Raw genomic sequence first — 115,343 nt, 5'->3', positions numbered from 1 at the left:
GGTGGCCATTGCGAACGAGCTGAAGAAAAGATATCCTGATGCAGAATTTTTGTTCGTTGGAGCCAAGGATAAAATGGAAATGGAAAAAGTGCCGCAAGCTGGTTACGAGATAAAGGGCTTGTGGATAAGTGGAATACAACGGAAGCTGACATTGAAAAATCTCATGTTTCCATTTAAACTGATAAGTAGTTTGTTAGAAGCGCGCAAAATAGTGAAACAATTTAAGCCTCACGTAGCAATTGGCACTGGAGGTTTTGCAAGCGGACCATTGTTGCGAATGGCCGAAAGCTTGGGAGTTCCCTGTGTGCTGCAAGAACAGAATTCCTTTGCTGGAATCACGAACAAGCTATTGGCAGGAAAAGCGAAGAAAATTTGTGTTGCCTACGATGGCATGGAGCGCTTTTTTCCGAAGGAGAAAATTGTAAAAACAGGAAACCCCATCCGAACCGATTTGGTGGACGTAAAAGAAAACAAGCAAGAAGCGAGCAACTTTTTTGGACTAGATGGGAACAAAAAAACAGTTCTTGTTTTGGGGGGGAGCCTTGGGGCAAGAAGAATCAATCAGTTGATTGAAAAAGAGCTCGATTTTTTTGCAAAACAAGAATTGCAAGTCCTTTGGCAATGTGGTAAGCTCTATCATAAAGAGTATAAGAAATACGAATCGGGGTCCGTCAAGGTATTGGCTTTTGTCAATCGGATGGACCTAGCCTATGCAGCAGCAGATGTTATCATCTCAAGGGCGGGTGCCGGCTCGGTCTCCGAGCTTTGTTTGGTGGGCAAACCTGTGATTTTTATCCCGTCGCCCAATGTGGCGGAGGACCATCAAACCCAAAATGCCAAAGCCTTGGTGGCCAAAGATGCGGCCATTATGCTGAGGGAAGTTGAGTTGGATGCCGAATTTGAAAAAAGGTTTCTGGGTTTAATGGATTCGAAAGAGACTCAGGACAAACTGGGAGAAAATATTAAAAAAATGGCCATGCCCAAGGCAACGGAGCATATTGTGGACGAAATAGTAAAGTTGTTGAAGTGAATTTGAAAGATATACATAGCGTTTATTTTATTGGCATCGGAGGCATAGGTATGTCCGCCTTGGCGCGCTATTTCAAATTTGTGGGCAAGGAGGTTGCTGGATACGACCGAACCCCGACACCCATTACCGATGGCTTGGTGGAAAAAGGCATTTTGGTCCATTTTGAGGATAATGTCGATTTGATTTCGGACACTTTCAAACATCCGAATACTTTGGTGGTGTACACGCCAGCCGTACCATCTTCACATTCAGAATTTAAATTTTACAAGAACCAAGGATTCAATCTAAAAAAACGTTCCGAGGTATTGGGGATGATTACCAAGGATTCTTTTTGCTTGGCCGTTGCGGGTACGCATGGCAAAACGACCACTACCTGCATTTTAGCACATTTGCTCAAAGAATGTGGATTGCCGTTGACTGCTTTCCTAGGTGGAATCTCGGAGGACTTCAATAGCAATTTTGTATTGGATGGTACCGAATATTCGGTGGTGGAGGCAGATGAGTTCGATCGCTCTTTCCTTCGTTTGACGCCAACCGTTGCTTGTGTGACATCGATGGATGCCGACCACTTGGATATTTACGGAACCAAAGAGGAATTGGAACGTTCATTCCATGAGTTTATTGAAAGGATCAAGCCTGAAGGGAAATTGTTCGTGCGCAAAGGTCTTCCTTTGGAAGGCACCACCTTCGGCATTGAAGATGGTGCCGATTACTGCATAGAAAATATTAAAATTGAACATGGAGCCTACATGTTCGATCTCGTAACACCTTCTGAGGTTATCAAGAACGTGAAGTTCAACAAGCCTGGAAGGCATAATTTACTCAATGGATTGGCTGCCTTTGCAATGGCGGAGCAAACTGGCTGCCCACCACACCGCCTTGCCAAAGCTTTGGCAACTTTTAAAGGCGTGCAGCGTAGGTTTTCTTATCAGATCAAGGAAAAAGACTTTGTGTTTATAGATGATTACGCCCACCATCCAACAGAGATCAGTGCGGTGCATCAAGCCATTCGGGAAATGCATGCAGGGGAGAAGGTGACCGTTATCTTTCAACCGCATCTTTTTTCAAGAACACAAGACTTTGCAGATGATTTTGCGGCAAGTCTTTCGGATTTTGATGAAATCATCCTGCTGGATATTTATCCGGCAAGGGAAGAACCGATTGAGGGAGTCACTTCTCAATGGTTATTGGAAAAAATAGAGAACCCCAATAAAAAGTTGATTTCAAAATCAGCACTGTTGGAAGAGGTGAGAAACTGCAAATCAGGGGTTTTGGTTGCTCTTGGTGCAGGGGATATTGGACTGGAAGTGCCAAAAATCAAAAAAGAATTGAGTTATGCGCATTAATTGGGATTACATAAAACTGGCATTTTTGTCCGTGGCCGTAATTGCGCTTTACGGTTTTGCCGAACAAAGAAATCAACAGAGAACAATCCAGAATGTGACGGTAAAATTTGTTGGCGAAAACAATTTGTATTTAACTGAAGATGCGGTTAATAAATTGTTAATACAAAATTACGGAGCCCTAGAGAATACGCCCAAAGAACAGTTAGTTTTGAATACTATAGAGGAGATTGTGCTATCCAATGATATGGTCAAAAATGCCCAGGTGTATCTTACTGTAAACGGGGAACTTGTGTCCAAGATTGTTCAGCGAAAGCCAATAGGAAGAGTGGAAAGTGTCTCCAAATTTTATTTGGATGATCAAGGCGAACGCATGCCGTTGTCAAGGCATCATTCGGCAAGGGTCCCCATAATCACTGGAAAGATTACAGGGAAAACCTTAGAGGATGCTTATGTGATTTTGAACTATATCAACAATGATGATTTTTTGAGAAAAAATGTGATTGGGATACATATCGAAGATGAAAACAAGTATCAGCTCAAATTACGCATGGAAAATTTTGTGGTGAATTTGGGCGGAGTGGACAATTTGAACAAAAAGTTCAAAAATTTTATGGCCTTTTATGCAAAGGCGGCCAAGGACAATTCCTTGGAAGATTATGCAACAGTGAGTTTGGAATTCAACAATCAAGTGGTTTGCACCAAAATTTAAAGTATGGAACAAGGTAATTATTCAGTTGGGTTGGATATTGGAACTACCAAGATCGTAGCGATTATCGGTAGGGAAAATGAGTATGGAAAAATAGAGATTTTGGGCACTGGACGATCTAAGAGTTTGGGTGTTCACCGTGGAGTAGTCAACAATATTACACAGACCATTTCATCTATTCAGCAAGCGGTGGAACAGGCCGAATTGAACTCGGGGCTTAAAATAGGTTCCGTGGTCGTAGGTATTGCGGGTCAGCATATTCGAAGCCTGCACCACAGCGACTACATAACCCGACCCAATTCCGAAGAGGTAATTGATAATGAAGATTTGGATAAACTGTGCAACCAAGTGTACAAATTGGTGATGCTACCCGGTGAGGAAATTATCCATGTGTTGCCGCAAGAGTACAAAGTGGACGGTCAATCGGAAATCAAAGAACCCGTGGGTATGTACGGTGGTCGATTGGAAGCCAACTTTCATGTGGTGGTGGGGCAAGTGTCATCCATAAAAAATATTGGAAGATGCATCAAAAGTGCCGGATTGGATTTAGGGAACATTACCCTAGAGCCTCTGGCGTCAGCTGATGCTGTTTTGAGTCAGGAAGAGAAGGAAGCAGGTGTTGCTTTGATCGATATAGGTGGCGGTACCACGGATTTGGCCATTTTCAAGGATGGTATTATCCGTCATACCTCCGTTATTCCTTTTGGAGGCAATGTGATTACCGAAGATATCAAAGAAGGCTGCTCCATTATCGAGAAACAGGCCGAACTATTGAAAATAAAATTTGGTTCCGCTTGGCCGGGAGAGAACAAGGACAACGAAATCGTGTCCATTCCTGGGTTAAGGGGACGTGAGCCCAAAGAAATCACCTTAAAAAACCTTTCCAAGATCATTCACGCCCGTGTAGTAGAGATTGTGGAGCAGGTGTATGTGGAGATAAAGAACTATGGGCACGAGGAACAAAAGAAAAAATTGATCGCAGGAATTGTCCTTACCGGAGGGGGAAGCCAACTGAAGCATTTAAAGCAATTGGTGGAATACATTACTGGTATGGATACAAGAATCGGTTATCCAAACGAGCACTTGGCCGGAGATTCGGACGAGGAGGTAGCAAGCCCATTATACGCAACGGCTGTTGGATTGCTAATGAATTCCTTGGAGGCCAAAAAGAAAAACCGCATTGTGGATCAAGAAGAGATGCACGAAGAAGAGGTTTTAGTAGGCCAAGAACACGATATGGAAGCCAAGACTAATGTGGCTTCGCATACGGAGAGAAAATCCATTTTTGACAAATGGTCAGAAAAGTTGAAGGACTTTTTGGACAATGCAGAATAATAACCTCACAAGAGAAACACAACTGTCATGAGTAAGAACACTGAATTTGACAACATAGCTTTTGATTTGCCCAAGAACAAAAGCAACGTAATTAAAGTAATCGGCGTAGGCGGTGGAGGAAGCAACGCCATCAACCACATGTTTCAGGCCGGTATCAATGGAGTGGATTTTGTAATCTGCAACACCGATGCGCAGGCTTTACAGAACAGTCCGGTATCCAACAAAATTCAATTGGGAGTAACCCTTACCGAAGGATTGGGTGCAGGAGCCAACCCCGAGGTTGGAGAACAAGCAGCCTTGGAAAGCATGGAAGATTTAAAGGCTATGCTGGACAACAATACCAAAATGGCATTTATTACCGCAGGAATGGGTGGCGGAACCGGTACTGGAGCAGCCCCTGTTATTGCCAAGATAGCCAAAGAAATGGATGTTCTAACGGTTGGTATCGTTACCATGCCGTTCCAGTTTGAAGGTGCCATGCGTAACAAACAAGCCCAAATCGGGATTGAGAAACTGCGTGCCAACGTAGATTCATTAATTGTCATCAACAACAACAAGCTTAGGGAAGTATACGGTAATCTTGGGTTTAAGGCCGGTTTCTCCAAGGCGGATGAGGTATTGGCCACTGCGGCAAGAGGTATCGCAGAGGTAATTACCCATCACTACACACAAAACATTGACCTTAGGGATGCCAAGACCGTACTTTCCAATAGCGGAACGGCTATTATGGGGTCGGCGGCAGCTTCAGGCTCGACAAGGGCTACCGAAGCCATTATGAAAGCTTTGGATTCTCCATTGTTGAACGATAACAAAATCAATGGGGCCAAAAACGTATTGTTGCTCATTGTTTCCGGTTCTCAAGAGATTACCATTGATGAAATCGGAGAGATCAACGATCATATCCAGATTGAGGCCGGCCACGGAGCCAATATCATTATGGGTGTAGGCGAAGATGAAAGCCTAGGTGAAGCCATTGCTGTAACGGTGATTGCCACAGGTTTTAATGTGGATCAGCAGGATAACATTGTAAATACGGAGTCCAAAAAGGTATTTTACACCTTGGAAGATGAGCAGACGGCAGAACAAGATTTAACTCCCGAAGCTACATCTGTACAGGAAGTTAAAGTTGAAAAAGCACCGGTTTCTGAACCAGAACCAACACCTGAGCCAGAACCAACAGTAGTGAAGCATACATTGGAGATGGAGGATGAAAAAGAAGACGCCTCCCAAAAAATGGAGAGCAAGAATCCAGAATTGATTCCAACGACCAACTATATCCGAAATTTCAATGTGTTTTACGAGGAAGTGGTTGCCGAACCGGTAGAGGATGATTTTGTAATCATCGAAGCAAAAAATGTAATCAATAATATTGATGTTGTAGATGCTGAAGAGGTATCTCCAAAGAGTAATGAGGACCAGTTCACCTTAAGCTTTGACATGCCATTGAACACTCAGCCTGAAGAGGAAGAGGATGACAAAGAACACACGGTAACCTTTAACTTGGATGACGGTATAGGGGATGTGGAAGTGAACGATTATGTAGAGGTAAAGCCTGTTTTGGAATATAAAAAAGAAGGTGAGACCCGATACGATTTGCAAGAGTACATGGAGTTGGAAAACAAGTTGACAGGGGCAAAATCCAAAGCGGAAACCCATGAACCAAAACTGGTGGAGAACGAACTTGTTTTTGAAAAGAAAACCGTAAAGAAGGCCGAAGGAAAAATTGAAGGTTCTGGACAAAGCGAAGAAACCATCGGTAATCTAGACCCAATGAACAGCTCCATCAGCGATATTTTAAAAGATCGTGCCGATGAACGTAGAAGAAAGTTGAAAAACTTCAACTATAAGTTCCAAAACAATAGGAGCAGTATAGACGATATAGAAAAGGAGCCGGCATACAAACGCCAAGGAGTGGATCTAAACGATGTTCCAAAGGAGCAAAAGGTGTCAAGAACCTCATTGGGCGAGGACAGCAATGATGATTTGCAATTGCGTTCCAACAACTCCTTTTTGCACGATAATGTTGATTAGTAGTGTTTAAATTAATGTCCATTTTAATGGAAAGCATAAACCCGGAAGTAGCGAAACTTACGGGTTTATTTTTTATATTCGCGAACTAAATCAGAACACATGGGTTTGCAAGAAAAGGTGATGACAGAAATGAAGGCCGCGATGAAGGCAAAAGATACTGTTGCCTTGGAATCATTGCGAGCAGTTAAGTCAGCTATCTTATTGGCAAAGACCGATAAGGGTGGTGGCGTAGAATTGTCTGAAGAAGACGAAATTAAACTGGTTCAAAAATTGGTGAAACAACGCAAGGACAGTGCGACGATTTACCAAGAACAAGGTCGTGAGGACTTGGCGGAACCCGAATTGGCACAGGTGGCCGTTATCGAAAAGTTTTTGCCCGAGCAACTTACCGAAGAGGAAATTGAAAAAGTAGTTGTAATGACCATTGACTCTGTTGGTGCTTCGGGAATGCAAGACATGGGCAAGGTGATGGGAATTGTTTCCAAAGAATTGGCCGGACAGGCCGACGGGAAAACCATTTCTGCCATAGTCAAGGCAAAATTGAGTTCATAAACAATAAATGGCCCAGTAGTTCAACTGGATACCCGCCGGCCGGCCGGCAGGGAATATCAGATTTTGGCTCTGAAAGTAATAGTAAAATAATGTTTCTCCTGTGTAATCAGGAATATAAAATGGCCCAGTAGTTCAACTGGATAGAATATCAGATTTCGGCTCTGAGGGTTGGGGGTTCGAATCCTCCCTGGGTCACATAATATTGGATTGAGTGTATTACGCTTATGTTTTGCAAAGTATGGTGGATGGCCGTCTTTACAAGGGCCATTGCGAAAACATCGAAAGCCGCTTGAGGGATCATAATACTGGTAAAACAAGATCTACAAAAGGATATGTTCCTTGGAAATTAGTTTATTTCGAAACTTTTGAAAGTAGGGAAGAAGCAATTGAAAGGGAAAGATATCTTAAATCTGGAGTAGGAAGGGAATTTCTGAAAACACAAATATTGTCCCAGTAGTTCAACTGGATAACCGCCTGCCGGTAGGCAGGGAATATCAGATTTTGGCTCTGAGGGTTGTGGGTTCGAATTCCTGTCTGCCGACAGGCAGACTCCCTGGGTCACAAAGAAGAAAAAGCAGGCTGGCCAGCCTGCTTTTTCTATGGGTCAACCTTCTTACTTTACTCATTGTTTGTTGTAGGTAAGAATTTGCAAACCATCGTGAAACACTTCGCTTTTGATCAAATTCCAGCGGGTGGCCGTGTTGGAATTTCCGAACAATCTGGTGCCTTCAGCCAAAATAATTGGGTTTAGCTTCAATTTTAGTTGGTCGATCAGATCATGGTCCAATAGCCAACCGGCAAATTCGCCGCCACCGCACAGGTAAATGTCCGTTTTAGCGGCTTCTTTTATTTTTTTCACCCGATCAATGGACATTTTTTCAATATGTACATTATCGGCCAGATTTTCCAATTGCATGGATTCAGAGAAAATATGGTGCTCCATGTTGGGATATGCAGGTTGCCCAGGTTCTAGACCAAATTTATAACCAAACTCATACGTTTTTCTTCCCATAATAACGGTTTCAAACTTGGAAAGATCGGATTGGTATTTTTCAACTCCTTCACCTTGAAGGATAAATTGGCTGATATCGTCATTCTTTCCGGCAATAAAACCATCCAAGGAACTTGCTACATAATAAATAATCTGTTTCATCATCTTTGTTTTATTCGAATGGTTCAAAACAGTCGTAGTTTCTCTGACTGATGATTTTGCCATCCACAAATTCATAAAATTGAGCAAAGTAGGCTTTCATTTCTGAGCCGGGTTCCAGCTTTCCAATAGGAATGGCAAGTATTCCTGTCCAAACAGCTTCTATTATAATCGTGGAGCCAACAGAATGGGTTTTTACAATATCATACTTTTCGCTCCTCAATACATTTTTACCGGCTTTACCAGCTTCTTTTAAGGCATCAAGGTTTCTTACGGCCTTGTGTTTGGTCAATGTGTTGGGGAATTCAATCTGTTCCACGTCAGGATGATAAAATGGAATCAACTCTTCAAAGCTTTCTCGGTTTTCCAGCGTGTGGAGAAATTTTTTTACAGTTTCTTCTAAATTCATTTCTGTAGGCATTTAATGTTACTTATTTATTATAATATGAGGTTCTATATGACTCGTTTGGCTTGCTCAATATGTCGTTGGTTGTGGAATATCACAAATCGCAATGTATCACCAAGCCTTAAATTGATCCATTTAGATAAGGAGGTCGGGGTTTTTAATTTGGTTAGGTCCTTGTCGCCTGCATCGTTCAAATAATCCAATAATTGTTCTTGTTGATAAATAAATTTATCCAAAACGGATTTGTCCAATGAACTATTGATAGGGTTCATTGATTTGGGCGTTTTCATCTTATTCAATTTTTCTTTCGGTTTTATGGTGTTGGCAAAGTAATTCCCCAAAAAGCCGCTTTTAAATGTTGCTGATTTGGGGTGTTTGGAATTTTGCATGCTCTTTTTGATTTCTGGAATGTAGAAATCGCCGTACCTGTTCAAATGCTCAATGCACTCCAAAATGCTCCAGCTATCACTGGTTTTTCTGTGGTTGAGCTCTTGTTCCGAGAGTGTTTTAAAAGTTTGTACTTCGTTCATGTTGACCTTGGTGATTTTAATCAGATCATCAATCAGTTTGTTTGATTCCATGGTGTTTAATTTTTGTGCAAACTACGTCTGGTAGTACTGTTTTTTATTGATTGAGATCAAGATTTTTTTAATCTAGATAGGGTTTCCGGGGTCATTCTCAAATAAGAGGCAATGTGCTTGTTAGGTATTTCCTGAAACAACTGTGGACTTCTCTTCAAGACCCTTTGGTAACGTTTTGCAGGTGAAACCGTTAAAATATCCTTTTCCCTTTCCAATAGTTGTAATATAAGTTGTTCCATAAAGGTGTCCCAGATTTGTTTGTTGCGCTCATTACTGTTGATCAAACTGAAAAAGTTGACTTTTGAAATTACTTTTAGCTCTGATTTTCTAATGGCCTGAATGTATACATCGGACGGTTGTTCAGATAAAAAGCTGTCCAAGGTAGCAACAAAGTCCTTTTCATAGCCAAATCTGATGATATGCTCTTCATAATCGTCCAGAATAAAGATTTTTATGGCCCCTGCAATAATGTAATAGAGGTTGGTGTCCGTACTTCCACTTACCTTTAGGTATTCGTTTCTTTTTAGGGAAACTTCTTTTTTCCATAGGTTTTCTTTATCTATTTGATGGTACAGTTCTTGGATGATATCCATTTTGATGGATTTATGAGGCTTTATTGCAAAAGTTGGTTTACCTACTCTTTTTCTTGGTCATGATTGATTCGTACTCCATTTTAGTTAGTTTCCATTGGTTCACCATTTGTTCAAAATTTGATGCGCCGGGAACGGTTAGGTATTGCTTTATAAATGTAAAACCGATTTTTCCCATCGCCTTATTTGGTGCTGGGTTAAGGGCGTATGGTTCACAGTACAGTTCTTGTAGTTTCAGGTTTTTGAAGTAGAAAGGAAGTGATTTTTTAATGAGTCTTGTTCCAATTCCCCTTTGTCTGTTAGAGTGCCTCCAAATGTGCAAATGCATAAAGGCTTTTTTGCCGTATTCAATTTGGTTTACGTTGGAGCAGCCAATGGGTTCATCATCGTAAAGCCAGGTTAAAAAGTAGGCTTTTCGTTTTTCCATAGGCACGCCAATTTGATCGTTTACCAGTTTTTCTATCTGTTCTTTGGTAGGCCTTTTCTTTGTGTCTACTCCCATATCAAGCAAATATTGGTCGGTGGCATTTAACCAGTATTGGGCAAAATGCTCAATATCGCTTTGTTTCATTTCCCGAACGGATAGTTTCATTTGTTTAGTTTCTAGTTTAAGCACAAATTTCCATCTTCTTTCTTCCAGCTTTGACACGAATTTCACTAATTGCTCGAATCAAGTATCAAACATCGGACTTCAAACTTCTGACATCGGACTTCCGACTTCCGACATCAAACATCCTACTTCCAGCTTTGACACGAATTTCACTAATTGCTCGAATCAAGTATCAAACTTCGGACATCGTGCTTCTGACTCCTGATTCAAATTCCAATAACAAAATAACCAGTAACCGAATAACCCAGTAACTGAGTAACTCCTGTGGCAGAACTTAATCCAACCCAAGCAGGGAGACGGTTTCCTCGTAGGTTTTTGGTATTTTACTGGCCATACCGTTGGCCTGGGCCATGTTAGCGGGTACCAAGACATAACGAACTGCATAGTCCAAGCTTTGTGCCACATTTATGGCAGTACCATGGCCTTGCATGTTGAACCGGAATCCTTCCCATATAACATCATCAGTAGAAAATTTGCCATACCTGAAATAATAGGAACTACCACCTTCAAAAGAACTGGTAAATGGTAGTCCAAGTATTATAGTGTCAGCCGTCTTTAAATACATCATGGCAATGCCGCCATTTTCCACATATTCCATAATACCATCCACCGGAATATCCATGTAGGCCCATTCTGCGGTTACCTTTTCAGTCCATTCTATATCAATCCAATCGGAGGCAATCACGTTTGCATTTCCGTCTTGTCCGTCCACACCATCTTTTCCTGCAGGCCCTGTTTCTCCATCCTCGCCAGAGCAGCCCAATGCCAATGATAGGCAAACTCCGATTGAGAAGAGTAAGATGTTTTTTAGCAAAGTCTTTTTGGCTTTCATGATATGTATGGATTTGTGTTGTGTTATAAAAATAACCCGACAGGTTAAAAAATATGGTATGAGAAAAATACCTGCTGGGTATCTGGTTTAAAAAGTTCAAGTTCAAGAGTCAAGTTCAAGTTTCAAGACCCATGCCTACGGCGGGCAGGTAAACTTCTACTTTCTGTCTTACGGCTTTGACACGAATTTCACTAATTGCTCGAATCAAACATCCAACTTCCAGATTTAGGCTCCCAAGTTTGACACGAATTGCACGAATTGGATCAAACATCGAGCATCAAACTTCTGACATCCGACATCGGACATCAAACATCCAACAACTTAATCCAATCCTAGCAAAGCGGCAGCCTCACCAAAGTTTTCGGGCATTTTATCTGCTATTCCCGTTTCTTCGGCCACGTTGGCGGGTATCAAGACATATCTTAACATATAAGTGTCTGTGTTCTCCATGGTGGTTACATCGTTGGCATATGCTCGTACAATGAATCCATTTACAGCATCTGGATCTGTAGAGGTTTCCATCCAGGTTTCCCATGTAAGGGATCCCAGTTGATATGGTAATTGTCCCGTTTGAGTGGAGGAAACGTAACTAATTCTTACATAGAATAGAGTTACTCCACCGTTCTCCAAAAAGGCATTGATGTCCACCTCGGGAATGTCTTCGTCTTCAAAGTGCATATCGCCATAAGTCGGAGGGTCGGCGTCTTGTGTATTGTCAAAAGCAAACTGCATCCAATCCGAGACCACCACATTAGCGTTGCCATCCTGTCCATCTGCACCATCCTGTCCTGGAGGGCCTTGTTCACCATCAATGCCGTCGATGCCATCCGTCCCATCTTCTCCAGAGCAGGAAACCAATGTAATGCTAAGCCCCATAAAAAGGAAAAGGGCCAATTTTGCTAGATTTAGATTCTTAGTTTTCATAAAAAAAGTATTTAAAAGATTAATAATTGGGTTATGTGTTTTATGAAAAGGATGGTCTTGGATTTGAAAAGGTATTTCTCTACCAACTGATCTTTTAGTGGAGATTTACAGTTTAGAAAAAAAATTATAGCAACAGCCATCTTTTTGTGGTTCTACGTATGGGTTTTATGCTTTTATGGCATTAAAATTAGGATGGAACATTGAGTTATTTTGGGTCCAATTGACGAATGCCCCATATGAATTGACGAATCCGCTATTTGACAAAGCGACAATATTTTAAAGAGAGAAAAATCCTACACAATTATAAAGAGAGTCACTTTGTTATGCTGATTTCATCACTTAACATTGAAAGGAATGATACTTGGCCAAGACTAATTCTATATGTCAATAGGAATTTTTAGCTGAAAGATTTAGACTTAATGGATATGAATAAAATTGTTTTCACTCTTTTTTTGATGGTTTACACTTTGAATTTTGCGCAAACCATGGATTACAATACCAAGAAAGGGTATGCAGTAGATGGCTACGATGTGGTGTCGTATTTTAATGGTACTCCATTAGAAGGAAAGAAAGGGTTTACTACAACCTATGATGGAACCAAGTTCAAGTTTTACAACCAAGAAAATTTAGAAAAGTTCAAGGAAAGCCCATCCAGTTATATTCCAAAGTATGGCGGGTATTGCGCTTATGCTGTGGCTGTCAATGGAAAAAAAGTAAAAGTTGATCCGCAGACCTACGAAATCAGGGACGGCAAACTTTATCTATTTTACAACAAGGGAAAAAACAATACCCTGCAGTTTTGGCTCAATTCCTCTCCAAATGATATGGTTTCCCAAGCGGATAAAAACTGGGAAAAAATCAAAAATTGAATATTCTTTCTATCTTAATACTCAAAATCATCAAAAAACGAATAAAAATAACCAATAAGTAAACCATTATGTTCAAATCATCCCTGGACACTTTAGAGCAGTTTAAACAGGTTTTATCCGAACTGCCCAAAGGTTGTTACTCCCAGTCATGTAGTATTCTTTCAAACGCCAGTATTGGCCAGCACACACGACATATTATAGAGTTATACCTTTGCTTGATCAAGGGGTATGAACCTGCCGATGTCTCGTATGATCGCAGGGAACGGGATATTAAAATTGAAGAAAACGTATCATTTGCCCTTGAAAAGTTAGCCTACATCCAAGAGCATTTGGAAAAACCCAACAAGTTTATCAAAATAAGCTATGAGCTCGATGGGGAAGAGAATTGTATGGATTCCAATTATTTTAGGGAAGTGATGTACAATTTGGAACATACCATCCACCATCAGGCATTGATCAAGGTTGGGATTAAACATTTTTCAGGTCAAGAGGTTCCGGAATCCTTTGGAGTGGCACCTTCTACCATACAATACAGAAAGGCATGTGCACAGTAAGTTATATATCTTCGGGTGGTATGCGGCTTATCACCTCCAACCGAGATGAACATATTTCAAGGCCATTGGCCTTGCAACCGCAAGAGGAAACCATCGGTTCGGTAAAAGTGCTTTTTCCAAAGGACCCCAAAGCGGGCGGTACTTGGTTTGCCCTTAACGAAAACGGTTCGGTGGCGGTGCTTCTCAATGGTGGTTTTGTAGCTCATAATCCAAGGGGGAATTATGCTCGGAGTCGGGGGCTGGTACTGCTGGATGTGATTGCATCCAGGCGGCCTTATGATTTGCTTCAGGGGATGAAACTGATTGACATTGAGCCCTTTACTTTGGTTTTGTTCAATGGTGCGTTGTTGGAGTTTAGATGGGATGGTCATCAAAAGTATTTTAGGCCATTGGACAAGTCAAAAAACCACATTTGGTCCTCGGCCACACTTTATAGAGATGAAGTAATCGAACATAGACAAAACTTGTTTCAACAGTTTATGGATGAAAATTCACGGATTACCCCTTCCGAAGTGGTGGATTTTCATTCCAACAACCATGATGATTTTGAGAATGGATTTATCATTGATCGGGATTCGGGCTTAAAAACCTTTAGTGTAACCCAAGCCGTTTTGGATGAAGAGGAAATTGTGATGCGACATTTGGATTTGATGAACGATAAATTTTTTGAAGTCCCTTTTTCGCCCACCCAACTCACTTTCTAACGGCTATGGATGCACTAAAATTGATATGGCATCGAATTACCCATTGGGAATATTGGCCGTTTTGGCTGATTTATTATCCCATGTTTCCTGTTTGGTTGTACTATTCCATCAAGGCGCGTTCCTTTTTCTTTTTTAACGCTGCCAATCCTGGAATGAAAAACGGGGGAATGGCCATGATATCCAAAATGGATATTTATAATATGATTCCTGGGCAATTTATTCCCCAAACGCTTTTTATTAATAAGGAAGATGCGCTGGAACCAGCTTTAGAGCAAGTGCTGGAGAAAGGCATCAGGTTTCCTTTTATTGCCAAACCGGATATAGGAATGAAGGCCTTTGGGGTGCAGAAAATCCATGACAAGGACGAGTTTCGAAAGTACATGAATTGGACGCCTTCACATTTTTTGGTACAGGAACTTATTCCCTATCAAAAGGAAGTGGGCATCTTTTATGTCCGTAAGCCCAATGAAGCTCAAGGTAAAATCACAGGAATTGTATCCAAAGAATTTTTGTCGATAACAGGGAATGGCCAAAGTACCATGTTGGAACTTATCAAAAATAATCCCCGAAGCCATTTACAGCTAAAGGTACTGGAGCAAAAGTTTGGCGACCAGCTTCAAAATGTGTTGGATAGGGAAGAAGAATTTATTCTTGTGCCCTACGGAAGTCATACCCGAGGGGCCAAGTTCGTGGATATCAGCCATAAAATCAATAAAGATTTAGTGAAGACCATAGATGGAGTATGTTCTCAAATAAACGGCTTTCATTATGGTAGATTGGATGTGCTTTACAACTCTTTTGAGGAGCTTTCACAAGGAAAGAATTTTAGCATTATTGAAGTGAATGGGGCAGGTGGGGAGGCCACTCATATTTATGACCCCAAACATTCCATCTTCTGGGCATGGCGAGAAGTGGCCCGACATTGGGGTATGCTTTGCGACATTAGTATAGCCAATAAAAGAGCAGGTTGTGCCTATTTAAGCTTTAAGGATGGTAGAGCCATGTTGAAGCAGACAGGTGACTTGCAAGCACAATTGAAGTTTTAGGGGAAAATCAAAGGATACTTTGAATATAATCTTCCATAGTTTCCGGTTGCTTGGTAGGTCCAAACCGTTTTACAGGTTTTCCTGTTTTGTCAATTACGAACTTGGTAAAGTTCCATTTGATTTTTCCACCCAGTAGGCCACTCAATTCCGACTTGAGGTATTTGAAGACGGGATGGGCATCACTTCCGTTGACATCTATTTTGGCAAACATGGGAAAGGAGACACCATAATTCACTTGGCAAAATTCTTGGATATCATCGGCGCTACCAGGTTCTTGGTTACCAAATTGATTGCACGGAAACCCTAAAACGACCAATCCTTGCTCTTTGTATGCTTTATAAAGTGTTTCCAGACCTTCGTATTGTGGTGTTAACCCGCATTTGCTGGCTGTATTGACCACAACAATGGTTTTGCCATTGTACTTTTCCATGGACTCCAAGGTGCCGTCCAATCGTTCTGCTTCAAAGGTGTAAAAGCTCATGGTAATGATTTTTGGATTAAGACTTCTTTTCCGCCAACTCCATTTTATGCTTGATGGCCTTCATGATAATAGGAGCATGGATGCGTGAGTTTTCGATAAACCATTTATGGGTTTCCATTCCCCCGCAGATCACACCGGCCAAGAATAGACTGTTCACATTGGTTTCCATTGTTTCAGGGTCGTAGGTGGGCAATTTTTTTGGGTCGTTGGAAAGTTGTATGCCGAGTTTTTCCAAAAAGGCAAAGTTGGGCATGTATCCTGTTAAGGCCAATACAAAATCATTTTCCAAAGTAACTTCGCCTTCTGGCACGTTGATGATGATTTCATGGGGTTTTATTTCCTTTACGGTGGAATTATAATATGCTTTAATGCTGCCTTCCTCGATACGGTTGATGATATCCGGGCGTACCCAATATTTTACCCGTGGGCCCACTTCTGGACCACGAATCACTAGGGTTACCTCGGCTCCCTTTCGCCAACATTCCAAGGCGGCATCTATGGCCGAATTACTCGCGCCGACCACGACCAATTTTTGACTGGCGTAAAAGTGCGGGTCCTTGTAGTAATGTGATACCTTGGAAAGGTCTTCACCGGGAACATCCATGTAGTTGGGAAGGTCGTAAAAGCCTGTGGCCACAACTACGTTTTTTGCCTGGTACTCATCTTTATCAGTCTTGACCAGGAAGGTTTCGCCTTGTTTTTCTGTATCCAAAACCTTTTCAAAAAGATGGATATTGAGTTGGTTCGAGGTCACGATTCTACGGTAATATTCCAAGGCTTCGTTACGTTTGGGCTTAGCCTCTTTGCTGATGAAAGGTATCTCGTCTATCTCCAATTTCTCCGAAGAGGAGAAAAACTGCATGTTCATTGGGTAGTTGAACAAAGAATTTACGATGGGTCCCTTTTCTATGATAATATAGGAAATCCCTTGTTTTTTCGCCTCCAATCCACAGGCAATCCCAATAGGGCCGCCCCCAATGATAACAACGTCAAATTCCTGCATTATGCTATTTCTTCTTTTAATTTTTTAATGGTCTCGGTCGGGTTGGCACTTTTAAAAACAAAACTGCCAGCGACCAGAACGTCCGCACCATGATCGACCAGTTTTTTGGCATTGTCCGCATTTACGCCCCCATCAATTTCAATCAAGGTGTTTGTGTTTTTACGGTCGATGAGTTGCTTTAAATCCGCCACTTTTTGATAGGTGTTCTCAATAAAAGATTGACCTCCAAAGCCTGGATTCACACTCATCACAATCACAATGTCTATATCTTGGATAGTATCTTCCAATAACCGCACAGATGTGTGGGGGGTGATGGCCACGCCAGCTTTCATGCCTTCTGCTTTAATGGCCTGAAGGGTTCTGTGCAAATGTGGGCATGCCTCATAGTGAACGGTTAAATGATGTACCCCCAAATCGGCAAATGTTTTAATATATCTGTCCGGGTCAACAATCATAAGATGGGTGTCCAACGGTTTTTTGGCATGCTTGGCAATAGCTTGTATTACGGGCATCCCAAAGGAAATATTGGGTACAAAAACACCATCCATAACGTCCAAATGGAACCAATCGGCATCACTTTGGTTCACCATTTCTATTTCTTGTTGAAGATTGGCAAAGTCGGATGCCAAGAGCGAAGGGGCGATCATTGATTTGTTCATGTTACAAAGTTAGCCAATTACGGTCATCCATAAACGAAAAAAACTCCGGTAATCAGCCGGAGTTTATTCATCAATCAAAAAACGAACAGTCATGATAAACTGTTATATCTTACTAAATTACAACTTTCCTGCCAAAAATCAAATTTAAGGATAGTTTAACTGTAATTTATGGGGTGTTTTTTACACTTTATCCCAAATATGTCTTTAAAATCTTACTTCTAGAGGTGTGTTTTAACCTGCGGATAGCTTTTTCCTTAATTTGACGAACCCTTTCTCGTGTAAGGTCAAAAGTCTCGCCAATTTCTTCCAAGGTCATGGAATGTTGACCAGCTAAACCAAAGTAAAGCCTGATTACATCAGCTTCACGAGGGGTAAGAGTTTCCAATGCACGCTCGATTTCAGTACGAAGGGAATCGTGCAAAAGTTCCTTATCCGGATTTGGCGATTCACCACTGCGCAATACATCGTACAGGTTGGAATCTTCACCATCGATCAATGGAGCATCCATGGATACGTGGCGACCAGAGTTTTTCAAGGATTGCTTTACATCTTCCACGGTCATGTCCAATTCTTTGGCAATTTCTTCTGCAGAGGGTGGACGCTCGTGCGCTTGCTCCAAAAAAGCAAATGTTTTGTTGATCTTGTTGATGGAACCAATCTTGTTCAATGGCAAACGTACAATACGGGATTGCTCCGCCAAAGCTTGAAGAATGGACTGACGAATCCACCAAACAGCGTATGAAATAAATTTAAATCCACGGGTTTCGTCAAAACGTTGTGCAGCTTTGATAAGTCCCAAGTTTCCTTCATTGATCAAATCAGGAAGTGTCAACCCTTGGTTCTGGTACTGTTTTGCAACAGATACAACGAACCTAAGGTTGGCTTTAGTTAATTTTTCCAAGGCTACTTGGTCTCCCGCTTTGATTCGCTGTGCCAACTCTACCTCTTCATCGGCGGTAATCAAATCCACCTTTCCAATCTCTTGCAAATACTTGTCCAACGACGCGGTTTCCCTATTGGTAACCTGTTTTGTAATCTTTAACTGTCTCATCTAAAAAATCCCTTCAAATTAAATTTGTGAACCGGAGCTCATTAGGTTATACGTTCAAAAAACCAAAAAGTTACATTTTGGTTACATTTTTTTTCTTTTTTCATTCTGTTTTATCAAAGAATTGGGTCATTGGTTTTCAATTCACACCTTTTTTAATCATAAAGTGTTAAAAAATGAGTTAACCTAAATGTGATTTATAAATCAATGATGAATTTGTTTTCTCGTTTAAGCCTAATTGCTTGTGGATTGTTGTCAATTTCGACATTTGCACAACGAGAGTCTGCCAAGGGGTATGGGTATTTAGGTTTTGATGTTTCCGTTGGGATGTTGGGCGATTCGAACAGTAATTTTCCGGACCATGAATTGCATAAAAGTATGTTTTTTAATCTTGGGATTTCTGATTCCAAGGATGAAAAATATTGGAGGTATTACCTCAATAAACCTAAAACTGGGTTATCCTTTGGATTTTCTGATTTGGGAAACAAGGACGCACTGGGTTATGTTTTTAGTGTGATGCCTTATGCCGACTTTTCTTTACTTCCTAAAAACATAGATGGTTTTAGTTTATTGGTTTCCCTTGGAGGGTCTTATATGACTAAGAGATTTGATGAAGAATCAAATCCTTATAATAAAGCTGTGTCTACCCGGTTTAATTGGTCATACAAATCCTTTCTTTATTATAATCTCTTAAAGACCAATGCCCATGTTTGGCGCTTGGGGCTTGGGTATTTTCATCATTCCAATGGGCATACACGTAAGCCCAATAGGGGATATAATGCTTTTCTTTTAGGAACTTCCATTGATTTTTTAAGTGATGGTCTCCCATACCAACAAGATGCGATTGTTGAAGGGTTGCCAAAAGAGTTGCAATGGTTTTACACGGGAAGGTTTGGTATAGGTCAAAACTCTTTTTCAGATGTGTTTAATTCAAAGGATGAGGTGTTTGCTGCAGCGTTTTCAGTTGGAAAAATCATTAATCGGACTTTTAAATTTGGTGTTGGACTGTATTATAACTTCTATGGCCACTACTACAACTATATTGTTAATGATGAAACCTTGGTAAGAACCCAAGCGCCACACTTTAAAGAGCATCCTATCCGATATGCCTCGGCCATGGGAGTAGCTGGTAGCGCAGAATTGCTAATGAGCCATATTGGTATGGAACTCAATATAGGAGTCAACTACTTTAAGCCCTTTTATAAAATTGACTGGCAATTGAACGAGGGGTATACGACTTTCCCCAAGGGTCAGGAAAATATTGTTTTGGGGGAGCTCGGTGGATATTATAATGTGAAACATTACGTATCTAGTAGAATGGGTTTAAAATACTACCTGTTTGATACCGACAATGCACCAAAACATAATTTTTTTATTGGGGCTTTTATAAATGCAAATCTAGGGCAAGCTGATTTTAGTGAGTTTACTTTCGGATATGTGCACCGTTTTCAATTGTAAAAACAAAGCCCCGAGCAATTGCTCGGGGCTTCTGTATTTTGAAAAAGAGTTATTAATCTCTATCCCTTCTTGGCTTTCTGTCGCGGTTGCCACCTCTACGGTCGCCGCCGCCACCTCTGCGGTCACCACCTCTATCGTTGCGGGGAGGACGTTCTTGATATCCTTCAGGTTTTGGCAACAAGGCTTTTCTTGATACCTTTTCCTTTTTGGTCCTTGGGTCGATACCAAAGTACTTCACATCAAAAACATCGCCCATGTTCACTACATCGGATACATTTTCGGTGCGTTCCCATGCCAATTCGGATACGTGAAGCAATACTTCATTTCCTGGTGCTTCGGTGTATTCCACTACAGCTCCAAAGTCAAGCATTTTAATCACTTTCACTTCGTAAACACTTCCAACCTCAGGTTTGAACATCAAAGCATCGATTTTGGCCAATACGGCATCGATACCATTCTGATCTGTACCAAGAATTTCCACAATACCTTCTTCGGTTTCAGGATCCTCATTGATAACAATCGTTGTGTTGGTTGTTTTCTGAAGCTCTTGGATTACTTCACCACCTTTTCCGATAAGTGCACCAATGTATTCGCCAGGAATAATTCTGGTCACAATTTTTGGAGCATAAGATTTAACCTCTGGCCTTGGCTCGGCAATCGTATCGGTAAGTTTGCCCAAAATGTGCATTCTACCGTCTTTGGCTTGCATCAAAGCTTTTACCAATATCTCATATGAAAGTCCTTTTACTTTAATATCCATTTGGCAAGCTGTGATACCGTCCTCGGTACCTGTTACCTTAAAGTCCATGTCACCCAAGTGATCTTCATCACCCAAGATATCGGATAGTACGGCGTATTTGCCAGTTTCCGTATCGGTAATCAATCCCATGGCAATACCCGAAACAGGTTTTTTCAACTGAACACCGGCATCCATCAAGGCCATGGTTCCGGAACATACGGTAGCCATGGAAGAAGATCCATTGGATTCCAATACTTCGGATACTACACGAACCGTGTAAGGGCAATCCTCAGGAATCATACCTTTTAGCGCACGTTGTGCCAAGTTACCATGTCCTACCTCTCTACGGGATGTACCACGAATGGGTCGGGCTTCACCAGTTGAGAAAGGAGGGAAGTTGTAGTGTAAATAGAATGTTTCTTCACCTTCGTACGATGGCATATCAATTTGGTTGGCCTCTCTTGAGGTACCCAAAGTAACGGTTGCCAAAGCCTGTGTTTCACCACGGGTAAAGATGGCTGAACCGTGCACGGATGGCAAATAATCAACTTCGCACCAAATTGGGCGAACATCCGTTGTTTTACGACCGTCCAAGCGAAGCCCTTCTTCTAAAGTAAGGTTTCTAACAGCTTCTTTTTCGGCCTTGTGGTAATATTTGGAAACCAAGTCACCGATTTCTTCCAATTCTTCTTCGGAGAAAGATTCTTTGATTTCTTCTTTGATAGCGGCAAATGCCTCGCTACGTTCTTTTTTGGAAGAACCTGCTTTAGCCACTTCATACACCTTATCGTAGGCCATGTCATGGATTTTCTTCTGAAGTTCCTCGTCTTCAGCTTCAGGTTCGTACTCACGAACTTCTTTTTTACCGAAAGCTTCTGCCAATTTTTCCTGCGCAGCACATTGTACTTTAATGGCTTCGTGGGCAAATTTGATGGCTTCCACCATTTCTTCTTCGGAAATTTCGTCCATTTCACCCTCTACCATCATCACAGAATCCGCAGAGGCACCAATCATCATGTCGATGTCGGACTCTTTTAATTGTGCTCTGGTCGGGTTGATGATGAACTCACCGTTTACCCTACCCACACGAACTTCAGAAATGGCACATTCGAATGGGAAATCCGAAAGTTGGATGGCAGCAGAGGCTGCCAATCCGGCCATTGCATCTGGCATAACGTCTTCGTCGTGCGACATTAGCTGAATCATTACCTGCGTTTCAGAATGGTAATCTTTAGGGAACAATGGTCTCAAGACCCTGTCTACCAAACGCATGGTCAAAACTTCACCATCACTAGGTCTAGCTTCCCTTTTAAAGAAACCACCTGGATAACGTCCTGCAGCAGCAAATTTTTCACGATAATCTACGGTAAGTGGCAAAAAGTCCACATCCGCAGCTTTGTAATTGGAGACAACCGTACACAATAGCATACACTTGCCAGATTGGACAACAACAGAGCCGTGGGCCTGCTTTGCCAGTTTTCCGGTTTCGATAGAAATCTCTCTACCGTCACCGAGGTCTATGACCTCTTTGAATGTCTTTGGAATCATAAAAATAATCTTACCTAACCAACATGGTCAGGTCGTTAAACATTTGGTCTACCGCCATCCGGGCGGTCGGGTTGTGTTGTTGTTGTGTGTGCCTGGGGCACTTGACCAATGAAAAACTATTTTGCAGCTTTTTGTGTTTGCCCGGTTTTCCGGGGGCTTTTTGTTGAAACATGTTCAACCAAAACAAAGGGGAAGCCTAAGCCTCCCCTTGTGTTTTTATTTTCTAATACCTAGTTCTTTAATCAAAGTACGGTATTTGGCAATATCTTTTTTCTTTAGATAATCCAAAAGACTACGTCTTTTACCTACCAACGCTACCAAGGAGCGCTCAGTGTTGTAATCTTTGTGGTTTCTCTTAAGGTGTTCTGTCAAATGGTTGATACGGTGCGTGAACAAGGCAATTTGTCCTTCCGTAGACCCAGTGTTGCTCTCAGAGCCGCCGTGTTTTTTAAAAATCTCGGCCTTTACTTCTTTTGTTAAATACATTCCAATATTATTTAAATGATTTTTATGTATTGATTGACCTTCAATCAGCGTGCAAAGATAGGCTTTTATTTGAAATCAAAAGACTTATTGAAAATAAACTTTGGATGCGGTTATCCTGATTAATTTTTTACGGTAAAGCAAAAAAGCCCCGAATCTGGGGCTTTTTTTAATTTCTTACAGGTTGATTGGTAATCAAATCTATATACAGATTGATTTTCTTTTTCAAATCCCTTCGGTGGGTAATGAAATCCAAAAACCCATGTTCTTTCAAGAACTCGGAAGTTTGGAACCCCTCCGGAAGATCCTTGCCCGTAGTGTCCTTTACAACTCTTGGTCCGGCAAATCCTATCAACGCACCGGGTTCCGCAATGTTAATGTCGCCCAACATGGCATATGAAGCCGTTGTTCCTCCTGTGGTCGGGTCCGTACATAATGAAATGTATGGAATTTTGGCATCAGCCAATTGGGCCAACTTTGCCGATGTTTTGGCCAGCTGCATCAAGGATAGGGCGGCTTCCATCATACGGGCCCCGCCTGATTTGGAAATCATCACAAATGGCACTTTTTTCCTTTTGGCCACATCAATGGCGCGGGATATTTTTTCGCCAACCACACTTCCCATGGAACCACCGATAAAGGCAAAGTCCATACAGGCTACAACAATATCCTTTCCTTGGGATTTGCCAACTGCGGTTCTAACGGCATCTTTTAAACCTGTTTTTTTCTGAGCAGCTTTTAAACGATCGGAATATTTTTTGGTATCCACAAACTTTAATGGGTCTTTGGACGTCATTTTAGTGTCAAGTTCACGGAACTTGTTGTCATCAAAAAGAATTTCAAAATATTCTTTACTGCCAATTCGAACGTGATAATCATCTTCTGGACTTACATAGAAGTTTTTGGCCAAATCCTCGGCCTCGACAATCTTGCCAGTGGGGGATTTGTACCACAACCCCTTTGGGGTGTCTTTTTTCTCCTCGGTAGCTGTTTGTATTCCTTTTTCCTTTCTTTTAAACCAAGACGACATGCAATCAATATTTAGTTAGACAAAGGCTTACAAGGTGTTTACGTTGTTCAAATCCTCGAAGGCTTTTTTCAAGCGAGCGATAAAAGTTTTTTCTCCTTCTCGTAGCCAAACTCGTGGATCGTAGTATTTTTTGTTGGGTTGGTCATCACCATCAGGGTTACCGATTTGGGTTTGTAGGTAATCCTTTTTTCCTTGGATGTAATCACGAACACCTTCCAAAAATGCGTATTGTAAATCGGTATCAATGTTCATTTTGATGACCCCGTAACCGATGGCTTCTCTAATTTCTTCCAAAGTGGAACCTGAACCTCCGTGGAATACAAAGTCGATATGGTTGTGCTCTACACCGTATTTCTCGGTGATAAACTCTTGGGAGTTTTTAAGGATTTTTGGGGTCAGTTTTACGTTCCCCGGCTTGTATACCCCGTGTACGTTACCAAATGCAGCGGCGATTGTAAACCTTGGACTTACTTTTGAAAGCTCTTCGTAAGCAAAGGCCACTTCTTCGGGCTGGGTGTACAATTTGGAGTCGTCCACATCGGTGTTGTCCACACCATCTTCCTCGCCTCCGGTGATTCCCAACTCAATCTCCAAAGTCATTTCCATTTTGCTCATGCGCTCCAGGTATTCCTTGCAGATTTCAATGTTTTCCTCAAGTGGTTCTTCGGAAAGGTCGATCATGTGTGAACTGAACAATGATTTACCGGTTTCTTTGTAATGTTTTTCACTCGCGTCCAAAAGCCCGTCGATCCAAGGCAACAATTTTTTGGCGCAGTGGTCTGTATGTAGAATTACGGTTGCTCCGTAGGCCTCGGCCAATTGGTGTACGTGTTTTGCACCTGCAACGGCTCCTAAAATCGCAGCTTTTTGGTTTTCGTTGGAAAGTCCTTTACCTGCGTTAAACTGGGCACCTCCGTTAGAGAATTGGATAATTACGGGGGAATTCAATGTAGCAGCGGTTTCCATTACGGCATTGATACTGTCAGAGCCGATTACGTTTACGGCCGGAAGCGCATATCCGTTCTCTTTTGCATGGTTGAAAATCGCCTGTACTTCATCACCGGTTGCAACACCGGGCTTGATATTGTGGGACATAGTTATATTGGTTTCGAATTAAATAGGGAACAAAAGTAATAAAATATTTGCTCTAGAAAGGATAATTGATCCCTATGTTGAAGACTGCCTGTTTAAAGCTGTAGCCATCGAACCAACGATCGGACCCGATTTTGGCGGGATTGTATGTTTTGAACCCTACATCCAACCTAAAAACAAAATAGGTAAAATCGTACCGTAGCCCAAGTCCTGTTCCCAATGCAATATCGCCCAGTGACGAAATCCCGTTAAATACGGCATCGGGATTGGTCTCGCTATCGAAGACGTTCCAAATGTTGCCAGCATCGGCAAAAAGAGCACCCTTTACATCACCGGCAATGGGGAACCTATATTCAAGGTTTAGGGCAAGTTTTAGGTTGGCCTCGTTAAAATCGTTAATGTTGTCCGTGCTGCCAGGTCCGAGCTCGTAAGCGTTCCAGGCGCGGTTGTCGTTAGATCCACCTGCAAAGTAGCTACGAACAAAGGGCACGTTGTCGGAATTTCCGTAGGGAATCGCCAAGCCGGAGAAACTCCTAAAAGCGATTACTTGTCCTCCTCCGATACTCCAATGGCGTATATAATCGAATTCTGTTTTTACGTATTGGGAGTAGGGAACCCCAAAAACAAGGTTTTGGTCATTGGGATTTTTGTTGAAAGGTATTACGTTGGTGAGCAATGAAAGCATGGCACCAGCGCTTTCAAGTTTTATGCGGTATTGGTAAAAATCGAGGTCGTTTATTCCCGACTTACTGTTTTTGGTATGGGTGAAATTACTGGCAAAAATAAGGTTGTTTTCCGTTAACCTTCTGCGTCTTTCATCAATGCTATTTACCAATTCTTTTTCCTCTGGACTCACAGGGATCGAATCATTCAAAACGTAACGTGCGAATTCATTTGCACCTGTGGGGATGTCCAGTCTAGGCTCTTCGTCCTCTTCTTGGTTTGGGTCAAAATAAGAAGTGTATCGTGGGTCATCTTGGAATTGGTCGGCAATGTTATCCAAATTGGAGAAGGTATTTCGGTAAACGTTGTAGAAATTATCTGGATTTACATTTCGGACAAATTCAACATTGAGTAGCTCTATGTTGTTTTTTAACCGTTCCGAAGGCGACCAATTGTAGGACAAAATGGAGTTCAGTGACTGTTTGTCCAAACCAATGTTCCGCTGAAAGTTGGTACCTACGGACAGTCGGCTTTGTGGAAGCATATAATAAGGTATGATGCGTTCCGTGCTGAACGGCAACCAAATCCGCGGAAAGGTGATGTTGATGTCCCCGCCGAGCTCCGAGGTGAATGTTTCATCCGATAGGGAGGCATCGCTTAACAAACCAATGGATCCCCTGGCCGAAATATTCAAAGTTTCTGCACCTCCAAAAACATTTCGTGTAATCACCGAAGCACTAAAGGCGGTGCCCACTTGTTGAATGTTGGAGTGGGTGACATCAAAATTTAGGTTTAAGGAGTATTTGGGCTTGGCGGCCAAGTATATGTTGGTTTCCAGTTCCGTTTGTGTGGAATCCGGTATAAACTCAATGTTGGGATACTTAAAAGTGTTCAGGTTGGTGATTTGCCTGTAGGTTCTTATCCTGTCCAAATCTCGGTAAACACTATCTTTTTCAAAGAAAATGGCATCGGCCAGTGCTTTGGGACGGTAGCGGAGCTTGTCTCTATAATAGATGTTGTAATTATCGTGTTGGATATGCTGTAAAGTATCCATGTCCCCGTTTACATCGTAATCTGCGTAAATGTTGATTTGTTTGTGGCGAGCCACCTTGTACGGCATGTTGGTATCGCTACTATCGTTTGAGCTCCTAAATTTTTTAATGTTCAATTGTACATCCATGAGCTGGTCGTCCGCAGCAAGGGTAGTATCCCTCAGAATACTGTAGTTGATGGAGCTTTCCTGAAAATTATATACCCCCGAATTTCTGAACAAGCTTGTTAACCGCTCTCGTTCCTTGGTAAATTTGTCCAAATCAAATTGTTCACCTTGCCTTACAAAACTTTGCCTAATTGCATTCTGGTATATGGAATCCAATTCTGGTGAGGTAATGTTTTTTTGTATGGTGTCCACAATGTAGGGCTTATTCAGGGTGATGTTATACTCAATACTTGCCTTTCTCTTTTTTTTGCTATCCACTATTTGATATTCCCCCGTATTGTTAAAATACCCTTTGCTATTGTAATAGGATTCCAGTTTTTTGAGGGATTTATTGGTCTCCGATGTATCTATAATAACAGGAGGTTCGCCAATTCTTTTCAAGAATTCACTATATCCTTTTACCAGAAATGATTCACTTAATCTGTTTACCTGTTTCCCAGAAAGCAAATTATTCAAGCGTTTTTCCCTTTTTTCTTTTCGGTGCAGCCAATCCTGGAATGATGAATCGGGGTTTTCCTTGGCAAGATTATAAAGGTTGAGTTTTAGCGGATAACCCAAAACACTACTGTTGGGTTTCTGTGAGATAAGTCCTTTTATTTCGCTGTTGCTTATTTTTTCGTCATCGACCAAAATGGTGTTTTTGGTGAGCAATAATTCATCCTCCCCGACCTTTTTTAAGGTATTGCAACCCAAAATGCTAAGCAAAAGCAACAATAACCCTATTTTTGCCCAGTTGCACGTTACACCAAAAGAACCATTCATAGAAGCCAAAAATACACGATTTAGATGGTTACAAAAAACCAAATTAAACTAGTTGTTAGCCTAAAGCAAAAAAAGTACCGATCTCAACATCGACTCTTTGTGGTCGAGGGGGAAAAGGTGGTGAATGAATTATTGCAGGCGGGAGCAAAACCATTTAAAGTTTTTGTTGATGATGCTGTATTGATGGGGAAATTTAAAGATGCCGATGTGGTCCCCTCCAAAATTTTGAAGCAAATGAGCAGTCTGACCCGCCCAAATGGCGTGTTGGGAGTTTTTTATATGACCGAATCCCAAAAGGATATTGTTGATGATTGGGTCGTGGTGCTGGATGCTGTTAGGGATCCCGGTAATTTAGGAACCATTATCCGGCTTTGTGATTGGTTTGGTGTAACACAGCTCGTCTGTTCGCCGGACACGGTAGATTGTTATAATCCTAAAGTATTACAGGCCACCATGGGTTCCATTGCTCGGGTGAACATTGTTTATGTTGATTTGGAAGATTATTTACAAAAAACAAATCTTCCTATTTATGGTGCTTACATGGAAGGCAAACCGGTTTATGAAGCTGATTTGGCGAAAAAGGGAGTTTTGGTAATGGGCAACGAAGCCAAAGGCATTTCTGACGAAGTGGGTCAATTCGTCACCAAAAGAATTTCCATTCCCCAATTTGGTGCTGCTACTGCCGAAAGCTTGAACGTAGCCACGGCAACTGCCATTCTGTTGAACGATATACGAAGGTAGTTTTTGGAACTTGAACTTGATGCCAGAAGTCAGGAGTCGGGAGTCCGATGCTCGATGTTGGGAGTTTGATGCTTGAACTTGACTTGAACTTATTGCATACTGCCACTCCGTTACTGGTTATTTAGTTGTTCCGTTATTGAATTTTGGATCAGGAGTTGGAAGTCAGAAGTCCGAAGTCGAATGCTGTCTTTTGGAATTTTATTCTTACTATTCAAACGTAAAATTGATGAAGATGCCCCGGGTGCGCATTGCGTTGATGTTCCCGGTCCAAGGACTGTTGGGATCCTCATCCGGGACCAATTCGTCCGTAAGGGCAAAAACACCTCGGATAGATGGTGTAAACTTAAAGTACTCGGTGTAAAAATCAATTCCAAAACCTAATTCGTACCCATACACATTTTGTTTCATCCGGAATTGTCCACTACTGTTATCATCTAGGCTATCCTCATTGCTCCCTAAATTGATGGAAGTGTACACTCCTCCAATAATAAAGGGTTTCCAGTTTCCAATTCTTCGGGTACTGGCCTTGATCAATAAAGGGAATCTTATGTAGGTTGAACGCACTTCGCGTAGCGCATCAACCTGGGAGGTAAAGCCTGGAAAACCAAGGGTTCTGGAAGTATAGAGCAGGCCAGGTTCAAAACGGGCATCCAAAAACTCATTGATTCTAAGTTCTCCGATCAATCCCACATTAAAACCAAAACTTTTGTCCACCAATATATCTTGGCCAATATTATCCTTGTATTCAAATTGAAAGTCGTATTGGTTAAACCCCAGATAATACCCCCAGTTCAAAAATTTCTTGTCCTCGTTCTGAAGGTTTAAAATGGGATCGCCGCCAAATTGGGCAATGGCAGGGGTGTTTGTTACTGCTAGAAGTCCAAAAAGGATAAGGAGATTTTTCATTAATCTATTTTGAAGCGACATAAATGGATGCTACACCCATGGTCTGTGGTTTGTTCTCTACTCCTATAAACCCAATTTTCTTCAAAATATTGTTGAAAGCCTCACCATGAGGGAAAACAGATGCCGATTCACTCAAATATTTGTAGGCCGACCTGTCCTTGGAAAAAAGTTTGCCTATAGTGGGCAAAACATACTTTGTATATATTTTATATCCTTGTTTAAAAGGGGTTTTGGTGGGGACGGAAGTTTCGAGAACTACAAAATGTCCCTTTGGTTTTAGTACCCGATAAATTTCTTCCAATCCTTTTTCCAGATTTTCAAAATTTCTTACCCCAAAGGCAACGGTGATCGCATCAAAGGAATTGTCATCAAATGGGAGGTTTTCGCTGTCTCCCACCACCATTTCAATGGTATCCTGCAATTTTTTGTTGGATACTTTGGTTTTGCCCACTTCCAACATGCCGGGAGATAGGTCCAGACCAACAATTTTTTTGGCCCCGGTATTAGCCATGGCAATGGCAAGATCGCCTGTGCCGGTGGCAATGTCCAAAATGGAATTTGGCGATTTGTCCTTTAAAAAAGCTACGATGCGCTTACGCCACTTAACATCGGTTCCAAAGGAAATAACGCGGTTAAGACCGTCGTAATTTCCAGATATATTATCGAACATTTGCCTAACCTGATCTTTTTTGCCAAGCTCGGATTCTTTATAGGGCGTCACCTTTTTCGACATCGCTTAAATTTGGTGGCAAATATACAACTTAGCTTAAGGGATGAAGACAAAATTATTTATGTAATTTTGCCCTCCAAAGGGATTTATTTCCCGTATTTGGTTAAAAGTATGGAGTTTACGTATTGCATACCGTTACCAGTATTGTTTGCAGCGTGCAAACTGAGGTTATTTAAGAACACATCCTATTCTAATCAATGAGAATCATTATTGCAGGTGCTGGTGAAGTTGGATTTCATTTGGCTAAATTATTGTCCTACGAAGCACAGGAAATTACTTTGATCGATACCGATAAGGAAAGATTATCGTATGCGGACAATCATTTGGATATTCGGGTGCTTCGGGGCGATGCTACATCTATCCAAGTATTGCAAGATGCGCAAGTCGATGGCTCTGATCTTGTAATCGCGGTAACAGCATCGGAAACTACCAACTTGACCCTTTGTGTACTTGCAAAACAATTGGGCTGCAAACGAACCATGGCCAGGATTTCCAATACGGAATTCATGGACAATCGAGATATTATCAAGTTTGAACAATTGGGAATTGATGAATTGATTTCCCCAGAGCGTTTGGCGGCTATGGAAATCCAGTTAATGCTCAATCAATCCGCCTTTAACGATACCTACCAGTTTGAAGAAGGATTGTTGACCATGTTCGGGGTAATACTGCCCAAAACCGCACCTTTTGTGGGTAAAATGGTGAAAGAAGCTGCCCGAATTTTTCCAGAACTCAATTTTATGCCCATTGCACTGCAGCGAAAAGGAACCCAATTTACTTTGATTCCAAGGGGTGATACCGTTTTTAAAGAAGGCGATCAGGTGTATTTCATCACTTCGGATAAGGGAGTGGAAGAGTTGTACAAGCTTTCGGGAATGCAGAAACAGGACATTAAAAATGTGATGATTCTTGGGGGCAGTAAAGTGGGTTACAAAACGGCAAGGGACCTCTGCAATAAAAAATTCAATGTAAAACTGATTGAAAAGAACAAGGAGAAAGCATTTGATATTGCGGATGAACTGCCCCATGCCCTTGTAATAAACGGGGATGGGCGTAATGTTGAACTTTTGGAAGAAGAAAACCTTGAGTCCATGGACGCCTTTATTGCCGTTACCGGGAACTCTGAAACCAATATCATGTCCTGTTTGGTAGCCAAGAGCAAAAAAATCAAAAAAACCATTGCATTGGTAGAGAATATGGACTATTTTCAATTGTCCCACTCCATCGGTGTGGATACCCTCATCAATAAAAAACTCCTTGCCGCCAACAGCATTTTTAGGTATATCCGAAAAGGGGAGGTGCTCGCCTTGACCCGTCTCAACAATTTAAATGCAGAAATTTTAGAGTTTGAAGTAAAGGCTACATCCTTGGTAAATGGTGAGTTGATCAGGGAGCTTAATTTCCCTAGAGAGGCAAGTATCGGTGGTGTTATACGGAACGGAGAGGGAATTATTGCGTTGGGTGATTTTAGGATTGCCAAAGGTGACAAGGTAGTGGTTTGCTGCTTGCCCAAAGCCATACCAAGGATAGAAAAGCTGTTCCTATAATGAAGCTCAATACACGAATCATTATCCATATCTTGGGGCTGTTGTTGCTTTGCAATGGTTCTTTTATGCTTTTAGCGGCAATTGCCAGTGGCATATATAAAGATGGTGCCACCATGGAAATTATGTTGGCTGCCATTGTGACCATGCTTTTTGGAATGATGGCCATGTTCTACACACGGGGCCATAAAAAGGAGGTCCAAAAGAAAGAAGGATATATCGTGGTGACATTCGGATGGATCGTAATGTCTATTTCTGGGATGTTGCCCTATCTTTTTTCCGGAGCAATACCCTCCATTACCGATGCTTTTTTTGAAACCATGTCGGGTTACACCACTACGGGAGCTTCAATATTAGATGATATAGAAGCCTTGCCCGAAGGAATTTTGCTCTGGCGGAGCCTTACCCATTGGATTGGGGGTATGGGAATTATTGTACTTGCCATTGCCATTTTACCGCTTTTGGGTATAGGTGGCATGCAATTGTTCGCCGCAGAAGCGCCTGGGCCTGGCGGGGATAAACTTCACCCAAGAATTACCGATACGGCTAAGAGACTTTGGTTGATTTATTTTGGATATACAGTGCTGGAAGCCCTGTTGCTAAAATTGGCTGGGATGACTTTTTTTGATGCCATTAACCACGCATTGGCCACTATGTCAACAGGAGGGTTTTCCACCAAAAATGCGAGTTTGGCCTTTTGGAACGATCAACCTTTGATTCAATACATTGTTATTCTTTTTATGTTTTTGGCGGGGAGTAATTTTGTGCTCAGCTATTTTGCGTTGACAGGAAAGGTACAACGCATCCTAAAGGATGAAGAGTTCAAGTACTATCTTGGTTTTGTGGTTGTTTTTACCATTGTTGTTGCCTTGGGTATTTATTTTAGGGCAGATGTGCCTATATCTGATTTTCATCCAATGGTACTGGGAGAAGTGGAAAGTACCATTAGGCACGGTTTGTTTCAGGTGGTTGCAGTGATTACCACAACGGGTTTTGTTTCTGCGGATTTTACCTCTTGGACCCCATTTTTGACCGTTTTCTTTTTTGGTTTAATGTTCCTCGGAGGCTCGGCGGGTTCAACAGCAGGAGGGATCAAGGTTATGCGACACCTATTGATTATCAAAAATGGTATTTTGGAATTTAAGAGGACCTTGCACCCAAATGCCATCATACCTGTTCGGTACAATCAAAAAACAGTTACAGAGCATATTGTTTACAATGTGATAGCTTTTTTTGTACTGTATATGCTGCTCTTTATTATAGGTTCGTTGGTGCTGGGTCTCTTGGGCTTGGATTTTGTATCGGCCGTTGGGGGTTCTGCTTCTTCGCTGGGCAATGTAGGTCCCGCTTTGGGCAGTTTAAACCCGGTCAGTAATTATAACAGTCTCCCTGCGGCTGGTAAATGGTGGTGTAGTTTTTTAATGCTTTTGGGGCGTTTGGAGCTGTTCACTGTTCTGATTTTGCTTACCCCATATTTCTGGAAAAAGACCTAATAAAAAAACCTCTTGAAGTAAACAAGAGGTTTCTAATTGATTAATTGTTAGATGCTGAAACAGGTTCAGTATGACATCTTAATATATTTAAAGCACGGCCTTAATTCGGGCAATGGCTTCTTTCAATTCTTTTTCTGATGCTGCATAGGATATACGAATGCAATTGGGGTTTCCGAAAGCTTCACCGGTAACTGTGGCCACATTGGCGTGCTCCAACAAATACAGTGAAAAATCTGAAGCATTGTTAATAGTGACACCGTTCAAGGTTTTTCCAAAGAAATCAGAAATATCGGGGAAAACATAAAATGCACCCTCGGGCACGTTGAGGTTAAATCCTTCTATTTCTCCCAAAAGCCCAAGTACAAGGTCTCTTCTTTCATGGAACTTGTCGATCATAAACTGGATCTTACTCACTGGGGCCTCCAATGCGGTGATTACGGCGCGCTGAGCAATGGCATTGGCACCACTGGTCACTTGTCCTTGTAATTTGGTGCAACCTTTGGCAATCCATTCCGGTGCGCCTATATACCCAATACGCCATCCCGTCATGGCAAAAGCTTTGGATACGCCGTTTACGGTAATGGTTCTGTCGTACATGCCATCAATACCGGCAATGCTAACGTGACCGCCTGCAAAGTTGATATGCTCGTAGATTTCATCTGAAACCACATAAATATTGGGGTGTTTTTTCAATACCTCGGCCAAACCTTCCAACTCTTCCTTGCTGTACACCGAACCACTGGGATTGCATGGTGAACTGAACCAAAGCATTTTGGTTTTTGGTGTAATGGCCGCTTCCAATTGCTCGGGTGTCATTTTAAAATCGGTGTCGATTTGTGTAAGAACCTCTACGGGAACTCCTTCGGCCAATTTTACGATGTCGCTGTAGCTTACCCAATATGGAGCGGGCAGAATTACTTCATCACCAGGATTAAGAACCACCATGGCCACATTAAACAGCGATTGCTTCGCTCCCGTGGATACCACAATTTGGTTTAAACCATAATCAAGATTGTTATCTCTTTTGAATTTATTCGAAATTGCGGTTTTTAGCTCTGCATACCCATCAACAGGGGTGTAGCTGCTATAATTCTCGTCGATGGCCTGCTTTGCGGCATCTTTGATAAAATCAGGAATGTTGAAGTCGGGTTCCCCCAAGCTCAAACCTATAATATCCTTTCCTTCATTTCGTAATTCCCGTGCTTTGGCAGCCATGGCCAAAGTTGCTGACGTGGACATGTTCTTGATCCTGTCAGATAAGTGGTTGCTCATTGGTACTTCGTTTTTTACTGATATTGAAGCGCAGGTTTTTTACCTAGCTCTTTTAAGTGTTTGAAGTGCGAAATTATAGCTTTTCTGGTAGTTTTATATTCGTGATATGGCAAATTGAACTCCTGAGCAGTCTGTTTCACAATTTTGGAAATATTTGTGTAATGTATGTGGCTGATGTTCGGGAAGATATGATGTTCCACCTGATGGTTCAATCCTCCGGTAAACCAGTTTACAATTCTGTTTTTAGTACCAAAATTCACCGTGGTGAACAATTGGTGAATGGCCCAAGTGTTCTTCATGTTTCCTTCTTTATCAGGCAGTGGGGTTTCTGCATGGTCCACAATGTGAGCCAATTGGAAAACCACACTCAGAATCACTCCTGCAACGTAGTGCATAATAAAGAACCCAAGCAATACTTGCCACCAGGCAATGTCAACAAAAACCAACGGGAGAACAATCCAAATGGTTATATAGATTACTTTTGTTATAACCAATGTGCTCCAGTTAATTACTGGATTGGGTAGTTTTCCGTAGCTTAATTTCCGCTTCATATAACGGTACATTTGTTGGAAATCCGTGGTTATTGCCCAATTAAAGGTCAATAGGCCATAAAGCAAAATGGAATAGTAATGTTGAAATTTATGATGCTTTCTCCACTCGGCATGTTTGGAGAATCTTAAGATTCTTCCAGCTTCCATGTCCTCGTCGTGTTCGTGTATGTTTGTGTACGTATGGTGCAGTACATTGTGCTGAACTTGCCAGTTGTAAACATTACCGGCCAAAATGTAGATGCTGCTTCCCATGAGTTTGTTTACCCATTTTTTGTTGGAGTAAGCACCATGGTTTCCATCGTGCATTACGTTCATTCCAACACCGGCCATTCCAACGCCCATGGTAATGGAAAGTAGTAAATAGCCCCAGAAAGGGAGGTTTAAGGTTAACATCAAAAAGTAGGGGGTCAAAAAAATGGCAAACATCACAATGGTTTTCAAGTGAAGTTTCCAGTTACCGGTTTTCTTGAGGTTGTTTTCTTTGAAGTATTCGTTTACTCTCTTGTTAAGTGTCCTAAAAAATTGTGCGGAATCTCTTCTTGAAAACCGGATGGTATTTTTATCCATAAAAAATATTTTTTACAAAGGTAACTAAAATGCTTTTTTAGAGTCACAACGTTTTGTTAGAACGGTGTTAAGGTCTATAAAAGTATTAATTTTGACAAAAATAACGTTTGGAACATGAAAGCGGAACTCATCTTTAAATATTTTACGACACTCAACGACGAGCAAAAGCAACAGTTCATAAAGTTGGAGGCGTTGTACCAAGACTGGAACCAGAAGATCAATGTGGTTTCCAGAAAGGATATAGATGAGCTCTATTTGCGCCATGTTCTTCATTCTGTAGGTATAGCAAAGGTTCAAGTGTTTAACGAAGGTGCCCATATCTTGGATGTGGGAACGGGCGGAGGCTTTCCGGGCATTCCCTTGGCCATCTTATTTCCAAACGTAAAATTTACCCTTGTTGATGCAATCGGTAAAAAAATAAAAGTTGTTAATGAGGTGGTGGAAGGACTCGGATTGAAGAATGTTGAAGCCCATCACTCCCGTGTGGAGGAAATTCCCGGACAATATGATTTTATTGTAAGCAGGGCAGTGGCTGCGATGCCAACATTTGTGCACTGGACCAAGGGAAAAATTAAGAAGGATTCAGCACACCAGCGAAAAAATGGCATACTTTATCTAAAAGGTGGAGACCTTACGGAAGAGTTAAAGGGTTATGAAACTGTTCAAATCTTTGACTTAAACGAGTATTTTGAAGAGGATTTTTTCGAGACCAAAAAAGTAGTGTACTTGCCCCAGAAGTTTAAGGGGTAATCAAATACTGTACATTCTTTTATATACCAATCTACACTTTCTGGCATAGTCCTTGGCATATTGCCATAATTGCTCGTACTTTTTAATCGCCGATTTCACCCACGTATTGAATCTAACTGCCATAACTAACTGATTTAGTAATATAAAATTAAATAGATTACGTTTAATTTACAATTAGTTAACGTTAATTTTACATTTAAATTGTGGGTTGACCTCCTTTGAGGCTTTCTATTGAGATAACTTTCTTGTTCGTGTGTTGATATATAAGTGTTTACTTATACAGGTCGTTTGTGTCGGCTTCGGCAATATCAACAAAAAGTTGTCCCATTTTGGCACAGATTAGGTTAAAGAACACCTCGCCTTTCTCCTTGCTGGCCTTGCTGGGGTCACCTACACCGGTATCCTCGCTTATTTTGGACCAAGGACGTTCTGTCCAAGCCCATCCTTCGGAAAAGGCCTTTATTTTGTTCTTGAATTCCTTGCCTTCTCCCCAATCTTCTTTGGGCAATACCAATTCAGGGGTTAAATGCAGAATAAGGCTGGTCTCCATCTCATCGGCATGGTCGCCCGGATTCTCAAACATTCCAGATTCACTACCAAGTTTGAACCAATTCGTAACGCAAAGGAACATATCTGGAAAAAGTAGCCCTAACTCTCTGATAATGGCCTTCCAATTGTTGCCGCCATGACTATTTAGGATCATGAATTTTTTTATACCCTGACGATTCAAAACTGTGAGAATATCTTTTAAAATCGCAAATTGTGTACTGGGGTTTAAGTTCATGTCCAGGTAAATGTCGGATTGCCCGGTGTTCACCCCAAAGGGAATGGTAGGCAATACAATTATCTTGCTCCCTTGTTCCCAAGCAATCTTGGCCGATTCTTCGGCAATGCACGAGCCTTCGATCACATCGGTTGCATAGGGGAGGTGGTAGTTGTGCGCTTCGGTGGCGCCCCAAGGTAATATGGCAAGGTCAATAGATTCGTCTTTTAGATGTTTCCAGTTGGTTTCAGCCAAAATATAAGGTCTGGGCATGAGTGTTTTAAGTTAGGTTAAACAAAAAAGCCGTCATTTTGTAACGACGGCCTTTAAAATAGGTGTTTTTTGTTTTATCCCAAAAATGGATATCTATAATCCTCTGGGGTCACAAAAGTTTCCTTGATCAATCTAGGGGAAACCCATCTCAGAAGGTTTTGCATAGATCCCGCCTTGTCGTTGGTCCCCGATGCCCTTGCACCGCCAAAAGGTTGTTGCCCTACAACGGCCCCGGTGGGCTTGTCGTTGATGTAAAAATTCCCAGCGGCATTCTGCAAAGCTTTCGTAGCCTCGTCAATAGAGTATCGGTCTCCGGACAGTACAGCTCCAGTTAAGCCATACTCCGATGTTCCATCCACTAACTTTAAAGTCTCGCTCCAATCCTTGTCCTCATAAACGTAAACGGTGACCACGGGGCCAAAGAGTTCGGTGTACATAGTCTCATACTTTGGATTAGTGGTCAAAATCACGGTGGGTTCAATAAAGTATCCTTTGGATTTATCGTAATTGCCCCCGGCGATTACTTCAGCGTCGTCATCTGACTTTGCTTTATCAATATATTTAGCCAATTTATCAAAAGAACCTTCGTGGATCACAGCAGTAATAAAATTACTCATGTCCTCTGGAGAACCTGGTTTATTAAAGGAAGCAATGTCCTTCTTTACCAACTCCAAAATTTCATCGGCAGTGGATTTGGGCAGATATACTCTGGAGGCCGCACTGCATTTTTGCCCTTGGAACTCAAAAGCGCCCCTGCTGATGGCTGTGGCCACCTGTTGGGGTTTTGCTGTTGGGTGGGCAATTATGAAATCCTTTCCGCCCGTTTCGCCAACAATCCTGGGGTATGTTTTGTACTTGTGGATATTGTTTCCGATCTGTTTCCAAAGATTTTTAAAAACATCGGTAGAACCGGTAAAATGTATTCCAGTAAAGTCCGGGCTGTCCAACACCGTGTCCGAAATCATGACCGGGTCTCCGTAAACTACGTTGATCACCCCATCGGGCAGTCCAGCTTCCTTGAGCACATCAACAATCACTTTTGCGGAATAAATTTGGCTGTCGCTTGGTTTCCATACCACCACGTTGCCCATCATAGCGGCACTGGTGGGAAGATTCCCTGCAATGGCCGTGAAGTTGAACGGGGTGATGGCATATACAAAACCTTCCAGCGGACGGTATTCCACGCGATTCCATACTCCTTCGGAAGATTCTGGTTGTTCGCTGTATATCTGGGACATATATTCTACGTTGAAGCGAAGGAAGTCCACAATCTCGCAGGCAGAATCAATCTCGGCTTGATAAATATTTTTGGACTGGGCCAACATGGTGGCAGCGTTCATTTTTTGACGGTAAGGTCCAGCAATTAGTTCGGCTGCCTTTAAAAAAATGGCACAGCGTTGTTCCCAGGTCAAATTGGACCAAGCATCTCTGGCCTCCAAACAATTGGCGATGGCCTTTTCAACGTGTGTTTTCTCGGCAAGGTGATATTGTCCAATTATATGCTTGTGGTCGTGGGGAGGGGACAGGGGCTTGGTATTGCCCGTTTTTATTTCCTCGCTTCCAATGTAAAGTGGAATGTCCACATTATCATTGTAAAATGCGTTATATTGTTTTAGTACTTCTTCTCGTTCAGGTGAACCTGGAGCATAGCTCAGTACAGGTTCGTTATATGCAGTTGGAACTTGAAAAAATCCTTTTCCCATAGAAATGTTTTTTAGAGTTGTACAATTCTATCAAAGGTAATGAAACAGGGACCGAAAATAAAATGATGCCAATTAGTTTATGGCGAAGGGCGCTGCAAACTTAAACGTGGGAATTTCGACCTCGAACTCTTCTGCATTGGTAAAGTTGACCATGCGATAATGGCCGCGCATGGCTCCTACGGGTGATGCCAAGAGGCAACCTGAGCTGTACGTATGCGATTTGCCCGGTTTTATTACTGGTTTTCTGCCAATGACACCTTCTCCGTCAATGGTCTCCATGTCCTTGAGGGCGTCAAATACATCCCAGTGTCTGGCAGTGAGCTGAACAGTGTCCTTGCTTAGGTTCTCTATGGTGATGGTGTAGCCAAACGCATAGTGCACCTTGTAGTTTTTAAAGAAAGTTCCTTCGAAAGAAGTGCGTACCGATATTTTAATTCCTTTGGTTACCTGTGTAAACATAACTATCAATAGGTTAAACCGCTTCCCGCAAACGTGACAATGATCGTAAAAAAGGCCAAGATCATAAATACCGTGTTCAGAAAGATGTATTTTACAATGGTTTTAAATCTTCCTTGTCCGTAAAATTTTCGCATGGCCTTGTATAGGTATATTGCAAAAATCAACAGAAAGATTCCTGAGCTGTTTATATTGAATATGGTATCCAATGTGAGGCTAAGGATGAGCAAGATAAACAAGAGGGACTGATTGTGGAAACTAAAAATAAGATGATCGGTGTAGGTATAATTTTTTCTGATGTAAACCAACCAAATGAAGACTGTGAACACCGGCATAAAGAAAAATATAACGAAAGGAAGTTTGGATATGGTACTATTTACCCAGCTCCCCGGTTCTTTTATTGCCCTTAAAATACTGTTTGCGGAGTTAAATGCCATTCTATTGGTCCAGGTATTGCCTATGTTGTATCTGGTTTCAGCTTCTTCAAAGTTAAAAAGGGTGTCTTTTTTGATCACATGCCCAAAAAACTCTACTTTTTTGGAAAACCCGCCTATGCCCGATTCTTTTTCGAGATCTTTAAAGTATCCCGTTGGGTCGGCGTCCATAAAGGAGTCTTTCTTTTTTACTTTTTGTTGTGCCCCGTTCACAAAAACGCCCAAAGAATCCAAGTATTTTAATTGCTGGGAAAGCTCGGGGTCTTCCGCTTTAATCGAATCAAATTTTTGCATGCCGACCAAAACCCCGGGATTTACCTTTTTTAAGGAATCTAGGGCTTTTTGTGCCTTTCTGGATTGCTTTTCGAGGGCAACACTGTCTACTTCAAGATCTCCGGAGTCCATATCGAATTTAAATGGAGAGCCATCATAAATATTGCCGTCAAAATTTTTGGCTGCTTGGTCCAGATTGGTAAAATTGGAGTTGTAGGTGAACATCAAAAAATAGAGAAAGGCCAAACTCAACAAAAACCGGAAAGGGTTGGTGTAGGTTATCCTTTTGCCATTTACGTAGTCCTTTGTAATTCTTCCTGGTCTGAGTAAAAGGGCAGAAAGTGTTTTTAAAAGTTTGGAATCGTAATTGATGAGGCCCGAGAAAAACTCGTCGATAAAGTCTTTGAGGGTTAATTTCTTGGTACTATTGGCCTGTGAACAATTAGGGCAGTACTTGTCGCTTATGTCAAGCGGGTGCCCACAGTTAAGGCATTTTACGCCCCTAAACTTTAGTTCGTAGCGACCTTTGGTGATCAAACCATCTTTTTTCCCCATACCTTTTTTAAGGATTTAGGGCTAAAGATAATTAATTACTGATATTCCTTGAGTTTACGGACCCTATACCTATTATACTATCGTGCATGTCCCCAAAATCTCTGTAATAAACCAAGATCAGGTAGTTGTTCTCCGTAAAGTGGAAGTTGCCACTCACCAGGTTGGGTTCAATGGTACCATCTTCCCTTTGTACAACATACTTATAGTTGTAAAAGCCCTGTTTCATCATTAAAGTAGCTTCAAATTTTCCAGTGGATTCGTTGAATGTCATTCTGTTCTCATCGCCCAGTGCATAATTGTTGAACTTTCCGATCACATAAACATTATCGAGCCCTATTTGGTTGGTATAGGGCAGGCTAAAATGGACCTTGGAGTATTCGGCCTCTCTGGAAACATCTTCTCCTTGAAGCGTCCTAACCACAAAATCGCCATTAATATCTGGAAAGTAGGTGTATTCTTTGTCGTACCGGTATTCGTTGGTGAACAAATAATGGTGGTACACATCCCTCATTTCAATATTGGATATGGCAAAGCTGGGGGAGCGAAGGTCTTTGGTGTCGAAGTTTAGGTATTCGTTGCCGCCAAAAAAACTGGTTTCCTCGTTGTATTTGTAAACCAGCTCCGTACCAATGGTGAATTGGGGTTTAATGTTGTATAATGCCGTGGGCCAATGATGGTTTTGTATAATGGCTACTTTTACCTCCTTTTTTGGGTTGACCACGTTAAAAGAAGCTGTGTTGATGGTAAACTGTACCACCTGCTTTGTATTGATGAAGTTAAAATCCCGAGATCTTTTTACAGTGCCTGCAACGGAAACGGCATCCCGATATACCACAAACCTTCTGGAGAATTGAAGATCACCATAACTGTTATAGATTTCCAGAACAAAATTGCCACTCACGGTTAATTTAACATTGTTGTTGGGGATAGTGAGCCGGTAATTGGAATAGGGCTGTAGGGTGGTATAGCTGTTTTCGTAGTCAATAATTCGTTGGTTGTCCGCCCCGGATAGGTATTGGGATTTTAGTAATTGGGATGGGGTCCAATCGTAATCACAATGTACAATCTTGTAATAATAATCTTGTTCGTTGGCAGTGAGGTCATCAAACTCCAAAGTCATTGATTCTCCGAGTTGTATCACAGGAAATTGATCTTCGGTAGGACCTTTAAAAACCACTGATTTTATGTTTTCCGGTGGATTTACTTCAACCATAACTTGTCCAAAAGCCGGAGTGGCCGCCAAACCTAAAAGAGTCAATATAAAGGTAAAACGCATCAAGGGCATAATTTTAGGGTAAAGGTAAACAAAAAGTATGCCTGGGGAATTAAGCTCGGCATAAACCCAATTTTATGGTTAATTATTATGAAAACAATCCTTTTAGTGCTAAATTTGCGTCCGATTTTGATAACAAAAGGTCTACAACAATATGTCTAAAGACATCCGGATTAGAAAGGGGTTGAATATCAACCTCGTCGGGGCGGCAGAGCAGACTATTTCCAAAGCTGTTACCAGTAACGTATACGCCCTAAACCTAGATGATTTCCACGGAATCACTCCAAAAATGTTGATAAAACAAGGGGAAGAGATAAAAGCGGGCGAACCCCTCTTTTATAACAAGAACAACGAAGACATGCACTTTGTTTCCCCGGTAAGCGGAGAGCTAGTGGAAATTGTTAGGGGGGCAAGAAGAAGAATCTTAACATTAAAGATCCTTGCTGACAAAGAACAAAATTATGTTATAAATAAGGTGCCGGATTTGGATACGGCAAATGGTGAGGCCATTAAATCCTATCTTTTACAGTGTGGAGGATGGCCGTTCATAAAACAAAGACCTTATGATGTGATTGCCGACCCAAGCGCAACGCCGAAAGCGATATTTGTTTCGGCATACGCTACGGCGCCCTTGGCAGCAGACCCTGACTTTATCCTAAAGGATAAAGAACAGGAGATTCAAGCAGCGATAATGGGTCTTAGCAAGCTTACACCGGGTAAAATCCATGTATCTATCGGAAAATCGAGCAGATCGCCTTTCAATGATATTAAAGGAATAGAACTGCACAAAATCTCCGGCCCCCATCCAGCAGGCTTGGTGGGTACGCAAATCAATAAGATTGACCCCGTAAACAAAGGTGAAGTGGTCTGGACGTTGTCTCCACAGGACCTTGTAATGTTGGGTGAGCTGTTGTTGACCGGTAAGTTCAATGCGGAGCGTATTGTGGCATTGGCTGGATCTGTTATTAAGGAGCCAAAGTACTATAAGACCAAAATTGGAGCTGAAATCTCTACTTTTTTATATGCAAGTGGTGTAAAGGAAGATAGGTTTAGGTTGATAAACGGTGATGTGCTTACAGGTACTAAAACCAGTACCGAGGGACATCTTGGCTTTTACAATAATACGGTTACTGCGATTCCAGAAGGGGACGATTACGAATTTTTTGGGTGGAACAAACCAGTATTCAATAAAATTTCGTCTACAAGGGCATTGACCTTTTCTTGGCTGCAGCCCAACAAGAAATACGATTTGGATACCAATACCAATGGAGAGCACAGGGCTTTTGTGGTAACAGGTAGGTACGAAGAGGTTTTTCCTCTGGACATATACCCACTTCAACTTTTGAAGGCCTGTATGGTAAAAGATTTGGATGAAATGGAGCAATTGGGACTTTACGAAGTGGCTCCCGAGGATTTCTCCTTGACAGAATTCATATGCATATCAAAACAACCGCACCAACAAATAATCAGGGAAGGATTGGATTTGTTGCAAAAAGAACTTGGATAATATGGGCATGAAAGAAAAATTACATCAGTTAAAACTTAAGTATCAGGGTAAAAAAATGGCCCCTGCCTTTAATGCACTGCATACTTTTCTTTACACACCGAACGAAACAACCCATTCTGGGTCGCATGTTCGGGCTGCAGACGATTTAAAACGTACCATGAACACCGTGATCATGGCCTTGGTACCTTGCTTGCTTTTTGGAATGTTCAATGCAGGATATCAACACTATTCCGCGATCAATGGTTTTCCAGAGAACTTTGATCTGTTCGAGCACTTTTTAACATGGGATAACTTTTTGGTAGGGATCACCACCATTTTACCTTTGGTAATTGTGTCCTACGGTGTAGGTTTGGCCATTGAATTTTTGTTCGCCGTAATCAAGGGACATGAAGTGGAAGAAGGATATTTGGTAACAGGTATGTTGGTTCCATTGATCGTACCTGTAGATACCCCACTTTGGATGTTGACCATCGCCGTGGCCTTTGGTGTTGTTATCGGTAAAGAGGTTTTTGGTGGTACCGGAATGAATATATTGAACCCTGCACTGACCATACGTGCATTTTTGTTCTTCGCCTATCCAACATGGATGAGTGGAGATAAAGTATGGGTTCACGAAGCTGTGGAAAGAGCTGGAACTGCAGATGCTATTTCAGGAGAAACTATCCTTGGCTCATTGGCCCAAGGTTCGGACTATAGTTATTCATTGGCCGATATGTTCTACGGATTTATCCCTGGCTCGGTTGGGGAAACATCGACCTTGTTGATTATATTGGGTGGCCTTTTCTTGGTTTTCTCCAAAATAGCCTCATGGCGTATCATGTTGAGTGCCGTGTTGGGTTCCTTGGCCATGGGATTGATTTTTAATGGAATTGTTGAATATCAATTGATTCCTGAATACAGTAAATTCTATACCTTAATGAGTTTCCCTTACTGGCAACATTTGTTGGTAGGAGGTTTGGCCTTTGGTATCGTATTTATGGCAACCGACCCTGTTACGGGCGCTCAGACCAATAAAGGAAAATGGTACTACGGATTCTTTATCGGATTCCTGTCCGTAATGATCCGGGTGTTCAACCCAGGATACCCAGAAGGTGTATTCTTGGCCATCTTGTTGATGAACGTATTCGCACCTACCATTGATCACTATGTGGTAAGAGGCAACATTAAAAAGAGATTGAAACGATTTAAGACAGCAACCATATATCCAAAAGCATCGGATGAGGTTGATTCATTAAAAACGGAAACAGCTTAATTATGGCAATCAATACAGAAAAAAATAGCTACACTGTAATCTTTGCAGTCTTAATGGTTATTGTTGTGGGATCGCTACTAGCTTTTGTTGCATCTGGCCTTAAACCAAGGATTGATGAGAACGAGCGCTTCGAAAAGCAACAAAACATCCTATATGCCATGGGAGTTAATCAAAATGAGGGAGATGGAGATGTTTCCTTTGTGCCAACAACTACAGTTGAAGAGCAATTTTCCAAATTCATAACTTCCCAATTGGTATTGGAAGGTTCCGAAGCAGTGGAAAAAGAGAATGCCTACCTAATCGATGTACAGAAAGAAATAGCTAAAGCCAAAAATGGGGAGAAGGCGGAACTTCCTTTGTTGATCGGTGAAAAAGACGGGGAAAAATTCTATATTATCCCTATGTACGGTAAAGGACTTTGGGACGCGATTTGGGGATATATTTCCTTGGATGAGAATATGGAAATAAAAGGAGTCTTTTTTGATCATAAGGGAGAAACTCCTGGACTGGGTTCTAACATTAACCAACGCTTTTTTATGGACGACTTCAAGGGAGAATCTGTAATGGATGGCAATACCTATGCAGGAGTTAACGTAGCAAAAGGGAATAACGATCCTTTGAACAACGATAAAGAAGATAACGCAGTAGATGCTTTGGCCGGTGCTACCATTACGGGTAATGGGGTAACCGCAATGATCAAAGAGAGCCTGAAGCTTTACAAACCTTATTTACAAACTATTAGATCCAATTAATATGGCGCTACTATCAAAAAAAGATGCAAATCTGATAAAAGACCCGTTAGCGGACAACAACCCTATCACTATTCAGGTGTTGGGTATCTGTTCCGCCTTGGCAATTACTGCGGAGCTAAAAGCTTCGGTGGTAATGGCAATATCCGTATTGTTTGTAATGGGAGTAGGTAATGTGGTAATTTCGCTCATACGAAATATTATTCCATCAAAAATTAGGATCATTGTACAGTTGGTCGTGGTTGCCGCCTTGGTAATCATTGTGGATCAAGTATTAAAGGCTTTTGCCTACGACCTAAGTAAAACCCTATCAGTATTTATTGGACTTATTATCACTAACTGTATCATTATGGGACGTTTTGAGGCATTTGCACTAGGAAACGGCCCCCGCAGAGCTTTTCTTGATGGAATAGGAAACGCGCTGGGATATGGATTAATTCTGGTCATAGTAGGTTTCTTTAGGGAGCTATTGGGGTCGGGAACCCTGTTCGGTATAAAAGTATTGGGAGACCCCATCGCAAAAACTGGATTGTACTCTATTGGCTACGAAAACAATGGATTTATGATCATACCGCCCGCGGCATTGATTGTAGTGGGAGTCATTATTTGGGTGCAACGCTCCAGAAATAGAGCATTAATTGAAGAAGCATAAACTAAGGAAGCATGTTAGAGCATTTAGAACTATTTTTTAGATCAATCTTCGTAGACAATATGGTGTTTGCGGTCTTTTTGGGAATGTGTTCCTACTTGGCCGTATCCAAAAAGGTTTCTACAGCTGTAGGATTGGGAGCTGCCGTAATATTCGTATTGGGCGTTACCGTGCCCTTAAACTGGTTGTTGGATAAATATTTGCTGCAAGATGGAGCCTTGGTTTGGTTAGGCCCGGAATACGCCGATTACGACCTTAGTTTCCTATCGTTCATTCTATTTATTGCAACCATTGCCACAATGGTGCAGTTGGTGGAGATCGTGGTAGAGAAATTTTCGCCATCACTATACAACTCCTTGGGTATTTTCTTGCCTTTGATTGCGGTAAACTGTGCCATCTTGGGTGGTTCCTTGTTTATGCAGACAAGGGATATCCCAAATATTGGGTTGGCCTTGAATTACGGGGTAAGTTCAGGAATTGGATGGTTCCTAGCTATTTTGACCATTGCAGCCATTCGCGAAAAGATTAGATATTCCAACGTGCCCGCACCACTACGTGGCTTGGGAATCACTTTTATAATCACAGGTTTAATGGGAATCGGTTTCCAAAGCTTTGGAGGTATGCTCACAGGAGACAACGAACCACCAGAGGAAACCCAAAACACAACCGTTGAGGCCCAAGAAGCCCAAGAAGAAAAAGAAATTAAAAAAGAGATTGAGGACAAGGAAAAAGCAGTCTCTTATAACGAAGCCATAAACAGATAGAAGATGATATTAGCCGCAAGTACCGGGGGTACTATTCTAATTACCGTAGTAGCATTTCTTGTTTTGTTGTTAGTCTTAGTGGCACTATTGCTGTTCACTAAGGAGAAACTATCCCCATCCGGTCCTGTAACGATTACCATTAATGGTGAAAAAGAGTTGGAAGTAGGCTCGGGAGGCTCCCTGTTGTCTACCCTGGGTAACCAAAAAATATTTTTGCCATCCGCTTGTGGTGGAGGTGGAACCTGTATTCAGTGCGAATGCCACGTACTTTCAGGTGGGGGTGAAGCATTGCCTACCGAGACGCCACACTTTTCCAAAAAAGAGTTGAGCGAGGGCGCTCGTTTGGCCTGCCAGGTTAAGGTAAAGCAGGATATGGAAATTACCATTCCCGAGGAGGTGTTCGGTATTAAAAAATGGAATGCCAAAGTGGTGCGTAACTATAACGTGGCCTCTTTCATCAAGGAATTTGTAGTTGAGATTCCAGAGGAAATGAACTACAAAGCAGGAGGATACATCCAGATTGAGATTCCGCCTTGCGAAGTAAAATATTCCGATATCGATATTACAGCTCACCCAGAAGAGCACGAAACTCCGGACAAATTTCAAGCGGAGTGGGATAAGTTCAACCTATGGCCATTGGTCATGAAAAATCCCGAAACCGAAGAAAGAGCCTATTCCATGGCTTCTTACCCTGCAGAGGGAAGGGAAATTATGTTGAATGTCCGTATCGCGACCCCACCATGGGATCGTTCCAAAAACGGATGGATGGACGTAAATCCAGGTATTGCCTCTTCTTATATTTTTAGTTTGAAAAAAGGCGACCCCGTGACCATTTCAGGGCCATTTGGTGAGTTCTTTATCAATGAATCCGATGCCGAAATGCTTTACGTGGGAGGTGGTGCCGGAATGGCTCCAATGCGTTCGCACTTGTACCACTTGTTCAAAACTTTGAAAACCGATAGAAAAGTGACCTATTGGTATGGTGGACGTTCCAAAAGGGAGTTGTTCTACATCGACCATTTTAAGCAATTGGAAAAAGAATTCCCCAACTTCAAGTTTTACATGGCGCTTTCAGAACCATTGGAAGAGGACAATTGGAAGGTGAAGAAAGACATCAATGATGAAGAAGGAGATGGTTTTGTCGGGTTTATTCACAACTGTGTTATCGATAACTATTTAAACCATCATGAAACGCCAGAGGATATAGAACTATATTTCTGTGGACCACCTTTGATGAACAAAGCCGTTCAGAAAATGGGAGAGGATTTTGGTATTCCGGATGAGAATATCAGGTTCGACGACTTTGGTGGATAGAACCAAAAATTGATTATCACCTCGAGCATTGTCGAGAGGTATGAATAAAACCAAACCGATGCTCGTGCATCGGTTTTTTTGTTAGCTATGGGAAGAGAATTAACAGAACAGGAACTGCATAATTTGGCCATGAACATTGTAGGGCGTGAGCTGGAGGCCGATGGTTTTGAATTTATGGCCATTAACAGCAAGCTCAAAAAGAATCCACAGTATGTATGCCTAAAAGAAAAAGTGCTGCATTTTATAGTGGTTAGGAATGTGGAATTCCCCCTAAACCCAAGGGAGTACGATGAAGAATTGATGCTTACCGTAAAGAATCACGCTGAGAAATTCGAGGCCAGAACCTATTTTGCAGGTGTTGGACTCTCTAATGCATCAGATAGGACAGAACCCCTTTACTTGGATGAAGAATATGTAGTGGACTATCAAGGTTTAATTGAAATATAAATGAAGTATAAAGTATTGTTTTTAGGATTGGTCGTACTTTTTTTAAACTGTACGCCAAAGGAACACGTCAAAAACCAGAATTGGGGCAATGCATTGGGCACCACCTATTCCATTATTTACATTGCTGATGAGGAATTGGACTATCAACAGGAGATAGATTCCGTTTTTCAAGTGCTGAACCAATCCATGTCCACCTATATTCCCTCATCCGATATTTCCAAGATCAATGCGGGGGACTCCACTATTGTTGTGGATGATATGTTCAAAGAGGTATTTGAAGTTTCAAGTAAGGTTCACAAAGCTTCAAACGGCTATTTTGACCCCACTGTGGGTGTTTTGGCCAATGCATGGGGATTTGGTCCGGGTGAGCAATTAGAGCTCGATAGCTTGCGTGTGGATAGCTTATTGGGTTACGTAGGATGGGAAAAGGTAAAGATGAACGCGGATAATACCATTACAAAGGCCCATCCGTCTATCCGTTTTGATTTTAATGCCGTTGCCAAAGGGTATGCCATAGACCGGTTGGGAGCCATGCTGGATGAAAAGGGCATCAAAAACTATTTGGTGGAAGTTGGAGGAGAGGTCCTCGCCAAGGGAACCAACCTAGATTCGGGCAAACAATGGTCCGTTGGTATAGATGATCCACAGGCGGAAACCGGTCGTCAGTTAAAACAAATTGTTTCCTTGAAAGATGTAGCGATGGCCTCATCTGGTAATTACCGAAAGTTTCGGGTAGATCCTGAAACAGGGAAGAAGTATGTGCATACCATCAACCCAAAAACAGGATATACCAAAAATTCCAATGTGCTGGCCACAAGTGTTGTGGCAAAAACTTGTGCTGTTGCCGATGCGTTTGCCACTACCTTTATGGCGATGGATTTGGAAGATTCCAAACAAGTGCTTGAAAATCATGAGGAGTTGGAAGCCTACATCATCTATTTGGATGAAAATGGGGAGACACAGGAATTTTTTACGCCGGGTTTTGGGGCCTTAATCAAGAAGTGATCATTTTTTGACCACTGGAATAATTTCACCTTTCGCCAATCTGTACTTTTCAACCATTTCCTTTGAAAGCTTTTTTGTATAATCCACCTCTTCAACTACAAATCCAATACTGCGAAGCTTGTCAAAATAATCTCGTCCGTATATCCGTACATGATCATACTGACCAAAAATACGGGCACGCTCCTTTTTGTCGGTAATGGAATCATCCTCAAAAGTTTTTTCACGATCTAAGTCTTGCGGAATTTGAAATATGCCCCATCCGCCTGGTTTCATTACACGATAGAGCTCTTGCATGGCCTTGGTGTGATTGGGAATATGTTCCAAAACGTGGTTGCATAGGATTACATCAAAAGAATCATCTTGAAAGGGTAGGTTGCAGATATCCGCTTTCACATCCGCCAAAGGCGAATTGAGGTCAGTGGTGGTGTAATCCAAATTATCCAGTTTTTTAAAGCGTTTGTAAAAGGCTTGTTCCGGGGCAAAGTGAAGCAGCTTTAGTGGTTTCGTGAAGAAATCTGTTTCGTTTTTCAGGTACAGCCATAGTAATCGATGCCTTTCCAGCGATAGGGTAGAAGGGGAAAGTACATTTTCTCTCGGGTTCTCATAACCATAAGGCAAAAATTTCCTGAATGATTTGCCGTCAATCGGGTCGGTATATGTGTTTCCCTTTAGGGAAAAGGCAATCAATGGGCGTACCCAATAGCTTAATCGGATAAGTAAGGGTCTGGGAATTAGATTAAGGAAGTATTTAAATAGTTTTGACACGAATTACATGAGTTTTCTCTAAAACTTATAAAGGCACATTATTTGTGGGTAGCATTGAATTTGAAATCCTGAAAATTAAGGTGAATTATATTATCTAGACACGAATCGCACAAATTTTCACTGATCTAATCATAATACTACTCTTTTATAGGTAAAACTATCTTCTCCAAAGTCTGCTTCACATGGCACCGCTTCACTGAATCCTTTGCTGAGCTCATTATGGATAAGGATACATAGACCAATAACAAAGTAGGGCTCATTTTAATATAGGATTTGGGACATCTATTTTCGGGAAATAAGTGCAATTAGTGTCAAAGATATTTGTATGCATCTGACACGAATCGCACAAATTTTCACTGATCTAATCATAATACTACTCTTTTATAGGTAAAACTATCTTCTCCAAAATTTACAATTAGACCTAACTTCATTTTTGATGCTGCCAAATAGTTTAAAGTTTGTTTTATATGATTACTGCTAATTTTTTCTACTGCTTTAAGTTCTAAAATGATTTTATCATCCACTACAAAATCAGCATAGTAGTGATGCCTTAACTTTTTGCCTTTGTAAATGATATCGAATTTAGCTTCCTTTTGATATGGAACCCCATTGGATTTTAATTCAATTTCAAGAGCATCGCTATAAACTGCTTCGTTGAATCCTCTACCAAGTTCGTTATGAATATCCATGCATAAACCGATGATAAAGTAAGACTCATTTTTATAAATGATTTGGGACATTTATTTGAGTAATTGGTGAAATTCGTGTCAATATAAAGATTGTTGAACACTAAAGCACCAATTTCTTACTACGGAATTCTTCCTCTTCATCGCTGGTAATGCCCAGGGCATCATAAATATATTGATAGGTGGATAGCAGTTCAGGTTTACCATCCACTAGGGCGACATCGTGCTCAAAGTGTGCACTTGGTTTGCCATCGGCAGTAAGTATGGTCCAACCATCCTTTAATTGTTTTATGCGTTTTGTACCCATATTGATCATAGGTTCTATAGCGACAACCATACCGTTGACAAACTTTTTGCCACGACCTCTTTTACCATAGTTGGGCATTTGTGGGTCTTCGTGGAGTTCCCGTCCCAAACCATGGCCTACCAATTCACGTACCACACCGTACCCATGGTCTTCACAGTATTTTTGAATGGCATAGCCAACATCACCTACGCGGTTACCCAGTTTAAACTCCCTTATGCCTATGTAAAGCGATTCTTTGGTGACTTTGAGCAGTTTTTTGGTTTCTTCCGCAACTTCACCCACTTCAAAAGTATAGGCATGGTCTCCGTGGAAACCATTTTTAACGGCTCCACAATCCACGGAAACAATGTCGCCTTCCTTTAAGGGTTCAGTACCCGGTATGCCATGCACCACTTGGGCATTTGGACTCCAGTTTAAGGTGTTTGGAAAGTCGTACATGCCCAAAAAGCCAGGTACGGCTCCCTGTTCCCGAATAAATTCTTCAGCCATTTTATCCAGTTTTAATGGATTGGCACCGGGCTTTATTTCCTTGGCCAATAGGCCCAAAGTTTTGGATACTACCAAAGCACTCTCGCGCATCAACTCAATTTCTTCAGCTGTTTTTACTTGAATCATAGCCGCAAAGATAAATTGATTCTGGGGATTTTAAGGAATGTTTGTCTACACCAATGGTTTTTGGGTCATTAATTCTGGTTGTGGAACGCCTAATAATTTAAGAATGGTAGGAGCGATATCGCCTAAAACGCCACTTTTCACCTCTTTTACATCCTTGTCCACCAAAATAAGTGGAACTGGGTTCGTGGTGTGTGCTGTGTTGGGGCTACCATCTGGGTTTATCATGGTGTCGCAGTTTCCATGATCCGCAATTACAATGGTGGAATAGCCGTTTTCCAAGCCAGCGGTTATCACATCTTTGGCACATTGGTCAACGGTTTCACAGGCTTTTATGGCGGCCTCCATAACTCCGGTGTGCCCAACCATATCCGGATTGGCAAAGTTGAGGCATACAAAGTCCGCTTCTCCTTTCTTTAATTCAGGGATAATGGCATCGCGAATGTCGTAAGCGCTCATTTCGGGTTGAAGGTCGTAGGTAGCTACTTTGGGGGAAGGGCAAAGAATACGCTCTTCACCATCAAAAGGCTCTTCACGCCCTCCGTTGAAGAAAAAGGTAACGTGTGGATACTTTTCGGTTTCGGCAATACGGATTTGCTTCTTGCCATTTTTGGCAAGGGTCTCGCCCAAGGTATCTTTTATGTTCTCTTTGTTGAATATGATTTTGATTCCTTTGAATGAATCATCGTAATTCGTCATGGTAACATAGTACAGATCCATTTTGTGCATGTTCTGTTCATGGAAATCCTGTTGACTCAAAGCTTGCGTCAGCTCACGGCCACGGTCTGTCCTAAAATTGAAGAAGATGATTACATCCCCATCTTGGATTTTGGCAAGGGGCTCATTATTGGCATCGGTCAAAACCAACGGTTTAATGAATTCATCCGTAACACCGTTATCATAACTTTTTTGCATGGCCTCGCCAATATGCTGTGTTTTTTCCCCTGCTGCATTTACAACTACATCATAAGCCATTTTTACTCGCTCCCATCTTTTGTCACGGTCCATGGCGTAATACCTACCAATAACTGTGGCCAATTGGGTCTTTTTGTCGGAGCAGTAATTATCAAGATCCACCAAAAAGCCTTTACCACTTTTTGGGTCTACATCCCGACCATCGGTAAAAGCGTGTACAAAAGCGTTTTCCACGCCGCTTTCGTCGGCAGCTTTGATCAAGGCCTTTAGGTGGTCGATGTGGCTATGCACCCCGCCATCGCTCACCAAGCCTAAAAAGTGGACCGGTTTATTGTTGGCTTTGGCATATTCAAAAGCATCTTGGAGTACTTTTTCTTTTTTTAAGGTATCTTCTTTTACGGCTTTGTTGATCTTGGCCAAATCTTGGTACACGATTCTTCCCGCGCCAAGGTTCATGTGTCCTACCTCACTGTTTCCCATCTGTCCCTCGGGTAGGCCAACGTTCATTCCGTCAGTATGCAGATCCGCATTGGGGTATTTTGTGTATAGTGAATCAATAAATGGAGTGTTGGCTTTTTCAATTGCCGAAACTTTTGGATCTGGAGATTTTCCCCAACCATCCAAAATCATTAGAATAACCTTTTTGTTCATAGTGAAAAATTGAATTACAAAAATAAAATGATCTGCTTGGATGCCCTAGTTTTTTGCTAAAATTCTAATTATGAACTTGTTAATAATTTTATGTTAAAAATGAAGAATTGTTAAAATTTAGTTATTTAACTGTTAATCGTGTAACATCCAAGCTTGGCGAGAGTCTATTTTTATAACAAGTAAATTCATTAATCAAAAACAATTCATCATGAAAAAAACAATTTTCACAGTGGCTGCATTTTCAATGTTGGCCCTAAGCGGCGTTTCTGCCAACGAACTCAAAACAAACGATTTTGGAACCTCCGTTGAAATGGTAAACCCGGATGAGCTCAGCAGTTTTTGCAAGGCTGTAATGCAGGGCGATGTTGAGACGGTTAAAAAATTCATTGAACTTGGAGAGGATGTCAACCAAAAATCCTTGGGCAAAGCCCCTATCCATTATGCGGCCCGTTACAACAAAGTTGAAGTTTTAAAAGTGCTCATTGCAAATGGCGCAGACCTTAAAAAACGATGTGACGGTGGTATGACCGCCATGAAATATGCCAAATTGTCCAACGCCACCGAAGCACAGGCCGTGTTGGAAGCTGCTATGAAAAAATAGAAAAGGGGTTTATTCCAATGAAAAAGGGCGCATCCAATGGATGGGCCCTTTGTTCATTTCATATATTAGTGTTCTTGCAAAAGAGTGTGGCCCTCTTGACTTAAAATTCAAACCCGGTAAAAGCTCGGTACAAAAATGCATATAGGGCCATAACCAGCATGACCGCGCAAAATATAGAATACCCTTTTAAAAAGAGCACTACAAAGCTAGGTTTGCAATCGTCAAATGCCTCTAAATAGAGGTCTTTAAAATGTAATAGTGTTCCCATATGTTCTCTCTTTTTATTCCATAACAAAAAGATTAAGAGAAACTTAGTAGGATTTGGGCTGTTTACCCAAAGGTACGGAAATTAAGCCAATCTCCTTTTTTAATCGATAAACCACCAATTCTATCGACCTGAATATTTTTGGATGGCTTCCTTTATCTTTTCAATACGGTTTTCGGGGTCGGGGTGGGTACTCTGGAACTCGGGAACCCTGTTGGGGCCTGCGGCCGCTTTCAATACTTTCATGACCTCTATCATCTCATTGGGGTCGTACCCGGACGCTATCATAAATAATACGCCGAGTTCATCACTCTCCAATTCGTCGCCCCTACCATTGGTTAAAAGGGTGTTTTGGCCAATGCCTGCAACCAAACCGCCCATATCGCCACCGACCGAGGCACCCGTGGCCAAGGTTTGCCAAAAATTGCTTTCGGCAATACGTTCGGCAGAATGTCTGCCGATCACATGGCCGATCTCATGGCCCAAGACACCGGCAAGTTGTGGTTCGTTGAGTTGGGAGAACAGGGCATAAGTGATAAAAATCTGTCCACCGGGCAGCGCAAAGGCATTGATGGTGCGGTCGTCCGCCAAAAGATGAAATTCGTATTGATAAGGGGTTTCCTTGGCCACACTACTTTGCACCAGTTTGTTGCCCACGGCGTCCACCAAAGCCTGCATACGTTCGTCCGGATAGAGTCCCCCGTGTTGCTGCGCCATTTCCGGGGCAGCTTGCAGACCAATGGCAATCTCCTGTTCCGTGGTCATGTCTATGTTCTGGGTTCTGCCCGTATAGGGATTTTCTTCTTGGTTGCTGCACCTACGAATAAACGCAAAAGCAACAATGGCCAAACCGATCAGGATGCGTATCCTCCAATTTCCTCTTCCGATTCTCATGGGCTAATGTACTGGTAAGTTGAAGATACAAAAAAACCGTTATAGCAGTACAGGGTTTATGTCCAAGATATTGTCCTGAACGTAGGTTCTTATAAAACCAGCGGTAAAATGTTCTTTGCCCAGAAACCTTTCTTGTTGCATCAACTTTAAAATGTTGAGCTTACGGTAGGCCGTTAGCATGGGAATGGATATGGGCGCATAACTGTAATGCCAGGGCTCGTACTTAAACCCTCTTCTTCTTGGGTTGTTGGTGTAGACAAGATAGAACCCGTACTTTGTCGAGTTTTCGTCCAACCAAAGTTTGAGTCCTTCGAAAGGACCGCCCGCCTCAAATTTTTCGGAATCCAGCACATCGCCCGATACTTTGGGGAATCCATCAATAATATCGATGTCGGTGCCCCAATGGTGCCTGCTCGTTCCCGGAATGGTGGAATATTCAATAATCTTGTCAATAGCCTCCAAAGGGGCCATACCTTCTTCGGTATAGCTTAGATATTTGCGTTCCCAAATGCGTTCTTGGTGGTAAAAATCCCTGAAACTGGATACTATTTTAATATCAAAACCATCAGAATAGGCCGCTTTTTTCATTTCTAAAAAGGACTTGTACGCCTCTTCTTTTAGGTTGATGCCCTCGCCAAAGAGTTCAATGTCCGCTTTGCCCATGAGCTCGGCCGTGGAGTAATCCGGACCATAAAAATTGGGTAAAATGGGAGGAATGGTGCAGGCCAGCCCTGATGCAGAAGCAGTTTTAATGAAAGCCCTTCTTTTCATAAAAGAAATTTTTCACCAAGTTAAGAAGTATTTTTAATTGAAAAAGCATTCCCCGATGCCATTGTAGGGGTGTGAAATTGTCTTTCCCATGAAAACGGGAATCCAAATAATTGAGTTTTTGTGTTAAAGTAGAAATGAAAAAGGTGATTGCTATCGGTCCAAGAAAAGGAAACCGGAATATTCCAGTTCCAGATCATCCAAGGTAACCAAGTAAAAATAAACACCTTCGGGCAGACCGGATGCTTGGTTGGTGATCAAGGTTCCTGTGTTTGCAAGGCCGTAAAACTCGTTGGTGTAGTTTATTTTCTCAAAAACCTTTTGTCCGTATCGGTTAAAAATACGCAAACTGTTGTTCGGTGATTCCTCCATGCCGTCAATCACCAAAAAATCGTTGGTGCCATCTCCGTTCGGACTCAAAAAGTAGTTGCCCAAGGTAGGGTTTTCCACGGCAAAGGTATCCGTGGGCAGGGGAATGGTACCAAAGGTAATGGCGGCATAATCGCTGGGCACAAAGGTTTCGGAAGTTACAAACCCCTGCGTAAGGTCGCCACTAATGGCCGAGTTGCCGATGATCACCCATTGGTTGGACGATTTGCTCCATCCCACCACAATAATGGATTCCAAAGTGGCATTGGGAATGGTGCCCAAAGCACTCCTCGTGTTCCATGAAATGGTCACTTGTGCGGGCACATCGCTTTGGAGGATCCAAAATTCGCGATCGGTAACGGTTCCTATGTCCTGTACTTTTTCTTCGGTGTCAAAACTTTCCAAAATAGAGGAGGGAGCGGAGGGGTCCTCAAAAAAATAGGCGCATACGGCCAAAGGGGTGGTGCTTTGTGAGTTTAATGTTAAAGGTCTGAGCTGCTCCGGGTCGCCCACAGGGAAGGAAAATACATCGCGGTTGTTAATGGCGGCAAAGCCCGTTACTTTGGATGCATCGCTTTCTCCGGTGAAAAAACCTTGGTCCATAAAACTGAGGTTCACCGCAGGTATGTTGGTCGGGGTCAGGAAATTGCCATCAATAAAATTGATGTTGTTCCGAACCATGATGGGATTTTGTAAAAACACGTTGCTGTCCATCATAATCTCCGTGTCCCAAAGGGTTGGGGGAATGCTTCCCGAAACAATGATGGCGCGATTGCCATAAAAACCGACCAGTCCATTGGTTTGGTCAAAGTTGGCATCGTTGATAAAATCGGTGTGAAGACCGATGTTGGCATTGTTGTGCACAGCAAAGTTGCCACTGTTGTACAGCCCGCTTTGGGCCACCCCAAAGCTGACCGATAACAAAAATGCTATGTGGAGGAGGGGTTTCAATTGTTAGTTTTGAGATTTTTCCAACAACATGGTTTTAATTTCCTTCATTTCAGCTTTCAATGAATCCAACTCCTTGGATAAATTCTCGTTGTCAGATTGAAGATTCTCGATTTTTTTCTCCTGCTCAATGGTGTGAAGGAAAAGTTCTTCGATTTTTTCAAGTTGAGCCATTGAGGATTCTGTTAAATAATATTTACCTGCAGCTTTAATTTCGTTAGCTGACTTTATGCCTGGTAAATGGTTGTTCTGCCTGATGAATGCTTCTATTTCATCCAAGTTTCTAAATCTGTATTCATTGTTTAAGCTAGAATACCCGTTGAAATATTTTTGGAATACGAAGTCAGGGACATCTAATATGGTTCCATTTGAAATAAAATCACCAGTTGTGGATACATCATTTGTGAAAACAGGGTTTATTTTGCTACCATCGATAGCGGCTCCCGCAGCTATATCAGCATTAACAATTGTTCCGTCAGCAATCTTAGAAGAATTAACCGCTCCGGGTTCAATTACTGTTGCATCGATTGGCCCCGTTACATCGCCAGCTAGGTTTGTTGTCGATATTTCATTGGTCCCACTGATGTTTATTCCTAAGCCTGCTGTGTAGGTAACAATATCAGGGACATCGATTGTGAAGTCAGGGTAAGCTCCTCCTATCGTTACATTTCCATTCCCACCATCGATAAGAGTAACAGTTTGATCAGGAGCATCATTGGTAATAAGAAAATCTTGTCCGATTTGCGAGACAGATAATCCAAGTCCTGTAGTTGTAATATTTTGTATTTCGTTTGTTGGGTCAAAATCTTGATCTCTAACGTCTACAAGCGCCCCCGTTCCTCCTGATATCAAAATTTCTACCGATTCGTTTGGTATTCCATTTCCACCAATACTTAAGTTTTGTTCATCCGTATTAATATATCCACTAAGGTCAATTGGTGTTGGAGTGGGATCTCCACTTAGCGTAAGTATATTGCTGGTAAGCTCTAAATCTTGTTCATCTGTATTGTCCAAATAGCCGGCAAGGTTCACAGGTGATGCAGTTGGGTCGTTGCTGATACTTAGCTGGTCACTTGCCAGGCTGAGGCTTTGTAGTTCATTGGTGTCATTGTTCGTGTACCCGCTGAGATCGACAGGCGTTGCCGTGGGGTCCCCAGTTAGGGTTAGGTTGTCTCCGTTCAGTTCCAAATCCTGTTCGTCAGTATTGTCAAGATATCCGCTAAGGTTAACGGGGGACGCAGTTGGGTCATTGCTGATACTTAGCTGGTCGCTTGCCAGGCTAAGGCTTTGTAGTTCATTGGTGTCATTGTTCGTGTACCCGCTGAGGTCGATAGGCGTTGCCGTGGGGTCCCCAGTTAGGGTTAGGTTGTCTCCGTTCAGTTCCAAATCCTGCTCATCAGTATTGTCAAGGTATCCGCTAAGGTTAACGGGTGATACAGTTGGGTCGTTGCTGATACTTAGCTGGTCGCTTGTCAGGCTTAGGCTTTGGAGTTCGTTCTCGGGGTTAGTATCTAAATCAGCAGCATCTGAGGAGGCAATCGCGCCCTCCAAATATTGCAAATTCACCGCATCCAAAGGAGCTGTTGGGTCAGCCAAATTAATGAGCCTATTTCCATCTAAATCAACATTGTCTTCCGCTGCCCCAAAACCACTCAGTGGAATGTTTCCTTTTTCGAGTTTTTCATTGGTGACATTTCCGTCAAGTATTTTTTCGGTTGTCACGGCATCATCTGCCAATTCAGAAGTATCAATTCCTCCATCTGTAACATCTAAGGTATACGGGTCGTCTTGGGTTCCTAAACCAAATCGTTCTAAAGAACCGTTTGGGGTAGCATCGAAAACCTCATTCCCTACAATACTGTCCAGTTGGGTATTTAAAAGGTCGGAGCGGTTTACAAAGTTCCATGAGCTGCCATTCCACATAAAAAGGTCACCTTCGTTAGTTCCAGATTGCAATTTACCAAAGGTAACGGCTTGATTTACTATGTGTCTGGTGTCAACAACGCTGCCTTGGATCTTATCCCCGTTTACGGCTCCAGTTTCAATATTGGCCCCTGTAATTCGGTTTACTTCAAAATTGTAATTGATGCTTTCATCCGGGTTAGTTGTTTCGGTAATTATAATGGTATTGTCCCTTGCATTGGGGTCGATCTGTCGCAAGGAATCCGCTCGGGTACTGGTTGTAAAAGAGTTGTCCAGCGCTTCGCAGATATTGATCCACTCCGTTCCGTTGTAATAATGCAGGCACTCTTGGTCGGTATTGTACACCACGGCACCTTGCAGCGGGCTAATGTTGTTCATTTGTGCATCGGTTACCCGGGTAATCACCAAAACACGGGAGGTGCTCTGTAGTTCCAAAATAGAGGATGGATCCAGGTTTTGTGGGTTATCACCGATTTTTACCTGCGCGCTCAGCGAGTTGATTACAAGCAGGCCCATGATCAAGTAGACTATTGAAGTTTTCACAGTGTTTGTTATTTGAGGATTTTCCAAACGTAAAAGGCAAAACTAAACTTATGTTTTAATTTTTTTAATAAATACCGTCAAAACACGGAATTCACGGGTGAATGGAATCCACTTTGGCATATTTTTACTATGTGCGATGATGCAGAATTAACAAAAGTTTAGAACCGCTTAATTTTTTATATCATCTTCATAAGTTTTCTTTAACTTGTAATAAACACGTAGAAATGAAAAATGCTTTTTTGATATTGTTCTCTTTGCTTGTGTCCGGCTGGTCCATAGCACAGGATTCGCGCCAAATGCTCAGGGGCAAGGTGCTGTACAGGAGTTCCAATGTCCCTAACGAGAACGTTATCAATTCCACCAGTGGTATAGCTACCATTACCGACGATAACGGAGAGTTTATGATAGCGGTAAAGGAGGGCGATCAGTTGGTGTTTACCGCCGTAAACTATCAATTGGAGGTAGTCACCGTTACCCCCGAAATATTGGCGAACAACCGTTTGGTGGTCGAAGTGGACGAAAAAGTACAAGAACTGGACGAGGTTGTGGTGACCCCCGAAAACCAAGAAAGATTCCTTCAGGTAAAAAATGAGGACTTTAAAGAGTTCAATTATGAGATTGATAGGGGAACCGAGGTGGAAAACATTGCCAATTCCCAAATAACACGGGGTATGAAGCATGGCCTCAATTTTGTAAACATCTTCAAGGCGCTGTTTAAGCCACAGGAGGTCAACGGACAGCAAAGAGCACCGCTTAAGGTGAGCGAAGTGCTCCGACATGTGTACGACGACGAATTTTTTGTAGTGGACCTAAAGTTGCCACAGGACAAAATAGATGCTTTTCTATTGTATTGTGATGATAAAATACCTTCCCAGATACTGCTCCGAAAAGAAAACGAATTTCAGTTGATTGATTTTCTGGTGACCCAAAGCAAGGACTTTTTGGCAACTTTGGAAGAGGAATGAAACGATTTTTTCTTGTTTTGGTTTGTTTTGCTGCCCATCGGGGCTTTTCCCAAGAAACAGATAGCAAAGTGCTACAAGGAAAAGTTACCAGTACCGATAAGGACGTGGTTGGCGTGGTGGTCCAAAACACTTCCACAAAAGACGCCGTTATTACCGATATTGATGGGAATTTTGCCATTAGGGTGCGCTTAAACGATACGCTGGTGTTTTCCGCCGTTCATTTTTTGAAAAAATCCCTGCCCGTTACCGAAACGCTGTACCAATCCAACTTTGTGGAGGTTCCCATGCAGGAATTCGTAAACCAATTAAAAGAAGTAGTGGTGACTCCCTACAATTTAACCGGGGATCTAAGCCGCGATGTGGATAGGGTCACCTTCGAAAAGGCTGTGAGCGCAGAAGCCATGAACTTGCCCAATGCCCATAGGCGTGTGCCGACACAGAGCGAGCGGAAGCTGCAACAGGCCACGGCAGGAAAGTTTAATGTGGGGATGCTATTGAGCCCCCCTTTAGATCCCATTATCAATGCCATAACGGGACGTACCAAAATGTTGAAGAACAGGGTAAAAGTGGATAAGACCTACGCCCAAACGCAACGCGTACAAGGTTTTTATGCGGATTCCCTTTTTTTGACAACGCTTAAAATCCCCATGGATAAAATTGATGATTTCATGTATTTCTGTGAGGTGGACGAAGCTTTTCAGGCGGCGGTGGAATCTCAGGATAAATTAAGGATATGGGATGTAATGATAGAAAAAAGCCGTGCTTACCGCGAAAACAATGATTTGGATTGATTTTTTGGGAGTAGGATGTCGGATGTCGGATGTCGGATGTCGGGTGCCTGGAGCCTGGAGTCTAGAATCTATTTTCTAAAATCTAGAGTCTTACGTCTTATGTCAGTTTATGCAGTCAGCAGTAACCTTGCCTTTGCTGTATGGTCTTGATTCTTGAACTTGATGTTTGAGCTTGAACTTGGGTTTGTCGTTTGAGCTTGATACTTGAGCTTGAACTAGTGACATTGAGCACCTGCCAGAAGACACGAATTTCACGAATCGCCACGAATACCTTTGCTCTTGAACTTGATGTTTGAACTTGAGCTTGGGTTTGTCCGATGTCAGTTCGCAGTAAGCAGTAGGCAGTATGCTGTAACCTTAGCCTTTGTTGTATGTTCTTGAGCTTGATGTTTGAGTTTGAGTTTGAGTTTGAGTTTGAACTTGAACTTGAACTTGAACTTGAAAGTAAATAGTTTGGCAGGTAAATTGCAGAAAGCTTCATAAAACTGTAACATTGTCGCACAATTAAAGTCTAATAACACATGATGAAACTGAAAAAAGCAAGAATGATGGTATTACCTTTGGTAATGTTATTGTTCTTGTCTTTCTCATCCGCCCATAAATTCTACGTAAGCGTTACCAATATAGCCTACTCAGAGGAGGATAGCGCTTTCCAGATCACCAGTCGGATATTTATAGATGACCTCGACAAACTCCTTAAGGAACGCTATGGCATCGAGGCCAAGCTGGCTACCCCGAACGAGTCCAAGGTCGCCGATGAATATATCGAAAAATATTTCCGATCAAAGTTTGTAGTGGAGTTCGATGGAGAGCCCGTTCTCTATAATTTTTTGGGCAAACGGTATGATAACGATGTGGTCATCTGTTATTTGGAAATTACCAATGTTGATTTATCCAACGTAAAAACCATGTCCGTGCAGAACGAGCTGCTTACGGATTTGTTCGACGAACAGAAAAACGTGGTCCATGTGAAGTGGAAAAACAACAAAAAAAGCTTTGTACTCATCAGGGAGAAGAATAAAGGAATGTTAAACTTATGACGTATTCTTAACAATTGGTTAAAATATGTTATTTTTCACAGCTATAAAATCAGATAGAAAATGAACAGATTCAAGTATTGCTTAGCTTCCGTATTGTTCCTTTTTGGAGCCGTGGTCATGGCGCAAGAAGAGGGAGACGTTAAAGAAGAGCGGGAGCCCGGACATTACAACCAAAGTAAATTTAAACAATTGTACGAGGAGTTTTCAACTCCAAACACATACCGGTCCGCTTCAGGTGCGCCCGGTCCCGATTATTATCAGCAACAGGCGGATTATGTAATGGACATTCACCTAGATGATAAAAATGCAAAGATCAGCGGTGAGGAGACCATTACGTACCATAACAATTCCCCGGACGATTTGGAATTTCTTTGGGTACAATTAGATCAAAATGTACGTGCCAAAGATTCAAAATCACCCTTGCGCGATGGTAACGGCGTGAACATTGCCTATACGGCGGACAATTTCGCGCAAACCTACATCAGCGAGCCATTCGATGGTGGTTTTAATATTGAGTCGGTTACCGATGATAGCGGAAAACCGTTGTCCTATACCATCAACCAGACCATGATGCGTATCAATATTCCAGAAGCACTTAAAAGTGGGGAAAAGATTTCTTTCTCCATTAAATGGTGGTACAATATTCCTGATCATACCGTAAACAGGGCACGCTCAGGATATGAGTATTTTCCAAAAGATGGAAACCGTGCCTACGTAATTGCACAATTCTTCCCAAGAATGGCTGTTTACAGTGATGTGGAAGGATGGCAAAACCATCAGTTCTGGGGTAGCGGAGAGTTCGCACTGCCATTTGGTAATTATGATGTGAGCATTACCGTTCCTGCAGACCATATTTTGGATGCTACTGGTGAGCTTCAAAACCGTGATGAGGTTTTTTCCAAAGAAATGATGAAGCGCTACAAGCAGGCCAAAAAATCGTACGACAAGCCAGTACTTATTGTAACCCAAGAAGAAGCGGAAGCTGCCGAAAAAGGTTTCGCTACCGATACCAAAACTTGGAAGTTCAAGGCAACCAATGTTAGGGATTACGCTTTTGCAACATCCAGAAAGTTTATCTGGGACATGCAAGCCGTTAAAATTGGAAGCAAAGATGTAATGGCCGTATCCATGTATCCTAAAGAAGGTAACCCACTTTGGGAAGAGCAATCTACCAAAGCGGTTGCACAAACCTTAAAAACATACTCAAAACACACATTTGATTACCCGTACCACAAAGCCATCTCCGTACATGCCAAAAACCAAGGAATGGAATACCCGATGATCTGCTGGAACTACGGACGTCCAAACGAGGATGGCACGTATTCCGATAGGGTTAAATACGGAATGATCAGTGTGATCATCCATGAAGTTGGTCACAACTTCTTCCCAATGATCGTAAACTCCGATGAGCGTCAGTGGGGATGGATGGACGAAGGTTTGGATACCTTTATGCAATATCTGGCCGAGCAAGAGTTTGGAAAGAACAACCCAGAAGTTATCGCTCCTAACGAAAAATACCCATCAAGAAGAGGGGAAGCCGCTAAAATAGTTCCTTACATGGCAGGTGATCAAAGTTATATTTCACCCATCATGTCAAATCCGGAAAACGTGTATCAACTAGGTCCAAATGCCTATGGCAAACCAGCAACTGCTCTAAACATTCTTAGGGAAACTGTAATGGGTGAGGAATTGTTCGATCATGCATTCAAAACCTACGCACAACGTTGGATGTTCAAGCACCCGACCCCAGAAGATTTCTTCCGTACCATGGAAGATGCTTCCGCAGTGGATTTGGATTGGTATTGGAGAGGATGGTTCTACACCACTGACTATGTTGACATAGGCGTAAAGGGCGTTAAAAAATACTACGTGTCCAACAAGCCCACCAAGGAAATGGAAAAATACATGGCCGACAGGAACCTTACCGAAGCCGACCTTCCACCATTGGTATACTTGGCCGAAGAGGACAGCGAGGATTTTTCTCCAGAGCTAAAAGGAAAATCCCCGACCGAGACTTCCCAGAACCTTAAGGAATTTATGATGGACAACATGACCGAGGCCGAAAGAGCCCAGGTTAAAGAGCCAAAGTATTTTTATGAAATCACTTTTGATAAGCCAGGAGGTATTCCCATGCCTTTGATCGTGGAGTACACTTACGCGGATGGTACCACGGAGAATGTTACTTATCCTCCAGAAATTTGGAGAAAGAACGATGCCGAGGTAAAAAGAGTGATGGCTACCGAGAAAGAATTGGTGGGAATTGTAGTAGATCCAAAATTGGAAACCGCGGATATTGATACCACTAATAACGCTTGGCCCAAGAAAGAGGAAAAATCGGACTTTGATAAGTTCAAGGAAAACATCAAAGGAGACCAATAGTATTAAAAACTATGTTAAGAGCCTCGTTATTTAACGGGGCTTTTTTTATTTTGAAACCAAGTTCTGATTATATTTGTGGCATGCAATTTCTATTCATTAGCGGAGCTGAGATTTTTTTCATCCTATTCATCGTGGTGATGGTATTTGGAGCGGACAAGATTCCTGGCATAGCCAAGGGGCTCGGTAAAGGAATGCGTCAACTCAAAGACGCCACGGACGATATTAAGCGTGAAATCCAAAAGACCACTGATGTGGACACGGACTTCACCAAAAATATCCGTAAGGAAATCGATGATGTGAAAAAGAACGTGAACGAAGTTTCCGGCTCCATCAAACGAGACCTCAACAAGAAATAGATTCCTATGTTGGATAAATTGCTCAGATGGGATAGGGACGCTTTTGTTTATCTCAATGGTCTGGGCATAGAGAGGTACGATATGTTTTGGTCCACCGTGACCAATATCACTACTTGGATTCCCCTTTTTATCCTCTTTCTAGTATTGTTTTTCCTGAAATTTTCTAAAAGGGAAGCTTTTTACAAATTTTTGACGGTTGTGGGTCTGGCAATTTTTATTGCCCTCATCACACATTGGACCAAAATTTCGGTGGCTAGGTTAAGACCGAATAATGTGGAAGAAATCAATACCCTGATACGTATTTTAAAAACCCCAACAGACTATAGTTTTTTCTCGGGCCATGCCTCCAGCTCGTTTTCCATAACCATGTTGGTGTTCCTTTTTCTTCGGCAAAAAGTGAAATGGGCCATACTCTTTTTTATTTGGCCCATATTGTTTGCCATGAGCCGAATTTATGTGGGGGTACATTTCCCTATCGACATTCTAGTGGGTATGGTGGTAGGTTTACTGTCCGGATGGCTCTTTTATTGGCTGTACCAACGTTTTATAGCACCCTACTCAATGTCAGTCCATCCCTAATTGGAAGTAAAACGGTTTCCACTCTCGGGTCATTTTTTAATTTTTGATTGTATTCCAATAGTGCGGCAGTAGCCTTGTCCGATTTCTGTATGGGTTCGACCACCTTTCCGGACCAGAGTACATTGTCCGATAGAATCACACTGCCCGGATTTGTTTTTTTGATCGCCGCCTCAAAATAAGCATCGTAGTTCACCTTTTGGGCATCAATAAAAACAAGGTCAAAAGAGGGTTCCAATGTTGGAATAACCTCTAATGCATCCCCAATATGTTGTTTAATTTGAGGGCCGAACCCACTTCTGTCAAAATACTTCCGCTGCATTTCATAAAGTTCCTCGTTTACCTCAATGGTGTGCAATTCCCCCTCTTTTTGAAGCCCCTCTGCCAAACACAAAGCCGAATATCCCGTATAAGTGCCTATCTCCAAGATATATTTGGGATTGATGATTTTGGACAACATACTCAAAACCCGACCCTGAAAATGCCCTGTAATCATTCTAGGTTGAATCACTTTTAAATGGGTTTCACGGGTAAGTTCCTGCAACAATTCAGGTTCGTCCTCCGAACTGTTGGCAATGTAACTCTCCAATATGGGTGAAAGGAAATGCATGAGATATTTTTCGCAAAAATATAGAAAAGAACTACATTGGAATATTTCTAAAAGCAAAAGCATTCCATGACGTTACCAAAGGTAAACATACGCACAGCAACCTTGGACGACCTCCCCTTGTTGTTGAGTTTTGAGCAAGAAATCATTAAGGCCGAACGTCCGTTCGATGTAACCATCAAAAATGGTCCCATAAGTTATTACGATATTGGTGAGATGATTCAAGACCCTAAGGCCCATGTGATTGTTGCTGAGGTCGGTGGTAAAATTGTGGCCTCGGGCTATGCCATTCCCAAAAAGGCAAGACATTATTTAGATCATGAATTTTACGCCTATCTGGGTTTTATGTACACCGATGAAGATTTTAGGGGACAAGGAATCAATGCCGTGATTGTGGAAGAACTCAAGAATTGGTCACACAATCAAGGTTTTAAAGAAATTAGATTGACAGTCTACAACGAAAACCAACCGGCCATTAAAGCGTATGAAAAAGTAGGGTTTAAAAAGCACATCATCGAAATGCGATTGGAGTAATTTCTTTTCCTAAGATTACTTTCACAAATCGTATTTTTGAAGCAAACCAAAATAAGAATGACGTTCCAAAATACGCTTGAATTTGCAAAAAAGCTCGATGCTTCCGACACCCTTGCTGCCTATAGAAACGAATTTCACTATCCGCAAGTAAACGGAAAGGACGTAATTTATTTTACCGGGAATTCCCTTGGACTACAACCCAAACGCACCCAAAAATTTGTGGATGAGGTTATGAAAGATTGGCGGGAACTGGCCGTGGAGGGGCATTTTTATGCAGATAAACCTTGGTGGGATTATCACGAAAGACTGGCCGAAGGTTTGGGCAAGGTTGTAGGGGCAAAACCCAAGGAAGTTTCGGTGATGAACACGCTTACCGTCAATCTTCATTTGTTGATGGTGTCCTTTTATAGACCTACCGAAAAGCGATTCAAGATTATATGCGAGGAAAAAGCATTTCCATCTGACCAATATATGCTGCAAAGCCAGGTCCGTTTTCATGGATTGGACCCCAAAGATGCCATAGTTGAATTAAAAAAGAGGGACGGGGAACATGCATGGCGCACGGAAGATATCATTAAAAAAATCAACGAAGTAGGGGATGAACTGGCCTTGGTATTGATGGGCGGTGTCAATTACTACAATGGCCAAGTGTTGGATATGCAAACCATTACTAAAGCAGGAAAAGACGTAGGTGCTTTTGTAGGCTGGGATTTGGCCCACGGAGTTGGAAACATCAAACTTAGTCTTCATGACTGGGGCGCTGATTTCGCTGCGTGGTGCAGTTACAAATACATGAACAGTGGTCCCGGGAACGCATCGGGGATTTTTGTGCATGAAAGACATTTGGGAAAAGAAGAAATTCCTCGTTTTGAAGGCTGGTGGGGCACCAAAAAGGAGACCCGCTTTTTAATGCAACCTGAGTTTGACCCCATTGAAAGTGCCGATGCATGGCAATTGAGCAATCCGCCCATATTATCCATCGCACCTTATTTGGCATCCTTGGAGATATTTGATGAAGTTGGGATGGATGCCCTTGTTAAAAAGCAAAAGACCATTGTGGCCTTTTTGGAGTTTGTACTTCATGAGATTGACAAGGAAGTGGACAGCACCTTTGAAATAATTACCCCAGAGGCCAGAGGATGTCAACTTTCCGTGTTTTTACACGGTGAGGGTAAGGCAATTTTCGACTATTTAATGAAACAAGGGGTGATAACCGATTGGAGGGAACCCAATGTTATCCGATTGGCCCCTGCGCCCCTATATTGTTCGTATGAGGATATGTACCGTTTTGGACAGATTTTGAAAGCGGGCATACAGGACAAATAACCAATTAAATTAACCAACCAAACTCTACCAGCGTATGAAATCCCTATGGCTTATTTTATCCAAACCTAGATATTTTGGTGTGGCATGGGTGTTTACCAGTATCAATGTTTGGTTTGGTACTTGGGCCATTTATATCCCCACAGTAAAGGAAAAACTGGATATAGATAAGGCCGATTTGGGTATAGCCTTATTTTGTTTGTCCCTTGGGGTTTTTACCATTTTTCCGGTAGCTTCAAAGATTATCAATAAACTCGGGGTTGGCAGGGCATCTTGGTATGGGGTGCTATTTGCTTCCGTAACGGCCATGCTGCCGCTTATGGCACCCAATTATTATTTGTTGATGGCAGGCCTCTACCTTTTTGGGGCCAGCAACGGTTTTATCGATATTGCCATAAACACCTTGGTCACCGAAATTGAAAAGGAGGACAAACAAAATTTTATGTCCGCAGCCCACGGTTTTTTTAGTCTGGGGGGTATTTTGGTGGGACTGGGCAGCTTCTTGATTCCCGTGATTGGAAACCCTGTACTGCACATGGGTATCACCGTGGTTTTGGTGTTTGCCATCAATTTTTTTCTAAAAAAGCATTATGTCCATATAGTGGCCGCACCTGTGGAAAAGGAACCTTTTAGTCTAAAACTATTTAAACCTTTATTGCTTTTGGGCATTATCGGCTTTGTTTCCTTTGGAAGTGAAGGTGCAATAATCGACTGGAGTGCGCTCTACCTTAAAGAAATGACCACGGCGCCCGAACTGCTCATTGGGGCGGGGTTCTTGGCGTTTTCTACTACGATGACGTTGGGACGGTTTCTTGGTGATGGAATCAGCGCTAAAATTGGTCCTATAAAAATAGTGGGGCTGGGTGCTTTTATCGCTGCCATTGGTTTTGTTCTGGTGCTAACACAAAACACTACTTGGTCCATTATTGGCTTTGCTTTTAATGGATTGGGATTCTCGGTAATTGTTCCTGAATTGTTTAGGATTGGTGGTAATGTAAAGGGGGTGGATTCCTCCCAAGGGGTGGCTTTTATCGCAGGGTCGGGATATATAGGTTTTTTGTTGGGGCCAGTAATTCTTGGGTTTATCGCGGAAAGTGCTTCCTTAAACTATAGTTTTGTCCTGTTGTTGTGCATGGCCCTTATGGTTTTGGGGATTACTTTTTTCTTGAATGGGAGGGGTAGATGAGATGTTTTTGATCATTATAGTTGTAGCGGTCTCGCTGTAGACGTTGTTGGTTACTGTCAGTTATAGATTTTCACTAAAAATAACAATAACAGCAATTAAATTTCTTAGCGAATGTACCGCTGAGGTCATCCAAAAACCTGATTCCTTCCTTTTTTGAAAAATGATATAAGTTTCACCTAATAGAAATCCCATCGGTAGCATAATAATACTATACCAAATACTATATCCGAAATGTCCTAATGAAAATATAATGGCCGAAATAAAGAGTGCAACAACCCTAAATTTTTCACCTAAAATTTTTTGAATCAATTTTATTGGTAGTAATTGACCAATAAAGGTTTCTATAAGTGGAGCAAGTATTACAGCTACAAGAAATAATCTCCATATTGAATATTTAGAAATGTCAATCCCTCCAATTTCGTCTTCGGAGATGTCGAAATATATTAGGAAAAAGAATATTGGAATTAATAATAAAAAATTTAGAATAAGTGTGGTGAAAATAAAACCTGTAGGTTTCATGGTACTCCATTTCGAATATAACTTTGCGAATAAAATCACTAATAGATATTTAGCTTGTTTCTACACGTTTGAAGGGAAGCAAACCACCTCGTTTTATTTAAGTTAGAGAATCTCGAAAATGTCTTTTTTTGAGCTTTCTCGGTCAAAACAAACAAGCATTCTATTCTTTGCTCACCGAAAGCCCTGTAAAATAAAGGCTAGTGCCGTTTTTGGGGCGGTTGTGTTGTTGGGCAAGTTTAATGCCTTTTAAATCCACATAATCCTCCCAAGTGGCAACCAAGTTGGGTTCTTCTTGGTTGGATTTGCGATAGGCCCACTCTCGAATAATGTAATCATCCTTGAAATAGAAGTCGTACGCATCACCAGGGGTATAGCCGCCTTCGTTGGCATACACAATGGTCAATTTTTGCATGGGCTCTTCACTAATGGGGGCGGTTACTTCAGGGGTGTGTTCAAAAGTATAGTTGTTGGCATCCCACATCAAATTAAAGGGGGCCATCAACCAATATCTGTCATTTATAAAACCACTATTTGTTTTTAGAGCAATGCTGTCCATGTTTGCACGGTCATACGTTAAGGTATCTGCCCCGGAAATGGAGGTGACCGTGTTGGTCTTGGTTTTCCAATGCCAGCTGCGCTCAAAATGCATGGAATCCCTATCTACGTTAAAGGTAAAGGTGATTTCTTTTACGTCCTTCCAGTTGTCAAAACCGTGCGCCTCCGCAATTAGTTCGGGAACGGTTTTTTCCGTTGCTGTTGGTTCTGATGTTTCTTCCGTTTTCTTTGGTTCTGTTTTGCAGGAGAAAATAAATAACAAGGTGCACAGTCCAACGATGTAATAGGTCTTCATATCTGGTTTTTAACCAAATATACCATGAATTTCCTTTATTTTGCGCCCCATTTTAAAAAGCCTGACTAAATAAATCTGTTTCTGAAGTGACTTTTTTAAAAAAGCTGTTTCTAATACTTGTAAGTAACCCCGACAAAGCGTTTTTGGAAAAGGAAGACTTTTACGTACATCTTTCTGATGAGGAATTAGTGAAACAGATTGTTGCGAACAATGACCCTATGCTATTTGGGAAATTGTACGACCGCTATGCAAAAGTGGTCTATAACAAATGTTACGGATTTGCAAAATCTGCGGACGAGGCGGAGGATTTAACACAGGATGTGTTCCTCCAACTCTTTATCAAACTTCGAACCTTTAAAGGGAAATCGAAGTTCTCTACCTGGCTGTATTCTTTTACCTATAATTTTTGTGTGAACTATGTAAATCGGAACAAGCAACTGAAAATACAGGACCAATCCGTACAGGTTGAAGTTTCCGAACATAAACTTACCGAAGAAGTGCCCGATGAGAGTTTATACGAAATGAAAGCGGATAAACTCAAAAAGTGCTTGGAGCTTGTCTCGGTCGAAGATAAATCCATTTTGTTATTGAAATATCAAGATGGCGCCAGTGTAAAAGAACTGGTGACCTTAATGGAAATAGGGGAGAGCGCAGTAAAGATGAGGCTTAAAAGGGCTAAGGAACGACTATTGGAAATCTATAATACCTTGGAATAGATGGCAAAGAAACACAAAAACCCATTTAAAGAGCTGGAGGCCTCCCTGCATGAGGCTCCGCCCGAAATGAAGAAAAAAGTGATGAACGACATTGCTGCGGCAAAGTTGATCATGGATATGGCTTCATTGTTCTCAATCAATTTGGGGGATGCTTTGCGAAAACTATTCAAAACCTTGGGCGAAAACAACTAACAGAACACTATAAATAAACATCGACTATGGAGACTATTAATGATTGGAAAAATGTGACCCTTGACTCGTTATCGGGCATGGGCAAAGAGATAGCATTGGCCTTTCCTAAAATTTTGGGCGCAATTGTTATTTTATTTTTAGGTTGGATCGTTATAAAGATCGTAATGTTCCTATTCCGGAAAATCCTCAAAATCGCCAAAATACAAGTACTGAACGATAAAATAAACGGAATGGACGTAACGGGCAAGGGCGACCTTAAAATAGACCTCACCAAAATAATATTGGGCTTTGTTCGGTGGTTTTTGATCCTGGTCTTTCTTATTGTGGCGGCCGATATTTTGGATTGGAAGATCATATCCCAGGAAATAGGTAATCTTTTACATTATCTGCCCCGATTCTTTAGTGCACTTGCACTTCTAATGTTAGGGTTCTACATTGGTAACTTTGTAAAGAAAACCATTAAACGACTTTTTGATTCCCTCGAATTTGGTGGTTCCAACCTGGTGAGTAACCTGTTTTTTTATGTGATTGTAATATTTATGTCAATTACTGCATTGAATCAAGCTGGGGTAGATACAACCATAATCACCAACAACATAACTTTGATCTTGGGGTCTTTTCTTTTGGCATTTGCCTTGGGTGTTGGATTGGGGTCAAGAGAAATTGTTGCAGACCTGCTTAGGTCTTTTTACACACGAAAAACTTATATGGTGGGTGATAAAATAGTTATTGGTGATGATGAAGGAACCATTAAGGCCATAGATAATAACAGTCTTACTTTGGAGACCCAAAAAAGTAAATTTGTGATTCCGATCAAAGATGTAGTGTCACAAAAAGTGGAGATAAAATCATAATCCAAGGTATTGTGATGAACAAGTGCGGAAACTTCCTTGGAATTTGATTATTTTTGAAGCCTTACAACATCTAAAAAATGAGTTCAAAAAAAGGAAAAGTTCAAGAGTTGATCCAAGAAAAACTGTTAGAGGACCGCAAAGTGTTCTTATGGGGCCAAGTAGATGATGATTCTGCGAAGCACGTAATAGATAGGTTACTCTATTTGGATATGCTGAACAATAAAGAAATTCAATTGATAATCAATAGCCCAGGAGGGTATGTAACCTCTGGTTTTGCCATTTATGATACCATTAAACAGATAAAAAGCCCAGTATCCACGGTTTGTTCCGGTTTGGCTGCCTCTATGGGGTCGATACTTTTATCGGTAGGGAAAAAAGGCAGGAGATTTATTCAGCCACATGCCCGTGTTATGATTCACCAACCTAGCGGTGGAGCAAGGGGACAGGCTTCGAATATCGAGATTCAGGCCAAGGAAATCATTAAAACAAAAGAACTTGGTGCCAAAATTTTATCGGAAAACTGCGGACAACCTTTTGAAAAGGTCATGAAAGATTTTGATCGCGATTATTGGATGGGAGCAGAAGAATCTGTGGAATACGGTATTGTGGATGAAATCCTAAAATAGGATAATCATAATCAATTCCATAAAAGTGAAAAGTCCTTCGCAATTGTTTGCGAAGGACTTTTTATATATAGGCGCCGAAGCGGAATATTTTATATATATACGGTAACATTTGGAGCCAAGGTTTACACGCTTATGTTAAAAATTCTTAACACTCCAAACTATATCTTTACAGGAAAGTGCAAAACCTGCGTAGTAAGGAGATTTGGAAGGGGAATGCGTGAACATAAAAAATTAAAATTCCGTATTTTAGCCGCTTAATCAGAATTCGCCCATTGGGCATCTATGGCACAGACTCCAAAAAATATAGCCATCATCGGTTCCGGATTGGTGGGTTCCCTTTTAGCAATTTATTTACGAAGAAGTGGGCATACAGTTACTGTATTCGATAGAAGACCGGATATAAGGACCATCAAGTTCTCCGGGCGTTCCATTAACCTTGCAATGAGCAATAGGGGATGGCGCTCTCTGGATGAAGTGGGCATTGGGAAAAAAATTAAGGAAATAGCCATTCCGCTCGATAAACGTGCAATGCATGTGAACGATAAACCGGTCTATTTTCAGAGATATGGGAAAGATGGGGAGGCTATTTGGTCTATTTCACGGGGAATTCTCAACAAACGGATGATTGATTTGGCTGAAGGTGAGGGTGCCTCGTTCCGATTTAATGAAAAAGTTTGGGATGTTGATTTGCCCGAAGCTAGAATCTATACAGGGGAAACCGAAAAAAGCGAATGGAAAGCGTATAATTTTGACCTGATTTTTGGTTGTGATGGAGCCTTTTCAAGGGTACGCCACAAAATGCAGCGCCAAAGTAGATTTAACTATTCCCAGAACTTTATTGATGTAGGCTACAAAGAGCTTACCATACCTGCCAATGAGGATGGCACCCATAAGTTGGACAATAGCTCGTTCCATATTTGGCCAAGAGGTGAGTTTATGCTTATCGCCATGCCCAATATTGATGGCAGTTTTACCTGTACCCTGTTTTTGCCTTTTGAGGGAGAAGTCTCTTTTAAAAGTATCGAGACCGAAGATCAGGCCCGTGAATTTTTCAAAAAATACTTTCCCAATGTTCGTAAAGAAATTGAGGATTTGACCAAAGACTTTTTCAATAACCCGACCAGTGCCATGGTTACCATGAAATGCTATCCTTGGACGTATTGGAACAAAGTGGCCTTGGTAGGCGATTCCGCCCATGCCATCGTGCCATTTTACGGACAGGGCATGAATGCCGGTTTTGAGGATATCTACGTGCTCAATCAGTTAATGGAGAAACATGGGGATGATTGGGAGGCCATCTTTTCCGAATATCAAGAAGAACGGAAACCCAATGCCGATGCAATTGCCGAACTGAGTTACAGAAACTTTGTGGAAATGAGCAGTAAAACAGCAGACCCAAAATTTTTGTTGCAAAAGAAGATTGAAAAACATTTTGCCACCAAGCATCCGGAGAAGTGGGTGCCAGTGTATAGCCGCGTTACTTTTTCTGATAAGCCCTATGCCGAAGCTCTCGCCATAGGTGATATGCAGGAAGAAATTATGCAGCAAGTAATGCAACTTCCCAATATTGAAGAAAAGTGGGATTCCAAGGAAGTGGAAGACAAAATCTTGGAGCTCTTGACAGATAATAAAGCACCCTAATTTGTCATTTTGAGCATAGCGAAAAATCTCTCTCTTTTTTATTGATTGTCATATCGAGCGCCCGCCTGCCGGACGGGCAGGCAGTCGAGACATTTTTTGCAGCAGTAGTTTGATACGAATTGCACGGGTCATCTCGAAGAAAAAAGAGATTTCTCAATCGTTTCGCTCATTTCGAAATGACGGGAAAGAGTAATAAAAAAAGCCACCTTTAGGTGGCTCTTTTAATTTCTTAATCAATGATGAAGATTAGATTTTGGCAAAAAGTTTTTCCATTCTATCCTGTTCTTCTTCAGCCAATAAAGGGTCTACCAAAATTCTACCGCTGTGCTCATCGGTAATAATTTTTTTGCGGCTTGCAATCTCTACCTGAACCTGTGGTGGTATAGTAAAGAAAGAACCCCCGGAAGCTCCACGTTCTACGGGAACCACGGCCAAACCATTTTTTACGTTTTGGCGTATTCTTTTATAGGCCTTGATCAAACGCTCTTCAATTTTGTCTTGGTACTCTTCAGATTTTTTCAGAAGGGCCTTTTCTTCTTTTTCAGTTTCTGCAAGAATAGCGTCCAATTCACCTTTTTTATGTTTTAAGTGACCTTCGCGCTCGGACAATTTCTCCTTGGTCTGTGCAATTACTTCTTTTTTCTGCTCAATTTGGGCTTTGAACTCTTTGATGTTCTTTTCGGCCAATTGAATCTCCAGTTCTTGGAACTCCACTTCCTTACTCAACGAATTGAACTCGCGGCTATTCCTTACATTTTTCTGTTGTTCGCTGTATTTTTTAATAAGCGCTTTTGACTCATCGATGAGATTCTTCTTGGCAGTAATCTCAAAGTTGATGGTCTCAACATCCGTTTTCAATTTGTCCATTCGGGTTTTAAGACCAAGAACTTCGTCTTCCAAGTCCTCTACTTCCAAAGGTAGTTCGCCTCTAACATTGCGGATTTCATCCACTCTGGAATCAATAAGCTGTAGGTCGTACAGTGCTCTCAACTTGTCTTCCACAGTGTTTTCTTTCTTGTTCGCCATATATTTTATAAATACTTGATGGGATTCGTTATACTCTCCGATAAAGAGACTGCAAAATTAGGAATTTTTTTCGTAAGATAATCAACCAATAAATTTTTTGTAAACTGCTCAGTTTCAAAGTGCCCAATATCGGCAATTACCAGTTGGTTCTCTGCTTGATAAAAATCGTGATATTTAAGGTCTGCTGTAACAAAAATATCGGCTTTTGCATTCTTGGCGGCACCTATGGCAAAAGCCCCACTTCCCCCTAAAACAGCAACTTTTCTTACCTTGTTTCCCAGTAGTTTGGAATACCTTACCACAGAAGCATTCATTCTGTCTTTAACTAAAAGTAAAAACTCTTTTTCATCCATTTCAGCGTCGAGAGTGCCTATCATCCCCATTCCCAAATCTTGATTGCTATTTTCCAGGGTAAGCACTTCATAGGCAACTTCTTCGTATGGATGGGCATCAAAAAGGGCTTTTAGAATGTTTTTTTCTTTTTCAAAGGAATAGATTACGTTGATTTGGGCTTCTTTTTCAAAATGTACTTCGCCCACTTTTCCAACAGTGGGGTTGGCACCATTTTCTGCCTTAAAACTTCCAATACCTTCCAAACTATAGCTACAATTGGTGTACTTGCCAATTTCTCCGGCACCTGCGGCGAAAAGGGCCAATTTTATCTTTTCTGCATCGGCACTGGGTGCATAGGTGGTCAATTTTTTAATGCTTTTTGCCCTTGGGATCAAGATCTCTGGATTTTTTAACCCTAGCACCTCACAAATTTTGGCATTCACGCCCATTTTGCTGTTGTCCAGTGCAGTATGCATACTGTAAATGGCGATGTTGTTGGCAATTGCCTTGAGCACCACGCGCTCCACATAGTTGCTTCCTGTCAATTTTTTTAAGCCTTTAAATATAATGGGATGAAAGCTCACAATGAGATTGTACCTTTTTTCAATGGCCTCGTCTACTACATTTTCTAGGGTGTCCAGGGTCACGAGAACACCTTTGACTTTCATGTTTGGGTCGCCTACCAGAAGGCCAACGTTGTCAAACTCCTCGGCATGGGCCAATGGAGCCAATTCTTCAAGCACTTTTGCTATATCGTTAACGGTCATTTTAAAAATGTTAAGTGGGCTAAAGATAAAATATTATATTTTCGTTCAATGCTTCAGTTACTTCGGAAAATAGCGTTTCCCATTTCGTTGCTCTACGCTTTGGTGGTTTATGTGCGGAACTTTTTGTTCGACGTGGGTATTTTTTCATCCAGATCTTACAAAACCCCCACTATTTGTGTGGGCAACCTAAGTGTTGGTGGCACAGGTAAGACCCCGATGACGGAATATTTGCTTCGAATATTGGGTGACCGAAACACTGCGGTGCTGAGCAGGGGATATAAACGCAAATCCGAAGGATTCTTTTTGGCCAATGCTCAAAGTTCTGTTTTGGATTTGGGGGACGAACCTTATCAAATCCATCAAAAGTTTCCAGAAATAACCGTTGCTGTTGATGCCGATAGGCGAAATGGCATCGAAAAACTGGAAAGTATGTTTGATCTGGAAGCTATTGTTTTGGATGATGCCTTTCAGCATAGAAAGGTAAAACCGAGTTTTTCAATTTTGCTGACTACTTATCATAATTTATATGTGGATGACTGGTATTTGCCCACCGGCGGCCTACGGGATGCCAAGAAAGAGGCCAAACGTGCCGATTTAATTATTGTGACCAAATGTCCCGAAGGATTACGGGAGGATGAAAGGCATGCAATTACAGCAAGGTTAAAACCAAAGAAACATCAGAATGTGCTGTTTGCATCATTGCAGTACAATAATTTTGTAACTGATGGGGGCAAGGAGAAAATACCATTGACCCAATTAAAGAACAAACAAGTGGCTTTGGTAACGGGAATCGCTTCGCCCGGACCTTTGGTTGAATACTTAAAATCCGTAGGGTTGGAGTTTGAACATTTTGAATTTGGGGACCACCATCACTTTACCGATAAGGAAATCGAACAGTTCAAGGGGTATGAAATGGTACTGACTACCGAAAAGGATTTTGTTAGATTGAAAGGGAGGGTGGGCAACTTACACTTTTTGGAAATAGCCCATAGTTTCTCTCGTAAAGATGAAACGGTTCTTAAAAGTGCTGTGGAGGGATTGCTTTAAACAGAACCTTCCATTTTGCTCCTAAAAATATTTTCTCCAATTTTTTGATAGAAAACCTCTGGCTTAAATGGTTTGGTGACCACATCGTTACAGCCTGCCTCGTAAAAACTCTCCAGACTGTCATCCAAAGAAATGGCGGTCAATGCAATGATCGGGATGTTTTTGTTAAACTTTCGTATTTGTCGCGTGGCTTCCTCGCCGCTTATGCCCGGCATGTGGATATCCATTAAAATGGCATCGTAGGTATTTTTTTTGGCAAGGTCAATGGCCTCGTTGCCATTATTGGCAATATCGCAACTGATCTCTTTTTTGGTGAGCATTTTTTTGGTGATCACCTGGTTGATCTTATTGTCTTCCACAACCAATACGTGCAACCCTTTGAACTGGAATTCTTCGGGATTGAGCTCAAAAGAGATTTCTTCCCCTTCTTTGGATTCGTAATCTAGATCCATTTCAAAATAGAAGGAACTACCGTGGCCCAGTTCGCTTTCAAGGTGAATGGTGCTTCCGAACAAGCCCAAAAGACTTTTTACAATAGTAAGGCCAAGACCTGTGCCCCCGTATTCCCGATTGATTTGAATGGAGCCCTGTTCAAAGCTATCAAAGATATTTTTTTGCTGGTCTTCGGAAATACCGATTCCATTGTCCCTTACCTCAAAATAGAGTTTTACCTGACCTTCATCTTTTTTTAGCATTTTGGCCAATACCTCTACTTTGCCATTTTTGGTGAACTTAAGGGCATTGCCAACAAGGTTCATAAAAATTTGAGATAGCTTTATGGGGTCTCCCAACAATTTTTTGGGGATGGTAGGATCGTAATCCAGGATCAGTTTTGTTTTTTTCTCATTTGCATTTTGTTGGAGCGACTCCACAACATCTTCCAGTACTTTGTGCAACTTGAATTCTATATTGAGGGGTTCCAGTTTTTCCGCATCAATTTTATTGATCTGAAGAATATCGTTGATGAAATTTAGTAGGTATTCCCCCGAGAATTTTAATGACTTTAAATGTTCTTTTTGGTGCTCCGAGGGGTTCTCTTCCAATAATAGATGGGTGAGTCCCGTAACGGCATACAAGGGTGTCCTGAGCTCGTGGGTTACCGTTGATAGGAAATTTGTTTTGGCCCGCATGGCAGATACCGCTGCATCCCTTGCCAACTCCAGTTCCTTGTTTTTGGTGTAAAGGAGGTCGTTTGTTTTAAGCTTGATTTGATTGTTCCTGAACAATGAAACTGCCAAAAGGGAGATAATGGTTAAAAAGGCAGATGTTAATATGGCGGTTATTTCCGAACGGTTTTTGGATTCACTGAGCTCCTCATTTTTAGCTTGGAGCTTGTTGAGTTCGTTCATTTGGTGGTCGAACCGAATCTTGTCCGCAGCATCAGCATCCAACTTGGCCTTTTCCACATTGAATATGGAATCTTTTATTTGGGCCAAACCTTTGGCATATACGAGGGATTCATCGTAATTGCCGCTAGCTTCGTAAATGCTGGACAATTGTTCGTAGGCAATTTTTATCTCTTTGGAAAAGCCATGCTTTTCCGCTAGTTCCAGAGCAGCTTTGGAGTGGATGATCCCGTCTTCAAGATCATCGAGGGTCACGCTTATTCTTGCTAATTGTAAGTTGGCCCTTGTGGCCAAATAGGCACGCTCTTTATCATCGGAGTTAACGATTAGGGCATGCAGGTTTTTTACAGCGTCATCGTACTTTTCAATATTGGTGTAGATACTGGCCTCAAGTAAAAGTATATTGTTGGTAAGATTTCTGTTATTGCTAAGTTTTCTGGATTCCTCCAGTTGTTTCAATGCCTGAAAATTATTGCCTTCATCAAACCGCAGTGCGGCATCTAAATACAAGTGGAATGCTTCGCCATAGGAGTATGAGGTATCCCTTAAAAGAATACTGGCCCTGTCCCAGTAAAAAACAGCTGTTTCCCTGTCTCCTTCCTCTAAGAACAGTCGTGCATATTGGTGATAAGTGTCTAGTAAAAGTTTGGAATCCTCATTCCTCTCAGCAATATTGGCAGCCTCGTTCAAAGTTTCTAAAGCTTTGTCCACTTTGTTTTCGTGGCGATATTGCATAAACTCATTAAAAATGGTCTTAACATCGGAGGTGGAATTGCCATCACTTTGGGCAAAAGTAAACTGGATGCATAACACTATGCACACTAGAAGCAGCGATTTTTCGCCCATCTTTTTGTTTACAAGGTTGAAGATCAAACGTATTTTTTCTTTATGAGCAAATCTATTAAATCAATAATTCTGGAGCAATATCCAGTTTCGTTGTCATACCATCCAATGATTTTTATCATTTTACCAATCACAGAGGTCATCAAAGAATCAAACGTACAAGAGTAACAACTATTGTTTATGTCGATGGAAACAATAGGGTCTTCGGTATAATTGAGTATGCCTTTTAGGGTACTTTCCGCTTGCTCCCTAAAGGTAGCATTTATTTCCTCAATAGAAGTTTCTTGGAGCACATTGAATGTAATGTCCGTAAGTGAGCCGTTGGGAACGGGAACGCGTATACCACATCCGCCTATCACATCGGATAATTCAGGAAAAATACTTGTTAATGCTTTTGCGGCCCCTGTTGTTGTGGGAATTATGGATTGTCCGGCCGCTCTAGACCTGCGAAGGTCGCGGTGGGGGGCATCGTGCAAGCTCTGGTCCGATGTATAGGAGTGGACAGTTGTGATGTATGCCTGTTCTATACCGCACAATTCATTGATCACCTTGATCATTGGGGCGGCATTGTTGGTGGTGCAGGAGGCATTGGAAATTATTTGATCATCGTTGTTGATGATATTCTCATTAACCCCTAAAACCACCATTTTAATGGATTCATCCAACGGGGGAACGGAAAGAATGACTTTTTTGGCCCCATTTTTTATATGGAATTCCAATTCTTCCTTTGTTTTAAACTTTCCAGTGGATTCTACGACAATATCGACCTTATGAGATTTCCAGTCTATTTCCTTGGGATGATTGTGATTGAGAACGGGTATTTCCCTGTCATCAATAAGAATCAGATTGTCTTTGTGCGATACTTCGGTATTCAATACCCCATGAATGCTGTCATATTTTAATAGATGGGCCAAGGTTTCTGCATTGGCCAAATCGTTTATGGCCACTACTTTGATGTTGGGATGGTTAAGTAAAAGCCTAAAAAGGGTTCTACCGATACGGCCAAAACCATTAATGCCAATGGAGATGTTTTTCATGATAATGGGGAAGGGAGCTAGTGTATGTGTTTGTGTGCTTTGTATGATGAACGGACCAAGGCTCCGCTTTCTACATGCCTAAAGCCCATTTCCAACCCTATTTCCTCATATTTTTTAAACTGTTCGGGCAAAATGAATTGCTTTACGGGCAGGTGTTTTTTTGAGGGTTGAAGGTACTGACCAATAGTAACCACATCAACGTTTGCCTTTCTAAGGTCTTCCATAGTGGCGATAACTTCGCTTTCCTCTTCGCCAAGACCGAGCATAATGCCGGATTTGGTTCTTTTTGCTCCGTTCTTCTTTAAATAGTCCAGTACTTCGAGGCTTCTATCATATTTAGCCTGAATCCTGACTTCTCTTGTCAGCCTTTTTACGGTTTCCATGTTATGGGAAATCACTTCCGGGGCTACCTCGATTATCCTGTCCAAATGGTTGGATATTCCTTGGAAATCAGGGATAAGGGTTTCCATGGTGGTTTCTGGGTTCATCCGTCTAACGGCTTTAACGGTCTCTGCCCAAATAATGGACCCCATGTCCTTAAGGTCATCGCGGTCCACAGAAGTGAGCACAGCATGCTTAATGTTCATTATTTTTATGGAACGAGCCACTTTTTCCGGCTCTGCCCAGTCCACTGTTTCCGGTCGGCCGGTTTTTACGCCGCAAAATCCACAGGAGCGGGTACAAATGTTGCCCAAGATCATAAATGTTGCGGTGCCCTCTCCCCAGCACTCACCCATGTTCGGGCAGCTTCCGGAGGTACAAATGGTATGTAGGTCGTATTTATCTACAAGTCCTCTGAGCTGGGTGTATTTTTTGCCCGTAGGGAGCTTAACCCTTAGCCATTTAGGTTTTCCTTTGGGTGGAAGAACGTTTTCTGCAACGCTTGTGCTCATACATAATAAATTTGATGTACAAAGATACGAAACTGGGAAGGAAACTTTGTGCCCTGGAGCAGGTCACTTTTTTTTGATGATCTCTGCCAAAAGTTTTTTGGCCCGGAGCAATTTTACCTTCACATTGTTCACGGGTTCGTTGAGTTCTTTGGCAATATCGGCATAGCTCATTTCCTGAAAATAGCGTAGGTTGATGACCTTTTGGTAATGTGGTTTTAATTTTTTGATGTCCTGTAAGAGATGGGCAAGGTTTTGCTCCGTGATCAAACGGTCCTCGACCGTGGGGGTTTCGTCCAATACTTTTTTAACCTCGTCCCCCCGGGAATCCATTTCGTTCATGAGGCTCCGCTTGCGTTTTCGGAGGAGGTCCACATGAAGGTTTTTGGAAATGGTGATGAGCCACGTCTTAAACTCATATGTTTTATCGTAGGTGTCGATTTTATCAAAGGCCTTTGAAAAAGTTCGGATGGTAATGTCCTCTGCGTCATTTTCATTTTTGGTGCGAAGTATCTGAAAACCGTAAACATCGTTCCAAAAAGTGTCCAAGAGTGTACTAAAGGCAATTTGATTTCCTTCTTTTGCCTTTTGTATAATCTCCTCGATGGAATCGTCGGTTTTTTCCAAAAAAATGAATCTTGCCTAAAAATTAAGAATTATTGGGTGTTGGTAACAGTATCTCTTTTACAATCTTGCTCCTCTGGGAGTTTGCCACAAAATCCGCATGCTTCTCCGTCCTTGTTCAAAAAAGGGCTTTGGCTGGCGCATGTTCCAGCAAATTCACCGTTCTTTTTCCCCCAGATTTTGATGGCGATTCCTGCAAAGGCAAGGGCCAATAATCCGATGGTAACTAATGCTAACTTCATGTTTTGACTTTTGTACAAAGGTACAAAATACCTTGCTAAAGGGCGGAAGGTTTAAGGTTTCTTTACAGTTGAACCTTAATATTTGATGTTGGCCACGATATTGTCTACCGATGGGGTGTTGTTGCCTCCTTTTGGTTCAATGGTGATGTAACCTACCGCATTATCGGCATAGGGAAGTGCAAGAAGTTTGTCTTTTTCGTCAAAATTCTTGATTACGCCCAAGTTTACCAATTCGCCGTTGACTTCGGCCCACATTTGGAAGCATTTGTCCTCTGGAAGTTCCGGGACATTGCTCACATTGATGTACGAAAGCTTTTTAACGGGGTTAATGTAAGCAATGGCCTTGAGCTCTTTGGCCTCACGCTCTCCTTTTACTTGATATTTTTTGGTAGATGGATTGTTCAGCACAATAAATTGGTTTCTCATATCTGCCAACTGATCTTTCATATTGTTTTCCAAATACTTGATTTGGTTGGTGACCATGGTGTTTTTTTCTTGAAGCGTTTGGTTCTCGTTCCAGAAGAAAAGGGAGGAACCAGCAAAAATCATTATGGCAATGCTTGCAGCAACGGCGTATCGCATGAACCTTTTGCTGACCATTGTTTCTTTTTTGGCGCTGGCAAGTATGATTTCTTTAAGACCTTCCGGGGTCTTTTTGGCATACATATTGGCAAAGGTCTCCAAGTTTTTTTGGAGCATATCGTAGGTTTCCCTTACTTCGGGATACATGGCGATATATCTTTCGGCCTTTTGGGATTCTTCTTTGGTGGTATCTCCCAAAAGGTATTTTTCCAAGATATCGGATTCTAAAAATATTTTAATTTTCTCCTTCATGATAATAGATTTAATAAAAGAAGCAAAGACATGGTTGTGCCGTAAATTTTTCCAAGTTCCCTAAGCCCGATTTTTAATCGGGACTTTATGGTTCCCAAGGGAATATCCAATTCATCACTTGCCTCCTGCTGCGTCATTCCCTCAAAAAACAGGGCTTCAAGAACTATCCTATACTTATCTTCAATCTTGTCCAAGTTTTCTTGGATGTCCAGATGTTCCGGGTTAATAGCCTTCACTCCAACATTATATACGTCTGAAACGTCGATTTGGATTTCTTTATCCGATTTATTATTGACGCTACGCAATTTATCTATGGCTGTATTTCGCACAATTCGAAATAGCCAGGTAAAAAGCTTGGCTTTTGAGGCATCGTAACTATCAGCTTTTTTCCAGATTTTGATAAAACTTTCCTGGAGCACATCTTGGGCCAAATCTTCATCTTTTACCACTTTAAAAGCAACACCGAAAAGTGTATCACCATAATTTTCGTAGAGTAGGGAAATAGCCTTATCGTCTTTTTCCGCAAGGAGTGAAACAATATGTCTCTCGATCAATGTGCTCATTAATGATGCTTTTGGTAAAATTTTTTAAGGGACCAAAATCTAAAATAGGATTTATCTCGTATATAAAACAAAGCTAAGACAGAAAAAGCATTTTGTCTTTGTTCATTTTGAATAGAAATAAAGGGTGTCATAACCCTGACAACATTCATAAATTTGGTTAGTTTGGTTTGGTATAACCCTCGTTATTGACTTCAATGCGGGGGTTATTTAATTATATTCACTTCAGGTTGAATCTTTATCTTGAAAATTTTTTGCACTTCGTCCTGAATTTTTTTGCTTAGGTCAAGAATCTCTTTGCCAGTGGCACTTCCGTGGTTAACCAACACAAGGGCCTGCTTTTCGTGCACGCCTGCATCACCAAACCGTTTTCCCTTAAAACCGCATTGCTCAATGAGCCAACCGGCTGGAATTTTATATTGATTCTCGTCCATCTCATAAAAAGGCGCATTGGGATTTTTTTTGATGAATTTATCAAATGCTTTTTTGGAAATAATGGGATTCTTAAAAAAACTACCACTGTTTCCAATTTCCTTGGGGTCGGGCAGTTTGCTCTTTCGAATGGCGATCACGGCATCGGAAATATTTTGTATGGTAGGATGCACAATTCCTTTGTTCTTAAGTTCGTTCTCAATGGAGCCATACCCCGTGTGTAGCACATGGTCTTTCTTGGTAAGCCTTAAAACTACCGAAGTAATAATGAATTTATCTTTTGCTTTGTTTTTAAAGATGGAATCCCGGTAACCAAACTCACATGCTTCCTTGTCAAAACCTTCCAGTTCCCCGGTTTTTACATCCATGGCGGCACAGCTCACAAAAACATCTTTGAGTTCCACACCATAGGCGCCAATGTTTTGGATGGGCGCAGTACCCACGTTCCCTGGGATTAACGAAAGGTTTTCGAGTCCACCATAACCCTGTTCCAGGCTCCACATCACCAATTCATGCCAATTTTCACCGGCCATTACCTTCACCTCCACACTGTTTTCGTCTTCCTCGACAACGGTAATGCCCTTGAGGTTAATATGCATTACCAGTGCATCAATGTCCTTGGTGAGCAACATGTTGCTCCCTCCGCTGATTATAAACTTTTTGGGGTAGGCCTTAAGTTCAAGTGCTTTTTGAAGTTGGATCAGTCCGGTAATTTCAACAAAAAACCGTGCTTTTACATCAATACCAAAGGTATTGTAGTTTTTTAAGGATATGTTTTCCTGTATGTTCACTGGTTGTTGTACTCTGTTAAGGCTTTGCCCAAAATTTGGACAGCCCTTACAAGTTGCTCTTTTTCGAGCACATAGGCAATTCTAATCTGATTTTTTCCCAAACCTGGTGTGGCATAAAAGCCTGCTGCGGGAGCCACCATCACGGTTTTTCCATCAACTTCAAAACTTTCCAACAACCATTGAGCAAAGTGATCGGCATCATCAATAGGAAGTTCTGCCACACAGTAAAAAGCACCTTGCGGAGTGGCCACTTTTACACCTTCCAACTTGTTGAGTTCGGTAATCAACAGATTTCTTCTCGAAACATATTCCTCGATTACATCATCAAAATATTCTTGTGGGGTTTCCAATGCCGCTTCACTTGCAATTTGGGCAAAAGTTGGTGGAGAAAGTCTTGCTTGGGCAAATTTCATTGCAGTTGCTATTACTTCGGTGTTTTTGGATATCAAACAACCGATCCGTGCCCCGCACATACTGTAACGCTTGGAAACGGAGTCTACCACAATGGCGTATTCTTCCAGCCCAGCAACCTGAAGAATGGAGTAATGTTCCCTTCCGTCATAGGTAAATTCTCGATAAACTTCGTCCGCCACCAAGAAAAGGTTGTGTTTTTTTACTAATTCCGCCAATTGATGGATTTCTTCTTTGCTATAAAGATATCCAGTAGGATTCCCAGGGTTGCAGATTAGGATGGCCTTTGTTTTTGGGGTGATGAGCTCTTCAAACTTGGAAATGGGGGGGAGGGCAAAATTATTTTCGATGGATGAAGCAATAGGTTTTACTTTAACCCCTGCAGCGGTGGCAAAACCGTTATAATTGGCATAAAATGGTTCGGGAATAATGATTTCGTCATCGTTATCCATAATGGATCCCATGGTAAACGATAATGCTTCCGACCCACCTGTGGTTACAATAATATCTTCGGCATCAACAAAAATGTCCCGTTTTGCATAATAAGCGGCAATTTTTTGACGGTATTCTTCGGAACCCTGTGTCATGCTGTATTCAAGTACCTCAATAGTATGGTTTCGTACGGCATCCAAAGCCACCTTTGGTGTTTTGATGTCGGGCTGTCCAATATTAAGGTGTATTACCTGGGTTCCCCGTTTTTTGGCGGCCTCTGCGTAGGGTACCAATTTACGGATGGGCGATGCGGGCATTTGTGTCCCTTTCTTCGAGATACTAGGCATGTGCTAAAGTTTTCGCAAAAATGAGAAAACCAACTATCGAAAACAACAACTTTAAGGAATAATTACTTGCTTATTGAAATGTTAAATTAAGATGAGGTTTGAAGGCAAATATGTATATTTAATAAGTATGACTAGTTGAAATTAAGCATGTTGAGGAAGAAAGCTATCTTTTTTACACTTCTTTTATTTGTGCCCTTGTTTATTTGGGCGCAAGGATATCGATTGCCCGAAGGTGAAAAATTTCAAAAGATAAAGTTTGAGCTCATCAACAACCTTATTATAATTCCAGTAGAGGTAAACGGTACAGAGCTCACCTTTATTTTGGATTCTGGGGTGAGTAAGCCCATACTTTTTAATCTTTCCGAGTCAGATTCCATACCGATAAACAATGTTTCCGAAGTCACCATTCGTGGTCTTGGTGGAGGAGAACCGATGAAGGCCCTAAGTTCCAAAAACAATGCGTTTAAACTTGGTGAGGCTAGAAATTACTCCCAAGACCTTTATGTGGTTTTGGACAGGGGAATCAATTTTTCTACCACCCTCGGTATTCCCGTGCATGGGATCATGGGGTACGATTTGTTCAGGGACTTTATTGTTGAAGTGAAATATAATTCCAAAAAGATAAAACTGCACAATCCAGAATTGTACCAATATAAGGATAGAAGAAAAACTCAGACCCTACCGCTTACCGTAGAAAAAAGAAAAGCTTATGTGGAAGGCACAGTGCTAATGAAGGATACCGCAAATGTACCGGTTAAATTATTGGTAGATACCGGAAGTAGTGATGCCTTGTGGCTGTTTCCGGCACCCGAAAAAGGCTTGGAAATACCAGAGAAGAATTATGAGGACCATTTGGGTAGGGGCTTAAGCGGTGATATTTTCGGAAAACGAAGCAAGATCAATGGGGTTCGGATAGGCGATTTTGAACTTGAAGAAGCCAAAGTAGCATTTCCGTACCTTGAGTCTTTTCAGGGGTTGGAAAGTATGGGCGATCGTAATGGCAGTTTGGGGGGTGAAGTCCTCAAGCGTTTCAATATCGTTTTCGATTATGCCCGAGGCTTGGTTACTTTAAGGAAAAATGGAAACTTCAAAGACCCCTTCCAATATAATTTAGCAGGAATAGACTTGCAGCACAACGGTTTGCGTTATATCGCAGAAAGTATTGCCGATGTGAATGGAATTGTGAAAGAAGATGATGCGGATACTTTTGGGAATGTCCAAATTTTATTGGAAAACAAGACCCGTTTAAGTCTTGTTCCCGAAATAGTAGTATCAGGTATTCGTGCGGGAAGCCCTGCTGCAGAGGCAGGATTACGTGAAGGGGATGTAATTTTAGCGGTAAATGGAAAAAGAGTCCATAAGTACAAGCTTCAGGAAATCCTTAAAATGATCAACGAAAGAGAAGGGAAGCGGATAAAAGTATTGATTGAACGATACAACCGAGACCTGTTGTTCACCTTTGTGTTAAAAAAGATGTTTGACGACGACTAAAAAAAACAAAAGCCCAAAAACCGTTAGGTTTTTGGGCTTTTAATTATACACTTCTTTTTCGCTTACTTCGCTCCAGGATTTTTTACAGTTCCTTTTATCTTAAGAACTTTCGTAGGAGTATCTGCATTCGATGTAACAGTAATGGCCTTTCTAATGGGGCCAACTCTATTGGTGTCATATTTCACTTCTATTTTACCAGTTTTCCCGGGCATAATAGGTTCTTCTGGCTTTTTTGGGATAGTACATCCACAGCTAGATCTAACGTTGCTGATTACCAAAGGGGCATCACCAGTGTTGGTAAATTCAAAAACACGAACACCATCGCTACCTCTTTCGATTTCTCCGTAATCAATGGTCTCGCTTTTAAATTCGATTTTAGCAGTCTCCTGAGCGTAAACCCCTAAGGATAAAAGCCCTACAAACAGCATGAGTACAGTTTTTTTCATCATTTTTGGTTTTTGGGTGAACTTCAAATGTAGATGTTTTGATACCTGCATCCAAAATTCTTTTGTTATAGAATAACGTTACTTATTTTTGTTTCGTATTTCTGGATTGGCTCTCATCCGAAGAATAGCGTAAAAATTAACATTTAGCTTTCCCTTCAAAAATCCAATCACAGTCCAATTGAACAAAAACTGTACCGAAAAATGGAGATTCCATCAAAATATGACCCAAAAAGGGTCGAAGAATACTGGTATGCCTACTGGTCGGAGCATAAATATTTTAGCTCCAAACCAGATGAAAGGGAGCCGTACACCATAGTAATACCCCCACCAAACGTTACTGGTGTGCTTCACATGGGCCACATGCTCAACAATACCATTCAAGATGTTCTTATCCGAAGAGCCAGACTCTTGGGAAAAAATGCCTGTTGGGTGCCTGGAATGGACCACGCCTCTATCGCCACCGAGGCCAAAGTGGTTGCCAAGCTTAAGGCAGAGGGTATTGATAAATCAAAATTGTCCCGCGATGAATTTCTAAAACATGCATGGGATTGGACCAACGAGTACGGAGGGGTAATCCTTCAACAACTAAAAAAATTGGGCTGTTCCTGTGACTGGGACCGCACCAAATTTACTATGGATGACGATATGTCAGCCTCAGTGATAAAGGTTTTTGTTGATTTATATAACAAAGGGCTGATTTACAGAGGGTATCGTATGGTGAATTGGGATCCAGAGGCCAAAACTACCCTTTCCGACGAAGAGGTAATCTATGAAGAAAGACAAGGAAATCTTTATTATTTGTCCTACGACATAGAGGGATCCGATGAAAAAGTGACCATTGCCACCACCCGTCCAGAGACCATTTTGGGCGATACCGCTATCTGTATCAACCCCAATGATGAACGATACCGCCATTTACGCGGAAAAAAGGCCATTGTGCCTATTTGCGATAGGGTGATCCCCATTATCGAGGATGAATATGTGGATGTTGAATTTGGTACAGGGTGCCTAAAAGTAACCCCGGCTCATGACGAGAACGATAAAAATCTAGGGGAAAAACATAACCTTGAGGTAGTTGATATCTTCAACGAAGATGCCACTTTGAATTCTTTTGGCCTTCATTACGAAGGAAAAGACCGTTTTGTGGTGCGCAAAGAAATCTCAAAAGAACTTGAAGAGAAGGGCTATTTGGTAAAAACCGAGCAGCACATCAATAAAGTAGGGACTTCGGAAAGAACCAAAGCCGTTATCGAGCCCAGATTATCCGATCAATGGTTCCTGAAAATGGAAAATTTGGCCAAACCTGCCTTGGAAGGTGTTTTGGAAACCAAAGATGTGAAATTATACCCATCAAAGTTCGATAATACCTATCGCCACTGGATGGAGAACATTCGGGATTGGAACATTTCCCGCCAATTGTGGTGGGGGCAGCAAATCCCTGCTTACTATTATGGTGATGGTAAGGAAGATTTTGTGGTTGCAGAAACCCCCGAGGAAGCTCTAAAATTGGCCCAATCCAAAAATCCGGACATCCAACAATCGGATTTGCGCCAAGATTCCGATGTTTTGGATACCTGGTTCTCCTCTTGGTTATGGCCCATTAGTGTATTTGGCGGTATTTTGGAGCCTGACAATGATGAGGTAAATTACTATTATCCGACTAGCGACTTGGTTACTGGGCCCGATATTTTGTTTTTCTGGGTGGCCAGAATGATTATGGCAGGGTACGAATACCGAGGAGAACGGCCTTTTGAAAATGTGTACTTGACCGGATTGGTTCGTGACAAACAGCGCCGAAAAATGTCCAAATCCTTGGGTAACTCGCCCGATGCGCTAAAATTGATTGAAGATTTTGGTGCGGATGGTGTTCGTGTGGGACTTTTGTTGAGTTCTGCTGCGGGTAACGATTTGTTGTTCGATGAAGTCCTTTGCCAGCAAGGAGCCAATTTCGCCAATAAAATTTGGAACGCCTTTCGTTTGGTAAAAGGATGGGAAGTGGCGGATTTTCCACAGCCCGAAGCGGCTCAAAAGGGAGTTGAGTGGTACAAGGCCAAGTTCAATCAAACTTTGGTGGAGATTGAAGACCATTTCTCCAAATACCGTATCTCCGATGCCTTAATGGCAACCTATAAATTGGTGTGGGACGATTTCTGCTCTTGGTTGCTGGAAATTATAAAACCAGAGTACCAAAAACCAATTGACCAGAAAACATATAATGAAGTGTTGGGGCTATTTGAGGAAAACTTGAAATTATTGCACCCATTTATGCCGTTTTTGACCGAGGAGGTTTGGCAGCACATTGCCGATCGTAGCCCTGAGGAGGCACTTATTGTTTCCCAATGGCCCAAGGCACAAGAGGTGGATGCTGCTCTGATCGCCGATTTTGATTTTGCATCAGAGATCATTTCCGGTGTTCGAACCATCAGAAAAGAGAAAAACATTCCGCAGAAAGATGCGTTGGAGCTTTTTATGTTGAATACCGAAGGCATAAGTTCCCAAATGGATGCCATCATATTGAAATTGGGTAACCTTTCCAAAATGGAAACTATTGATTCCAGTTTGGATGGCGCTCTTACGTTCAGGGTTAAGAGTAATGAATACTTTATTCCGATGAGTGGCGCAATTGATGTTGAAGCGGAAATTGCCAAGATTACGGAGGAACTCAATTATACCAAAGGATTTTTAAAATCTGTGGAAAAAAAGTTGAGCAACGAGCGTTTTGTGAGCAATGCCCCTGAAAAAGTGGTGGCTATGGAACGCAAAAAAGCTGCCGATGCCGAAGCCAAAATTGAGACTTTGGAAAAGAGTTTGGCGAGTTTAAAATAACCTTTGGTTATAAATGCACATGATTTTGAAAAGGGAAGCCAGCTTCCCTTTTCTCATTATTTTTCATACTTTGGAACGGATAAGAACCAACACCTTAAAATACCTATGAAAAACCTCGATAGAAGGAGTTTCCTCCAAAAAACCTCATTGACTGCGGCAGCAATCTCCATAGCTCCAACGTATTTAAAAGCCAATTCAGAAAGACCACTTTCATCAACGTACATGGGTGGATTTGCCGCACCTAAATTAGAAAAGGTGCGTGCTGCATTTATCGGAGTGGGAGCAAGGGGAGGAACCCATGCCAAGTTTTTTGCCGCTTTGGAAGGAACCGAGGTGGTCGCTATCTGCGACCTTTATGAGGACTTGGTTAAAGAAAAGACGCAATGGGTGAAAGAAGCCGCTGGAGAAAATCGGCATAAAAATATAGCCCAATACTGGGGCGATGAAGATAAGTGGCGAACCATGCTCAAAGAAGTAAAACCTGATCTGGTGTTTATTGCCACGAACTGGGTAAATCACGCACCTATGGCCATCGGTGCCATGGAACATGGGGCCCATGCCTTTGTTGAAGTGCCTATCGCCACTACGATACAAGAAATGTGGGATATTGTAGATGCTAGCGAACGCACCCAAAAGCACTGTATGATGCTGGAGAACGTCAACTATAGTCGCGATGAACTCATGTTCCTCAACATGTGCCGACAAGGAGTTATCGGTGAAATCTTACATGGTGAAGCCGCGTACATTCACGAATTGCGTTGGCAAATGGAAGAGCAGGAGCGGGGCACGGGTTCATGGAGGACGCCCCACTATGCCAAACGGAACGGTAACTTGTACCCGACCCACGGTTTGGGTCCTGTTGCCCAATATATGAGCTTGGCGAGACAAGAAGATACCTTTGGCAGTTTGGTTTCTTTCTCTACGCCCGCAAGAGGACGTGAGCTGTATGCAGAAAAAAATTATCCAGCCGATCATAAATGGAACAAACTCGATTTTAAGGGAGGAGATTTGAACACATCCATTATCAAAACCCACTTTGGAAAAACCATTATGGTGCAATGGGACGAGACCAGCCCAAGACCTTATTCCCGATTAAATCTGGTGCAGGGAACCAAAGGTGCGTTGGCAGGATTTCCAACCCGGGTGGCTCTTGAAGGCGGAGTGGAAGGACTCACGGAAGACCACCATTCTTGGGTACAAGGAGAGCAGCTCGCAAAATTGTATGAAAAGTACGACCATCCATTGTACAAAAGATTGAATGAAGCAGCGAAAGGTAGCGGACATGGTGGTATGGACGGCATTATGGTGTACCGCATAGTGGAATGCCTGCAAAAAGGACTTCCGTTGGACCAAAATGTATACGAAGGATGTTTGTGGAGCGCAGTTGCGCCATTAAGTGAACGCTCCGTAGCAAGTGGTGGTGCACCACAGCCTTTTCCAGACTTTACAAGAGGTAATTGGAAAGAAACAGAACCACTGGAAATAATAAGTTAAGCAGTAAAGATTAATGATCGAAATAAAAGTTCCGGCCCGAATCTGTTTTTACGGGGACCATCAAGATTATTTGGGATTGCCCGTAATAGCAGGAACCATTGACCGCTTCATCAATTTAAAGGCGATTCCGAATTCTGATAGAAAATACCTTTTGAAGCTGTTGGATTTAAAGGACGAATTGTCCATTTCTTTGGATGATGATTTGAAACAAGTGCAAGCCGATGATTACTTCAGGTCGGTAATGGCAATTTTAAAAGAGCAAGGTTTCCAACTTGACCAAGGTTACGACATCGAAATTTCAGGAAACATTCCCGTGAATGCAGGGCTTTCCAGTTCTTCGGCCTTGGTAGTGGCCTGGATTCGTTTTTTGGTGGCAACACAGGGGAAATCGGAAGAAATCAGCGATTATCAAATAGGGAGATGGGCGTATGAGGCCGAAGTGCTGTTTTTTGATCAACCCGGCGGGCTCATGGACCAGTACACCATCGCTCAAAAAGGACTTATTTATATCGACACCCAAAGTGGGGAAAGCACACGTTTGAATGCTGATTTGGGCAAACTGTTGGTTGCTGAATCGGGCGTGCCCAAAAAAACCCTGGAAGTGCTCAAAAATGCACGGGTGTATGCACAAAATGCGGTGGACGCCGTTAAAAAGGTACATCCTGAATTTGTTTTGGAAGAATCATATTTGGGTGATTATGAAAAATACATCGACTTGGTGCCAGAGGAACTTCAGGGGTATTGGTATTCCACGATTTACAACTATCACATCACTTTGGAAGCAAAAAAGGAATTGTTAAAGCCGACCCCTAATATTCAGGTTCTGGGAGATTTAATGAACCGGCACCAAACCATTCTTCAAAATCAAATCAAGAATACACCATCGGAAATGATTGAGATGATGGATGCTGCTCGTGAGATGGGTGCATTGGGAACAAAAATAATCGGTTCTGGAGGTGGAGGATGTATGGTGGCCATGGTAACTGATGCTGTCGAGGAACAGGTAAAACAGGCGTTTTTGGACAAAGGAGCCAAAGCGGTGTATGCTGTAGAATTAACAAGTTAATGCAAATGGAGAATACGAGTTTAATCATTATGGTGGGAGGGGCGTCTTCCCGAATGAAGCGGAGTTTAAAAACTAAGGAGGGTCAAAAAGGAATCATGGACAATATCCCCCATAAAAGTTTGATTCCCGTAGGGAAAAATGGAAGGCCCTTCTTGTACTACTTGGTACAGAATGCCGTGGAAGCAGGTTACGCCAAACTGTATTTGATCACTAGTCCCGAGAACCAAGCATTTCAAAGTTTGATTGATAATAAGAATCTTCCTGACGGGTTGGAAGTGTTTTTGGCAGTGCAAAGTGTGCCCGAGGGAAGAAAAAAACCATTGGGTACCGCAGACGCCCTTCAACAATGTTTGGACCAATACCCAGAGTTGAAACAGACCACCTTTACCGTTTGTAATGGGGATAACCTTTACTCTGTTGGCGCTTTGATGGATTTGAGGGCGGAGCGGACAGCACCACACGCCTTGATCAGTTACGGCAGCTCAGGTTTTGATTATACCGAAGAGCGTATTGCCAAATTTGCCGTAATGGACATTTCTTCTGATGGATTTTTGAAGGAAATTATCGAGAAACCAAATATAGCGGATGTACCCAAATATAAAGATGCTTCAGGCGAACTTCGGGTAAGCATGAACATTTTTAGTTTTTCTGGAGCGGAAATATATCCTTATTTAAAAAAATGCCCCATTGATCCTGTTCGAGATGAAAAGGAATTGCCCAAAGCGGTGGCCGTTTTGGTAAACGAAGAACCGCAGAGCGTACTTTGTATACCCCGCTCCGAACACATTCCAGATTTAACGGATGCCAATGATATTCAATTATTTAAAAATTTAGAGTAACTTAAAGGCATGTAATCCCATCCTTGCATCGAGCAAAGTTTAATTTTTGGAAATGGAATCGTATGCAACGGCATTGTTATATGCTACACCATTTTTTATAGGCCTTGTGCTTATTGAAATACTTTATGGTCGATTTGTAAAAGACCAGAAACATAATCTTATGGATACCGTGAGCAGCCTTAGCTCGGGTTTGACCAATGTGGTGAAAGATTCTTTGGGACTTGTGATCATTCTGGTCAGTTATCCCTTTTTATTGGAACATTTGGCTTTGGTGGAAATCAAAGCGAACTGGTTGGTTTGGGTGGTGGCTTTTATTGCGTTGGATTTTGCAGGCTATTGGAACCATAGGTTGAGCCACCATATCAACTTTTTTTGGAACCAGCATGTAATTCACCATAGCAGTGAGGAGTTTAATTTGGCCTGTGCGCTTCGTCAACCTATTTCCAATTTGTTGGGCTATTATGCACTTTTATTGATTCCTGCGGCCCTCTTGGGTGTTCCGGACCAAGTGATTGCCATTTTGGCTCCCATCCATCTTTTTGCCCAATTTTGGTACCACACTCAGCATATTGGGAAGTTGGGTTTTTTGGAATATGTGATCGTTACTCCCTCACAACATCGGGTGCACCATGCCATCAATAAAGAGTATATTGATAAAAACCTCGGACAGATTTTTTGTGTTTGGGACAGAATGTTCGGGACTTTTCAAGAGGAATTGGATGAAGTGCCCCCGCAATACGGGGTATTGAAACCGGCAAACACTTGGAATCCCATTATCATCAATTTTCAACATTTATGGCGATTGATTCAGGATGCATGGAGAACCAAAAACTATTGGGATAAATTTCGCATTTGGTTTATGCCCACAGGCTGGCGGCCTAAGGATGTAGAGGATAAATATCCTGTTGCCATTATCCAGAATGTGTACAATTTCAGAAAATATCGACCCGAAGCATCCGCTCGGCTCAAGGGATATTCACTTTTTCAACTGGCCATTACCACTATTTTAATGCTTTTTATGTTCTACAACTATTCGGATATTGGTTTTGATGGTCTCTTGTTGTTCGGTGCTTTTATTTTTGTGGGTATCTATGGCTACACCACCTTAATGGACGGTAAAAATTATGCCGTTTGGATTGAAGTGATCAGAGGGGTAGGGGGATTGGTGTTGATTTATTTTACTGAGGACTGGTTCGGAATCAATGCGTACTTTTCCATGGGAAGTTATCTTGTAGCTTTTTATTTTTTGATCACCATTTTTGGAGGTATCTACTTTACCTACTTTGAGAAGTCGTTTATTGCTACAGATTTGGCTTCTTAGAGTGTTTTTAGCTCTTTCTCCACCAATTCCACATATTTTTCCATGGCCTCCTCCACACTAATTCTTTTGGCTTGGAACAATGCGTTTGCCTTAAAAGCGTTGATCAATGGGGTTCTACTGCCAGGATTGTCAAAGTTTTTGTTCGCTATCTTGAAATAGGCATAGAGTTTTAGCAGAAGATCCGCGGGCAACGGATCGGTGTAGTCGTTGACAAAGTCAACGGCATCGTTAAATCTTTTGTGTAGGTCTTCGTTAATCATCCAACGGTCTTATAGAGGCAATACAGGTGCGTGCCCCAACTACTTTTTGGTTCAATTTAACGGTAATGTCACAGTCAAGCGGCAATAAGAGGTCTACACGGGAGCCAAATTTGATAAAACCGGCATCGTCCCCTTGTGTTACTTGTTCGCCTTCTTCGGCATAGTTTACAATTCTACGGGCCATGGCACCGGCAATCTGCCTGTACCCTATTTCACCAAATTTAGGGGTGTGCAGTATTATGGTGGTGCGTTCGTTTTCGGTACTGGACTTTGGGTGCCAAGCCACCAAATATTTTCCAGGATGGTATTTGGAATAGGTCACCGTGCCACTGGCGGGGTATCGGGTTACATGTACATTGGTAGGCGACATGAATATGGATACCTGTTTTCTTTTTTCTTTAAAGTATTCGGGCTCATCAACTTCTTCGATAACAACGACCTTACCATCAACGGGGGCCAAGATTTCATCAAAATTGGGAGTGACCAGTCTCTTTGGGTTTCTAAAAAACTGCAGAATTGCAATCAAAAAAAACAATGCGGCTATTTGAATGGCAAAACGAATCCATTCCACATCAATATAATACTGTGCGACCAATACGGCAGCTACCACTAGAAAAAAAGTGGTGATAATAATTTTTTGCCCCTCTTTATGAAACATAGGAGAATATAGTTAAAATCAAATAAGCAAAAGGCGCAGCGAACACCAAGCTATCCAGTCGGTCCCAAATTCCGCCATGCCCGGGTAAAATAGCTCCGCTATCCTTAACCCCGGCCATTCGCTTGAATTTTGACTCCAATAAATCGCCCAAACTCCCTGCGACCACTATTAAACAGGCCATTGCCATCCACTCTGTTACGGAAAGCCTTGTTTCGTACCAGGATAAAAAGTAAGCGGCCACCAGTGCAAAAATAAGACCTCCTACAGAACCTTCAATAGTTTTTTTGGGTGAAACTGCTGGAAATAATTTTGAACGGCCCAAAGTTCTTCCGACCAAATAGGCAAATGTGTCGTTTACCCATATTAAAATAAAGATCCCCATAATCAAAAATTGGGCAAACTCATCATGTTTATATGGTATCATGGTCAAAAAAATGCATCCGCCCCCGATGTAAAAAAGGCCGATGATGAATTTTTGAAGGCTATTGAATTTTCTCGGTTTTTTCGAAAACAGGAACATTAAGAGCGCTAGGTCCACTGCTATGGTGCAAAGCATCAACATGTTTACTGCTGTGCTATCGTTGGTCAGGTAGATGAAAACCCACCAAAGTGCCAAATAGGCTGCAAACATATAATACCCCTTAATGCGGACTATACGCTTGTATTCATAAAGGCAGGCCAATCCAAATGCCATAAAAAGAAAGTCGAAAGCGTCCGAACTTAAAAATACCGCGCCTAGCAGAAGTACCACATAAATCACCCCTGTTATGGAGCGTCTTAAAATTTCTTTCATGTATTTAGAAATCTTCTAGGAGTAAAAGATATACATTTTTTGAGGCACTTCCGTAGGAAAGGAAGTCATCTTTGTTTTCCTCGGTAGCTTGAAAGTGCTTTAATGTGGTAATGTTATTGGGAATATTATTTTGATAACGTTCTTTAATTATTTTGAGAGCTTCGCTTATGGAATCCACCAATTGACTGGTAGTGGCGAACACCACCAAATTGGAAGGGAGTTCATTTAATTTTTTTTCCTTGATTTGATTGGAGCATACCAAAATGGAACCATTGTGTGCCACAAGGTGTTCACAGGTGGTGAAGAAAATCTCGCTTTCGTTACGGTTGTTCGTAAAATCTATATTTTCTGAAGCAAAACGGGTTTCCAATCTTGGATCCATGGAATAGAAAAGATGGTTTTGCCAATCGTTCTCGGAAACAATATTTTTGAGAGCTTCGGAAACCTCGGCAAAGTCTTCACAGTAAATAAACTTTCCGCCATTTTTTTTAAAGTAGATGGTGAATTTCTCATCTACGGGAATTTTTAAATCGGGCATATGGTCCCCACGGGTTTCCGCAGTTTCCTTGGAAACCTTTTTTCCTCCTCCGAAAAGTTTTTTAAAAACTCCCATTTATGGCATTGTGTTCTTTGCTACTTAATCAATATAATTCTTTTGATTAAACTTTTATATCAACGGTTTATTCTGTGGGTTCAAGTTTTTCCTCCTCTTTTTCAAAAGGTCTCTTACCAAATATTTTTTCCAGATCGTCTTTAAAAATGACTTCCTTGTCCAAAAGTCTTTCGGCAAGTTCGGTAAGCTTATCCTTGTTGTCTGCCAACAATTTGATAGCCCTTTGATACTGCTCTTCGATCATTTTGGATATTTCTTGGTCAATTTTTTGAGCTGTCTCTTCACTGTACGGCTTGGTGAAACCATACTCGTTCTGTCCAGATGAGTCGTAATAGGTAATATTGCCCAATTGATCATTTAGCCCATAAATGGTTACCATGGCGCGAGCTTGTTTGGTTACTTTTTCCAAATCGCTCAACGCACCTGTGGATATTTTATCGAACATTACCTTTTCTGCTGCCCTACCTCCCATAGTGGCACACATCTCGTCCAACATTTGCTCTGGACGTACAATTAAACGTTCTTCGGGTAAATACCATGCAGCTCCCAAGGATTGTCCGCGGGGAACAATGGTAACTTTCACCAAAGGTGCAGCGTGTTCCAACATCCAGCTTACCGTTGCGTGTCCAGCTTCGTGGTATGCAATGGTTTTCTTTTCCTCTGGGGTAATAATTTTGTTTTTCTTTTCTAGTCCGCCAACAATTCTATCCACGGCATCCAAGAAATCTTGCTTGGTCACTGCCTTTTTCTCTTTTCTTGCTGCTATAAGTGCCGCTTCGTTGCAAACGTTGGCAATATCCGCACCTGAGAAACCTGGTGTTTGCTTGGCCAAAAAGTCTAGGTCCAAGGTTTCTGCCGTTTTAATAGGGCGAAGGTGTACTTCAAAAATTTCTTTTCTTTCGTTCAGGTCGGGTAGGTCAACATAAATTTGACGGTCAAAACGTCCTGCACGCATCAATGCCTTATCCAGTACATCGGCACGGTTGGTAGCGGCAAGCACGATCACGTTGGTGTTGGTGCCAAAACCATCCATCTCGGTCAATAACTGGTTCAGGGTGTTTTCACGTTCATCATTGGAACCTGTAAAGTTGTTCTTGCCTCTTGCACGTCCAATGGCATCAATCTCATCAATAAAAATAATGGCTGGGGATTTGTCCTTTGCTTGTTTGAACAAATCACGCACTCTTGATGCCCCAACGCCTACGAACATTTCAACAAAATCGGAACCTGATAGCGAGAAGAAAGGCACTTTGGCCTCGCCTGCCACGGCTTTCGCCAATAATGTTTTACCGGTTCCGGGCGGACCTACCAACAAGGCCCCCTTTGGTATTTTACCACCTAATGAAGTGTATTTGTCAGGATTTTTAAGGAATTCTACAATTTCCTGTACTTCTTCTTTGGCTCCTTCGAGACCTGCCACATCTTTAAAAGAGGTGCGGGTGTCTGTTTTTTCATCGAACAATTTGGCCTTGGATTTTCCAATGTTGAAAATTTGTCCGCCTGCGCCTCCACCTGCACCGCCAGACATTCTGCGCATCAGGTAGATCCAAATACCGATAATAAGGGCAAATGGAAGCAGGGTTAAGAATATTTCGCCGATTACGTTGGATTCTGTGTCGAACTCGACAATGGTATCCAAGTTGTTCTCTTTTTTGATTTCCGTGATTTCGTTTTGGAAAATCTGCAGATCACCGTAATCCAGCACATACTGCGGTACCAGACCTGTGGAAGGGAACAACGGTTTTTCGGCCACACCTTTATGGACGTCCTTATTCATGGCCTCTTCGGTTAGATATACCTTGGCCTGCCGTGTGTTGGTAATGATAACGATTTTGGAAATATCGCCATTGCGCAAAAATTCCTGTAATTCGGAGGTCGTGGTTTTTTCGGTGCTTGAAAAACTGCTTCCACCAAAAAATTGGAAGCCAATGATCAAGGCGATTACCACACCATATATCCACCACGAGCTAAAACGTGGTTTCTTCGGAGTGTTATTGTTCGGGTTGTTTTCTTTTGCCATTTTTTCTTAAGAATTGTAACTGCTTTCCACCATAGTGACCTTGGCATCTCCCCAAAGTCCCTCAATGTCATAAAATTCCCTAATGTGTTTTTGAAATACATGTACCACAACGTTAACATAGTCCATTAGCACCCATTCCGCGTTTTCAGAACCTTCGACATGCCAAGGCTTGTCGTGTATGGCCTTGCTAACCTTTTTTTGGATGGATGAAACAATTGCGTTTACATGTGTGTTGGAAGTACCGTTACAGATGATGAAGTAGTCGCAAACTGTATTTTCGATTTCCCTAAGGTCCAGTAGATTTATATCAACTCCTTTAACGTCTTCTATTCCTTCTAGGATCAAGGCAATCAATTCATCTGCGCTAGCTTTCGTTTTCTGCATTCAAAAAGTTTAGTTTTTACAAAGTTATGTTTTTTTTGTTTTCTTAGCCCTAGTTTTTAACAAATCATAAAGGCTTGTCATATTGGGAAAACATTTTCAAATACTCAAACTTAATGCCACGGACTCCACGAATTCATATTTAAAGGATTTGTTGCGTTCCGAAAATCCATCTGACCATACCGTTGTTGTTGCCGAAAGACAATTGAAAGGAAGGGGACAAATGGGCACGGTTTGGCACTCCGAGGGTGCCAAAAACCTTACGTTTAGTGTGTTGCAAAGGTTTGATGCCTTGAACGTCAAGCATCAATTTGTGCTGAACATTGCTGTTTCCTTAGCTGTTATTGATGTGTTGACCGAAGTTTTTGTGCCGGATGTAAAGGTGAAATGGCCCAACGACATTATGTCAGGTTCCAAAAAAATTTGTGGCATTTTGATCGAAAATGTCCTGAAAGGCGATAAGGTAGCTCACTCCATAATCGGAATTGGCCTGAATGTGAACCAAACGGATTTTGAAAATTTGAAAAAAGCTTCTTCACTCAAGCGGATTACGGGTCGCAACTTTGATTTGGATGAGCTGCTTCATAAAACTTTGGAGCGTATCAGGTTTTATTTTGAAGGAATAGAGACAAAAACGGTCAATCAACTTTTGCCAGCCTACGAAAAATTACTTTTCAAAAAAGATAAACCATCAACTTTTACCAATGCAGATGATGAAATGTTCATGGGTTTTATCCGAAGGGTTTCACCAACTGGTAAACTGATTATTGAACTGGAAGACCAGGTTCTCAAAGAATTCGATTTAAAAGAGGTGACCTTGCTCTATTGACCTATTTTGTCCATGTTGTTGGACAATGTGCCCATAAAGTTGGTGATGGGTGCTTTGATCATCATGGCCATCATGGCATTGAACTGTCCCTCGAAACTAAGTGCTACTTCACTTTCGTTGTCTCCGAGCGATACAATGTCGGCAGTTAGTGTAAAAGGTAGTTTGTCACTTGCCGCGCCCAAGACCACTTTATCAAACGGGTTTTGTTCTTTTAGCCTAAGTACAATTTCGGGCATACCTTTTAGGGCGAATTTGAAGGTGTTCTCGTCCAACACTTCAAACTTGTCTATATTCTCGGGCATTAAAGTTTCAAAGTTTTTGATATTGGTCAAGAACTCAAATACTTCTTTGTCGCTTTTGGCTACTTTCTTTTTTGAGGCTTCAATGTGCATAGTAAATTATTGTTTCCATTCTTGCGGATTGGATCTCCACTCAAGAAGGGTCTTTAATTGTGATTCTTTGATGTAATTGGTTTCAGAGGCCTGTTCGATCAAGTGCTCGTAATCCGATAGGGTATGGAGTTCCACGCCTTCTTTTTCAAAATTCTCAACAGATACAGGGAAACCGTAGGTGAAAATGGCAATCATTCCTTTTATATCGGCATTTTGTTCCTTGAGGGCTTGTACGGCATTAAGACTACTGTTTCCAGTGCTTATCAAATCTTCTATGACAACCACGCTCTGTCCGGCTTCAAAATATCCTTCGATTTGATTTTGTCTGCCATGTTCTTTAGGTTTTGGCCTTACGTAAACAAAGGGCAGTCCCAGTGCTTCTGCTACCAAGATACCGATACCGATGGCACCTGTGGCCACTCCGGCAATCACATCTGGCTTGCCGTAAAGGTTCTCTACTTGCTTGGCAATTTCTTCGCGAACAAAGTTTCGAACCTGCGGATAGGACAACATTATTCTATTGTCGCAATAAATAGGCGATTTCCAACCTGAGGCCCATGTAAAAGGATTTTCAGGTTCCAACTTAATTGCATTAATTTGTAATAACAGCTCAGCTGTTTTTTTTGCGATTTGTTTATCTAAAACCATTGCGCAAATGTATGAAGTTTTTGTTAATGAGGCCCCACTGATTTTAACAAACGAGCGCCCCCAGGATTCCAATGGTAACTTGTTCTCGTTGGATGGTGATTCCATTGTTGAGGCGATTCGACTTTTGTCCAAAAAGAAGTTGAAAAAGGCGTATCTGTACCATCCTGATGACAAAAAAATCCTGAAGCTTTTTATGCATAAGATTCCTGTAGTGGTTGCCGGCGGTGGATTTGTAATCAATAAAAAGGGTAAGGTTCTTTTTATTTACAGAAACGGAAAGTGGGATTTGCCAAAGGGAAAAGTGGACAAGGGAGAATCCATAGAAAATGCCGCAATTCGAGAGGTAGAGGAGGAAACCGGCGTAAAAAATCTTGTGATTGAAAGATTTCTTCATACAACGTTCCACATATTTAAAAGGAACGGGGAATACAGATTGAAACAGACGCACTGGTTTATCATGTCCACCGATTACACCGGAAAATTGGTGGCCGAAAAATCCGAAGGCATCAAAAAGGTGAAGTGGAAAGGCGCCAAAAAGACCAAAAAGGCATTAAAGAACTCTTACCATAACATTAAGGTATTGTTCGATGATTGGCCTTTTAATTAGTTAACAAACCTGCGGCTCCGCTGTTTTTTGCTATTCTGAAAATAGGGTAGGTGAGGTAGGCTTCTTCAAAATGTACAGAGCGTTCAAAAATCCAATTCAATTGCGCGTACCAATTGTTGGCAAAATTAAGGTCGTTTTCTTTTTTCATTTCAAACTCCCGAAGCAACAAAGAGTCTTTTTGCAACATTTCCAGAGCTACGTCTTCAAAAACGTAAGGCGAGAACCCTTCTTTTCGTTGCAGTACGGTATCAAAAAAGTTCCAGTTAAAAAATGAGTCAGCCCCCTGTGGTTCCAGTGTCTCCAAAAGATACCTGATTCCTGGTTGACGAGTGGGCACCAACAAATCACCTTCCCTAAAATGAACTTTTTTAATGATTTTTTCCACTTGGGTGTTGTAATGCAGATAATGACCTTCATATGGTGCGTTTCGGGTATCGTAATCCACTATTTTGTAAACTTCTACGGAGAGGGCGGTGTCTTTTGCTATGGGCGAATATTGAATTTTGTTGGCATCCAACCGCTCTATGACCCTTTTCCAACTCCTTTTTACGATATAGGCCTCGGGAACCTTAACCGTGTCCACTGGATAAAAGTAATCTTGATATACCGTCTCTTTGGTGAACGGCTTATCTCGGTTGTACTTTAATCTTGGAAGTCCGGTTACTTCGCTAGTGACTTGTTCAGCTTCAAACCCTTTAAAATCGAGGATGCTGGTCTTTGTGGTGTCCACTTGCCAGTTAAAATAATATTCGGTAAGATCCAGATTTTCTTCCAAAGTTTCTTTTCGGAGGGATCTTATGTTCTCGTGTTCCACTTCTACTACATCAATCAGACTCTGCATTAGGGCATAAGTACCTTCAACACGTTGTTTGTATGGTTTTAGCATGTGGGTCTCGACCATTAATCCTAAGGTGCTCCATAGTGTGGTATATCCTGTAGAGTACCGGGGGAGGTCCATAAATTGGGCAAATCCCATTTCGGGAGGTACATTGAATACATTTACATAAGGGGTAATGTCCCATTCCTTTTCTGCTAAAGAATTTTCAAGACCTGGCATTAAGGTATTGTGCAGGTATTTGCCCATTTCACCGCCCAATTTGTTGTGCTGGGTAAAAAGGTGTGTCAATGTGTATTGGTAATCCGCTCCATTGCTTACATGGTTATCTATAAAAACATCGGGTTTTACCCTATGGAATATTTGTGCAAAGGTCTTGGCGTTTTGGGTGTCCATTTTGATGAAATCCCGATTAAGGTCGTAATTACGGGCATTTCCCCGAAACCCATATTCCAAGGGCCCATTTTGATTGGCCCTGGTGGTGGAGTTGCGATTGAGCGAGCCACCTACATTATATATGGGAATGGTAACCAATACCGTATTTTTGGGTGTGGGCAGTTTGCCGGTGGCCAAGTCCCTGTAAAGCATCATGGTGGCATCTATGCCATCGCTTTCGCCCGGGTGTATTCCATTGTTTATTAGAATGATGGATTTTTCCTTGCGGATATTTTCGTAATTAAAATCTCCATCTGGATTAAATGTTACTGTGTGCAGTGGGTAACCGCTGTCCGTTTTGCCTATGGTGTGAATGTTTATCTCGGGAAATTCACGGGCAAGGGCAATGTAATAGTCAATGGTTTGTTTATAAGTGGCCGTTTCTTTTCCATCAGATGATTCAAAATGGGTCGGATACGAGGATTTCTCATCCTGCGTTTCGGATTCGCAGGAGACCAAAAGAAAAAGAGCCGTTAAAAAAATGATATACTTCAAAATATTACGGGAACTTTGGTTCGCACAAAAACCTGTGCTTGGCAGCTCCAAAAATACAGAATATTATAATTTAAGAAGCTACATTGATACAGCCAAGGTCTGCTGGTTCTATTTTAAAAATAGGTTTGTTCTTAAAGTTTAGGATATGCGGACATCTGTCTTTGAAACTGTTCCATTTTTTGTGGTCTGCTGGATCTATGGAAGATGTGATCATGTTTATTACGACATGCTCATCGATATCTAAGTCGATCAATTCATCAAGAAACCCCCAGCCATCCATAATGGGCATATTGATGTCGAGAAAAATGACATCTGGAATATTTTCTCCTTTCTCTTGTCTTTCCTTTATGGCCTCATAGGCTTCGTGCCCGTTTTGAAATATTTGAACATCATCGCAATGGGTAACCGATCGTAACATTTTTTTAATGCCAAATACGGTAATGGGATCATCGTCCACAATAAAAATACAATTAACTTTCTTCATTAAAATAAACATTGAACGTAGTGCCCTTGTCAACTTCACTTTGCACTGTTATACTTCCGCCCATGGCCTCAATTTGGTTCCTTACAAGGTATAGGCCAAAGCCTTTGGCATCTTTTCTGTTGTGGAATGTTTTGTACATTCCAAAAATTTTGTCACCGTATTTGTCTAAATTTATTCCCAGTCCATTGTCGGAAATGCTCAACATTATCCCTTCGTTGGACTTTACGGCATTTATGGTGATCAATGGTTCTCTATTGGGACTTTTATATTTGATTGCGTTGGATACAAGGTTCAATATAATGCTGTCCAAATAGGCGGGTACACAGTTCACCTCAATGTTCTCCGATATATTGTTTATGACTTGGGACTTGTTTTCCTCCAAAAGGTCTGAAAGATTTTCCAGTACCTTTAGAACATTGTTTTTTAGATTGAGCGGTGTTTTTGTTTCCGATGTTTTGATATTGATGTCCACCACTTGGTTCAAGTTTTCCAAGGTTTCCAACAAGTTGTCCGATGCCTGAGAGAGCATTTTTAAAATACGTTTACGTTCTTCAGGGTCCTTTTCCGAGTTTAAAAAGCCCAGAAGCATGGAGAAATTAGCGGAATGTGACCTCAAATTATGGGAAACAATATGTGCAAAACTGATAAGCTTTTGGTTTTGCATGGAGGTGATATTGATTAAATTCCGCAACTGTTCCTCCTTCTTTTTTATGTTGGTAATGTCCAAACTCATTCCAATGAGTCCACAGACTTTACCGTCCAAATCAAAATAAGGAATCTTTGATGTCAGAAAATAAACGGTTTTTCCACGGACTGTGCTAGCGGTCTCTTTACCTATTATCGGAGTCAAGTGTTTCATTACTTGAAGGTCCTCCTCCCTGAAAATTTTGGCCGTTTCTTCGTTATATAGATCGAAATCTGTTTTGCCAATGAGTTGTTCTGCTTTTTTATTGAGAAAATTGCACTCCCCCTTGTTGACCAATATTTTTCTGGATTCTAAATCTTTTACATAAACGTTCAATGGAAGGCTGTCTACCAGAGTGGAGAGCAATTGTTGGTTTTCCTTTACTTTGGTTTCGGCCATTACCTCATCATGTATATCTTTTATGGTGCCAAAAACCTTAACTGCTTTTCCGTTTTCTATAATTGGTTTTCCTGTTATATGAACCCATCTTTCTTCATCGTGGAATGTAACGATCATTAACTTGGCGTCATAAGGTTGATGGTCTACGGCAACTTTATGGAAAAGCATAGATGCTTTATTTCGGCTATACCCTGGTTTGTAGAAGTTTAGTGCCTCTATTACTGTTGGCTCGAAGCATTCAGGAACTTGATGGATTCGTTTGGTTTCCTTGCACCACGTAAGTTTTTCTTTATCAACCTCATATTCCCACCAACCTGTTTTGGATACTTCGACCTTTGTTTCCAAAACATTGTTCAACCAATCTATTTGTTGTTCTTTTTCAACTTCGGAGGTAATATCGTCAGTTTGGACAATGGTCCCGATCACATTCTCCTTTTCATCGAACCATGGGGCAAAATAGCTTTTCAAATGGCGGGTGCCCTTGCTGCTCTTTATTTTATGTTTAAGAGAAAAGGGGGCGTACTCCTTGAGCTTTTTCTCAAGGTCCAAAATCTCTGGATATAATGAAAAAATTTTGGTTTGGTGGTCTTTGTCTTGTAAGGATTGACCAAAAATTTCGAGCCACGAACAGGAGGCATCCTGTACGATGCCCTTCTTGCAAAGTAGAGCGGTTGCCTTTGGCAACTGTTTTAGTAAATAAAATTGGTCAACTCTTTCAACTGCTTTCAAAACTCGGGGTTGTTTAAAAAACGTTACTGCTTGCTCAGAAATTTCCGACTAAGCTATAATTATTTGGTCGATACAACGCATATTATGTTGCGAAAGCAATCATTAATGTTGTATCCAAGGGGTTGGCCATGGTTTTTATAAAAATATAAAGAAAGAATTTACCTACAAATTATATTCGATGAACGGAAAGGAGACGGTTATTTTACTACAACAGTATCAGGTACTAAGCCAGTGTAGTCACCACCATTCCTAATAACATCGCGAACTATGGAAGAACTGATATAGGATTTGCCGGAAGATGTCAATAAAAAAACTGTTTCGATTTCCGATAGTTTACGGTTGGTGTGGGCAATGGCTTTTTCAAACTCAAAATCTGCTGGATTGCGTAATCCTCTTAATATAAAATTGGCATCTATTTTTTTGCAAAAATCTACGGTCATTCCCTGGTAGGTGGTCACTTTGATTTTTGGTTCGTCTTTAAATGCTTCTTCTATAAATTTAACACGTTCTTCCAACGAAAACATATATGTTTTATCCGCGTTGATCCCGATGGCAATCACCAATTCATCGAACAGGGTGACCCCTCTTTTTATAATGTCGTAGTGTCCTAAAGTAAGTGGATCAAAGGAACCGGGAAACAATGCGCGTCTCATGTTGTGGAATAAAGTTTTTTAAAAATACGGTTTCTATCGCAAAGCTTCAACAATGGCACTATCAAAAAGTGCTTCGAGGGAAATTCCTGCGATTTTGGCCTGTTGCGGCAAAAGGCTCTCTTCCGTAAGTCCCGGGGTGGTGTTTACTTCCAACAGATGTGGTACATCACCAATAAAGATAAATTCACTGCGGGTGTAGCCTTTCAATCCTAAAGTTTTGTATATAAATTCGGCCAAATGCCTTACCTTGGATTTTTGCTTTTCGGATATTCTTGCTGGTGTAATCTCTTGCGATTTGCCCATGTATTTGGCCTCAAAATCAAAAAAATCGTTCTCCGAGATGATTTCGGTCGCAGGGAGTACAGTTACTTTATTCTGATAGGTAATCACACCAACCGATACTTCGGTGCCGTCCAAAAAAGATTCGATAATGATTTGGGTATCTTCCTTAAAAGCATCATCAATGGCATTTGCCAAATCCTCTTTTTTGTGCACTTTGGATACACCGTAGCTGCTGCCCGCCCTGTTGGCCTTTACAAAACACGGAAGCCCTACCTGTTTTACAATGGCATCCTCGTCCACCGATTGCCCTTTGTTCAAATAATAAGAAGTGGCACAAGGCACGCCATAAGGTTTAAGGGTGCTCAACAAATCCCGTTTGTTAAAAGTCAGCGCGGCTTCGTAATGGTTACAAGAGGTTTGTGGAATGCCCAAAAGTTCAAAGTAAGCCTGCATTAGGCCATCTTCACCAGGGGTTCCGTGGATGGCGTTGAAAACACAATCAAAATGAATTTTTTCAGTATCGATGGTTATGCTGAAATCGGATTTGTCCACAGAATGTTCCTGATCGTCCTCATCCAAATAAAACCATTTCTCTTTGGTGATCACGATTCGGTACGCATTGTACGTTTCTTTATTCAGATATTTGTGCACCACATTTCCACTTTTAATGGAAATATGGTACTCACTGGAATAGCCGCCCATAATTATGGCAATGTTCTTTTTCATTGACTTGTAAAATATCGAAAAGCCAAAATAAAGAAAAAACGGTTGGCTTTCCTATATTTGTTCCGTTAAGGTGAACTACATGAAGAATTTTTTCAACTTTTTAAAAAGCAAGACTTTTTTGATCCAACTTGGATTGGCGGCCTTGGCCGTTGTAATCTTGGTGTTTCTTACTTTACAATGGCTTAAAAGTACCACTAACCATGGTGAATTTGTAGAAGTGCCCGATTTTTCCAAAATGTCGGTTATGGAGATGCGAAAAGCGGTCGAGGAAGTGGGACTCAGATATCAAGTGTTGGATTCTTCCAACTTTAACCCGGATTATCCGCGATTTTCCATTTTGGATCAAAATCCGCCTGCTGGCAACAAGGTAAAGTCCAACCGAAAAATATACTTTACGGTAAACCCTTCTGGATATAAAAAGGTGACCGTACCAGATATTATCCAAGTTACCCAACGCAATGCTGCTTCCATGCTCAAAGCCGTAGGTTTGGATGTGGAGCGCGTTACCTATATTGATGAGTTGGGAAAGGATATGGTGTACAACATGAAATACAAAGGAAAATACATAAAACCGGGAGATAAACTGCCCAAAACCTCCAAAGTGGAGTTGATTTGCGGAAATGGCACCATACCCGGTAGTGCTAGGGTACAGGCAGATTCCCAATAAACATGAACACTCCGGACAATCAAGATGAACTATCTCAAGATGAGCTCTACGAGCATCATGGTTTTGTGGCCTCCAAAGGTCAGGAACCTCTGCGTGTGGATAAATTCTTGATGAACTTTATCGAGAACGCTACGCGGAACAAGATTCAGCAGGCCGCCAAAAAAGGGCATATTTGGGTGAATGGTTCCATTGTAAAGCAAAATTATAAGGTTAAGGCCGGGGATGAGGTAAAAGTGATGTTCGAACATCCACCCTATGAATTTTTGCTGACACCCGAGGACATTCCCCTGGATATTGTTTATGAGGATGATGTGCTTTTGGTGGTGAACAAACCGGCAGGCATGGTAGTGCATCCAGGTCATGGCAATTACTCGGGCACCTTGATCAATGCACTTGTCTATCATTTTGAAAACTTGCCGAATAACAGTTCGGACAGGCCCGGATTGGTCCACCGTATAGATAAAGACACTTCCGGATTACTTGTTATTGCCAAAACAGAATCTGCAATGACCCATTTGGCACAGCAGTTTTTTGATAAGACCAGTGAGCGCGAGTATGTAGCCTTGGTTTGGGGCAATGTGGAAGAAGACGAGGGTACTGTGGAAGGGCACATTGCTCGAAACCCTAAAAACCGCCTGCAAATGATGGTTTTTCCAGAAGGTGACGAGGGCAAAGAAGCCGTAACCCATTACAAGGTATTGGAACGTTTTGGCTACGTTACTCTGATTTCCTGCAAGTTGGAGACGGGTAGAACGCATCAAATACGGGTGCACATGAAATATATTGGGCATACCCTGTTCAACGACGAACGCTACGGGGGCGACAAAATTTTAAAGGGAACTACCTTTACCAAGTACAAGCAATTTGTGGAAAATGCATTCAAAGTATTGCCTCGACAAGCCTTGCATGCCAAAACCCTTGGTTTTGAACATCCTGTAACGGGCGAGTTTATGCGCTTTGATTCCGAACTGCCCGAGGACATGGTGAATGGTATTGAAAAGTGGCGTAGCTATGCCAAGCACCACGAATCATAGTTTTCTTCAATCTTAAGATTGAAAACACCATTGGAATCCCCTTCCAAATAAGTAAAATCCTCGTTATTTTTACAAAAATTAGAACAAGATGAAGATTGTGATATCCCCGGCCAAGTCGCTCGATTACGATACGGCTTTGCCCACATCAAAATATAGTCAACCCCAATTTTTGGAGCAAGCGGAAAAGCTGAATTCCGTACTTAAAAAGAAAAAACCAAAGGCTTTGTCGGAACTGATGTCCATTTCCGATAAGCTGGCGGACTTGAACTGGGAGCGCAACCAAAAATTTGAACTTCCTTTTACCGCTGACAATGCGAGACCTGCCGTGTACGCATTCAATGGCGATGTGTATCAAGGCTTGGATGCTTATACTATCCCAGAAGACAAACTGGACCGCTTGCAGGATACCCTACGTATTTTGTCCGGGCTCTACGGCCTGCTTAAACCTTTGGATTTGATTCAGCCCTACCGATTGGAAATGGGAACACAACTAAAAGTGGGCCGCAAAAAAAACCTGTATGAGTTTTGGAAAAAACAGATTACGGAATCTTTGAACAACGAACTAAAAGAGGACGAATTGTTCGTGAATCTCGCCAGCAACGAATACTTCAGTGCTGTGGACGATAAGAACCTTAAGGTTCCCGTGATTGCACCGGTCTTTAAAGATTGGAAAAACGATAAATTGAAAGTTATTAGTTTTTTTGCAAAAAAAGCACGTGGTTCCATGGTCCGTTACATCTTGGATACAGGGGCCGAATCGCTGGACGATATCAAGAATTTTGACTACGACGGTTATCTTTACAGCGAGGAACATACGGTAAAGAAAAACGAACCAGTTTTCATCCGATAAAAAACTTTGGTAAAATCCGAAGTTATCTTTAAGTTATAGTCGATTCAAGGCATGTTGTTACGATTGAAGTGCACATGCCTTAAATTGTGATACAATTAAATTTAACCCAGAGGTTACACATTATTCACGACCTTTGGGTGTTTGTCTATTTTTAACAATAACATAAACCAAATTCATGCAGCAGACTAAACGGTTAGAAGAATTTAAAAAGTCGGTAACCAATAAGTTCAATATTTATAACAGCCTTTTCCTAAGCTTACCCTATAAGAATGTGGAAAATGTGGGAATTCTTATCCCTCTTTTGCTCGATCAGTGCGAGAAAGGGCTAAAGGCAGGAAAAGAACCCCAGGAGATTCTGGAGGTATTCTTTTCCAACTTTGTGGATATTCAGGACGAACGGGAACGATTGGATTTTATGTTCCGTATCATTCAATACGTAGAGCGCCAAGTGGTGCTGTACGATAGTGTTGAGGATTCCGCATTTCCCAAACTTCAGGAGTACAGTAGTTCGTTGACCATTAAGGATTATTTTGAGTTGGTAAACCGTACCAAAAACTGGGACAAGGTCTCCAAAAAATTATCAACCTTTAGTGCGCGTATTGTTTTAACGGCGCATCCCACGCAGTTTTACACCCCGGCCGTTTTGGATATCATTGCAGAGCTTCGTTCGTTGATTGATGAAGATAGGATCCATGATATTGATGTAACCCTACAACAATTGGGTTTGACCTCTTTGATCAATGCAAAAAAACCTACGCCCTTGGATGAGGCGAAAAATATCATTTATATTCTTCGTAACACCTATTATGATGCCGTTGGAGAACTCTACCAATATGTAAAAAGCAACATTAAGGATGAGAAGTTTGAGAACTACAACCTTATGAAGCTTGGATTTTGGCCAGGGGGTGACCGAGATGGAAACCCATTTGTAACGGCCGATATTACCAAACAAGTGGCCGACGAGCTCAGACTCACCTTAATGAAGTGCTATTACAACGAATTGAAGGACCTCCGTAAAAAATTGACCTTTAAAGGAATGCAAGGGCATCTTAATGAGTTGAGCGGTAAAATGTACCAGGCCATGTTCGATCCCAATGCGGCAATTTCCTACGAAGGCATTATTGAACATTTAAGTGCAGTGAGAGAAGAGCTAATCGAACATTATCACGGCTTATATTTGAATGAGTTGGATCAGTTTATAGATAAGGTCCACATCTTTAAAACACATTTTGCAACCTTGGATATCCGTCAAGATCACAGCAAACATAAATTGGTGGTGGAAACCGTGCTTAAAAAGCAAGGAGCCATCAAGGAAAGTTTGGAAGAACTCAAGGAAAAGGAGTTGGTGGATTTATTGCTCCAAGGCGATTACAAACTTGATCCGAAGGATTTTGATGATGACATTGTAAAAGATACCATCGTCAACATTCAAAATTTGAAAGCAATTCAGGACAAAAATGGTGAAGACGGATGTAACCGCTACATCATCAGTAATTCGGAAGATATTTTTTCCGTGTTGTTCGTATTTGGATTGTTCAGATGGTGCGGTTGGGACGAGAAGGAAATCACTTTTGATATTGTTCCATTGTTCGAGACCATGAACGGTATGGATGCTTCCGAAGAAGTGATGCAAACCCTGTTCGATATACCACAATACAGACAGCACTTGGAGCGAAGAAGAGACATTCATACCATAATGCTCGGCTTTTCCGACGGTACCAAAGATGGAGGGTATTTAAAAGCCAACTGGTCTATTTTGAAGACCAAAGAAACCCTGAGCAAGGTCTGCAAGAAAAATGGGATCAGTGCCATTTTCTTTGATGGTAGGGGAGGTCCACCGGCAAGGGGTGGAGGTAAGACCCATAGGTTCTACGCGGCCCAGACCAAGGATGTGGCCAATCACGAGATTCAGCTTACCATTCAAGGGCAGACCATTACCAGTACCTACGGAACCAAGGAGCAGTTTATTCACAATTCAGAACAAATGCTCACCGCTGGCTTGAGCAATAATCTTTTTGGCAAGGAGCATACCATTTCTGCTGCGCAACGTAAACTTATTGAAGAACTTTCCGAACTAAGTTTTGAAAAGTATGATGCGTTGAAGCAGCACGAGAAATTCATTCCTTATTTGGAAAACAGGAGTACCCTAAAATATTACACCAAGGCCAATATTGGTAGTAGACCGGGTAAACGTGGCAACAAAAAACAGTTAACGCTTTCCGACCTGCGCGCCATTTCCTTTGTAGGTTCTTGGAGCCAGTTAAAACAGAATGTTCCAGGTTACTTCGGTTTGGGTTCTGCCATTATGCAGTTAAAGGAAGAGGGGCGATTGAACGAGGTGAAAAAACTCTACAAAGAAGTTCCATTCTTTAAGGCATTAATGCTGAACAGTATGATGTCCTTGGCCAAATCCAACTTTGATTTGACCAGTTATATGAAGGATGACCCTGAGTTTGGTGATTTCTGGAACATTTTGCACGATGAATTCCAGTTGTCCAAAAAAATGTTATTGCAGATTTCTGGACTTAAGATTTTGATGGAGGATGAAGCCGTTTCGAGGGAATCGGTAAAAATCAGGGAAAAAATTGTATTGCCATTGTTGGTGATTCAGCAAAATGCACTGTACCACATCACCCAAAATTCAGAATACAAAGAACTGTATGAGAAAATCGTGACCCGTTCCCTCTACGGAAACATTAATGCAAGTAGAAACTCGGCTTAGTTCCTGATTTCTTCTGAAATCTAATAGTAGCAATCAGTATGGTGCAAAAATTTAAAAGCATCATACTGATTGTTTATTTTTACCCAAACACGAAATAGTTTCAATTTTGAGTTCGCAACTTTTTAAACACACCCACCCCTACGAACCCTTTTTGTTGTCCGAAGCCACAAAATTGATTGTGGGTACTTTACCACCACCTCGTTTTACAACAGGAGAGTTAAAGCCACAAGATGTGGATTTCTGTTATGGCAGTTGTAATGGACAACTTTGGCCCATTTTGGATAAAATCTTCGATTTGGGGCTGAAATATGAAACCTCAAATGAAGCCGTTGAGCAACGCAAGCGTTTTCTGATTGAAAATAAAATTGGGGTCTGCGATATTGTGGAAAGTGCCGAACGCGAAAAAATTGATGCCTCCGATTTGGGTATGCAAAATGTGGTTCTTCGGGATTTGGTCGGGTATTTGCAAGCGTACCCCAACATTCAAACAGTATTGTTCATGGGTGGCAACAGCAAAAATGGTCCGGAATATTTCTTTCGCAGACAGTTGAAAGCGCATGGTCTTAAACTGAAAGTAGTATCCAATGAGGTGCCTCGAATCCATCATTTGAAACTTTCAAGTCCAATGTCAGTTCAAGCAGAGTCTAGAATGGTTAAGACCGTCTCATTGACCGCCCCTTCGGGAGCTGCCAACCGAGCCGTTGGGAGTTTGCAAGCCTACAAAGAATTAAAAAACAAAAATCCTGATTTCAATACCCTTGATTTCAGGGTGATGCAGTATCGGGAGTTTTTCCAATGAGACCAAATACCAATTCAAATTGAGTATTGGTCAAATGAAAAGGGGTATAGGTCAATTTTAATGAAATTTCTACGTTGT

116 protein-coding genes and 1 tRNA gene (1 of these 117 running past the window's edge) are annotated in these 115,343 nt (G+C 41.7%); 54 read left to right on the top strand and 63 right to left on the bottom strand.

The genetic code is table 11. From position 1 onward, the window contains the following. The 8 genes from murG to GO009_RS05345 all read left to right on the top strand — a co-directional run. On the top strand, positions 1–1,030 hold the 3' portion of the coding sequence (murG, locus tag GO009_RS05380) for an undecaprenyldiphospho-muramoylpentapeptide beta-N-acetylglucosaminyltransferase (RefSeq protein ID WP_163625195.1). The gene continues 59 nt to the left of window position 1, outside the view; 1,030 of the gene's 1,089 nt are visible here — the last part of the coding sequence; the start codon falls outside the window, past its left edge; the stop codon is at positions 1,028–1,030. After that, the gene (gene murC, locus GO009_RS05375; RefSeq protein ID WP_163625194.1) at positions 1,027–2,376 is read left to right on the top strand and encodes a UDP-N-acetylmuramate--L-alanine ligase; all 1,350 of its coding nucleotides are present in this window, start codon (positions 1,027–1,029) and stop codon (positions 2,374–2,376) included. The genes murG and murC overlap by 4 nt, the downstream gene beginning before the upstream one ends. Further along, the gene (locus GO009_RS05370) at positions 2,366–3,085 is read left to right on the top strand and encodes a cell division protein FtsQ/DivIB (RefSeq protein ID WP_163625193.1); all 720 of its coding nucleotides are present in this window, start codon (positions 2,366–2,368) and stop codon (positions 3,083–3,085) included. Before murC ends, GO009_RS05370 begins: the two co-directional genes overlap by 11 nt. Positions 3,086–3,088: 3 nt before the next feature. After that, positions 3,089–4,417: a cell division protein FtsA gene (ftsA, locus tag GO009_RS05365; RefSeq protein WP_163625192.1), complete on the top strand. Its 1,329-nt coding sequence runs from the start codon at positions 3,089–3,091 to the stop codon at positions 4,415–4,417. A 27-nt stretch (positions 4,418–4,444) separates the two neighbouring features. Then, complete coding sequence (ftsZ, locus tag GO009_RS05360; protein ID WP_163625191.1) at positions 4,445–6,448, top strand: cell division protein FtsZ; 2,004 nt, start codon at positions 4,445–4,447, stop codon at positions 6,446–6,448. Between the two features lie 99 nt (positions 6,449–6,547). Next, a complete protein-coding gene (locus GO009_RS05355; RefSeq protein ID WP_163625190.1) occupies positions 6,548–7,000 on the top strand; it encodes a GatB/YqeY domain-containing protein in 453 nt (150 codons plus the stop codon). Between the two features lie 121 nt (positions 7,001–7,121). Beyond that, positions 7,122–7,195 (top strand) — tRNA-Arg (locus GO009_RS05350). 16 nt (positions 7,196–7,211) lie between these two features. Continuing rightward, positions 7,212–7,457, top strand: coding sequence for a GIY-YIG nuclease family protein (locus GO009_RS05345; RefSeq protein WP_163625189.1), 246 nt, complete (start codon positions 7,212–7,214; stop codon positions 7,455–7,457). A 165-nt stretch (positions 7,458–7,622) separates the two neighbouring features. Here GO009_RS05345 and GO009_RS05340 read toward each other — a convergent pair whose 3' ends face one another. The 7 genes from GO009_RS05340 to GO009_RS05310 form a co-directional block, all read right to left on the bottom strand. Next, positions 7,623–8,153 (bottom strand): dihydrofolate reductase family protein, encoded by a 531-nt coding sequence (locus GO009_RS05340; RefSeq protein WP_239057392.1) that lies wholly within the window; start codon positions 8,151–8,153, stop codon positions 7,623–7,625. A gap of 10 nt (positions 8,154–8,163) precedes the next feature. Then, positions 8,164–8,559 (bottom strand): nuclear transport factor 2 family protein, encoded by a 396-nt coding sequence (locus tag GO009_RS05335; RefSeq protein WP_163625187.1) that lies wholly within the window; start codon positions 8,557–8,559, stop codon positions 8,164–8,166. Between the two features lie 44 nt (positions 8,560–8,603). Then, the gene (locus tag GO009_RS05330) at positions 8,604–9,137 is read right to left on the bottom strand and encodes a DinB family protein (protein ID WP_163625186.1); all 534 of its coding nucleotides are present in this window, start codon (positions 9,135–9,137) and stop codon (positions 8,604–8,606) included. 56 nt (positions 9,138–9,193) lie between these two features. Then, entirely contained in the window at positions 9,194–9,730 is a 537-nt protein-coding gene (locus GO009_RS05325; RefSeq protein ID WP_163625185.1) for a Crp/Fnr family transcriptional regulator, read from the bottom strand. A gap of 37 nt (positions 9,731–9,767) precedes the next feature. Continuing rightward, positions 9,768–10,319 carry a GNAT family N-acetyltransferase gene (locus tag GO009_RS05320; RefSeq protein WP_163625184.1) on the bottom strand — a complete coding sequence of 184 codons (552 nt, stop codon included), beginning with the start codon at positions 10,317–10,319 and terminating at the stop codon, positions 9,768–9,770. A gap of 292 nt (positions 10,320–10,611) precedes the next feature. Next, entirely contained in the window at positions 10,612–11,169 is a 558-nt protein-coding gene (locus GO009_RS05315; protein WP_163625183.1) for a hypothetical protein, read from the bottom strand. 321 nt (positions 11,170–11,490) lie between these two features. After that, the gene (locus GO009_RS05310; protein ID WP_163625182.1) at positions 11,491–12,093 is read right to left on the bottom strand and encodes a collagen-like protein; all 603 of its coding nucleotides are present in this window, start codon (positions 12,091–12,093) and stop codon (positions 11,491–11,493) included. Positions 12,094–12,578: 485 nt separating this feature from the next. Here GO009_RS05310 and GO009_RS05305 point away from each other — a divergent pair, with 485 nt between their 5' ends. The 4 genes from GO009_RS05305 (at position 12,579) to GO009_RS05290 (ending at position 15,266) form a co-directional block, all read left to right on the top strand. Continuing rightward, positions 12,579–12,962 (top strand): YHS domain-containing (seleno)protein, encoded by a 384-nt coding sequence (locus GO009_RS05305; protein WP_239057391.1) that lies wholly within the window; start codon positions 12,579–12,581, stop codon positions 12,960–12,962. A 68-nt stretch (positions 12,963–13,030) separates the two neighbouring features. Next, positions 13,031–13,516 (top strand): DinB family protein, encoded by a 486-nt coding sequence (locus GO009_RS05300; RefSeq protein ID WP_163625180.1) that lies wholly within the window; start codon positions 13,031–13,033, stop codon positions 13,514–13,516. Between the two features lie 20 nt (positions 13,517–13,536). Beyond that, positions 13,537–14,220, top strand: a complete 684-nt coding sequence (locus GO009_RS05295; RefSeq protein WP_163625179.1) for an NRDE family protein — start codon at positions 13,537–13,539, stop codon at positions 14,218–14,220. Positions 14,221–14,225: 5 nt separating this feature from the next. Continuing rightward, positions 14,226–15,266: a D-alanine--D-alanine ligase gene (locus tag GO009_RS05290; RefSeq protein WP_163625178.1), complete on the top strand. Its 1,041-nt coding sequence runs from the start codon at positions 14,226–14,228 to the stop codon at positions 15,264–15,266. A 7-nt stretch (positions 15,267–15,273) separates the two neighbouring features. Here GO009_RS05290 and GO009_RS05285 read toward each other — a convergent pair whose 3' ends face one another. The 4 genes from GO009_RS05285 to GO009_RS05270 form a co-directional block, all read right to left on the bottom strand. Next, positions 15,274–15,747 (bottom strand): glutathione peroxidase, encoded by a 474-nt coding sequence (locus GO009_RS05285; RefSeq protein ID WP_163625177.1) that lies wholly within the window; start codon positions 15,745–15,747, stop codon positions 15,274–15,276. Between the two features lie 16 nt (positions 15,748–15,763). Further along, positions 15,764–16,750 carry a YpdA family putative bacillithiol disulfide reductase gene (locus GO009_RS05280; protein WP_163625176.1) on the bottom strand — a complete coding sequence of 329 codons (987 nt, stop codon included), beginning with the start codon at positions 16,748–16,750 and terminating at the stop codon, positions 15,764–15,766. Then, positions 16,750–17,409 carry a ribulose-phosphate 3-epimerase gene (gene rpe, locus GO009_RS05275; RefSeq protein ID WP_163625175.1) on the bottom strand — a complete coding sequence of 220 codons (660 nt, stop codon included), beginning with the start codon at positions 17,407–17,409 and terminating at the stop codon, positions 16,750–16,752. The genes GO009_RS05280 and rpe overlap by 1 nt, the downstream gene beginning before the upstream one ends. Before the next feature lie 187 nt (positions 17,410–17,596). Next, on the bottom strand, positions 17,597–18,460 hold the full coding sequence (locus GO009_RS05270; RefSeq protein WP_100817395.1) for an RNA polymerase sigma factor RpoD/SigA: 864 nt from the start codon (positions 18,458–18,460) through the stop codon (positions 17,597–17,599). A 204-nt stretch (positions 18,461–18,664) separates the two neighbouring features. On the opposite strand from GO009_RS05270, the gene GO009_RS05265 reads away from it, so the two are divergent. Continuing rightward, entirely contained in the window at positions 18,665–19,915 is a 1,251-nt protein-coding gene (locus tag GO009_RS05265; protein ID WP_163625174.1) for an acyloxyacyl hydrolase, read from the top strand. 52 nt (positions 19,916–19,967) lie between these two features. On the opposite strand, the gene GO009_RS05260 is transcribed toward GO009_RS05265, so the two are convergent. The 5 genes from GO009_RS05260 to GO009_RS05240 form a co-directional block, all read right to left on the bottom strand. Then, positions 19,968–22,202, bottom strand: a complete 2,235-nt coding sequence (locus tag GO009_RS05260; protein WP_163625173.1) for a polyribonucleotide nucleotidyltransferase — start codon at positions 22,200–22,202, stop codon at positions 19,968–19,970. Positions 22,203–22,418: 216 nt separating this feature from the next. Beyond that, on the bottom strand, positions 22,419–22,688 hold the full coding sequence (rpsO, locus tag GO009_RS05255) for a 30S ribosomal protein S15 (RefSeq protein WP_163625172.1): 270 nt from the start codon (positions 22,686–22,688) through the stop codon (positions 22,419–22,421). Between the two features lie 166 nt (positions 22,689–22,854). Next, positions 22,855–23,715 (bottom strand): acetyl-CoA carboxylase, carboxyltransferase subunit beta, encoded by an 861-nt coding sequence (gene accD, locus GO009_RS05250; protein WP_163625171.1) that lies wholly within the window; start codon positions 23,713–23,715, stop codon positions 22,855–22,857. A gap of 27 nt (positions 23,716–23,742) precedes the next feature. After that, positions 23,743–24,810, bottom strand: coding sequence for a class II fructose-bisphosphate aldolase (gene fbaA / locus GO009_RS05245; protein WP_163625170.1), 1,068 nt, complete (start codon positions 24,808–24,810; stop codon positions 23,743–23,745). A 52-nt stretch (positions 24,811–24,862) separates the two neighbouring features. Further along, complete coding sequence (locus GO009_RS05240) at positions 24,863–27,451, bottom strand: BamA/TamA family outer membrane protein (protein WP_163625450.1); 2,589 nt, start codon at positions 27,449–27,451, stop codon at positions 24,863–24,865. Positions 27,452–27,475: 24 nt separating this feature from the next. Here GO009_RS05240 and GO009_RS05235 point away from each other — a divergent pair, with 24 nt between their 5' ends. Continuing rightward, positions 27,476–28,192, top strand: a complete 717-nt coding sequence (locus tag GO009_RS05235; protein WP_163625169.1) for an RNA methyltransferase — start codon at positions 27,476–27,478, stop codon at positions 28,190–28,192. A gap of 207 nt (positions 28,193–28,399) precedes the next feature. Here GO009_RS05235 and GO009_RS05230 read toward each other — a convergent pair whose 3' ends face one another. Both GO009_RS05230 and ubiE read right to left on the bottom strand, forming a co-directional pair. Next, positions 28,400–29,098, bottom strand: a complete 699-nt coding sequence (locus GO009_RS05230) for a porin family protein (RefSeq protein ID WP_163625168.1) — start codon at positions 29,096–29,098, stop codon at positions 28,400–28,402. A 4-nt stretch (positions 29,099–29,102) separates the two neighbouring features. Beyond that, entirely contained in the window at positions 29,103–29,831 is a 729-nt protein-coding gene (gene ubiE / locus GO009_RS05225; RefSeq protein WP_163625167.1) for a bifunctional demethylmenaquinone methyltransferase/2-methoxy-6-polyprenyl-1,4-benzoquinol methylase UbiE, read from the bottom strand. 194 nt (positions 29,832–30,025) lie between these two features. On the opposite strand from ubiE, the gene trkA reads away from it, so the two are divergent. Together trkA and GO009_RS05215 are read left to right on the top strand one after the other, a co-directional pair. Then, positions 30,026–31,375, top strand: a complete 1,350-nt coding sequence (trkA, locus tag GO009_RS05220; protein WP_163625166.1) for a Trk system potassium transporter TrkA — start codon at positions 30,026–30,028, stop codon at positions 31,373–31,375. Then, the gene (locus tag GO009_RS05215) at positions 31,375–32,865 is read left to right on the top strand and encodes a TrkH family potassium uptake protein (RefSeq protein WP_163625165.1); all 1,491 of its coding nucleotides are present in this window, start codon (positions 31,375–31,377) and stop codon (positions 32,863–32,865) included. The genes trkA and GO009_RS05215 overlap by 1 nt, the downstream gene beginning before the upstream one ends. 87 nt (positions 32,866–32,952) lie before the next feature. On the opposite strand, the gene GO009_RS05210 is transcribed toward GO009_RS05215, so the two are convergent. Next, positions 32,953–34,137: a pyridoxal phosphate-dependent aminotransferase gene (locus GO009_RS05210; RefSeq protein WP_163625164.1), complete on the bottom strand. Its 1,185-nt coding sequence runs from the start codon at positions 34,135–34,137 to the stop codon at positions 32,953–32,955. 14 nt (positions 34,138–34,151) lie between these two features. Further along, positions 34,152–35,255 carry an acyl-CoA desaturase gene (locus GO009_RS05205; RefSeq protein ID WP_163625163.1) on the bottom strand — a complete coding sequence of 368 codons (1,104 nt, stop codon included), beginning with the start codon at positions 35,253–35,255 and terminating at the stop codon, positions 34,152–34,154. 114 nt (positions 35,256–35,369) lie between these two features. On the opposite strand from GO009_RS05205, the gene rsmG reads away from it, so the two are divergent. Continuing rightward, entirely contained in the window at positions 35,370–36,005 is a 636-nt protein-coding gene (gene rsmG / locus GO009_RS05200; RefSeq protein WP_163625162.1) for a 16S rRNA (guanine(527)-N(7))-methyltransferase RsmG, read from the top strand. Here the strand turns inward: rsmG and GO009_RS17750 are convergent, their stop codons facing one another. The 6 genes from GO009_RS17750 to GO009_RS05175 all read right to left on the bottom strand — a co-directional run bounded on the left by GO009_RS17750 (position 36,006) and on the right by GO009_RS05175 (position 41,738). Next, the gene (locus GO009_RS17750) at positions 36,006–36,128 is read right to left on the bottom strand and encodes a hypothetical protein (protein ID WP_262886993.1); all 123 of its coding nucleotides are present in this window, start codon (positions 36,126–36,128) and stop codon (positions 36,006–36,008) included. Positions 36,129–36,276: 148 nt separating this feature from the next. After that, positions 36,277–37,041: a creatininase family protein gene (locus GO009_RS05195; protein WP_163625161.1), complete on the bottom strand. Its 765-nt coding sequence runs from the start codon at positions 37,039–37,041 to the stop codon at positions 36,277–36,279. A gap of 74 nt (positions 37,042–37,115) precedes the next feature. Further along, positions 37,116–38,744 (bottom strand): L-glutamate gamma-semialdehyde dehydrogenase, encoded by a 1,629-nt coding sequence (gene pruA / locus GO009_RS05190; protein WP_163625160.1) that lies wholly within the window; start codon positions 38,742–38,744, stop codon positions 37,116–37,118. Between the two features lie 72 nt (positions 38,745–38,816). Continuing rightward, positions 38,817–39,203, bottom strand: a complete 387-nt coding sequence (gene apaG, locus GO009_RS05185) for a Co2+/Mg2+ efflux protein ApaG (RefSeq protein WP_014033374.1) — start codon at positions 39,201–39,203, stop codon at positions 38,817–38,819. Between the two features lie 5 nt (positions 39,204–39,208). Next, positions 39,209–40,462, bottom strand: coding sequence for a DUF3667 domain-containing protein (locus tag GO009_RS05180; protein WP_163625159.1), 1,254 nt, complete (start codon positions 40,460–40,462; stop codon positions 39,209–39,211). 31 nt (positions 40,463–40,493) lie between these two features. Next, complete coding sequence (locus tag GO009_RS05175; RefSeq protein WP_163625158.1) at positions 40,494–41,738, bottom strand: DUF5103 domain-containing protein; 1,245 nt, start codon at positions 41,736–41,738, stop codon at positions 40,494–40,496. A gap of 151 nt (positions 41,739–41,889) precedes the next feature. Here GO009_RS05175 and GO009_RS05170 point away from each other — a divergent pair, with 151 nt between their 5' ends. The 8 genes from GO009_RS05170 to GO009_RS05135 all read left to right on the top strand — a co-directional run bounded on the left by GO009_RS05170 (position 41,890) and on the right by GO009_RS05135 (position 49,422). Then, on the top strand, positions 41,890–43,242 hold the full coding sequence (locus GO009_RS05170; protein ID WP_163625157.1) for a Na(+)-translocating NADH-quinone reductase subunit A: 1,353 nt from the start codon (positions 41,890–41,892) through the stop codon (positions 43,240–43,242). Position 43,243: 1 nt separating this feature from the next. After that, positions 43,244–44,494, top strand: a complete 1,251-nt coding sequence (locus tag GO009_RS05165) for an NADH:ubiquinone reductase (Na(+)-transporting) subunit B (RefSeq protein WP_163625156.1) — start codon at positions 43,244–43,246, stop codon at positions 44,492–44,494. Between the two features lie 2 nt (positions 44,495–44,496). Next, on the top strand, positions 44,497–45,246 hold the full coding sequence (locus tag GO009_RS05160) for a Na(+)-translocating NADH-quinone reductase subunit C (protein ID WP_163625155.1): 750 nt from the start codon (positions 44,497–44,499) through the stop codon (positions 45,244–45,246). A gap of 1 nt (position 45,247) precedes the next feature. Beyond that, positions 45,248–45,895 carry an NADH:ubiquinone reductase (Na(+)-transporting) subunit D gene (locus tag GO009_RS05155; protein ID WP_163625154.1) on the top strand — a complete coding sequence of 216 codons (648 nt, stop codon included), beginning with the start codon at positions 45,248–45,250 and terminating at the stop codon, positions 45,893–45,895. A gap of 11 nt (positions 45,896–45,906) precedes the next feature. After that, on the top strand, positions 45,907–46,656 hold the full coding sequence (nqrE, locus tag GO009_RS05150; protein WP_163625153.1) for an NADH:ubiquinone reductase (Na(+)-transporting) subunit E: 750 nt from the start codon (positions 45,907–45,909) through the stop codon (positions 46,654–46,656). Positions 46,657–46,659: 3 nt separating this feature from the next. Then, positions 46,660–47,970: an NADH:ubiquinone reductase (Na(+)-transporting) subunit F gene (gene nqrF, locus GO009_RS05145; RefSeq protein ID WP_163625152.1), complete on the top strand. Its 1,311-nt coding sequence runs from the start codon at positions 46,660–46,662 to the stop codon at positions 47,968–47,970. Positions 47,971–48,057: 87 nt separating this feature from the next. Next, positions 48,058–48,417 (top strand): Na(+)-translocating NADH-quinone reductase subunit F, encoded by a 360-nt coding sequence (locus GO009_RS05140; RefSeq protein WP_163625151.1) that lies wholly within the window; start codon positions 48,058–48,060, stop codon positions 48,415–48,417. Next, a complete protein-coding gene (locus tag GO009_RS05135; RefSeq protein ID WP_163625150.1) occupies positions 48,418–49,422 on the top strand; it encodes an FAD:protein FMN transferase in 1,005 nt (334 codons plus the stop codon). It begins immediately after the preceding gene. Here GO009_RS05135 and GO009_RS05130 read toward each other — a convergent pair whose 3' ends face one another. The 4 genes from GO009_RS05130 to gpmI form a co-directional block, all read right to left on the bottom strand. Beyond that, complete coding sequence (locus GO009_RS05130; RefSeq protein WP_163625149.1) at positions 49,423–50,187, bottom strand: class I SAM-dependent methyltransferase; 765 nt, start codon at positions 50,185–50,187, stop codon at positions 49,423–49,425. Between the two features lie 365 nt (positions 50,188–50,552). Further along, complete coding sequence (locus GO009_RS05125) at positions 50,553–50,927, bottom strand: GxxExxY protein (protein ID WP_163625148.1); 375 nt, start codon at positions 50,925–50,927, stop codon at positions 50,553–50,555. A gap of 49 nt (positions 50,928–50,976) precedes the next feature. Further along, positions 50,977–51,795: a type I methionyl aminopeptidase gene (gene map / locus GO009_RS05120; RefSeq protein WP_163625147.1), complete on the bottom strand. Its 819-nt coding sequence runs from the start codon at positions 51,793–51,795 to the stop codon at positions 50,977–50,979. 45 nt (positions 51,796–51,840) lie between these two features. Further along, positions 51,841–53,358, bottom strand: coding sequence for a 2,3-bisphosphoglycerate-independent phosphoglycerate mutase (gene gpmI, locus GO009_RS05115; protein WP_163625146.1), 1,518 nt, complete (start codon positions 53,356–53,358; stop codon positions 51,841–51,843). 208 nt (positions 53,359–53,566) lie between these two features. Here gpmI and GO009_RS05110 point away from each other — a divergent pair, with 208 nt between their 5' ends. Beyond that, positions 53,567–53,959 (top strand): ankyrin repeat domain-containing protein, encoded by a 393-nt coding sequence (locus GO009_RS05110; RefSeq protein ID WP_163625145.1) that lies wholly within the window; start codon positions 53,567–53,569, stop codon positions 53,957–53,959. 100 nt (positions 53,960–54,059) lie between these two features. On the opposite strand, the gene GO009_RS17500 is transcribed toward GO009_RS05110, so the two are convergent. The 5 genes from GO009_RS17500 to GO009_RS05090 all read right to left on the bottom strand — a co-directional run bounded on the left by GO009_RS17500 (position 54,060) and on the right by GO009_RS05090 (position 59,669). Then, entirely contained in the window at positions 54,060–54,227 is a 168-nt protein-coding gene (locus GO009_RS17500; RefSeq protein WP_014033389.1) for a DUF6747 family protein, read from the bottom strand. Positions 54,228–54,347: 120 nt separating this feature from the next. Beyond that, complete coding sequence (locus GO009_RS05105; RefSeq protein ID WP_313790205.1) at positions 54,348–55,112, bottom strand: M48 family metalloprotease; 765 nt, start codon at positions 55,110–55,112, stop codon at positions 54,348–54,350. 45 nt (positions 55,113–55,157) lie between these two features. After that, a complete protein-coding gene (locus GO009_RS05100; RefSeq protein ID WP_163625143.1) occupies positions 55,158–55,889 on the bottom strand; it encodes a M15 family metallopeptidase in 732 nt (243 codons plus the stop codon). A gap of 150 nt (positions 55,890–56,039) precedes the next feature. Further along, positions 56,040–57,206, bottom strand: a complete 1,167-nt coding sequence (locus tag GO009_RS05095) for a gliding motility-associated C-terminal domain-containing protein (RefSeq protein WP_163625142.1) — start codon at positions 57,204–57,206, stop codon at positions 56,040–56,042. A gap of 3 nt (positions 57,207–57,209) precedes the next feature. Beyond that, positions 57,210–59,669: a bZIP transcription factor gene (locus tag GO009_RS05090; protein WP_163625141.1), complete on the bottom strand. Its 2,460-nt coding sequence runs from the start codon at positions 59,667–59,669 to the stop codon at positions 57,210–57,212. A 224-nt stretch (positions 59,670–59,893) separates the two neighbouring features. Between GO009_RS05090 and GO009_RS05085 the strand changes: the two genes are divergently transcribed. The 6 genes from GO009_RS05085 to GO009_RS05060 all read left to right on the top strand — a co-directional run bounded on the left by GO009_RS05085 (position 59,894) and on the right by GO009_RS05060 (position 65,779). Continuing rightward, positions 59,894–60,634: a carboxypeptidase-like regulatory domain-containing protein gene (locus tag GO009_RS05085; RefSeq protein ID WP_163625140.1), complete on the top strand. Its 741-nt coding sequence runs from the start codon at positions 59,894–59,896 to the stop codon at positions 60,632–60,634. Then, positions 60,631–61,425, top strand: a complete 795-nt coding sequence (locus tag GO009_RS05080) for a carboxypeptidase-like regulatory domain-containing protein (protein WP_163625139.1) — start codon at positions 60,631–60,633, stop codon at positions 61,423–61,425. The genes GO009_RS05085 and GO009_RS05080 overlap by 4 nt, the downstream gene beginning before the upstream one ends. A 521-nt stretch (positions 61,426–61,946) precedes the next feature. Next, positions 61,947–62,465 carry a DUF6702 family protein gene (locus GO009_RS05075; protein ID WP_163625138.1) on the top strand — a complete coding sequence of 173 codons (519 nt, stop codon included), beginning with the start codon at positions 61,947–61,949 and terminating at the stop codon, positions 62,463–62,465. Positions 62,466–62,525: 60 nt separating this feature from the next. Then, a complete protein-coding gene (locus tag GO009_RS05070; protein ID WP_163625137.1) occupies positions 62,526–64,844 on the top strand; it encodes a M1 family metallopeptidase in 2,319 nt (772 codons plus the stop codon). Positions 64,845–64,924: 80 nt separating this feature from the next. Then, positions 64,925–65,200, top strand: coding sequence for a twin-arginine translocase TatA/TatE family subunit (locus GO009_RS05065; protein WP_041801460.1), 276 nt, complete (start codon positions 64,925–64,927; stop codon positions 65,198–65,200). Positions 65,201–65,206: 6 nt separating this feature from the next. Beyond that, complete coding sequence (locus GO009_RS05060; RefSeq protein ID WP_163625136.1) at positions 65,207–65,779, top strand: phosphatase PAP2 family protein; 573 nt, start codon at positions 65,207–65,209, stop codon at positions 65,777–65,779. Here GO009_RS05060 and GO009_RS05055 read toward each other — a convergent pair. Further along, positions 65,745–66,386, bottom strand: a complete 642-nt coding sequence (locus GO009_RS05055; RefSeq protein ID WP_163625135.1) for an O-methyltransferase — start codon at positions 66,384–66,386, stop codon at positions 65,745–65,747. The two genes, GO009_RS05060 and GO009_RS05055, sit on opposite strands and share 35 nt — an antisense overlap. Positions 66,387–66,452: 66 nt before the next feature. Here GO009_RS05055 and GO009_RS05050 point away from each other — a divergent pair, with 66 nt between their 5' ends. Genes GO009_RS05050 through GO009_RS05040 form a run of 3 tightly spaced genes read left to right on the top strand, consistent with a single transcriptional unit; the run spans position 66,453 to position 69,426 of the window. Further along, positions 66,453–66,917, top strand: coding sequence for a GNAT family N-acetyltransferase (locus tag GO009_RS05050; RefSeq protein WP_163625134.1), 465 nt, complete (start codon positions 66,453–66,455; stop codon positions 66,915–66,917). A gap of 57 nt (positions 66,918–66,974) precedes the next feature. Further along, positions 66,975–68,243: a kynureninase gene (gene kynU / locus GO009_RS05045; protein ID WP_163625133.1), complete on the top strand. Its 1,269-nt coding sequence runs from the start codon at positions 66,975–66,977 to the stop codon at positions 68,241–68,243. A gap of 34 nt (positions 68,244–68,277) precedes the next feature. Further along, positions 68,278–69,426 (top strand): MFS transporter, encoded by a 1,149-nt coding sequence (locus GO009_RS05040; protein WP_163625132.1) that lies wholly within the window; start codon positions 68,278–68,280, stop codon positions 69,424–69,426. A gap of 60 nt (positions 69,427–69,486) precedes the next feature. Here GO009_RS05040 and GO009_RS05035 read toward each other — a convergent pair whose 3' ends face one another. After that, complete coding sequence (locus tag GO009_RS05035; protein WP_163625131.1) at positions 69,487–69,945, bottom strand: CPBP family glutamic-type intramembrane protease; 459 nt, start codon at positions 69,943–69,945, stop codon at positions 69,487–69,489. Between the two features lie 160 nt (positions 69,946–70,105). Then, the gene (locus tag GO009_RS05030) at positions 70,106–70,795 is read right to left on the bottom strand and encodes a hypothetical protein (RefSeq protein WP_163625130.1); all 690 of its coding nucleotides are present in this window, start codon (positions 70,793–70,795) and stop codon (positions 70,106–70,108) included. A gap of 86 nt (positions 70,796–70,881) precedes the next feature. On the opposite strand from GO009_RS05030, the gene GO009_RS05025 reads away from it, so the two are divergent. From GO009_RS05025 to GO009_RS05005, 5 genes are all read left to right on the top strand, one after another. After that, entirely contained in the window at positions 70,882–71,511 is a 630-nt protein-coding gene (locus GO009_RS05025; protein ID WP_163625129.1) for an RNA polymerase sigma factor, read from the top strand. Then, the gene (locus tag GO009_RS05020) at positions 71,512–71,703 is read left to right on the top strand and encodes a hypothetical protein (protein WP_163625128.1); all 192 of its coding nucleotides are present in this window, start codon (positions 71,512–71,514) and stop codon (positions 71,701–71,703) included. It abuts the gene before it with no gap. A 26-nt stretch (positions 71,704–71,729) separates the two neighbouring features. After that, entirely contained in the window at positions 71,730–72,557 is an 828-nt protein-coding gene (locus GO009_RS05015; protein ID WP_163625127.1) for a mechanosensitive ion channel, read from the top strand. A 77-nt stretch (positions 72,558–72,634) separates the two neighbouring features. After that, positions 72,635–73,183, top strand: a complete 549-nt coding sequence (locus GO009_RS05010; protein ID WP_163625126.1) for a ClpP family protease — start codon at positions 72,635–72,637, stop codon at positions 73,181–73,183. A 282-nt stretch (positions 73,184–73,465) separates the two neighbouring features. Then, complete coding sequence (locus tag GO009_RS05005; protein WP_163625125.1) at positions 73,466–74,824, top strand: NAD(P)/FAD-dependent oxidoreductase; 1,359 nt, start codon at positions 73,466–73,468, stop codon at positions 74,822–74,824. A 246-nt stretch (positions 74,825–75,070) separates the two neighbouring features. Here GO009_RS05005 and GO009_RS05000 read toward each other — a convergent pair whose 3' ends face one another. Both GO009_RS05000 and GO009_RS04995 read right to left on the bottom strand, forming a co-directional pair. After that, the gene (locus GO009_RS05000) at positions 75,071–75,850 is read right to left on the bottom strand and encodes a zinc ribbon domain-containing protein (RefSeq protein WP_163625124.1); all 780 of its coding nucleotides are present in this window, start codon (positions 75,848–75,850) and stop codon (positions 75,071–75,073) included. 5 nt (positions 75,851–75,855) lie between these two features. Continuing rightward, complete coding sequence (locus GO009_RS04995) at positions 75,856–76,950, bottom strand: Nif3-like dinuclear metal center hexameric protein (protein WP_163625123.1); 1,095 nt, start codon at positions 76,948–76,950, stop codon at positions 75,856–75,858. Between the two features lie 48 nt (positions 76,951–76,998). On the opposite strand from GO009_RS04995, the gene lpxK reads away from it, so the two are divergent. Further along, positions 76,999–77,997 carry a tetraacyldisaccharide 4'-kinase gene (lpxK, locus tag GO009_RS04990; protein WP_163625122.1) on the top strand — a complete coding sequence of 333 codons (999 nt, stop codon included), beginning with the start codon at positions 76,999–77,001 and terminating at the stop codon, positions 77,995–77,997. Here the strand turns inward: lpxK and GO009_RS04985 are convergent. The 9 genes from GO009_RS04985 to GO009_RS04945 all read right to left on the bottom strand — a co-directional run bounded on the left by GO009_RS04985 (position 77,994) and on the right by GO009_RS04945 (position 86,786). Further along, positions 77,994–80,189, bottom strand: a complete 2,196-nt coding sequence (locus GO009_RS04985) for a response regulator (protein ID WP_239057390.1) — start codon at positions 80,187–80,189, stop codon at positions 77,994–77,996. The two genes, lpxK and GO009_RS04985, sit on opposite strands and share 4 nt — an antisense overlap. 23 nt (positions 80,190–80,212) lie before the next feature. Beyond that, positions 80,213–81,223 (bottom strand): type I glyceraldehyde-3-phosphate dehydrogenase, encoded by a 1,011-nt coding sequence (gene gap, locus GO009_RS04980; RefSeq protein ID WP_163625120.1) that lies wholly within the window; start codon positions 81,221–81,223, stop codon positions 80,213–80,215. Positions 81,224–81,240: 17 nt separating this feature from the next. Continuing rightward, on the bottom strand, positions 81,241–82,116 hold the full coding sequence (gene lipA / locus GO009_RS04975) for a lipoyl synthase (protein ID WP_163625119.1): 876 nt from the start codon (positions 82,114–82,116) through the stop codon (positions 81,241–81,243). Between the two features lie 63 nt (positions 82,117–82,179). Continuing rightward, the gene (locus GO009_RS04970) at positions 82,180–82,740 is read right to left on the bottom strand and encodes an RNA polymerase sigma factor (protein WP_163625118.1); all 561 of its coding nucleotides are present in this window, start codon (positions 82,738–82,740) and stop codon (positions 82,180–82,182) included. A 29-nt stretch (positions 82,741–82,769) separates the two neighbouring features. Then, on the bottom strand, positions 82,770–82,979 hold the full coding sequence (locus GO009_RS04965; protein WP_163625117.1) for a membrane or secreted protein: 210 nt from the start codon (positions 82,977–82,979) through the stop codon (positions 82,770–82,772). Positions 82,980–83,054: 75 nt separating this feature from the next. Then, positions 83,055–83,813: an anti-sigma factor gene (locus GO009_RS04960; protein ID WP_163625116.1), complete on the bottom strand. Its 759-nt coding sequence runs from the start codon at positions 83,811–83,813 to the stop codon at positions 83,055–83,057. After that, positions 83,810–84,376, bottom strand: a complete 567-nt coding sequence (locus tag GO009_RS04955; RefSeq protein ID WP_163625115.1) for an RNA polymerase sigma factor — start codon at positions 84,374–84,376, stop codon at positions 83,810–83,812. Before GO009_RS04955 ends, GO009_RS04960 begins: the two co-directional genes overlap by 4 nt. 203 nt (positions 84,377–84,579) lie before the next feature. Further along, positions 84,580–85,596 carry a UDP-N-acetylmuramate dehydrogenase gene (murB, locus tag GO009_RS04950; RefSeq protein WP_163625114.1) on the bottom strand — a complete coding sequence of 339 codons (1,017 nt, stop codon included), beginning with the start codon at positions 85,594–85,596 and terminating at the stop codon, positions 84,580–84,582. Next, entirely contained in the window at positions 85,593–86,786 is a 1,194-nt protein-coding gene (locus tag GO009_RS04945; RefSeq protein WP_163625113.1) for a pyridoxal phosphate-dependent aminotransferase, read from the bottom strand. Before GO009_RS04945 ends, murB begins: the two co-directional genes overlap by 4 nt. Before the next feature lie 147 nt (positions 86,787–86,933). On the opposite strand from GO009_RS04945, the gene GO009_RS04940 reads away from it, so the two are divergent. Next, the gene (locus GO009_RS04940) at positions 86,934–88,277 is read left to right on the top strand and encodes an aspartyl protease family protein (RefSeq protein WP_163625112.1); all 1,344 of its coding nucleotides are present in this window, start codon (positions 86,934–86,936) and stop codon (positions 88,275–88,277) included. 62 nt (positions 88,278–88,339) lie between these two features. On the opposite strand, the gene GO009_RS04935 is transcribed toward GO009_RS04940, so the two are convergent. Continuing rightward, positions 88,340–88,723, bottom strand: a complete 384-nt coding sequence (locus GO009_RS04935) for a DUF1573 domain-containing protein (protein ID WP_163625449.1) — start codon at positions 88,721–88,723, stop codon at positions 88,340–88,342. A gap of 201 nt (positions 88,724–88,924) precedes the next feature. On the opposite strand from GO009_RS04935, the gene GO009_RS04930 reads away from it, so the two are divergent. The 5 genes from GO009_RS04930 to GO009_RS04910 all read left to right on the top strand — a co-directional run bounded on the left by GO009_RS04930 (position 88,925) and on the right by GO009_RS04910 (position 96,269). Beyond that, on the top strand, positions 88,925–91,549 hold the full coding sequence (locus tag GO009_RS04930) for a valine--tRNA ligase (protein WP_163625111.1): 2,625 nt from the start codon (positions 88,925–88,927) through the stop codon (positions 91,547–91,549). A gap of 105 nt (positions 91,550–91,654) precedes the next feature. Continuing rightward, positions 91,655–93,043, top strand: coding sequence for a Gfo/Idh/MocA family protein (locus GO009_RS04925; RefSeq protein WP_163625110.1), 1,389 nt, complete (start codon positions 91,655–91,657; stop codon positions 93,041–93,043). 13 nt (positions 93,044–93,056) lie between these two features. Then, the gene (locus GO009_RS04920) at positions 93,057–94,109 is read left to right on the top strand and encodes a GHMP kinase (RefSeq protein WP_163625109.1); all 1,053 of its coding nucleotides are present in this window, start codon (positions 93,057–93,059) and stop codon (positions 94,107–94,109) included. 5 nt (positions 94,110–94,114) lie between these two features. Further along, entirely contained in the window at positions 94,115–94,948 is an 834-nt protein-coding gene (locus GO009_RS04915; protein WP_239057389.1) for a sugar phosphate nucleotidyltransferase, read from the top strand. A gap of 52 nt (positions 94,949–95,000) precedes the next feature. Next, entirely contained in the window at positions 95,001–96,269 is a 1,269-nt protein-coding gene (locus GO009_RS04910) for a sterol desaturase family protein (protein ID WP_163625107.1), read from the top strand. Here GO009_RS04910 and GO009_RS04905 read toward each other — a convergent pair. The 6 genes from GO009_RS04905 to rsfS form a co-directional block, all read right to left on the bottom strand. Next, positions 96,266–96,529 (bottom strand): acyl-CoA-binding protein, encoded by a 264-nt coding sequence (locus GO009_RS04905; RefSeq protein ID WP_163625106.1) that lies wholly within the window; start codon positions 96,527–96,529, stop codon positions 96,266–96,268. The genes GO009_RS04910 and GO009_RS04905 overlap by 4 nt on opposite strands. Next, entirely contained in the window at positions 96,522–97,187 is a 666-nt protein-coding gene (locus GO009_RS04900; protein ID WP_163625105.1) for a phosphatidylserine decarboxylase family protein, read from the bottom strand. The genes GO009_RS04905 and GO009_RS04900 overlap by 8 nt, the downstream gene beginning before the upstream one ends. After that, positions 97,177–97,980: a phosphatidate cytidylyltransferase gene (locus tag GO009_RS04895; RefSeq protein WP_163625104.1), complete on the bottom strand. Its 804-nt coding sequence runs from the start codon at positions 97,978–97,980 to the stop codon at positions 97,177–97,179. The genes GO009_RS04900 and GO009_RS04895 overlap by 11 nt, the downstream gene beginning before the upstream one ends. A 4-nt stretch (positions 97,981–97,984) precedes the next feature. Further along, on the bottom strand, positions 97,985–98,593 hold the full coding sequence (locus GO009_RS04890) for an LUD domain-containing protein (RefSeq protein WP_163625103.1): 609 nt from the start codon (positions 98,591–98,593) through the stop codon (positions 97,985–97,987). A gap of 67 nt (positions 98,594–98,660) precedes the next feature. After that, positions 98,661–100,613, bottom strand: a complete 1,953-nt coding sequence (gene ftsH / locus GO009_RS04885; protein WP_163625102.1) for an ATP-dependent zinc metalloprotease FtsH — start codon at positions 100,611–100,613, stop codon at positions 98,661–98,663. Positions 100,614–100,619: 6 nt separating this feature from the next. Further along, complete coding sequence (gene rsfS / locus GO009_RS04880; RefSeq protein WP_100817468.1) at positions 100,620–100,997, bottom strand: ribosome silencing factor; 378 nt, start codon at positions 100,995–100,997, stop codon at positions 100,620–100,622. Positions 100,998–101,079: 82 nt separating this feature from the next. Between rsfS and GO009_RS04875 the strand changes: the two genes are divergently transcribed. After that, the gene (locus GO009_RS04875; RefSeq protein ID WP_163625101.1) at positions 101,080–101,823 is read left to right on the top strand and encodes a biotin--[acetyl-CoA-carboxylase] ligase; all 744 of its coding nucleotides are present in this window, start codon (positions 101,080–101,082) and stop codon (positions 101,821–101,823) included. Here the strand turns inward: GO009_RS04875 and GO009_RS04870 are convergent. Together GO009_RS04870 and pyrE are read right to left on the bottom strand one after the other, a co-directional pair. Beyond that, positions 101,817–102,215, bottom strand: coding sequence for an SRPBCC family protein (locus tag GO009_RS04870; RefSeq protein WP_163625100.1), 399 nt, complete (start codon positions 102,213–102,215; stop codon positions 101,817–101,819). The genes GO009_RS04875 and GO009_RS04870 overlap by 7 nt on opposite strands. Positions 102,216–102,221: 6 nt before the next feature. Next, a complete protein-coding gene (pyrE, locus tag GO009_RS04865; protein ID WP_163625099.1) occupies positions 102,222–102,863 on the bottom strand; it encodes an orotate phosphoribosyltransferase in 642 nt (213 codons plus the stop codon). A gap of 7 nt (positions 102,864–102,870) precedes the next feature. Here pyrE and GO009_RS04860 point away from each other — a divergent pair, with 7 nt between their 5' ends. Then, a complete protein-coding gene (locus GO009_RS04860; RefSeq protein WP_163625098.1) occupies positions 102,871–103,470 on the top strand; it encodes an NUDIX hydrolase in 600 nt (199 codons plus the stop codon). On the opposite strand, the gene GO009_RS04855 is transcribed toward GO009_RS04860, so the two are convergent. The 5 genes from GO009_RS04855 to GO009_RS04835 form a co-directional block, all read right to left on the bottom strand. Next, positions 103,463–105,235, bottom strand: a complete 1,773-nt coding sequence (locus tag GO009_RS04855; protein WP_163625097.1) for a M14 family metallopeptidase — start codon at positions 105,233–105,235, stop codon at positions 103,463–103,465. The genes GO009_RS04860 and GO009_RS04855 overlap by 8 nt on opposite strands. Before the next feature lie 70 nt (positions 105,236–105,305). Then, complete coding sequence (locus GO009_RS04850; protein ID WP_239057388.1) at positions 105,306–105,719, bottom strand: response regulator; 414 nt, start codon at positions 105,717–105,719, stop codon at positions 105,306–105,308. After that, positions 105,706–107,532 (bottom strand): PAS domain-containing protein, encoded by a 1,827-nt coding sequence (locus GO009_RS04845; protein ID WP_163625096.1) that lies wholly within the window; start codon positions 107,530–107,532, stop codon positions 105,706–105,708. Before GO009_RS04845 ends, GO009_RS04850 begins: the two co-directional genes overlap by 14 nt. A gap of 197 nt (positions 107,533–107,729) precedes the next feature. Then, on the bottom strand, positions 107,730–108,185 hold the full coding sequence (gene coaD / locus GO009_RS04840) for a pantetheine-phosphate adenylyltransferase (RefSeq protein ID WP_163625095.1): 456 nt from the start codon (positions 108,183–108,185) through the stop codon (positions 107,730–107,732). A gap of 33 nt (positions 108,186–108,218) precedes the next feature. Continuing rightward, on the bottom strand, positions 108,219–109,193 hold the full coding sequence (locus GO009_RS04835) for a D-alanine--D-alanine ligase (protein WP_163625094.1): 975 nt from the start codon (positions 109,191–109,193) through the stop codon (positions 108,219–108,221). Between the two features lie 79 nt (positions 109,194–109,272). On the opposite strand from GO009_RS04835, the gene GO009_RS04830 reads away from it, so the two are divergent. The 5 genes from GO009_RS04830 (at position 109,273) to GO009_RS04810 (ending at position 115,265) form a co-directional block, all read left to right on the top strand. Beyond that, positions 109,273–109,860, top strand: a complete 588-nt coding sequence (locus tag GO009_RS04830; RefSeq protein ID WP_163625093.1) for a PASTA domain-containing protein — start codon at positions 109,273–109,275, stop codon at positions 109,858–109,860. A gap of 2 nt (positions 109,861–109,862) precedes the next feature. Further along, positions 109,863–110,894, top strand: a complete 1,032-nt coding sequence (locus tag GO009_RS04825) for an RluA family pseudouridine synthase (protein ID WP_163625092.1) — start codon at positions 109,863–109,865, stop codon at positions 110,892–110,894. Between the two features lie 88 nt (positions 110,895–110,982). After that, positions 110,983–111,744, top strand: a complete 762-nt coding sequence (gene yaaA, locus GO009_RS04820; protein ID WP_163625091.1) for a peroxide stress protein YaaA — start codon at positions 110,983–110,985, stop codon at positions 111,742–111,744. Between the two features lie 175 nt (positions 111,745–111,919). Then, on the top strand, positions 111,920–114,466 hold the full coding sequence (locus GO009_RS04815; RefSeq protein ID WP_163625090.1) for a phosphoenolpyruvate carboxylase: 2,547 nt from the start codon (positions 111,920–111,922) through the stop codon (positions 114,464–114,466). A gap of 106 nt (positions 114,467–114,572) precedes the next feature. Then, on the top strand, positions 114,573–115,265 hold the full coding sequence (locus GO009_RS04810) for a uracil-DNA glycosylase family protein (RefSeq protein WP_163625089.1): 693 nt from the start codon (positions 114,573–114,575) through the stop codon (positions 115,263–115,265). Positions 115,266–115,343 lie beyond the last annotated feature (78 nt).

The organism is Allomuricauda sp. TY007 (assembly GCF_010468565.1).
Classification (GTDB): Bacteria; Bacteroidota; Bacteroidia; order Flavobacteriales; family Flavobacteriaceae; genus Flagellimonas.
Note: the sequence above shows the minus strand (reverse complement) of the source record. Positions and strands in the feature narration are given on the sequence as shown.

What these genes read in the sequence shown, in the direction of transcription:
- GO009_RS04925 (WP_163625110.1), top strand. Translation starts at nt 91,655, where the DNA reads ATGAAAAACCTCGATAGAAGGAGTTTCCTCCAAAAAACCTCATTGACT.
- pruA (WP_163625160.1), bottom strand. Translation starts at nt 38,744, where the DNA reads ATGGGAAAAGGATTTTTTCAAGTTCCAACTGCATATAACGAACCTGTA.
- GO009_RS05320 (WP_163625184.1), bottom strand. Translation starts at nt 10,319, where the DNA reads ATGAAACTATCCGTTCGGGAAATGAAACAAAGCGATATTGAGCATTTT.
- GO009_RS05340 (WP_239057392.1), bottom strand. Translation starts at nt 8,153, where the DNA reads ATGAAACAGATTATTTATTATGTAGCAAGTTCCTTGGATGGTTTTATT.
- GO009_RS05165 (WP_163625156.1), top strand. Translation starts at nt 43,244, where the DNA reads ATGGGCATGAAAGAAAAATTACATCAGTTAAAACTTAAGTATCAGGGT.
- lipA (WP_163625119.1), bottom strand. Translation starts at nt 82,116, where the DNA reads ATGAGCACAAGCGTTGCAGAAAACGTTCTTCCACCCAAAGGAAAACCT.
- fbaA (WP_163625170.1), bottom strand. Translation starts at nt 24,810, where the DNA reads ATGTCCCACAATATCAAGCCCGGTGTTGCAACCGGTGATGAAGTACAG.
- GO009_RS05310 (WP_163625182.1), bottom strand. Translation starts at nt 12,093, where the DNA reads ATGAAAACTAAGAATCTAAATCTAGCAAAATTGGCCCTTTTCCTTTTT.
- GO009_RS05235 (WP_163625169.1), top strand. Translation starts at nt 27,476, where the DNA reads ATGGTTACAAAAAACCAAATTAAACTAGTTGTTAGCCTAAAGCAAAAA.
- map (WP_163625147.1), bottom strand. Translation starts at nt 51,795, where the DNA reads ATGATTCAAGTAAAAACAGCTGAAGAAATTGAGTTGATGCGCGAGAGT.
- GO009_RS17500 (WP_014033389.1), bottom strand. Translation starts at nt 54,227, where the DNA reads ATGGGAACACTATTACATTTTAAAGACCTCTATTTAGAGGCATTTGAC.
- GO009_RS05125 (WP_163625148.1), bottom strand. Translation starts at nt 50,927, where the DNA reads ATGTCCCAAATCATTTATAAAAATGAGTCTTACTTTATCATCGGTTTA.
- GO009_RS05260 (WP_163625173.1), bottom strand. Translation starts at nt 22,202, where the DNA reads ATGATTCCAAAGACATTCAAAGAGGTCATAGACCTCGGTGACGGTAGA.
- GO009_RS05315 (WP_163625183.1), bottom strand. Translation starts at nt 11,169, where the DNA reads ATGAAAGCCAAAAAGACTTTGCTAAAAAACATCTTACTCTTCTCAATC.
- pyrE (WP_163625099.1), bottom strand. Translation starts at nt 102,863, where the DNA reads ATGGTTTTAGATAAACAAATCGCAAAAAAAACAGCTGAGCTGTTATTA.
- GO009_RS05265 (WP_163625174.1), top strand. Translation starts at nt 18,665, where the DNA reads ATGATGAATTTGTTTTCTCGTTTAAGCCTAATTGCTTGTGGATTGTTG.
- accD (WP_163625171.1), bottom strand. Translation starts at nt 23,715, where the DNA reads ATGTCGTCTTGGTTTAAAAGAAAGGAAAAAGGAATACAAACAGCTACC.
- GO009_RS05335 (WP_163625187.1), bottom strand. Translation starts at nt 8,559, where the DNA reads ATGAATTTAGAAGAAACTGTAAAAAAATTTCTCCACACGCTGGAAAAC.
- GO009_RS17750 (WP_262886993.1), bottom strand. Translation starts at nt 36,128, where the DNA reads ATGGCAGTTAGATTCAATACGTGGGTGAAATCGGCGATTAAAAAGTAC.
- GO009_RS04835 (WP_163625094.1), bottom strand. Translation starts at nt 109,193, where the DNA reads ATGAAAAAGAACATTGCCATAATTATGGGCGGCTATTCCAGTGAGTAC.
- ftsZ (WP_163625191.1), top strand. Translation starts at nt 4,445, where the DNA reads ATGAGTAAGAACACTGAATTTGACAACATAGCTTTTGATTTGCCCAAG.
- rsmG (WP_163625162.1), top strand. Translation starts at nt 35,370, where the DNA reads ATGAAAGCGGAACTCATCTTTAAATATTTTACGACACTCAACGACGAG.
- gpmI (WP_163625146.1), bottom strand. Translation starts at nt 53,358, where the DNA reads ATGAACAAAAAGGTTATTCTAATGATTTTGGATGGTTGGGGAAAATCT.
- GO009_RS05015 (WP_163625127.1), top strand. Translation starts at nt 71,730, where the DNA reads ATGGAGACTATTAATGATTGGAAAAATGTGACCCTTGACTCGTTATCG.
- ubiE (WP_163625167.1), bottom strand. Translation starts at nt 29,831, where the DNA reads ATGTCGAAAAAGGTGACGCCCTATAAAGAATCCGAGCTTGGCAAAAAA.
- GO009_RS05065 (WP_041801460.1), top strand. Translation starts at nt 64,925, where the DNA reads ATGCAATTTCTATTCATTAGCGGAGCTGAGATTTTTTTCATCCTATTC.
- GO009_RS05035 (WP_163625131.1), bottom strand. Translation starts at nt 69,945, where the DNA reads ATGAAACCTACAGGTTTTATTTTCACCACACTTATTCTAAATTTTTTA.
- GO009_RS04815 (WP_163625090.1), top strand. Translation starts at nt 111,920, where the DNA reads ATGCAGCAGACTAAACGGTTAGAAGAATTTAAAAAGTCGGTAACCAAT.
- GO009_RS05060 (WP_163625136.1), top strand. Translation starts at nt 65,207, where the DNA reads ATGTTGGATAAATTGCTCAGATGGGATAGGGACGCTTTTGTTTATCTC.
- nqrF (WP_163625152.1), top strand. Translation starts at nt 46,660, where the DNA reads ATGATATTAGCCGCAAGTACCGGGGGTACTATTCTAATTACCGTAGTA.
- GO009_RS05000 (WP_163625124.1), bottom strand. Translation starts at nt 75,850, where the DNA reads ATGGCGAACAAGAAAGAAAACACTGTGGAAGACAAGTTGAGAGCACTG.
- yaaA (WP_163625091.1), top strand. Translation starts at nt 110,983, where the DNA reads ATGAAGATTGTGATATCCCCGGCCAAGTCGCTCGATTACGATACGGCT.
- GO009_RS05240 (WP_163625450.1), bottom strand. Translation starts at nt 27,451, where the DNA reads ATGAATGGTTCTTTTGGTGTAACGTGCAACTGGGCAAAAATAGGGTTA.
- GO009_RS04895 (WP_163625104.1), bottom strand. Translation starts at nt 97,980, where the DNA reads ATGAAAGAAATTTTAAGACGCTCCATAACAGGGGTGATTTATGTGGTA.
- GO009_RS05030 (WP_163625130.1), bottom strand. Translation starts at nt 70,795, where the DNA reads ATGAAGACCTATTACATCGTTGGACTGTGCACCTTGTTATTTATTTTC.
- GO009_RS04860 (WP_163625098.1), top strand. Translation starts at nt 102,871, where the DNA reads ATGTATGAAGTTTTTGTTAATGAGGCCCCACTGATTTTAACAAACGAG.
- GO009_RS05155 (WP_163625154.1), top strand. Translation starts at nt 45,248, where the DNA reads ATGGCGCTACTATCAAAAAAAGATGCAAATCTGATAAAAGACCCGTTA.
- GO009_RS05135 (WP_163625150.1), top strand. Translation starts at nt 48,418, where the DNA reads ATGAAGTATAAAGTATTGTTTTTAGGATTGGTCGTACTTTTTTTAAAC.
- GO009_RS05280 (WP_163625176.1), bottom strand. Translation starts at nt 16,750, where the DNA reads ATGCAGGAATTTGACGTTGTTATCATTGGGGGCGGCCCTATTGGGATT.
- GO009_RS04850 (WP_239057388.1), bottom strand. Translation starts at nt 105,719, where the DNA reads ATGAAGAAAGTTAATTGTATTTTTATTGTGGACGATGATCCCATTACC.
- kynU (WP_163625133.1), top strand. Translation starts at nt 66,975, where the DNA reads ATGACGTTCCAAAATACGCTTGAATTTGCAAAAAAGCTCGATGCTTCC.
- GO009_RS05355 (WP_163625190.1), top strand. Translation starts at nt 6,548, where the DNA reads ATGGGTTTGCAAGAAAAGGTGATGACAGAAATGAAGGCCGCGATGAAG.
- GO009_RS04945 (WP_163625113.1), bottom strand. Translation starts at nt 86,786, where the DNA reads ATGCCTAGTATCTCGAAGAAAGGGACACAAATGCCCGCATCGCCCATC.
- GO009_RS05040 (WP_163625132.1), top strand. Translation starts at nt 68,278, where the DNA reads ATGAAATCCCTATGGCTTATTTTATCCAAACCTAGATATTTTGGTGTG.
- GO009_RS05205 (WP_163625163.1), bottom strand. Translation starts at nt 35,255, where the DNA reads ATGGATAAAAATACCATCCGGTTTTCAAGAAGAGATTCCGCACAATTT.
- GO009_RS05230 (WP_163625168.1), bottom strand. Translation starts at nt 29,098, where the DNA reads ATGAAAAATCTCCTTATCCTTTTTGGACTTCTAGCAGTAACAAACACC.
- GO009_RS05215 (WP_163625165.1), top strand. Translation starts at nt 31,375, where the DNA reads ATGAAGCTCAATACACGAATCATTATCCATATCTTGGGGCTGTTGTTG.
- GO009_RS04995 (WP_163625123.1), bottom strand. Translation starts at nt 76,950, where the DNA reads ATGACCGTTAACGATATAGCAAAAGTGCTTGAAGAATTGGCTCCATTG.
- GO009_RS05270 (WP_100817395.1), bottom strand. Translation starts at nt 18,460, where the DNA reads ATGAGACAGTTAAAGATTACAAAACAGGTTACCAATAGGGAAACCGCG.
- trkA (WP_163625166.1), top strand. Translation starts at nt 30,026, where the DNA reads ATGAGAATCATTATTGCAGGTGCTGGTGAAGTTGGATTTCATTTGGCT.
- GO009_RS04940 (WP_163625112.1), top strand. Translation starts at nt 86,934, where the DNA reads ATGTTGAGGAAGAAAGCTATCTTTTTTACACTTCTTTTATTTGTGCCC.
- GO009_RS04930 (WP_163625111.1), top strand. Translation starts at nt 88,925, where the DNA reads ATGGAGATTCCATCAAAATATGACCCAAAAAGGGTCGAAGAATACTGG.
- GO009_RS05285 (WP_163625177.1), bottom strand. Translation starts at nt 15,747, where the DNA reads ATGAGCTTTTACACCTTTGAAGCAGAACGATTGGACGGCACCTTGGAG.
- GO009_RS05020 (WP_163625128.1), top strand. Translation starts at nt 71,512, where the DNA reads ATGGCAAAGAAACACAAAAACCCATTTAAAGAGCTGGAGGCCTCCCTG.
- GO009_RS05005 (WP_163625125.1), top strand. Translation starts at nt 73,466, where the DNA reads ATGGCACAGACTCCAAAAAATATAGCCATCATCGGTTCCGGATTGGTG.
- GO009_RS05330 (WP_163625186.1), bottom strand. Translation starts at nt 9,137, where the DNA reads ATGGAATCAAACAAACTGATTGATGATCTGATTAAAATCACCAAGGTC.
- GO009_RS04910 (WP_163625107.1), top strand. Translation starts at nt 95,001, where the DNA reads ATGGAATCGTATGCAACGGCATTGTTATATGCTACACCATTTTTTATA.
- GO009_RS04870 (WP_163625100.1), bottom strand. Translation starts at nt 102,215, where the DNA reads ATGCACATTGAAGCCTCAAAAAAGAAAGTAGCCAAAAGCGACAAAGAA.
- GO009_RS04915 (WP_239057389.1), top strand. Translation starts at nt 94,115, where the DNA reads ATGGAGAATACGAGTTTAATCATTATGGTGGGAGGGGCGTCTTCCCGA.
- ftsA (WP_163625192.1), top strand. Translation starts at nt 3,089, where the DNA reads ATGGAACAAGGTAATTATTCAGTTGGGTTGGATATTGGAACTACCAAG.
- GO009_RS05290 (WP_163625178.1), top strand. Translation starts at nt 14,226, where the DNA reads ATGGATGCACTAAAATTGATATGGCATCGAATTACCCATTGGGAATAT.
- GO009_RS05055 (WP_163625135.1), bottom strand. Translation starts at nt 66,386, where the DNA reads ATGCATTTCCTTTCACCCATATTGGAGAGTTACATTGCCAACAGTTCG.
- GO009_RS04905 (WP_163625106.1), bottom strand. Translation starts at nt 96,529, where the DNA reads ATGATTAACGAAGACCTACACAAAAGATTTAACGATGCCGTTGACTTT.
- GO009_RS04965 (WP_163625117.1), bottom strand. Translation starts at nt 82,979, where the DNA reads ATGAAGTTAGCATTAGTTACCATCGGATTATTGGCCCTTGCCTTTGCA.
- GO009_RS04900 (WP_163625105.1), bottom strand. Translation starts at nt 97,187, where the DNA reads ATGTTTCATAAAGAGGGGCAAAAAATTATTATCACCACTTTTTTTCTA.
- GO009_RS04960 (WP_163625116.1), bottom strand. Translation starts at nt 83,813, where the DNA reads ATGAAGGAGAAAATTAAAATATTTTTAGAATCCGATATCTTGGAAAAA.
- GO009_RS05195 (WP_163625161.1), bottom strand. Translation starts at nt 37,041, where the DNA reads ATGCCCAGACCTTATATTTTGGCTGAAACCAACTGGAAACATCTAAAA.
- GO009_RS04890 (WP_163625103.1), bottom strand. Translation starts at nt 98,593, where the DNA reads ATGGGAGTTTTTAAAAAACTTTTCGGAGGAGGAAAAAAGGTTTCCAAG.
- GO009_RS05085 (WP_163625140.1), top strand. Translation starts at nt 59,894, where the DNA reads ATGAAAAATGCTTTTTTGATATTGTTCTCTTTGCTTGTGTCCGGCTGG.
- GO009_RS05075 (WP_163625138.1), top strand. Translation starts at nt 61,947, where the DNA reads ATGATGAAACTGAAAAAAGCAAGAATGATGGTATTACCTTTGGTAATG.
- GO009_RS05170 (WP_163625157.1), top strand. Translation starts at nt 41,890, where the DNA reads ATGTCTAAAGACATCCGGATTAGAAAGGGGTTGAATATCAACCTCGTC.
- GO009_RS04955 (WP_163625115.1), bottom strand. Translation starts at nt 84,376, where the DNA reads ATGAGCACATTGATCGAGAGACATATTGTTTCACTCCTTGCGGAAAAA.
- GO009_RS05110 (WP_163625145.1), top strand. Translation starts at nt 53,567, where the DNA reads ATGAAAAAAACAATTTTCACAGTGGCTGCATTTTCAATGTTGGCCCTA.
- GO009_RS04830 (WP_163625093.1), top strand. Translation starts at nt 109,273, where the DNA reads ATGAAGAATTTTTTCAACTTTTTAAAAAGCAAGACTTTTTTGATCCAA.
- lpxK (WP_163625122.1), top strand. Translation starts at nt 76,999, where the DNA reads ATGCTTCAGTTACTTCGGAAAATAGCGTTTCCCATTTCGTTGCTCTAC.
- GO009_RS05300 (WP_163625180.1), top strand. Translation starts at nt 13,031, where the DNA reads ATGTTCAAATCATCCCTGGACACTTTAGAGCAGTTTAAACAGGTTTTA.
- GO009_RS05175 (WP_163625158.1), bottom strand. Translation starts at nt 41,738, where the DNA reads ATGCGTTTTACCTTTATATTGACTCTTTTAGGTTTGGCGGCCACTCCG.
- GO009_RS05050 (WP_163625134.1), top strand. Translation starts at nt 66,453, where the DNA reads ATGACGTTACCAAAGGTAAACATACGCACAGCAACCTTGGACGACCTC.
- GO009_RS05140 (WP_163625151.1), top strand. Translation starts at nt 48,058, where the DNA reads ATGGGAAGAGAATTAACAGAACAGGAACTGCATAATTTGGCCATGAAC.
- nqrE (WP_163625153.1), top strand. Translation starts at nt 45,907, where the DNA reads ATGTTAGAGCATTTAGAACTATTTTTTAGATCAATCTTCGTAGACAAT.
- rpsO (WP_163625172.1), bottom strand. Translation starts at nt 22,688, where the DNA reads ATGTATTTAACAAAAGAAGTAAAGGCCGAGATTTTTAAAAAACACGGC.
- GO009_RS04920 (WP_163625109.1), top strand. Translation starts at nt 93,057, where the DNA reads ATGATCGAAATAAAAGTTCCGGCCCGAATCTGTTTTTACGGGGACCAT.
- GO009_RS05210 (WP_163625164.1), bottom strand. Translation starts at nt 34,137, where the DNA reads ATGAGCAACCACTTATCTGACAGGATCAAGAACATGTCCACGTCAGCA.
- GO009_RS05100 (WP_163625143.1), bottom strand. Translation starts at nt 55,889, where the DNA reads ATGAAAAGAAGGGCTTTCATTAAAACTGCTTCTGCATCAGGGCTGGCC.
- GO009_RS05180 (WP_163625159.1), bottom strand. Translation starts at nt 40,462, where the DNA reads ATGGGGAAAAAAGATGGTTTGATCACCAAAGGTCGCTACGAACTAAAG.
- apaG (WP_014033374.1), bottom strand. Translation starts at nt 39,203, where the DNA reads ATGTTTACACAGGTAACCAAAGGAATTAAAATATCGGTACGCACTTCT.
- ftsH (WP_163625102.1), bottom strand. Translation starts at nt 100,613, where the DNA reads ATGGCAAAAGAAAACAACCCGAACAATAACACTCCGAAGAAACCACGT.
- GO009_RS05070 (WP_163625137.1), top strand. Translation starts at nt 62,526, where the DNA reads ATGAACAGATTCAAGTATTGCTTAGCTTCCGTATTGTTCCTTTTTGGA.
- rsfS (WP_100817468.1), bottom strand. Translation starts at nt 100,997, where the DNA reads ATGCAGAAAACGAAAGCTAGCGCAGATGAATTGATTGCCTTGATCCTA.
- GO009_RS04825 (WP_163625092.1), top strand. Translation starts at nt 109,863, where the DNA reads ATGAACACTCCGGACAATCAAGATGAACTATCTCAAGATGAGCTCTAC.
- rpe (WP_163625175.1), bottom strand. Translation starts at nt 17,409, where the DNA reads ATGAACAAATCAATGATCGCCCCTTCGCTCTTGGCATCCGACTTTGCC.
- GO009_RS05325 (WP_163625185.1), bottom strand. Translation starts at nt 9,730, where the DNA reads ATGGATATCATCCAAGAACTGTACCATCAAATAGATAAAGAAAACCTA.
- GO009_RS05370 (WP_163625193.1), top strand. Translation starts at nt 2,366, where the DNA reads ATGCGCATTAATTGGGATTACATAAAACTGGCATTTTTGTCCGTGGCC.
- GO009_RS05010 (WP_163625126.1), top strand. Translation starts at nt 72,635, where the DNA reads ATGAGTTCAAAAAAAGGAAAAGTTCAAGAGTTGATCCAAGAAAAACTG.
- GO009_RS05305 (WP_239057391.1), top strand. Translation starts at nt 12,579, where the DNA reads ATGGATTACAATACCAAGAAAGGGTATGCAGTAGATGGCTACGATGTG.
- GO009_RS05080 (WP_163625139.1), top strand. Translation starts at nt 60,631, where the DNA reads ATGAAACGATTTTTTCTTGTTTTGGTTTGTTTTGCTGCCCATCGGGGC.
- GO009_RS04935 (WP_163625449.1), bottom strand. Translation starts at nt 88,723, where the DNA reads ATGAAAAAAACTGTACTCATGCTGTTTGTAGGGCTTTTATCCTTAGGG.
- GO009_RS04985 (WP_239057390.1), bottom strand. Translation starts at nt 80,189, where the DNA reads ATGGGCGAAAAATCGCTGCTTCTAGTGTGCATAGTGTTATGCATCCAG.
- GO009_RS05160 (WP_163625155.1), top strand. Translation starts at nt 44,497, where the DNA reads ATGGCAATCAATACAGAAAAAAATAGCTACACTGTAATCTTTGCAGTC.
- GO009_RS05295 (WP_163625179.1), top strand. Translation starts at nt 13,537, where the DNA reads ATGCGGCTTATCACCTCCAACCGAGATGAACATATTTCAAGGCCATTG.
- gap (WP_163625120.1), bottom strand. Translation starts at nt 81,223, where the DNA reads ATGAAAAACATCTCCATTGGCATTAATGGTTTTGGCCGTATCGGTAGA.
- coaD (WP_163625095.1), bottom strand. Translation starts at nt 108,185, where the DNA reads ATGAGACGCGCATTGTTTCCCGGTTCCTTTGATCCACTTACTTTAGGA.